General features: G+C 71.5%; 94 protein-coding genes, 4 tRNA genes and 2 pseudogenes. 35 read left to right on the top strand and 65 right to left on the bottom strand.

Annotated elements, in window-relative coordinates:
• From ACFY1P_RS13935 to ACFY1P_RS13960, 6 genes and pseudogenes are all read right to left on the bottom strand, one after another.
• Positions 1–457, bottom strand: a pseudogene (locus ACFY1P_RS13935) (hypothetical protein); the annotation flags it as partial.
• A gap of 201 nt (positions 458–658) precedes the next feature.
• Positions 659–1,510 carry a helix-hairpin-helix domain-containing protein gene (locus ACFY1P_RS13940; RefSeq protein WP_390750726.1) on the bottom strand — a complete coding sequence of 284 codons (852 nt, stop codon included), beginning with the start codon at positions 1,508–1,510 and terminating at the stop codon, positions 659–661.
• A 152-nt stretch (positions 1,511–1,662) separates the two neighbouring features.
• Positions 1,663–2,508: a DegV family protein gene (locus tag ACFY1P_RS13945; RefSeq protein WP_361522871.1), complete on the bottom strand. Its 846-nt coding sequence runs from the start codon at positions 2,506–2,508 to the stop codon at positions 1,663–1,665.
• Positions 2,509–2,703: 195 nt separating this feature from the next.
• A complete protein-coding gene (locus ACFY1P_RS13950; RefSeq protein ID WP_390750727.1) occupies positions 2,704–3,498 on the bottom strand; it encodes a hypothetical protein in 795 nt (264 codons plus the stop codon).
• Positions 3,499–3,685: 187 nt separating this feature from the next.
• Positions 3,686–6,532, bottom strand: coding sequence for a leucine--tRNA ligase (gene leuS, locus ACFY1P_RS13955; RefSeq protein ID WP_361522877.1), 2,847 nt, complete (start codon positions 6,530–6,532; stop codon positions 3,686–3,688).
• A 218-nt stretch (positions 6,533–6,750) separates the two neighbouring features.
• Positions 6,751–8,721, bottom strand: a complete 1,971-nt coding sequence (locus ACFY1P_RS13960; RefSeq protein WP_390750728.1) for a protease pro-enzyme activation domain-containing protein — start codon at positions 8,719–8,721, stop codon at positions 6,751–6,753.
• A 326-nt stretch (positions 8,722–9,047) separates the two neighbouring features.
• Here ACFY1P_RS13960 and ACFY1P_RS13965 point away from each other — a divergent pair, with 326 nt between their 5' ends.
• Positions 9,048–9,836, top strand: a complete 789-nt coding sequence (locus tag ACFY1P_RS13965) for a hypothetical protein (protein WP_390750729.1) — start codon at positions 9,048–9,050, stop codon at positions 9,834–9,836.
• Entirely contained in the window at positions 9,833–11,356 is a 1,524-nt protein-coding gene (locus tag ACFY1P_RS13970) for an NADH-ubiquinone oxidoreductase-F iron-sulfur binding region domain-containing protein (RefSeq protein ID WP_390750730.1), read from the top strand. Before ACFY1P_RS13965 ends, ACFY1P_RS13970 begins: the two co-directional genes overlap by 4 nt.
• 109 nt (positions 11,357–11,465) lie before the next feature.
• Here the strand turns inward: ACFY1P_RS13970 and ACFY1P_RS13975 are convergent.
• Positions 11,466–11,538: transfer RNA gene (locus ACFY1P_RS13975), tRNA-Ala, on the bottom strand.
• A 165-nt stretch (positions 11,539–11,703) separates the two neighbouring features.
• Here ACFY1P_RS13975 and ACFY1P_RS13980 point away from each other — a divergent pair.
• On the top strand, positions 11,704–13,035 hold the full coding sequence (locus ACFY1P_RS13980; RefSeq protein WP_390750731.1) for a glycosyltransferase 87 family protein: 1,332 nt from the start codon (positions 11,704–11,706) through the stop codon (positions 13,033–13,035).
• On the opposite strand, the gene ACFY1P_RS13985 is transcribed toward ACFY1P_RS13980, so the two are convergent.
• The 8 genes from ACFY1P_RS13985 to ACFY1P_RS14020 form a co-directional block, all read right to left on the bottom strand.
• Positions 13,014–13,247, bottom strand: a complete 234-nt coding sequence (locus ACFY1P_RS13985) for a hypothetical protein (protein WP_361530883.1) — start codon at positions 13,245–13,247, stop codon at positions 13,014–13,016. The genes ACFY1P_RS13980 and ACFY1P_RS13985 overlap by 22 nt on opposite strands.
• Before the next feature lie 123 nt (positions 13,248–13,370).
• Positions 13,371–13,443: transfer RNA gene (locus tag ACFY1P_RS13990), tRNA-Ala, on the bottom strand.
• Between the two features lie 118 nt (positions 13,444–13,561).
• Positions 13,562–14,239, bottom strand: coding sequence for a histidine phosphatase family protein (locus tag ACFY1P_RS13995; protein WP_361530922.1), 678 nt, complete (start codon positions 14,237–14,239; stop codon positions 13,562–13,564).
• A complete protein-coding gene (gene rsfS / locus ACFY1P_RS14000) occupies positions 14,236–14,676 on the bottom strand; it encodes a ribosome silencing factor (protein ID WP_361530886.1) in 441 nt (146 codons plus the stop codon). The genes ACFY1P_RS13995 and rsfS overlap by 4 nt, the downstream gene beginning before the upstream one ends.
• Positions 14,677–14,803: 127 nt before the next feature.
• The gene (locus ACFY1P_RS14005; protein ID WP_390750732.1) at positions 14,804–16,441 is read right to left on the bottom strand and encodes an LCP family protein; all 1,638 of its coding nucleotides are present in this window, start codon (positions 16,439–16,441) and stop codon (positions 14,804–14,806) included.
• A 19-nt stretch (positions 16,442–16,460) separates the two neighbouring features.
• Complete coding sequence (nadD, locus tag ACFY1P_RS14010) at positions 16,461–17,066, bottom strand: nicotinate-nucleotide adenylyltransferase (RefSeq protein WP_361530892.1); 606 nt, start codon at positions 17,064–17,066, stop codon at positions 16,461–16,463.
• A gap of 56 nt (positions 17,067–17,122) precedes the next feature.
• Positions 17,123–17,287 carry a hypothetical protein gene (locus tag ACFY1P_RS14015; RefSeq protein WP_361530895.1) on the bottom strand — a complete coding sequence of 55 codons (165 nt, stop codon included), beginning with the start codon at positions 17,285–17,287 and terminating at the stop codon, positions 17,123–17,125.
• A gap of 93 nt (positions 17,288–17,380) precedes the next feature.
• The gene (locus tag ACFY1P_RS14020) at positions 17,381–17,551 is read right to left on the bottom strand and encodes a hypothetical protein (RefSeq protein ID WP_361530898.1); all 171 of its coding nucleotides are present in this window, start codon (positions 17,549–17,551) and stop codon (positions 17,381–17,383) included.
• A gap of 102 nt (positions 17,552–17,653) precedes the next feature.
• Between ACFY1P_RS14020 and ACFY1P_RS14025 the strand changes: the two genes are divergently transcribed.
• Together ACFY1P_RS14025 and ACFY1P_RS14030 are read left to right on the top strand one after the other, a co-directional pair.
• Positions 17,654–18,832 carry a M48 family metallopeptidase gene (locus ACFY1P_RS14025; RefSeq protein ID WP_361530901.1) on the top strand — a complete coding sequence of 393 codons (1,179 nt, stop codon included), beginning with the start codon at positions 17,654–17,656 and terminating at the stop codon, positions 18,830–18,832.
• A gap of 368 nt (positions 18,833–19,200) precedes the next feature.
• On the top strand, positions 19,201–19,353 hold the full coding sequence (locus ACFY1P_RS14030; RefSeq protein WP_361530904.1) for a hypothetical protein: 153 nt from the start codon (positions 19,201–19,203) through the stop codon (positions 19,351–19,353).
• Between the two features lie 81 nt (positions 19,354–19,434).
• Here ACFY1P_RS14030 and ACFY1P_RS14035 read toward each other — a convergent pair whose 3' ends face one another.
• The 5 genes from ACFY1P_RS14035 to proB all read right to left on the bottom strand — a co-directional run bounded on the left by ACFY1P_RS14035 (position 19,435) and on the right by proB (position 24,535).
• The gene (locus tag ACFY1P_RS14035; protein ID WP_361530907.1) at positions 19,435–20,520 is read right to left on the bottom strand and encodes a hypothetical protein; all 1,086 of its coding nucleotides are present in this window, start codon (positions 20,518–20,520) and stop codon (positions 19,435–19,437) included.
• A gap of 109 nt (positions 20,521–20,629) precedes the next feature.
• Positions 20,630–21,262 carry a hypothetical protein gene (locus ACFY1P_RS14040; RefSeq protein ID WP_361530910.1) on the bottom strand — a complete coding sequence of 211 codons (633 nt, stop codon included), beginning with the start codon at positions 21,260–21,262 and terminating at the stop codon, positions 20,630–20,632.
• Between the two features lie 50 nt (positions 21,263–21,312).
• A complete protein-coding gene (locus ACFY1P_RS14045) occupies positions 21,313–22,632 on the bottom strand; it encodes a glutamate-5-semialdehyde dehydrogenase (RefSeq protein ID WP_361530913.1) in 1,320 nt (439 codons plus the stop codon).
• Between the two features lie 92 nt (positions 22,633–22,724).
• On the bottom strand, positions 22,725–23,219 hold the full coding sequence (locus ACFY1P_RS14050; RefSeq protein ID WP_390750733.1) for a hypothetical protein: 495 nt from the start codon (positions 23,217–23,219) through the stop codon (positions 22,725–22,727).
• 215 nt (positions 23,220–23,434) lie between these two features.
• Complete coding sequence (gene proB / locus ACFY1P_RS14055; RefSeq protein WP_361530925.1) at positions 23,435–24,535, bottom strand: glutamate 5-kinase; 1,101 nt, start codon at positions 24,533–24,535, stop codon at positions 23,435–23,437.
• A gap of 311 nt (positions 24,536–24,846) precedes the next feature.
• Between proB and ACFY1P_RS14060 the strand changes: the two genes are divergently transcribed.
• The gene (locus tag ACFY1P_RS14060) at positions 24,847–26,880 is read left to right on the top strand and encodes a hypothetical protein (protein WP_361530919.1); all 2,034 of its coding nucleotides are present in this window, start codon (positions 24,847–24,849) and stop codon (positions 26,878–26,880) included.
• Between the two features lie 360 nt (positions 26,881–27,240).
• Here the strand turns inward: ACFY1P_RS14060 and obgE are convergent, their stop codons facing one another.
• The 16 genes from obgE to ACFY1P_RS14140 all read right to left on the bottom strand — a co-directional run bounded on the left by obgE (position 27,241) and on the right by ACFY1P_RS14140 (position 49,018).
• Complete coding sequence (gene obgE / locus ACFY1P_RS14065; RefSeq protein ID WP_390750734.1) at positions 27,241–28,677, bottom strand: GTPase ObgE; 1,437 nt, start codon at positions 28,675–28,677, stop codon at positions 27,241–27,243.
• 124 nt (positions 28,678–28,801) lie between these two features.
• A complete protein-coding gene (gene rpmA, locus ACFY1P_RS14070) occupies positions 28,802–29,059 on the bottom strand; it encodes a 50S ribosomal protein L27 (protein ID WP_361535646.1) in 258 nt (85 codons plus the stop codon).
• A 14-nt stretch (positions 29,060–29,073) separates the two neighbouring features.
• Positions 29,074–29,394 carry a 50S ribosomal protein L21 gene (rplU, locus tag ACFY1P_RS14075; RefSeq protein WP_087928145.1) on the bottom strand — a complete coding sequence of 107 codons (321 nt, stop codon included), beginning with the start codon at positions 29,392–29,394 and terminating at the stop codon, positions 29,074–29,076.
• 309 nt (positions 29,395–29,703) lie between these two features.
• On the bottom strand, positions 29,704–33,618 hold the full coding sequence (locus tag ACFY1P_RS14080; RefSeq protein ID WP_390750735.1) for a ribonuclease E/G: 3,915 nt from the start codon (positions 33,616–33,618) through the stop codon (positions 29,704–29,706).
• A gap of 222 nt (positions 33,619–33,840) precedes the next feature.
• Entirely contained in the window at positions 33,841–34,620 is a 780-nt protein-coding gene (locus tag ACFY1P_RS14085; RefSeq protein ID WP_361529288.1) for a TIGR03936 family radical SAM-associated protein, read from the bottom strand.
• Positions 34,621–34,841: 221 nt separating this feature from the next.
• A complete protein-coding gene (locus ACFY1P_RS14090; RefSeq protein ID WP_361529252.1) occupies positions 34,842–36,767 on the bottom strand; it encodes a TIGR03960 family B12-binding radical SAM protein in 1,926 nt (641 codons plus the stop codon).
• Between the two features lie 97 nt (positions 36,768–36,864).
• Positions 36,865–38,403, bottom strand: a complete 1,539-nt coding sequence (locus ACFY1P_RS14095; protein WP_390750736.1) for a CHAD domain-containing protein — start codon at positions 38,401–38,403, stop codon at positions 36,865–36,867.
• A gap of 84 nt (positions 38,404–38,487) precedes the next feature.
• Positions 38,488–39,687 carry a rod shape-determining protein RodA gene (gene rodA, locus ACFY1P_RS14100; RefSeq protein ID WP_361529258.1) on the bottom strand — a complete coding sequence of 400 codons (1,200 nt, stop codon included), beginning with the start codon at positions 39,685–39,687 and terminating at the stop codon, positions 38,488–38,490.
• Entirely contained in the window at positions 39,684–41,819 is a 2,136-nt protein-coding gene (mrdA, locus tag ACFY1P_RS14105) for a penicillin-binding protein 2 (RefSeq protein ID WP_390750737.1), read from the bottom strand. Before mrdA ends, rodA begins: the two co-directional genes overlap by 4 nt.
• A gap of 106 nt (positions 41,820–41,925) precedes the next feature.
• Positions 41,926–42,567, bottom strand: a complete 642-nt coding sequence (gene mreD / locus ACFY1P_RS14110) for a rod shape-determining protein MreD (protein WP_361529264.1) — start codon at positions 42,565–42,567, stop codon at positions 41,926–41,928.
• Positions 42,568–42,571: 4 nt separating this feature from the next.
• A complete protein-coding gene (gene mreC, locus ACFY1P_RS14115; RefSeq protein WP_361529267.1) occupies positions 42,572–43,504 on the bottom strand; it encodes a rod shape-determining protein MreC in 933 nt (310 codons plus the stop codon).
• A gap of 191 nt (positions 43,505–43,695) precedes the next feature.
• Complete coding sequence (locus ACFY1P_RS14120) at positions 43,696–44,715, bottom strand: rod shape-determining protein (RefSeq protein ID WP_004950903.1); 1,020 nt, start codon at positions 44,713–44,715, stop codon at positions 43,696–43,698.
• A 288-nt stretch (positions 44,716–45,003) separates the two neighbouring features.
• A complete protein-coding gene (gene ndk, locus ACFY1P_RS14125; RefSeq protein WP_361529270.1) occupies positions 45,004–45,417 on the bottom strand; it encodes a nucleoside-diphosphate kinase in 414 nt (137 codons plus the stop codon).
• 174 nt (positions 45,418–45,591) lie between these two features.
• Complete coding sequence (locus ACFY1P_RS14130; RefSeq protein ID WP_361529273.1) at positions 45,592–45,951, bottom strand: DUF4233 domain-containing protein; 360 nt, start codon at positions 45,949–45,951, stop codon at positions 45,592–45,594.
• A gap of 2 nt (positions 45,952–45,953) precedes the next feature.
• Positions 45,954–47,522 carry a folylpolyglutamate synthase/dihydrofolate synthase family protein gene (locus ACFY1P_RS14135; protein ID WP_361529276.1) on the bottom strand — a complete coding sequence of 523 codons (1,569 nt, stop codon included), beginning with the start codon at positions 47,520–47,522 and terminating at the stop codon, positions 45,954–45,956.
• A 38-nt stretch (positions 47,523–47,560) separates the two neighbouring features.
• Positions 47,561–49,018, bottom strand: a complete 1,458-nt coding sequence (locus ACFY1P_RS14140) for a penicillin-binding protein 2 (RefSeq protein WP_361529279.1) — start codon at positions 49,016–49,018, stop codon at positions 47,561–47,563.
• A gap of 97 nt (positions 49,019–49,115) precedes the next feature.
• Between ACFY1P_RS14140 and ACFY1P_RS14145 the strand changes: the two genes are divergently transcribed.
• From ACFY1P_RS14145 to ACFY1P_RS14165, 5 genes are all read left to right on the top strand, one after another.
• Positions 49,116–50,267 carry a PAS domain-containing sensor histidine kinase gene (locus ACFY1P_RS14145; RefSeq protein WP_361529282.1) on the top strand — a complete coding sequence of 384 codons (1,152 nt, stop codon included), beginning with the start codon at positions 49,116–49,118 and terminating at the stop codon, positions 50,265–50,267.
• Positions 50,264–50,950 (top strand): response regulator transcription factor, encoded by a 687-nt coding sequence (locus tag ACFY1P_RS14150; RefSeq protein WP_361529285.1) that lies wholly within the window; start codon positions 50,264–50,266, stop codon positions 50,948–50,950. Before ACFY1P_RS14145 ends, ACFY1P_RS14150 begins: the two co-directional genes overlap by 4 nt.
• A 709-nt stretch (positions 50,951–51,659) precedes the next feature.
• Positions 51,660–52,787: a non-hydrolyzing UDP-N-acetylglucosamine 2-epimerase gene (gene wecB, locus ACFY1P_RS14155; protein WP_390750738.1), complete on the top strand. Its 1,128-nt coding sequence runs from the start codon at positions 51,660–51,662 to the stop codon at positions 52,785–52,787.
• Positions 52,788–52,841: 54 nt separating this feature from the next.
• Entirely contained in the window at positions 52,842–54,206 is a 1,365-nt protein-coding gene (locus ACFY1P_RS14160) for a glycosyltransferase (RefSeq protein ID WP_361529776.1), read from the top strand.
• Between the two features lie 188 nt (positions 54,207–54,394).
• On the top strand, positions 54,395–55,603 hold the full coding sequence (locus ACFY1P_RS14165; RefSeq protein ID WP_361529779.1) for a hypothetical protein: 1,209 nt from the start codon (positions 54,395–54,397) through the stop codon (positions 55,601–55,603).
• 220 nt (positions 55,604–55,823) lie between these two features.
• Here ACFY1P_RS14165 and ACFY1P_RS14170 read toward each other — a convergent pair whose 3' ends face one another.
• Positions 55,824–58,457 (bottom strand): valine--tRNA ligase, encoded by a 2,634-nt coding sequence (locus ACFY1P_RS14170; RefSeq protein ID WP_361533539.1) that lies wholly within the window; start codon positions 58,455–58,457, stop codon positions 55,824–55,826.
• 122 nt (positions 58,458–58,579) lie between these two features.
• Here ACFY1P_RS14170 and ACFY1P_RS14175 point away from each other — a divergent pair, with 122 nt between their 5' ends.
• The 3 genes from ACFY1P_RS14175 to ACFY1P_RS14185 all read left to right on the top strand — a co-directional run bounded on the left by ACFY1P_RS14175 (position 58,580) and on the right by ACFY1P_RS14185 (position 61,683).
• Positions 58,580–59,560 (top strand): hypothetical protein, encoded by a 981-nt coding sequence (locus tag ACFY1P_RS14175; RefSeq protein WP_390750739.1) that lies wholly within the window; start codon positions 58,580–58,582, stop codon positions 59,558–59,560.
• A 117-nt stretch (positions 59,561–59,677) separates the two neighbouring features.
• Positions 59,678–60,655 (top strand): hypothetical protein, encoded by a 978-nt coding sequence (locus ACFY1P_RS14180; protein WP_390750740.1) that lies wholly within the window; start codon positions 59,678–59,680, stop codon positions 60,653–60,655.
• Between the two features lie 173 nt (positions 60,656–60,828).
• The gene (locus tag ACFY1P_RS14185) at positions 60,829–61,683 is read left to right on the top strand and encodes a hypothetical protein (protein WP_390750741.1); all 855 of its coding nucleotides are present in this window, start codon (positions 60,829–60,831) and stop codon (positions 61,681–61,683) included.
• A gap of 22 nt (positions 61,684–61,705) precedes the next feature.
• Here ACFY1P_RS14185 and ACFY1P_RS14190 read toward each other — a convergent pair whose 3' ends face one another.
• The 7 genes from ACFY1P_RS14190 to ACFY1P_RS14220 all read right to left on the bottom strand — a co-directional run bounded on the left by ACFY1P_RS14190 (position 61,706) and on the right by ACFY1P_RS14220 (position 67,056).
• The gene (locus ACFY1P_RS14190; RefSeq protein WP_390750742.1) at positions 61,706–61,969 is read right to left on the bottom strand and encodes a hypothetical protein; all 264 of its coding nucleotides are present in this window, start codon (positions 61,967–61,969) and stop codon (positions 61,706–61,708) included.
• Positions 61,966–62,316: a hypothetical protein gene (locus ACFY1P_RS14195; protein WP_390750743.1), complete on the bottom strand. Its 351-nt coding sequence runs from the start codon at positions 62,314–62,316 to the stop codon at positions 61,966–61,968. Before ACFY1P_RS14195 ends, ACFY1P_RS14190 begins: the two co-directional genes overlap by 4 nt.
• Positions 62,317–62,408: 92 nt before the next feature.
• A complete protein-coding gene (clpX, locus tag ACFY1P_RS14200) occupies positions 62,409–63,695 on the bottom strand; it encodes an ATP-dependent Clp protease ATP-binding subunit ClpX (protein ID WP_361533551.1) in 1,287 nt (428 codons plus the stop codon).
• A gap of 153 nt (positions 63,696–63,848) precedes the next feature.
• The gene (locus ACFY1P_RS14205) at positions 63,849–64,517 is read right to left on the bottom strand and encodes an ATP-dependent Clp protease proteolytic subunit (RefSeq protein WP_116211811.1); all 669 of its coding nucleotides are present in this window, start codon (positions 64,515–64,517) and stop codon (positions 63,849–63,851) included.
• A 51-nt stretch (positions 64,518–64,568) separates the two neighbouring features.
• Positions 64,569–65,186 carry an ATP-dependent Clp protease proteolytic subunit gene (locus ACFY1P_RS14210; protein ID WP_361533554.1) on the bottom strand — a complete coding sequence of 206 codons (618 nt, stop codon included), beginning with the start codon at positions 65,184–65,186 and terminating at the stop codon, positions 64,569–64,571.
• A 289-nt stretch (positions 65,187–65,475) separates the two neighbouring features.
• Positions 65,476–66,846, bottom strand: a complete 1,371-nt coding sequence (tig, locus tag ACFY1P_RS14215) for a trigger factor (RefSeq protein WP_390750744.1) — start codon at positions 66,844–66,846, stop codon at positions 65,476–65,478.
• A gap of 133 nt (positions 66,847–66,979) precedes the next feature.
• Positions 66,980–67,056, bottom strand: a tRNA-Pro gene (locus tag ACFY1P_RS14220).
• A gap of 175 nt (positions 67,057–67,231) precedes the next feature.
• On the opposite strand from ACFY1P_RS14220, the gene ACFY1P_RS14225 reads away from it, so the two are divergent.
• A tRNA-Gly gene (locus ACFY1P_RS14225) sits at positions 67,232–67,305 on the top strand.
• 106 nt (positions 67,306–67,411) lie between these two features.
• Here the strand turns inward: ACFY1P_RS14225 and ACFY1P_RS14230 are convergent.
• The gene (locus ACFY1P_RS14230) at positions 67,412–67,609 is read right to left on the bottom strand and encodes a hypothetical protein (protein ID WP_361529572.1); all 198 of its coding nucleotides are present in this window, start codon (positions 67,607–67,609) and stop codon (positions 67,412–67,414) included.
• 249 nt (positions 67,610–67,858) lie between these two features.
• Here ACFY1P_RS14230 and ACFY1P_RS14235 point away from each other — a divergent pair, with 249 nt between their 5' ends.
• Positions 67,859–68,959 carry an acyltransferase family protein gene (locus ACFY1P_RS14235; protein ID WP_361529569.1) on the top strand — a complete coding sequence of 367 codons (1,101 nt, stop codon included), beginning with the start codon at positions 67,859–67,861 and terminating at the stop codon, positions 68,957–68,959.
• Position 68,960: 1 nt separating this feature from the next.
• On the opposite strand, the gene ACFY1P_RS14240 is transcribed toward ACFY1P_RS14235, so the two are convergent.
• Positions 68,961–69,416 carry an HD domain-containing protein gene (locus ACFY1P_RS14240; protein ID WP_361529566.1) on the bottom strand — a complete coding sequence of 152 codons (456 nt, stop codon included), beginning with the start codon at positions 69,414–69,416 and terminating at the stop codon, positions 68,961–68,963.
• 83 nt (positions 69,417–69,499) lie between these two features.
• Positions 69,500–70,639: a PP2C family protein-serine/threonine phosphatase gene (locus ACFY1P_RS14245; RefSeq protein WP_361529563.1), complete on the bottom strand. Its 1,140-nt coding sequence runs from the start codon at positions 70,637–70,639 to the stop codon at positions 69,500–69,502.
• A gap of 191 nt (positions 70,640–70,830) precedes the next feature.
• Between ACFY1P_RS14245 and ACFY1P_RS14250 the strand changes: the two genes are divergently transcribed.
• Positions 70,831–72,057: a GNAT family N-acetyltransferase gene (locus ACFY1P_RS14250; protein WP_390750745.1), complete on the top strand. Its 1,227-nt coding sequence runs from the start codon at positions 70,831–70,833 to the stop codon at positions 72,055–72,057.
• 7 nt (positions 72,058–72,064) lie between these two features.
• Here ACFY1P_RS14250 and ACFY1P_RS14255 read toward each other — a convergent pair whose 3' ends face one another.
• Both ACFY1P_RS14255 and ACFY1P_RS14260 read right to left on the bottom strand, forming a co-directional pair.
• Positions 72,065–72,874, bottom strand: a complete 810-nt coding sequence (locus tag ACFY1P_RS14255) for an Fpg/Nei family DNA glycosylase (RefSeq protein WP_390750746.1) — start codon at positions 72,872–72,874, stop codon at positions 72,065–72,067.
• Positions 72,875–73,128: 254 nt separating this feature from the next.
• Entirely contained in the window at positions 73,129–73,617 is a 489-nt protein-coding gene (locus ACFY1P_RS14260; RefSeq protein ID WP_361529554.1) for a ribose-5-phosphate isomerase, read from the bottom strand.
• 145 nt (positions 73,618–73,762) lie between these two features.
• On the opposite strand from ACFY1P_RS14260, the gene ACFY1P_RS14265 reads away from it, so the two are divergent.
• Entirely contained in the window at positions 73,763–75,199 is a 1,437-nt protein-coding gene (locus ACFY1P_RS14265) for an amino acid permease (protein ID WP_361529551.1), read from the top strand.
• 163 nt (positions 75,200–75,362) lie between these two features.
• Here ACFY1P_RS14265 and ACFY1P_RS14270 read toward each other — a convergent pair whose 3' ends face one another.
• On the bottom strand, positions 75,363–75,959 hold the full coding sequence (locus tag ACFY1P_RS14270) for a biotin transporter BioY (protein WP_390750747.1): 597 nt from the start codon (positions 75,957–75,959) through the stop codon (positions 75,363–75,365).
• Between the two features lie 297 nt (positions 75,960–76,256).
• Here ACFY1P_RS14270 and ACFY1P_RS14275 point away from each other — a divergent pair, with 297 nt between their 5' ends.
• The 3 genes from ACFY1P_RS14275 to ACFY1P_RS14285 all read left to right on the top strand — a co-directional run bounded on the left by ACFY1P_RS14275 (position 76,257) and on the right by ACFY1P_RS14285 (position 80,113).
• Positions 76,257–77,648 (top strand): amino acid permease, encoded by a 1,392-nt coding sequence (locus ACFY1P_RS14275; protein ID WP_361529545.1) that lies wholly within the window; start codon positions 76,257–76,259, stop codon positions 77,646–77,648.
• A gap of 223 nt (positions 77,649–77,871) precedes the next feature.
• Complete coding sequence (locus ACFY1P_RS14280; protein WP_361529542.1) at positions 77,872–79,305, top strand: amino acid permease; 1,434 nt, start codon at positions 77,872–77,874, stop codon at positions 79,303–79,305.
• 166 nt (positions 79,306–79,471) lie between these two features.
• Complete coding sequence (locus ACFY1P_RS14285) at positions 79,472–80,113, top strand: superoxide dismutase (protein ID WP_361529539.1); 642 nt, start codon at positions 79,472–79,474, stop codon at positions 80,111–80,113.
• 450 nt (positions 80,114–80,563) lie between these two features.
• On the opposite strand, the gene ACFY1P_RS14290 is transcribed toward ACFY1P_RS14285, so the two are convergent.
• Together ACFY1P_RS14290 and ACFY1P_RS14295 are read right to left on the bottom strand one after the other, a co-directional pair.
• Positions 80,564–81,148 (bottom strand): hypothetical protein, encoded by a 585-nt coding sequence (locus tag ACFY1P_RS14290; protein WP_361529536.1) that lies wholly within the window; start codon positions 81,146–81,148, stop codon positions 80,564–80,566.
• Between the two features lie 49 nt (positions 81,149–81,197).
• Complete coding sequence (locus tag ACFY1P_RS14295; RefSeq protein WP_390750748.1) at positions 81,198–81,842, bottom strand: DsbA family protein; 645 nt, start codon at positions 81,840–81,842, stop codon at positions 81,198–81,200.
• A gap of 112 nt (positions 81,843–81,954) precedes the next feature.
• Here ACFY1P_RS14295 and pepN (ACFY1P_RS14300) point away from each other — a divergent pair, with 112 nt between their 5' ends.
• Together pepN (ACFY1P_RS14300) and ACFY1P_RS14305 are read left to right on the top strand one after the other, a co-directional pair.
• Positions 81,955–84,558 (top strand): aminopeptidase N, encoded by a 2,604-nt coding sequence (gene pepN, locus ACFY1P_RS14300; RefSeq protein ID WP_390750749.1) that lies wholly within the window; start codon positions 81,955–81,957, stop codon positions 84,556–84,558.
• Positions 84,559–84,720: 162 nt separating this feature from the next.
• A complete protein-coding gene (locus tag ACFY1P_RS14305; protein WP_390750750.1) occupies positions 84,721–85,776 on the top strand; it encodes a hypothetical protein in 1,056 nt (351 codons plus the stop codon).
• Between the two features lie 13 nt (positions 85,777–85,789).
• Here ACFY1P_RS14305 and ACFY1P_RS14310 read toward each other — a convergent pair whose 3' ends face one another.
• The gene (locus ACFY1P_RS14310) at positions 85,790–87,523 is read right to left on the bottom strand and encodes a TIGR03767 family metallophosphoesterase (RefSeq protein ID WP_390750751.1); all 1,734 of its coding nucleotides are present in this window, start codon (positions 87,521–87,523) and stop codon (positions 85,790–85,792) included.
• A gap of 500 nt (positions 87,524–88,023) precedes the next feature.
• On the opposite strand from ACFY1P_RS14310, the pseudogene ACFY1P_RS14315 reads away from it, so the two are divergent.
• Positions 88,024–90,714, top strand: a pseudogene (locus tag ACFY1P_RS14315) (S8 family serine peptidase); the annotation flags it as partial.
• A gap of 80 nt (positions 90,715–90,794) precedes the next feature.
• Here ACFY1P_RS14315 and pepN (ACFY1P_RS14320) read toward each other — a convergent pair.
• From pepN (ACFY1P_RS14320) to ACFY1P_RS14350, 7 genes are all read right to left on the bottom strand, one after another.
• Positions 90,795–93,365 carry an aminopeptidase N gene (gene pepN, locus ACFY1P_RS14320; RefSeq protein WP_390750752.1) on the bottom strand — a complete coding sequence of 857 codons (2,571 nt, stop codon included), beginning with the start codon at positions 93,363–93,365 and terminating at the stop codon, positions 90,795–90,797.
• 133 nt (positions 93,366–93,498) lie between these two features.
• A complete protein-coding gene (locus ACFY1P_RS14325; RefSeq protein WP_390750753.1) occupies positions 93,499–94,542 on the bottom strand; it encodes an aspartate-semialdehyde dehydrogenase in 1,044 nt (347 codons plus the stop codon).
• 116 nt (positions 94,543–94,658) lie between these two features.
• A complete protein-coding gene (locus ACFY1P_RS14330) occupies positions 94,659–95,633 on the bottom strand; it encodes an acyl-ACP desaturase (RefSeq protein ID WP_361527951.1) in 975 nt (324 codons plus the stop codon).
• 231 nt (positions 95,634–95,864) lie between these two features.
• Positions 95,865–96,113 (bottom strand): hypothetical protein, encoded by a 249-nt coding sequence (locus ACFY1P_RS14335; RefSeq protein ID WP_390750754.1) that lies wholly within the window; start codon positions 96,111–96,113, stop codon positions 95,865–95,867.
• Complete coding sequence (locus ACFY1P_RS14340; RefSeq protein ID WP_390750755.1) at positions 96,110–96,394, bottom strand: hypothetical protein; 285 nt, start codon at positions 96,392–96,394, stop codon at positions 96,110–96,112. Before ACFY1P_RS14340 ends, ACFY1P_RS14335 begins: the two co-directional genes overlap by 4 nt.
• A gap of 93 nt (positions 96,395–96,487) precedes the next feature.
• On the bottom strand, positions 96,488–96,682 hold the full coding sequence (locus tag ACFY1P_RS14345; RefSeq protein ID WP_390750756.1) for a DUF397 domain-containing protein: 195 nt from the start codon (positions 96,680–96,682) through the stop codon (positions 96,488–96,490).
• A 9-nt stretch (positions 96,683–96,691) separates the two neighbouring features.
• Positions 96,692–97,516, bottom strand: a complete 825-nt coding sequence (locus tag ACFY1P_RS14350) for a helix-turn-helix domain-containing protein (RefSeq protein WP_390750757.1) — start codon at positions 97,514–97,516, stop codon at positions 96,692–96,694.
• A gap of 22 nt (positions 97,517–97,538) precedes the next feature.
• Between ACFY1P_RS14350 and ACFY1P_RS14355 the strand changes: the two genes are divergently transcribed.
• The gene (locus tag ACFY1P_RS14355) at positions 97,539–97,763 is read left to right on the top strand and encodes a hypothetical protein (RefSeq protein WP_390750758.1); all 225 of its coding nucleotides are present in this window, start codon (positions 97,539–97,541) and stop codon (positions 97,761–97,763) included.
• Between the two features lie 56 nt (positions 97,764–97,819).
• Here the strand turns inward: ACFY1P_RS14355 and ACFY1P_RS14360 are convergent, their stop codons facing one another.
• Positions 97,820–98,575 (bottom strand): GntR family transcriptional regulator, encoded by a 756-nt coding sequence (locus tag ACFY1P_RS14360; protein ID WP_390750759.1) that lies wholly within the window; start codon positions 98,573–98,575, stop codon positions 97,820–97,822.
• Between the two features lie 221 nt (positions 98,576–98,796).
• On the opposite strand from ACFY1P_RS14360, the gene ACFY1P_RS14365 reads away from it, so the two are divergent.
• Together ACFY1P_RS14365 and ACFY1P_RS14370 are read left to right on the top strand one after the other, a co-directional pair.
• Positions 98,797–99,252, top strand: a complete 456-nt coding sequence (locus ACFY1P_RS14365; RefSeq protein ID WP_390750760.1) for an NUDIX domain-containing protein — start codon at positions 98,797–98,799, stop codon at positions 99,250–99,252.
• Between the two features lie 128 nt (positions 99,253–99,380).
• Positions 99,381–100,280: a hypothetical protein gene (locus tag ACFY1P_RS14370; RefSeq protein ID WP_390750761.1), complete on the top strand. Its 900-nt coding sequence runs from the start codon at positions 99,381–99,383 to the stop codon at positions 100,278–100,280.
• 90 nt (positions 100,281–100,370) lie between these two features.
• On the opposite strand, the gene ACFY1P_RS14375 is transcribed toward ACFY1P_RS14370, so the two are convergent.
• The 3 genes from ACFY1P_RS14375 to ACFY1P_RS14385 are packed head-to-tail and all read right to left on the bottom strand — an operon-like array spanning position 100,371 to position 103,008.
• Positions 100,371–100,640 (bottom strand): hypothetical protein, encoded by a 270-nt coding sequence (locus ACFY1P_RS14375; protein ID WP_361527963.1) that lies wholly within the window; start codon positions 100,638–100,640, stop codon positions 100,371–100,373.
• Positions 100,641–100,688: 48 nt separating this feature from the next.
• On the bottom strand, positions 100,689–102,812 hold the full coding sequence (malQ, locus tag ACFY1P_RS14380) for a 4-alpha-glucanotransferase (RefSeq protein WP_361527965.1): 2,124 nt from the start codon (positions 102,810–102,812) through the stop codon (positions 100,689–100,691).
• A gap of 10 nt (positions 102,813–102,822) precedes the next feature.
• A complete protein-coding gene (locus ACFY1P_RS14385; protein WP_361527967.1) occupies positions 102,823–103,008 on the bottom strand; it encodes a hypothetical protein in 186 nt (61 codons plus the stop codon).
• A gap of 549 nt (positions 103,009–103,557) precedes the next feature.
• On the opposite strand from ACFY1P_RS14385, the gene ACFY1P_RS14390 reads away from it, so the two are divergent.
• Positions 103,558–106,593 carry a beta-N-acetylglucosaminidase domain-containing protein gene (locus tag ACFY1P_RS14390; RefSeq protein ID WP_390750762.1) on the top strand — a complete coding sequence of 1,012 codons (3,036 nt, stop codon included), beginning with the start codon at positions 103,558–103,560 and terminating at the stop codon, positions 106,591–106,593.
• A gap of 62 nt (positions 106,594–106,655) precedes the next feature.
• Here ACFY1P_RS14390 and ACFY1P_RS14395 read toward each other — a convergent pair whose 3' ends face one another.
• Positions 106,656–107,192, bottom strand: a complete 537-nt coding sequence (locus tag ACFY1P_RS14395; RefSeq protein WP_361527971.1) for an HNH endonuclease — start codon at positions 107,190–107,192, stop codon at positions 106,656–106,658.
• Positions 107,193–107,449: 257 nt separating this feature from the next.
• On the opposite strand from ACFY1P_RS14395, the gene ACFY1P_RS14400 reads away from it, so the two are divergent.
• From ACFY1P_RS14400 to ACFY1P_RS14430, 7 genes are all read left to right on the top strand, one after another.
• Entirely contained in the window at positions 107,450–108,517 is a 1,068-nt protein-coding gene (locus ACFY1P_RS14400) for a mechanosensitive ion channel family protein (protein WP_361527973.1), read from the top strand.
• A gap of 129 nt (positions 108,518–108,646) precedes the next feature.
• Positions 108,647–109,843, top strand: coding sequence for an ROK family transcriptional regulator (locus ACFY1P_RS14405; RefSeq protein WP_361527987.1), 1,197 nt, complete (start codon positions 108,647–108,649; stop codon positions 109,841–109,843).
• A 75-nt stretch (positions 109,844–109,918) separates the two neighbouring features.
• Positions 109,919–111,265 carry an ABC transporter substrate-binding protein gene (locus ACFY1P_RS14410; RefSeq protein ID WP_390750763.1) on the top strand — a complete coding sequence of 449 codons (1,347 nt, stop codon included), beginning with the start codon at positions 109,919–109,921 and terminating at the stop codon, positions 111,263–111,265.
• Positions 111,266–111,276: 11 nt separating this feature from the next.
• Positions 111,277–112,227, top strand: a complete 951-nt coding sequence (locus tag ACFY1P_RS14415; protein ID WP_390750764.1) for a carbohydrate ABC transporter permease — start codon at positions 111,277–111,279, stop codon at positions 112,225–112,227.
• Positions 112,224–113,063, top strand: coding sequence for a carbohydrate ABC transporter permease (locus ACFY1P_RS14420; protein ID WP_361527989.1), 840 nt, complete (start codon positions 112,224–112,226; stop codon positions 113,061–113,063). Before ACFY1P_RS14415 ends, ACFY1P_RS14420 begins: the two co-directional genes overlap by 4 nt.
• Positions 113,064–113,079: 16 nt before the next feature.
• Complete coding sequence (locus ACFY1P_RS14425) at positions 113,080–114,333, top strand: 6-phospho-beta-glucosidase (RefSeq protein ID WP_390750765.1); 1,254 nt, start codon at positions 113,080–113,082, stop codon at positions 114,331–114,333.
• Complete coding sequence (locus ACFY1P_RS14430) at positions 114,324–115,310, top strand: BadF/BadG/BcrA/BcrD ATPase family protein (RefSeq protein WP_361527981.1); 987 nt, start codon at positions 114,324–114,326, stop codon at positions 115,308–115,310. Before ACFY1P_RS14425 ends, ACFY1P_RS14430 begins: the two co-directional genes overlap by 10 nt.
• The last annotated feature ends 33 nt before the right edge of the window (positions 115,311–115,343 follow it).

Below are 115,343 nucleotides of genomic sequence, written 5' to 3' on the forward strand. Positions count from 1 at the left end.
TCGTCGTGTCGGCTGGTGTCAGGCTGGCGGGTGGGCAGCGGAGGCGCGGCAGGCCGCCCGGCGCCGGATCGGAGTGCGCCAGGCGGATGAGCGCCATGCTGGGATTCGTCGGGCGGGTGAGCACCAGGCCGGGGTTCGTCGGGCGGGTGAGCACCAGGCCGGGGTTCGTCGGGCCGGGATTCATCGGGCCGAGGGTCGTCTCGCCGGGGATCGTCGTGTCGGCTGGTGTCAGGCTGGCGGGTGGGCAGCGGAGGCGCGGCAGGCCGCCCGGCGCCGGATCGGAGTGCGCCAGGCGGATGAGCGCCAGGCCGGGGTTCGTCGCGCGAAGGTACGCCCGGCCGGAGTGCGCCAGGCAGGTGAGCGCCAGGCCGGGGTTCGTCGCGCGAAGGTACGCCCGGCCGGAGTGCGCCGGGCAGGTGAGCGCCAAGCCGGGAGTCGTCAGGCAGAGATGCACCAAGCCGGGATCCGTCAGGCAGCGATGAACCAAGCCCGGACGCCCCACGCTGACGTACGCCCGACCGACTGGCGTCAGGTCCCCATGCCCCAGATCCGGATGCCTCAGGCGGTTGACCATCAGGCAGCTGGCCATCAGGTGAGTGCCCATCAAGCGGCTGCCCATCAGGCGAGCAGCCATCGAGCGGCCGGCCGTCCAGCGAGGTCACGGCTGGACCAAAGGGCGGAGGTCCGTGAAGCGGCGGGTGCCGATGCCGTTGACGTGGCGGAGTTCGTCCACCGAGCGGAAACCGCCGTGCTCCGTGCGGTAGTCGACGATGTGCTGGGCGAGGACGGGGCCGACGCCCGGCAAGGAGTCGAGCTGTTCGGCCGTCGCGGAGTTGAGGCTGACGGGACCGGCCGGTCTGCCGCCTGCCGGGGCGCCCGAGGGTGCCGGCGCGCCCGCCGGCCCCGGTGGCGCGCCCACGACGATCTGCTCGCCGTCCATGAGCACCCGGGCCCGGTTGAGCCCCGTGGTGTCCGTGCCCGGCCGCGCGCCTCCGGCGGCGTCGAGCGCGTCGACCACTCTCGACCCGGACGGCAGGCGCTGGATGCCGGGCCTCAGCACTTTGCCCGTCACGTCCACCACCACGCTGCCGCCGGCACGGTTCGCGGGACTCGCGCGGTCGGCCGGAGGCATCACCGTCGGGGCGGCGGCCGCCACGGCCGATGTCTCCCGGTCCGGCGGCCGTACCGTCCGCGGGCGTCCCGCCCAGAAGTGATACGCGGCGAACACGCACGCCGCGACCAGCACGACCGCGAGCGCGGCCAGCGTCTTCGGTTCGATCCCGCAGCGGAGCCGTACCCACATCGGCAGCCGGTCGACCACGGCCGCCCGCCAACTACCGTGCGCACGAGGCGCTTTGAGCACGCCCCCGGTCGGCGGATCGGGGCTGCCACGGCCTGTCGGCCGTTCCGGGAAGAGCGTCGCCGCCCGCTCCCCCGGCGAGCGATCGGCTCGGATCCCGGCACCCGAGTGCGGCGGATCAAGCGTCATGGTGTTCCGGCGATCAGTCATGTCACGACGGTAGGCGCCTTCGCCCGATCTCGCCGATGCCGCCCAAATTCCGTGGATAACCCGCCAGTTGTGGATAACACCGTCACCCGAAGGAGGGCCTCCGCCTCCCTGAGAAGCAGCGGGCCCGCGCCGCGAGACGCAAGCCGTGCCCCTCAGCGCGGCGAGACCACCACGCCCAGCAGCCCCGGCCCCGTGTGCGCCCCGATCACCGCGCCCACCTCGCTGACGTGCAGGTCGAGCAGCCCCGGCACCCGCTCCCGCAGGCGGTCCGCGAGGAGCTCCGCCCGATCCGGCGCGGCGAGGTGGTGGACGGCGATGTCGACGGGCGCGGCGCCGGCCCGTTCCACGGCGATCTCCTCGAGGCGGGCGATGGCCTTGGAGGCCGTACGGACCTTCTCGCGCAGCTCGATCCGGCCGTCGTCGAGCTGGAGCAGGGGCTTGACCGCGAGCGCCGACCCCAGCAGGGCCTGTGCCGCGCCGATCCGGCCGCCGCGGCGGAGGTAGTCGAGGGTGTCGACGTAGAAGTACGCCACCGTGCCCTGCGCGCGCTTCTCGGCGGCGGCGACGGCCTCGTCGAGCGTGCCGCCCGCCTCCGCGGTCTCCGCGGCGGCCAGTGCGCAGAAGCCGAGTGCCATGGCGACCATGCCGGTGTCCACGACCCGCACCGGCACGGGCGCGTCCGCCGCCGCGAGGACCGCCGCGTCGTACGTGCCCGAGAACTCGGCGGAGAGGTGGAGGGAGACGATGCCCTCCGCGCCCGACTCCGCCGCCGCGCGGTAGGCGGCCGCGAAGACCTCGGGGCCGGGCCGGGAGGTGGTCACCGGCCTGCGCTTCTGGAGTGCCTGGGCGACCGAGCGCGCGGAGATCTCGGTGCCTTCCTCCAGCGCCTCGTCGCCCAGGACGACCGTGAGCGGTACGGCGGTGATGTCGTGCCGCTCCATCGCCCGCTGTGGCAGATAGGCCGTGGAATCCGTGACGACAGCGACATGGCGGGACATGTTCCGGAGGTTACCCGTCGGGGCGCTTCCACGGCAGGGCGGACCCCGTACGCGTGATCGTTCCGCCGGAAGGCCGGACAGCGGGCCGTGCGGTCGGGTAATGCCGCCCGGTATGCCTCACAGTCCGGTGATGCCGTGAGGTCGGGTGATGCCGCGAGATCAGGCGGTGCCGTGAGGTCGGGTGACGCCCTGCGGTCAGGTGGTGCTCTCCGGGCGGTGGCTCTTCTGCCAGGAGTAGCCGGGCTGCTGCCAGGTCTTGCGCCCCGTGATCGCGGGCTGCTGCTCGTCCGACGCGCGGCCGGCGGCCCCTTCAGCGGTTGCCCCCTTGCCCGCCGAGCCCGATGAACTCGACGGGGTGGACGGGCCCCGCACGGATGAACCAGATGAACCAGCGGAAGAGCCAGGGGAAGAACCGGCAGAAGACCCGGCGCCCTCCCGCGGCTCGTCCGTCATCCAGTGCCGCAGCGCGCCCGCCTCCATCTGGATCTGGCCGCTGAGCGTCTCCAGGTCGTCCTCGGCGAACCGGCGGGCCCGGTCCTGCGCCGCCCAGCGGAGTGAGTCCGCGGAGCCCTTGACGCGCTCGGTGCGCTCGCGCAGCTCGGGCAGGCAGGCGGCGATCCTGGCCTTGTCGGGCTCGTTCTCCAGCCGCTTGAGGTCGTCGTCGAGCTCGTGGCCGTGCGCGCTGAGCCGCTCGAACAGGGCCTGCGCCTCGGACAGCGAGGCGTCCTCGGCGGCGGCGAGCCGCAGCGCCTCCTGGGTGGCGCGCATCGACGTCCGCAGGGAGAGGCGCAGCTGCGCGACCTCGCCCGCCGCGCCGGGCTGGGCGTACTGCCGGGCCTTCAGGCGAGTGTCCTCGACGGTCCGGCGGGCCTGGGTGACCGTGCGGTCCACCCCGCGCTTGACGGCGCGCACGGTCTTGACCGTGGCGATCACCCCGAGCGTGACGAGGACCGCGAAGATCAGCGCGACGATCACGGCCACGGCTTCCATGAACGCTCCTCAGCGAGCTCGGTGGGACCGGCCCCGGGGGCTTCCACGGGGCTGGGGCGCGGCGCGCGCCGCGGATCCGAGGGGCCCGCGCCACCCCTCCACCGTAAACGGAAAGGGCAGATCGAGGGTTCCGATCGAACCCCCAACCTGCCCGTAGGGAGAAACCCCGAAGGCTTCCCGTGTCCCGTTACGCCGGGACGATGTTCACCAGCTTCGGCGCCCGCACGATCACCTTGCGGATGCCCGCGCCGCCCAGGGCCGCGACGACGGCCGGGTCGGCCAGGGCGGCCTGCTCCAGCTCCTCGTCGGAGATCGACGGGGCGACCTCCAGGCGGGCCTTGACCTTGCCCTTGATCTGGACGACGCAGGTCACGGCCTCGTCGATGAGGTACGCCGGGTCGGCCACGGGGAAGTCCGCGTGGACGACCGAGCCGGTGTGGCCCAGCTTGCGCCACAGCTCCTCGGCGATGTGCGGGGCCAGCGGGGCGACCAGCAGCACCATCTGCTCCGCGACCGTCCGCGGGACCTCGCTCAGCTTGGTCACGAAGTTGTTCAGCTCGGTGACCTTGGCGATGGCGGTGTTGAAGCGCAGGTTCGCCATGTCCTGGGTGACGCCGTCGATGGCCTTGTGCAGGGCCCGCAGCGTGGCCTCGTCGGGCTCGGCGGAGACCACGGTGACCTCGCCGGTGGCCTCGTCCACCACGTTGCGCCACAGGCGCTGGAGCAGGCGGTACTGGCCGACGACGGCGCGCGTGTCCCAGGGACGGGAGACGTCGAGGGGGCCCATCGCCATCTCGTACAGGCGCAGGGTGTCCGCGCCGTACTCGGCGCAGATCTCGTCCGGCGTGACGGCGTTCTTCAGGGACTTGCCCATCTTGCCGAGCAGCCGGCCGACCTTCTCGCCCTGGTAGTAGAACCCGCCGTCGCGCTCCTCCACCTCGGCGGCCGGTACGGCGATGCCGCGGCTGTCGCGGTAGACGTACGCCTGGATCATGCCCTGGTTGTAGAGCTTGTGGAACGGCTCGTTCGAGGAGATGTGGCCCAGGTCGAAGAGGACCTTGGACCAGAAGCGGGCGTACAGCAGGTGCAGCACGGCGTGCTCGGCGCCGCCGACGTACAGATCGACGCCGCCGTGCGGCTGGCCCTCGCGCGGGCCCATCCAGTAGCGCTCGGCGTCGGCGGAGACCAGGTGCTCGCTGTTGTGCGGGTCCAGGTAGCGCAGTTCGTACCAGCAGGAACCGGCCCAGTTGGGCATGGTGTTGGTCTCGCGGCGGTAGCGCTTGGGGCCGTCGCCGAGGTCCAGGGTGACGTTGACCCACTCCTCGTTCCGGGACAGCGGGGTCTCCGGGGAGGTGTCGGCGTCGTCCGGCTCGAAGGTGCGCGGGGAGTAGTCCTCGACCTCCGGCAGCTCCAGCGGCAGCATCGACTCGGGCAGCGAGTGGGCGACGCCCTGCTCGTCGTAGACGATCGGGAAGGGCTCGCCCCAGTACCGCTGGCGGCTGAACAGCCAGTCGCGCAGGCGGAAGTTGACGGTGCCCTCGCCGATGCCCTGCTCGGTGATCCAGGCGATGGCGGTGCGCTTGGCCTCGTCGACGGCCATGCCGTTGAGGTCGAGCTTGTCGTTGGCGGAGTTGATGGCGGGGCCCTGGCCGGTGTACGCCTCGCCTTCCCAGCCCTCGGGCGGCTGGACCGTCCGCACGACCGGCAGCTCGAAGGCGGTCGCGAACTCCCAGTCGCGCTCGTCCTGGCCGGGCACGGCCATGATCGCGCCGGTGCCGTAGCCCATCAGGACGTAGTCGGCGACGAAGACCGGGACGGGCTCGCCGGTCAGCGGGTTGCGGGCGTACGCGCCGGTGAAGACGCCGGTCTTGTCCTTGCCCTCGGTCTGGCGCTCGACGTCGGTCTTGGACTGCGCCTGCTTGCGGTAGGCCGCGATGGCGTCGGCCGGGGTGCGGGCGCCGCCGGTCCACGCGTCCTTGGTGCCCTCGGGCCACTCGGCCGGGACGACGGTGTCGACCAGGTCGTGCTCGGGGGCCAGCACCATGTAGGTGGCGCCGAAGAGGGTGTCCGGGCGGGTGGTGAAGACGGTGATCTTCTCGTCGTGGCCCACGACCTCGAAGGCGACGCGGGCGCCCTCGCTGCGGCCGATCCAGTTGCGCTGCTGGAGCTTGATCGCCTCGGGCCAGTCCAGCGCCTCCAGGTCGTCGATCAGGCGGTCCGCGTAGGCGGTGATCCGCATGTTCCACTGGCGCAGCTTGGACTTGAAGACGGGGAAGTTGCCGCGCTCGGAGCGGCCGTCGGCGGTGACCTCCTCGTTGGCCAGGACGGTGCCCAGGCCGGGGCACCAGTTGACGGGCGCGTCGGAGGCGTACGCCAGGCGGTACTCGCCCAGCACGTCGGCGCGCTCGGCCGCCGTCAGCTCGCTCCACGCGCGCGTGCCGGGAGCCTGGCGCTCACCGCGCTCGAACTGCTCGACCAGCTCGGCGATCGGGCGCGCCTTCCGCGCCTCCGGGTCGTACCAGGAGTTGAAGATCTGGAGGAAGATCCACTGGGTCCACTTGTAGTACTCCGGGTCGATCGTCGCGAACGACCGGCGCTTGTCGTGGCCCAGGCCCAGCCGGCGCAGCTGGGCCTTCATGTTCTCCATGTTGGCCTCGGTGGAGACCCGCGGGTGGGTGCCCGTCTGCACGGCGTACTGCTCGGCGGGCAGGCCGAAGGCGTCGAAGCCGAGGGTGTGCAGGACGTTGTGGCCCGTCATGCGGTGGTAGCGCGCGTAGACGTCGGTCGCGATATAGCCCAGCGGGTGGCCGACGTGCAGGCCCGCACCCGAGGGGTACGGGAACATGTCCATGATGAACTTCTTGGGCCGGGCGACGACCTCGGGGTCACCCGCCAGGTCACCGTCGGGGTTGGGGGCGTCGTAGGTGCCGTCCGCGTCCCAGAAGTCCTGCCAGCGTGCCTCGATGTCAGCGGCCAGCGCGGCCGTGTAGCGGTGCGGGGCAGCCACCTCGGCGGCGGTGTTGGTCTCGCTCATCGTCCTCAAAGCTCCATCGATCGTCGTCTCTACCTGCGGGCACCTGCGGAAATGAAAAATCCCCTCGCACAGGAGGGGACGCCGCGCCGATGCCGACCGGTCACCGGTCGGTACTGATCAGCGCGGCCCGCTAAGCAGAAGGCGTACGGCACGCATGGGGTCAGGTTACCGCAGGGGCCACAGGGCCCGCACCGAGTGTCCGGCGCGGGCCCAGCCGGTCAGCGGCGGTGACCCGGCACGTACGAGGTCACGTAGTTGTCGGCGGGTGTGCCGACGCCCGTGACGTTGTCGTAGCCGACGGTCGCCGACAGCGAGGTGTCGCCGCCCAGGCTGCGCAGGGAGGTGATCACACCGCCCTTGGCGTCGACGCTGTTGGCGTAGTCGGAGCGCACGACGGCCAGACCCTGGCCCGCGCCCAGCGGGTGGTCGGTGACGTCGTGGTAGGCCGAGGTGCCGTACCGGTCGTAGATGCCCGGGTTGGCGAAGCCGATCGGCACGCCGTGGCGGGCCTGCTGCGCCAGCGCCTGCACGCCCGCGATCACCGGGGCGGCGAGCGAGGTGCCGCCGATGCGGTACTCGCTGTACTTCTGCGTGCCGTCGGGGAACGTCTGCGTCTGGCCGACGAGGAAGCCGGTGCTGGAGTCGGCGACGGCCGCGATGTCCGGCTCGACGCGCATCGGGGTGGTGCCGTTCACCTTGGACAGCGCGTCGGGGACGACGCCGCGCTGGTAGAAGGGCTGCTGGACGAGCTTGCTGGTGCCGCCGCCGGCGCCGCCGGTGAAGGTGCCGGGGAAGCCCTCCCAGGTGTTGCCGTCCTTCGACAGCACGGCCTTGTGGGTGCCCCAGCCGGTCTCCCACAGGTACTTGTCGCCCTTGCCGACGGCGAGCGAGGTGCCGCCGACGGAGGTGACCCACTGGGAGTTCGACGGGGTGTCGACCTGCTTGGTGCCGTGCTTGGCGACGTTGTCGCCGTCGTCACCGGAGGAGAAGTAGAAGCCGATGCCCTCGACGGCGCCGGTCTGGAAGACCTGGTCGTAGGCCGCGGCCACGTCGGGGGTCTCGTTGGCCTCGACGTCGCCCCAGGAGTTGGAGACGATGTCCGCGAGGCGCCCGTCGACGACCTTGTGCAGGGAGTCGATCAGGTCGTCGTCCTGGCAGGAGGCGCCGGCGACGTAGACGATGTCGGCGTCCGGGGCGACCGCGTGCACGGCCTCGATGTCGAGGGTCTCCTCGCCGTACCAGCCGGCCGCGTCGCAGCCGCCCTCACCGGTGCCGGTGTGGGTGTAGTCGGCGGGCAGCACCTGGCTGAACTGGCCCTTGCGGTAGGCCTTGTCGCCGTTGCGCTTGGCGTACTCGGCCGCGTCCTTGGCGATGGTCGGCGAGGCGTACGCGTCGGTGATGGCGACGGTGACGTTCTTGCCGGTGTAGTTCTTCGCGCCGTAGACGGACCGCAGCTGCTTGCCGGTGTAGCCCTTGATGGCGTACGGCGCGTGCGAGCCGTAGGCCGACGGGAGGCTGTCGTTCGTCTTCGAGCCGTAGTACGACGAGAAGGGCCCGGCGTTGACGAACGCGGCGCTCGGCGGGGGCAGGGTCTCGTCGTGCCGGGCGAGGCGCGGGGCGTTGTTCAGGCCCACGACGGTGAGGACGGCGCCGTCCATCGCGGCGGGGACGGAGGCGTTGCTGGACGGCGCGTGGTAGGTGCGGCCGTCCTTGGTGTAGTTGTGCAGCTCCGTGCCGAAGGCCTTCTTGGCCGCGGCGGCGTCACCGGTGACGGTGATGTAGTGCTTGTTGGTGCCGGTCACCTTCAGGCCCGAGGAGGTCAGCCAGCCGGTGACCTTGGCTATCTGGGCCTTGGTGGCGCCGAACCGTTCCTGCGCCTGCTTGGCGGAGAGGTACTTGCCGTACGACGGCGACTTCGGGTCGGAGACCGCGCGGGCGTAGTCGGCGAGGCCCTTGGCGTCCTGGCCGGCCAGGTAGACCCGGGCGGTGACCTTGTTGGAGTCGGCGACGGTGCCGCGGTCGGCCGACGGCGTGGCCCACAGTGGCTTCGTCCCCTGGAGCGACTGCCGGCCGTGCGGACCGGTGTCCGCCTGGGCGGTGGGAACACCGAGCGCGAGCGCCCCGGCGACCAGCGGCAGCGATGCCACCAAGGCCAGTCCGGCACGTCCTCTGGAGCGGGTAGATCTCATGGAACCCCCTGGATGCGAATGGTCGCGTAAGGCCGTCCGCGCTGACATGGCACGGACACGCACATACGTCGCGCCACTCTTTCGACGAACTGTTCATCCATGGGGCATGAGTTCGCCAAGATGAAGCCAAAGAAGAGTCAGAAGACGGTCAGGGGGGCACAAGTAAACCCACGAGCCGCCGGATCTCGCGGCAGGGCTCCGGCGGGGGGCGGCATGCGTGCGAAGTGCCGCCGAACGAACAGACGTTAGCAGTGGTACGGGCCGCCGCACCGGGGTTGTGCCAAGCGGACCCATCGCCCCCGCCGGCCTGCCTAGCGTGCTGCCGCATGAACCGCTTCCTCGACCACACCGGTGGCGTCCTCACCCTGGTCTCGCTCACCGCGACCGTCGTGTGGGGGCTCATCGCCACCGACCGGCTGCTGCTCACCCCACGCGCCCGGCTGCTCTCCCAGGCCGTCCACCGGGCGACCGCCGCCGGCGCGCTCGGCTTCCTCCTGGTGCACGTCTGCGTCAAGGTCGCTGAGGCCCACGCGTCGCCCGCCGCCGCCCTGGTGCCGTTCTCCTCCGGCGTGCGGGGCGCGGGCGGCCTGCTCGGACTGGGCGCCCTCGCGGCGTATCTGATGGTGCTCGCCGGAGCGACCGGGGCGCTGCGGAGCGCCTTCGCCGGCAAGGGGCGCGCCCGGCGCTGGCGCGCGCTGCACGCCTGCGCGTACCCGGCGTGGTGCGCCGCCGTACTGCACGGCCTCAAATCCGGCCGCCCACCGGCGGGTTGGGTGGCGGCGGGTTACGGGCTGTGCCTCGTCGCGGTGGCGGCGGCACTGGTCCTCCGGCTCGTACGCGGCCGCCCCGACGGTTCGGACCCCCCGGCGTCCGCCGCGCCCTCGCCCGGCAGGCACACGATGGCGGCGGTTCCGGTGCGTACGGTCGCTTCGCACCGCGCGGGTGCCCGCGTTCCCGGCCCGCGCACCGCCGTTGCCCACGCGCCCGGCGCGCACTCTCTCGCCGGGCGCACTCCCGCAGCGCTCACCTCCGAAGCCGCGCTCACCTCCGGAGAAGCCCTGGCCGACGCCCTGGCCGACAACAGCGCGCACCGCGCCCCGGGGCAGGCCCGGTGAGCCGCCCGCTTCCCGACGTGCCCGATGTGCTCGCGCTCGGGCTGCCGCGGCTGACGGCCGGTTTCGACACGGCCCTGCGGCTCGACCGCAGGGCCCATCTCGCCGTGCACGGTTCGGCACCCCGGCTCACCGAAGCCCAGGCGACCGACCTCGCCGAGGCCGTCGCACTGCGCGGCCGGGGCGGCGCGGGCTTCCCGTTCGCACGGAAGCTGCGGGCCGTGGGCCGGGCGGCGCGGCGGCGGGGGCTGCGTCCGGCGGTGGTGGTCAACGGGTGCGAGGGCGAGCCCGCCTGCCGCAAGGACGCCGTCCTCCTCGCGCGCGCCCCGCACCTGGTGCTCGACGGCGCCCTGCTGGCCGCCGAGGCGCTCGGGGCGGGCACGCTCGTCGTCGGCGTGACCCGGGCGGCGACCGAGGACTCCGTACGGGAGGCGCTGGCCGAGCGCGGGCTCGCCGACCGGCGCGGCCGGGCCGTGCGCGCCCGGGTGGTGCGCCTCCCCGAGCGGCTGGTCTCCGGCGAGTCCTCCGCCCTGCTGCGGGCCGCCGACGGCGGGCTCCCCCTGCCGCCCGGCCGCCACGCCCGCGCCTCCGAGGAGGGGCTCGGCGGGGCGCCGACGCTGCTGTCCAACACCGAGACGTACGCCCAACTCGCCGTCGCCGCGCGTCTGGGCGCCGACCGCTACACCTCGACCGGCACGGCGGACGCGCCCGGCACTCTCTTGCTCACGGTCTCCGGCGCGGTGCCCGAGCCCCGGGTCGTCGAGGTGCCGAGCGGCGTGCCGCTGGCGTACGCGCTGCGGGCGTGCGGGGCCGACCCCGCGCTCCAGGGGGTGCTGACCGGCGGCTACCACGGGGCGTGGCTGGACGCGACGACCGCGTACGGCGCCACGGTCTCCCACGCGTCGTTGGCGGCCTGCGGCGGGGCGCTGGGCGCGGGCGCGGTGGTGCCCCTGCCCGTGGACACCTGCCCGCTGGGCGAGACCCTCCGGGTGGCGCACTGGCTGGCCGCCGAGTCGGCGGGCCAGTGCGGGCCGTGCAGGCTCGGGCTGCCGTCGGTGGCCGGAGCGCTGGCGGACGTGCTGGCCGGGGGCGGGCGCGGCGCCCTGGAGGCCGTACGGGAGGCCGCGGGCGGCGTCCGCGGGCGCGGCGCCTGCGGGCATCCGGACGGGGCGGCGCGCTTCACGCTGAGCGCGCTGTCCGCGTTCACCGACGACCTGGCGGCGCACGTGCTGGGCGGTGGCTGCGGTCGCGGCACGGCCGGGGTGCTGCCGCTCCCCCTGCCCGCCGGGGCGAGCGCCGCGAACCCGGAGAGCGCCGAGCGGCTCGCGGTGGACTGGACGCTGTGCGAAGGGCACGGGCTGTGCGCGGGCCTGCTGCCCGAACTCGTGCGGCTCGGCCCGGACGGCTATCCGGCGCTGGCGGACGCCGGGGTGCCGACGCACCTGCGCGGCCGCGCGCTGCGGGCCGTGCGCCGCTGTCCGGCGCTGGCGCTGCATCTCGACAAGGGGGCCGACGCGCCCTGACCGCGGGCGCGGACCGCCGTAGGCATGGAACACAGCAGTCACCGAACACCGGATGCACGGAACGAAGAAGAGCGGGCCGTCCGTTTCCGGACGACCCGCTCATTCACTGTGGAGCTAAGGAGAATTGAACTCCTGACCTCCTGCATGCCATGCAGGCGCTCTACCAACTGAGCTATAGCCCCTTGTTCTGTTTTCCGCCCGGTTTCCCTGGCGACACGGATTACATTACACGGACCTCCCCCCCATCTGCCAAATCGCTTGCCCGGCAGCGCTTGGAACGGCCGTGAACGGGGTAGCGTCGGCCCCCTGTGCCCGATTTGTCGCCTCTGGACCCGGAGTCGCGCCCCGTGACAGCCCGCCGTGCCGCACCGATCGCCGCATCGGTGTGCCTGGCGTCCTTCGTCTGCTTCTGGCTCGCCCAGCGCGCGGCCCACGTCTCGATGATCGACCTGCTCGTCTACCGCGCGGAGGGCTGGACCGTGCGCACCGGCGGCGACCTCTACGCGATGCGGGCCACCCACGCGCACCTGCCCACCACCTACCCGCCCTTCGCGGCCTTGCTGTTCACCCCGCTGACCCTGCTCGCCACCGCCCCGCTGCGCGCCCTGGCCACGACCGTGAACCTCGCGCTGCTGCTCGCCCTCACCCACCTGTCGCTCCGGCTGGCCGGGCGGCCGCCTCGCGCCGCCGTGACGCTCGTCGCGGCGGCGCTGTGCGTCTGGTGCGAACCGGTGTGGACGACCCTGCGCTACGGACAGGTCAACCTCCTCCTCGCCGTCCTGGTGCTGTGGGACCTGACCCGGGCCGCCGGGCGGGGCGGACGCTGGGCGGGCGTGGGGATCGGTCTCGCGGCGGGCATCAAGCTCACCCCGGCGCTCTTCGCCGTCTTCCTGGCCGCCACCGGATTCACCCGCCGCCCCGGAGGGGAACTGCGCCAGGCCGGCGTCGCCTGCGCCGCCTTCACCGGCACGGCGGCCGTGGGCGCGCTCGCCCTGCCGTACGACTCCTGGCGCTACTGGACCGACATGCTGTTCGCCGCCGACCGCGTCGGGCACGCCGAGGACGCCGCCGACCAGTCCCTGCGCGGCGTCCTGGCCCGGCTCCTGCACACCGGCGACCCGGGGCCCTGGTGGGCCGTCACGGCGGCCGTGGTGACCGCGCTCGGCCTCGGCGTCGCGGTCCGGGCGAGGCTGTACGGACCGGAGCCCACCGCGCATGCCTGGGGCGTGCTCTGCTGCGCGGCGACGGCACTGCTCGTCAGCCCCGTCTCCTGGTCGCACCACTGGGTGTGGTGCGTGCCCATGGCGCTGCTCCTCGCGGCGGAGGCCGCCGGAGCCACCGGCCGCCGCCGCGCCGCCTGGTGGGCGGCGACGGCGACGGCCGGAGCGCTCTTCTGCTCGTACGCGCTGTGGCGGGTGCCCCACGTGTCACAGGCACGGCTCGAACTCCACCAGTGCGGCGGCCAGATGCTGCTATCCGCCGGCTATCCGGCGGCCGGAGCGGCCTTCCTGCTGCTGGCAGCCGTCAGGACACCGCGCTCCGAACCGGACGACTTCGGCGACCGCCGGGCGTGCCCCAAGTGGCCTGAGGACAAGTGGCCTGAAGAATCGGAGAGAAGGGGGCAGGAGGGCGCGGGAGAGCCCGCCGGGGACCGGCTTCAGGCGGTGGCGAAGGAGTAGAAACGCTTCAACGTGCAGTGTTCGTCGAGCAGTCGGCCGTAGATCGGCTCGCCCTCGAGCTCGCGGTAGGTCTCGATCGGGTCGCCTTTTATGATCAGCGCCCGGGCGCACTCCACGCACCAGTACTGGTAGGAGGGGTTGAGCGGCTCCATGTCGCGGACGATCGGCGTCCCGCTGCCGCACCAGTCGCACTTCCGGCTGTGTGCACCCATGGGTCAGCCGTTCCCTCCCCTTTGGTCCCGTCCGCTACCGGCCGTCCGATTCTGCCATGAGACCCTGTCGGAACAGCAACAATCCCGCCTCTCCTTGACGGAGAGACGGGATCGTCCGGATTGTGGAGCTAAGGAGAATTGAACTCCTGACCTCCTGCATGCCATGCAGGCGCTCTACCAACTGAGCTATAGCCCCGCTGTTCTCGGCTTCCCTCGGAGGTTTCCCTCCGCGTTCCCCGCGAACAAGAAGAACTTTAGTCTGTGACCTGCCCGGATGTGAAATCGGGCCCTGGGCGGCCGCCGGGCGGACCCGCTCAGTCGTCGTCGCCGAGCACCGGCTCGGGCAGCGTCCCGGCGTTGTGCTCCAGCAGCCGCCAGCCGCGCGCGCCCTCACCGAGCACCGACCAGCAGCAGTTGGTGAGGCCGCCGAGCGCCTCCCAGGACGACGACTCCAGGCCGATCAGGCGGCCGATCGTCGTACGGATGGTGCCGCCGTGGCTGACCACGACGAGCGTGCCGCCGTCGGGCAACTTGTCGGCCCGCTCGAGGACGACCGGGGCGGCCCGGTCGGCGACCTCGGTCTCCAGCTCGCCGCCGCCGCGCCGCACGGGCTCGCCGCGCTTCCACGCCGCGTACTGCTCGCCGTACCGCCCGATGATCTCCTCGTGCGTGAGGCCCTGCCACGCGCCCGCGTAGGTCTCGCGCAGCGCGGCGTCGTGCTCGACCGGCAGGCCGGTGACGGCCGCCAGCTCGGCCGCGGTCGCCGCGGCGCGCTTGAGGTCGGAGGCGACGATGGCGTCCGGCCGCAGCGCGGCCAGCAGCCGGGCGGCCCGGCGCGCCTGCGCGACGCCGGTGCCGGTCAGCTCGATGTCCGTGGAGCCCTGGAAGCGGCGCTCCAGATTCCATGCGGTCTGGCCGTGCCGCCAGAGGACGATGCGCCGGCCCCTGGCGGTCGCTGCGCCCGCTCCCGTACCGCCCGCGCTGCCGTTCAGCTCAGCTCACCGTCCAGGTCGGCCTCACCGGCCTGCGTCTTGGCGTGCTCCTCGGCCTTGCCGCGCGTGGCGACGGCGTCGGCCGGGAGGTCGATCTCGGGGCAGTCCTTCCACAGCCGCTCCAGGGCGTAGAAGACGCGCTCCTCGCTGTGCTGCACGTGGACGACGATGTCGACGTAGTCCAGCAGCACCCAGCGGGCGTCGCGGTCGCCCTCGCGGCGCACCGGCTTGGCGCCGAGCTGCTTGTTCAGCTGCTCCTCGATCTCGTCGACGATCGACTTGACCTGGCGGTCGTTGGGGGCCGAGGCCAGCAGGAAGGCGTCGGTGATCGACAGTACGTCGCTGACGTCGTAGGCGATGATGTCGTGCGCGAGCTTGTCTGCGGCCGCCTGTGCGGCGGCCTTGATGAGCTCGATGGAGCGGTCCGTGGCGGTCACAAGCCATGCTTTCGATAAAGAGGGTCAGTACGCCTCAAGGGTCTCACGACCCGCCGACACCCCTCCTGGCCTTTTCTGCGCCTCTTCGGCCGGGCCGGCCGGGCCCTCGCCCGGCCGGCCCTCGCCGTCAGCTCTTGTAGTCCTTGCCCAGCACCACGGTGACGTCGGCGTTGGCCGCTCCGGTGCCCTTCTTCACGGCGCTCGCGGGCAGGCCCAGCGTCTTGGCGACCTCCTTGGCGTCGGCCTCCCGCCGGTCATCCGCGTACGTCACCGCGGACGCGGCCTCGGCCGTGCCCGACGTGCCGCCGTCGACCACGGTGTAGCCGCCGTTGACCAGCGTGACCTGCGCGGCACCGGACGCGCCCTTGCCGCCTGTGGCGTTCTTCACGCTGACCCGGGGCGTCGCGTTCCTGCCGGTGTCCTTCACCGTGCCGCCGAGGACGTCCTTGACCACCTTGCCGGTCGCCTGGTCGCCGAGCGTCCCGTCGGCCTGCACGGGCAGCGCCGTGGTGTCGTACGTGCCCGCCTTGGCGAGCGTAGCGAGCCGGGCCAGGGAGGCGCCGAGCTGTTCGACCGACAGGGAGGGGTCCGGGATCTGCGCGAGGGACTCCATGGTGCGGGTCGCGGCCGCGGGGTCACCGGACAGCTTCTTCAGCACCGCCTGCATGACCTGCCCGAAGCGGGCGAGCTGCTTGCCGGGGTCCTCGCCGGAGGCCCGGTAGGTGGCGTAGGCCACGGCCATCTGGCCGCCCAGGTTCTGCGCGCTGCCCTTGCGGACCACCGGGCTGTCGCCGGGCTTCGCGCCGGGGACGTCGGTGTCGGTGTCCAGCGCGATCCCGCCGACGAGCTCGACCAGGTTCTCCAGATACGGGGTGTCCAGCCGCCAGCTGCCCTTGATGTCCGCGCCCAGCAGGGTGTTCAGGGCGTCGCGGGTCGCGCCGGTGCCGTCGTCCTGGACGGACTTGCCGAGCGTGGTGGAACCACCGCCGTCCTTGGCGACGGCCAGCGTGTTCGGCAGCAGGACCGTCGTGCCCTTCTTGGTGGTCTCGTTGTCGACCAGCAGCGCGGTCGAGCTGCCGCCGCCCTGCGTCTGCCGGAGGTGGACGACGATCACGTCGCGCTTCTGCGCCCCGCTCGCCGTGGCCGCCCCCTTCTTGTCACCGGAACCGGCCCACCACATGTAGGCAGCGGCACCGCCCAGGGCGAGCACGAGCACCACGACGAGGGCGACGACGCGGTTGCGTCCCTTGCGCTTGCGCTCGTCGCGCCGTTCGGTGCGGCTCTCGCTGAACTTGAGCCAGTCGATGACGTCCTCGGAGTCCTCGTCCGGCTCCTCGATGAAGGAGAACTGCTCGGTGCGGTAGTCCGGAACGGACGCCTGCCCGGGGACCTTGGGGGACGGCTCCCGCGGCTCCTCCCGGGGCACCTCGCCCGCCTCGTGCGCGGGGGCACCGGCCTGCCGGGGGATCCACTCCTGCTGCTGGGTCTGTTGCACCGGCTGCGCGGGCTGCTGCTGCTCGTAGAACTGGTGCTGCTGCTCGTGGAGCTGCTGGGGCTGCGCGTACGGGTCGTAGCCGCCCTGGGTCTCGTAGCCGTAGCCCTGCTGGGGCTGCTGCTGCACGGGCTGCACCGGCCGGCCGTACTCGTCGTACACCCGCTCCGGGGCGTCCGGCCGGTACACCGGCTGCCCATAGGCGTCATAGCCGTGGACCTGCGGCTGACGGCCGTACGGGTCCTGCGCGTACGGATCCTGTCGGTCGTTCACCGGTGCCCCTCACGTGCCTTCAGTGCCGGTACAGATCGCGCTTGTCGATGTAGCGCACCACACCGTCGGGCACCAGGTACCAGACCGGGTCGCCCTTCGCCACGCGCAGGCGGCAGTCGGAGGAGGAGATCGCGAGCGCGGGCACCTCGACGAGCGAGACGCCGCCCTCGGGCAGACCGGGGTTGGCCAGTATGTGGCCCGGTCTGGTCACCCCGATGAAGTGGGCCAGCGAGAACAGCTCCTCGGTGTCCCGCCAGGTGAGGATCTGGGCCAGCGCGTCGGCGCCGGTGATGAAGAACAGGTCGGCGTCGTCGTTGAGGGCGCGCAGATCGCGGAGGGTGTCCGTGGTGTACGTCGGGCCGCCGCGGTCGATGTCGATGCGGCTGACCGAGAACTGCGGGTTGGAGGCGGTGGCGATCACCGTCATCAGATAGCGGTCCTCGGCCGGTGACACCGTCCGGTGGCTCTTCTGCCACGGCTGGCCCGTGGGTACGAAAACGACCTCGTCGAGGTGGAACTGCGCGGCCACCTCGCTGGCGGCGACCAGGTGGCCGTGGTGGATCGGGTCGAACGTCCCGCCCATCACTCCGAGTCGCCGCTTCACGGGCCCTGTCTGCTCTCCCATGCGTGCAGACCCTACTGGGCGCGGCGGGGCGCCGGACCCGCAGGGACCGGGTGTGCTCAGCGGTCGCGGTTGAAGCGGGTCGTGATCCACAGGAGGAGCAGCAGGATCACCAGGGCGGCGCCACCGGTCATGTAGGGGCTGAGGCTCGGGTGGGTGTCCACGTGCTCGCCCTCGGAGGCGAGTGTGGCCAGGGCTGTGTGGGCTGAGGCGAAAGCGCTCATCGTCGGCAGGACCTATCCGGGACGGTAGTCGGGCAGAGACTTCTGCCACATCGTATGCGGGGGGCGTGCACGGGCTCACGCCGACTCCACAGGTCAGTCCTTCTTGCCGTACCCGCGGAGCAGGAACCAGGCGAGGAAGACGATGCCGACGACGCCGACGACGAGGACCGTCCGGATGAGGTCGCCGGGCCCCTGGTCGCCCTTGGAGACGGCGAGCAGTTCGGTGAAGCCGGGGTTCGCGGTGAACGCGTGGATGTCGGACATGCCTCCAACGGTAGCCATGCCGGGGGCAGCGCCTACTGTGGGGTTGGGCAGCCGGGCGGGTGACGGCCGCCCGGCCATGATCAGCGCATGGAGGGGGTCTTGATGAGCGACAGCGACGGCGGCGCCAGGGGCGAGAGCGCTTCCGGTACCGCGGGCGAGGGGCACGAGCGGGTGCCCGGCCGGCAGCGGAAGCGGTTCCCCGGGATCTCCTCGCGCGCCTACGAGCACCCCGCGGACCGCTCCGCCCTGGTGGCGCTGCGCAAGCTGAGCGGCTTCGACACGGTCTTCAAGGCCCTGAGCGGGCTGCTGCCGGAGCGCAGCCTGCGGCTGCTGTATCTGTCCGACTCCGTGCGGGTGGGCGAGCAGCAGTTCCAGCATCTGCACACGATGCTGCTGGACGCCTGTTACATCCTGGACCTGCCGAAGGTCCCGCCGATGTACGTCACGCAGGACCCCCAGCCCAACGCCATGTGCATCGGCCTGGACGAGCCGATCATCGTGGTCAGCACGGGCCTCGTCGAGCTGCTGGACGAGGAGGAGATGCGGGCGGTCGTCGGCCACGAGGTCGGTCACGCGCTCTCGGGCCACGCGGTCTACCGGACGATACTGCTGTTCCTGACCAACTTCGCGCTCAAGATCGCCTGGATTCCGCTGGGCAACCTCGCGGTGATGGCCATCGTGACGGCACTGCGCGAGTGGTTCCGCAAGTCGGAGCTGTCGGCGGACCGGGCCGGCCTGCTGGTGGGCCAGGACCTCCAGGCGTCGATGCGCGGCCTGATGAAGATCGCGGGCGGCAACCACCTGCACGAGATGAACGTGGACGCGTTCCTCGCGCAGGCCGAGGAGTACGAGACGGGCGGCGATCTGCGCGACTCCGTACTGAAGATCATGAACGTGCTGCCGCGCACGCACCCCTTCACGACCGTGCGGGCGGCGGAGCTCAAGAAGTGGGCCGGGAGCCGCGACCACCAGCGGATCATGGACGGCCACTACCCGCGGCGCTCGGAGGACGGCGACACCTCGGTGTCGGACTCCTTCCGCGAGTCGGCGAGCCACTACGCGGACTCCGTGCGGGCCAGCAAGGACCCCCTGATGGGGCTGGTGCGGGACCTCGCGGGCGGGGCCAGTGACCTCGGCGGGCGGCTGCGCGACACGTTCACCGGCCGGAGCGCCTCCGGCTCGCCGTCCTCCGGCCCCGGGGAGGGCCCCGGGAAGCCTTCGGAGGGGCCTGGGGCGGCTCCGGGGGGCCAGGACCCGGAAGACGGGCCCTCGAAGCCGTAGACGGGCACCTGGGGGCTCTTCGGGGCCCCTTCCCCGGCATCCGGCGCGCGGCTCCGCCCCGGACCCCGCCCGGGTACGGGCCGGTGGGCGCGACCGGCAGGCCCGTGGAACGACCGCCCGCAACCGGGCCCGGAAGGCGGCCGGAGCCGAGCGCTTCACTTGGCGGACGAGGGCCTGACCTGGCGGCTCCGAAGCGTTCGGGTCGGCGACCCCCTCCCGGGTGGCCGCGTTTGACTTGCCGTCCACCGAATGGATTGACTGCCCGGATGCGACGTTTTGTCCTGGTCGGAGCAGCCGTTCTCAGTCTTTCCGCCTGTGCGAGCCCGCTGGACGACGCTTACGCCGTCATGGCTCGTGAGGAGCGCAAGATGGCCAAGCTGGACCGCGGCCGCATCGTGAAAGCCATCTGCAAAGACCCCGAGCGGGCGTCCTCCAGATCCGTCGAGCGGGATACGGGCAAGCGGGTCCGTGCCGAGGTCGTGCGGAAAGTAGCCGAAGCCTGCCCTCGATCTGCCCAGTGATCCGTCCGGCCTGTCCGGTGATCCGCCCGGCAGGCCTCTGAGCGCTCCGGCCGGCGAACCCTGCCGACCAGGCCGCTGAACCTAGCGCTGCGGCTGCGCGCTCGCCGCCAGCGAGCCGCAGAGCGCCGTCGCGTCCTGGCCGGTCGTGTAGGGGTTGGTCACCGCCGGGCCGTCGCCGCTCGCGTGCTCGCCCGCCAGGAGGGGGCGGAGGTAGGCGGCGTCGTCGGCCGAGCAGGACTCCGGGCCCGCCTGGAGATAGCTCTGCACGAGCGTCAGGTGGTGCTCCTGGAGGCCGTCCCGGTCGAAGCGGAAGCGCATCGTGCGGCGCACGGTGAACAGCGAGGCGCCATCCACGCCGGGACCGAGGTCCGCGCCCGCCTTCGCGGGCCGCAGCGCGTAGACGAACGTGTGGTCGCCCGAGACCTCCAGCGTGCCGGGGGCCGTCTCCGAGACGGAGAAGACGCCCTGGGTCCGCACGGGCGTGTTCACCAGGGCCACCTGGGCGGGGTCGAAGCGGATCAGCCAGCCGGTGGCCGCGTGCCGCCCGTCACCGGAGGGGTGGTCGAAGCTGCGGTCGAACTGGTCGAGCTGTGCCGGGTCGAGCAGCACCCGCAGCGTGCGCTGCGCCCCGCCGACCAGGGCGGCCGGGTCGATCGCCGACTTCACCACGTACTCCTTGGCGGCGGCCAGCGCGGCCATCACCTGGCTCTCGGAGAAGTGCTGCGTGCTGCGCGCCGGAGGCAGGGTGACGCCCTCCTCGCCCAGCCGGAACTGCGCGGCCGGGCTGTGGTCGAAGAGCTGCGCCGCCGGGCCGCCCGGCACGGGGTCGCGCGGGGCGAGGGGTATGACCGTGGAGCGCATCGGCTCCGCGACGGGCGCCGTCGCGTCCTTGTAGGGGTGGCGCAGGCCCATGTAGACGGCCGTGCCGAAGGCCAGGGCGATCAGTATCACCAGGACGAGAACCTGTCGCGAGGTGCTGACGCGGGCCCACACATGGCGGTTGCGCACGGCGAGCGCGTGGTCACCCATCCGCTCACGTGCGGAGAATTCCTGGAGGCGGGCAGCGCGGATGAACGATTCGTCGAAGACGACGGATCGGTACTCGTCCTCCCCGCCCCCGGGGACACCCTCGGGCGTCCCCTCAGGTGGGTCTCCAGGCCCGTCCATACCTCAAGAGTAGGTCCGTCGGGGTCTCGGTAAACGCGCTGGTACACGACAAGTTGTGAGGAAAATTCCGGGTGTCCGGTGCACGCATGTCAACCCCCGCCCGACCTGCTCAGCGGCGGGGCGCCGCGGACGCCACCGGGGGCTCCGAATCGACCGAGACCGACGGCAGCGGGCCGGGCCGCCCGCTCGCCGGGGCGTCCACCCCGCTGGTCGCGGGCGGCGGGCCGGAACCGGGCCGGTTGCCGGAGGAGGTGCTGCGGTAGACGGCGGCGAAGGCGAGGGCCACCACGCCTATGCCCATCACCACGGCGAGCACCCAGGCCACGGGGCGCTGCCACCGGGCGTGCCCCCGATAGGGCCGGCGCGGCTCGCCGTAGCGCCCGTACGGGCCGTAGGCGTCGTCCGGGTCCAGATCGTGGGCGAGGCTGTACCAGCCGCTCGCACGGCCGCTGTGGTGGCCCGTGGGGCCCGCGAGGAAGCCGCCCTCGTAGGGCTCGTCGAAATCCAGCGCGTCGTCGTCGGCGGGCCCGCCGCCCGCCCGGGCCCGGGAGGCTTCCGCCTCCGCGCGGGCCTGGGCGGCGGCGAGCATCCGCTCCGCCGCGGTGGGTTCGTGGACCGCGGCGGACCGCACGAACTCCTCGTCGAAGACCACGGAGGCGAACGCGTCGTCCGCGTCTCCGTGGCGGTGGCTGTCGGGCTCCTCGCCGTCCGGGAACGGCTGGCCCCCCACGTCGTCCGGCACCCGTCCAGCGTAGCCCCGGAACGCTCAATCCGTGCAGCCGGTACGGGAATTCAGCTTCCCGGCCGCCCGCCGCCGCGGACGTGGCCGTCACCGGTGACGATGTACTTCGTCGAGGTGAGCTCGGGGAGCCCCATCGGACCGCGCGCGTGCAACTTCTGCGTGGAGATGCCGATCTCGGCTCCGAAGCCGAACTGACTGCCGTCGGTGAACCGCGTCGACGCGTTGACCGCGACCGTCGTGGAGTCCACCAGCTGGGTGAAGCGGCGGGCGGCCGCCTGCGACGTGGTGACGATCGCCTCGGTGTGCCCGGAGGTCCACAGCCGGATGTGCCGTACGGCCGCGTCCAGGTCGTCCATCACCGCGGCGGCGATGTCGTACGACAGATACTCCGTCTCCCAGTCCTCGACGGTCGCGGGCACGACGGTCGCCGGGCTGCCCTCCGCCAGCGCGAGCACGCGCTCGCAGCCGTGGACGGTCACGCCCGCCTCGGCCAGCGCGGCGAGCGCGCGCGGCAGGAACTCCTCCGCGATGTCCTGGTGCACGAGCAGCGTCTCGGCCGCGTTGCACACACTGGGGCGCTGCGCCTTGGAGTTGACGAGGATGTCGACGGCCATGTCGATGTCGGCGTCGGCGTCCACGTACACATGGCAGTTGCCGGTGCCCGTCTCGATGACCGGGACGGTGGACTCCTCCACGACCGTGCGGATCAGGGAGGCGCCGCCGCGCGGGATCAGCACGTCGACCATGCCGCGGGCGCGCATCAACTCCCGCACGGACTCCCGGCTCTCGCCCGGGACCAGCTGCACGGCATCCGCCGGCAGCCCGGCGCCGCCCACGGCGTCCCGCAGGACGCGCACGAGGGCGGTGTTGGAGGCGTACGCGGAGGAAGAGCCGCGCAGCAGCACGGCGTTGCCGGACTTCAGGCAGAGGGCGGCGGCGTCCACGGTGACGTTGGGCCGGGCCTCGTAGATGATCCCGACGACGCCCAGCGGGACGCGCACCTGGCGCAGGTCGATGCCGTTGGGAAGGGTGGAGCCGCGCACGACCTCGCCGACGGGGTCGGGCAGTGCCACGACGTCCCGCACGTCCTTGGCGATGGCGCGCACCCGCTCGGGGGTGAGCGTCAGCCGGTCGATCACGGTCTCGCTGGTGCCGGCGGCGCGGGCCTTCTCGACGTCCTCGGCGTTGGCCTCGACGATCTCCTTGGTGCGCACCTCCAGCGCGTCGGCGATCGCCAGCAGCGCCTCGTCCTTCACCGAGCGCGGCAGTGGCGCCAGCTCGGCGGCCGCGGCGCGGGCACGGTAGGCCGCGCGCAGCACCGGGGACTGCGGCATGGGGTCGGCGAGGGGGGAGGGGAAAACGCTGCTCATGGCTCGCAGCCTAGCCGCGTCGCGCGCCCGGTCCACCATGCATTCCGGACTGCGGACAGGCGGACGGGCCCGCAGCGGCCGGAACGCGGCGCTCAGAAGGGGTGCACACCGACCGGGGTGGCCGGCAGCGGGCCGTAGCCCTCCGCGATGCGCTGGTGGTACGTCCCCCGGTCGATGACCTCCAGGCCGACGATCTCCCACGGCGGGAGCCGGGCGGACGAGCGGTGCTCGCCCCACAGCCGCAGCGCGACGGCCGCCGCGTCGTGCAGGTCGCGCGCCTCTTCCCAGTAGCGGATCTCGGCGTGGTCATTGGCGTAGCGGCTGGTCAGCAGGAACGGGTGGTCGTGCGCGAGCTGTTCGAGGCCCCGGCGGACCTCCGCGAGCGGCGCCTCGGCACCCGAGACGCTCAGGGTGATGTGCCACAGCCGCGACACCTCGCCCTCACGCTCCGTGCCCAGGGCACCGGCCTCCCGCTGTTCGCCCTCCGTGCTCCCGCGTGGCCCCTCCACGGCGTCGCCCGTGCCGACGCTGGTCAGGGTGCGCTCCGCCGTCCCTCGGGGCATCGCCCCTGGGCGCCCTCGTCTCACCGGCGGCCTCCTGTTGATCGCTGCTCCGCGCGCATACGGCGGAGCCGTGTCGTGCTGCTCTCGCTGCGCCCTGTGGTCGATTCCGGGGGCCGCCTGCCCGTGACGGTCCCCGCAACAAAGTTGACCAGCCTCCGGGCGGCCGCGTGGCGGTTTTCCGGAAGGTCCCCATGGAAAGGCTGGGACGACCGCGGCTTCTCGTCCCTCCTTGACGCCCGTCAGGGGCGCAGCACGACCAGGTCGTCCCGGTGCACGACCTCCCGCTCGTAGCCGGGACCCAGCTCCTTGGCCAGGTCACGGGTGGAACGGCCGAGGAGCTGCGGGATCTCCGCCGCGTCGAAGGCGACGAGCCCGCGGGCCACGGCCCGGCCCCCGGAGTCCCGCAGCTCGACCGGGTCGCCCGCGCTGAATTCACCCTCGACGGCCGCGATGCCGGCCGGCAGCAGGGACGCGCTGCCCTCGATCACGGCCCGCACGGCGCCGTCGTCGAGGGTGAGGGCCCCGCGCGGCGCGGAGGCGTGCGCGAGCCACAGCAGGCGGTCGGCGGAGCGGCGGCCGGTGCGGTGGAAGAAGGTGCCGGTCGGCCGCCCGGCCAGCGCGTCGGCGGCCTGGCTGGCGGAGGTGAGCACCACGGGCACCCCGGCCGCGGCCGCGATCCGGGCCGCCTCGACCTTGGTGACCATGCCGCCGGTGCCGACGCCCGCCTTGCCCGCGCTGCCGATGGAGACGCCTTCGAGGTCGGCGGGGCCGCCGACCTCCGCGATCCGGGAGGTGCCCGGGATGCTGGGGTCGCCGTCGTACAGCCCGTCGACGTCCGACAGCAGGATCAGCAGGTCGGCCCGTACGAGATGGGCTACGAGCGCGGCCAGCCGGTCGTTGTCGCCGAAGCGGATCTCGTCCGTGGCCACCGTGTCGTTCTCGTTGACGACCGGCACCGCGCCCATCGCCAGCAGCTGGTCGAGCGTGCGGTAGGCGTTGCGGTAGTGCGCGCGGCGGCTGGTGTCGTCGGTGGTGAGCAGCACCTGGCCGACGCGGCGGCCGTAGCGCGCGAAGGAGGCCGTGTAGCGGGCCACGAGCAGGCCCTGGCCGACGCTGGCGGCCGCCTGCTGGCGGGCCAGGTCGCGCGGGCGCCGGTCGAGCCCCAGGGGCGCCAGCCCAGCGGCGATGGCGCCGGACGAGACCAGCACTATCTCCTTCTCCGCGCCGGCCTTGGCCAGCGTGTCGACCAGTGCGTCAACCCGGTCGGCGTCGAGCCCCCCGCCCGCGGTGGTGAGTGACGAGGATCCCACCTTGACCACGATCCTGCGGGCGCCGGTCACCTCCGCCCGTGCCGCCGCCGCTGCCCCCGTACTCGCCCCTGCCCCTGTCACGTCCGCACACCTCTAGTGATCGCCGGTCCTGTGGTGACTGCTCCGGCCCGCAAATCTACCGTCTGAGGATTGTGGTCGTTCGGCCCTGTTTTGCGATGATTGCCATCGGCGAAGATTGCCCCTGGACCAGCGACCGTCATACGGTCGGTGGTCGACCGTTGTCCTCCTCCCCTGGCCGGCCCTGTCCGAGCCGCCCGGAGGAGCCCCGCGGCCCCCGCATTCCCCCGTCCCTCCCCGCCCGCCTGCCAGGAGCCCGCCCAGTGCCTTCTGCCGGAACCGCCTCGCGCCGAGCCGTACAGCTCGTGGCGCTGCTCGCGATGCTGGTGTTCTTCGCCGCCCAGCTCGTCGGGGCGCTGCTGCCCCTCGTGCCGCTCCTGATCGCCGCTTCGGCGGCGGGCCTCGCGCTCGACCTCTACCTCCAGCACCGCGACCCCGGTCTGGTCGCCGTCCTCGGCAAGGTCCGCTTCGACGTCATGGTGCGGCAGCTGCTGCGCGACATGATGGTGCTGATCGGGCTGCTGCGGCTGCACGGCGACGGCTCGCTGCGCGACTACGCCCCGGTCTTCGTCGGACTGGTGCTCTTCTACGCCGCGCACCTCGCCTGCCAGGCCACCGCGCTGTTGGTCCGCCGCAGCCGCACGCTGCCGTTCCTGACCCGGAACATCGACACGACCGGCCTGCACCTCTCCGCCGCCCCGCCGCGCCTGCTGGCCCGCCAGCACGGCCGCCGGCTGCTGCGCTTCGCCGTCCCCGCCACCGCGGGCCTGCTGGTGACCGCGGCCACCGAGAAGGCCCTGTGGGCCGAGACCGGCGTCGGCATCGCCCTCCTGCTCGCCCTCGGCGGCACCACGTGGCTGGCCACCTGGCTGCGCCCGAAGAAGCGCATCGCGAACGACCAGCAGGCGCTGGAGTGGCTGGACCGCTGGCTCGCCGACTACAAGCCCACCGTCGGCATGTACTTCTCCGGCGGTACGAGCTCCGCCTACCAGGCCAACATGTGGCTCTCCACGCTCGCCGAGCTGGACGGCAACCCCCTCATCGTGCTCCGTGAGCGCTTCATGGTGCAGAAGATCGACGCCACCGACGTGCCGATCGTGTGCATCCCCAAGGTCGTCCACCTGATGGCCCTGGAGAAGTCCACGCTGAAGATGATGCTGCACCCCGCGAACTCCGGTAAGACCTCGCAGGTGCTGCGCATGCCGTCGATCAAGCACGCCTTCACCAACCACGGCGAGAGCGACAAGCTCTCCAGCTGCAACCCGTACTCCAAGGCGTACGACGAGATCTGGGTCGCCGGGCCCGCCGCCCGCGAGCGCTATCAGCTCGCCGACATCGGTGTCGACGACCGCGACGTGGTCGAGGTCGGCCGCCCGCAGCTGGCGCCGATCCAGCCGTACGCCGGGGCGCCCACCACGCCGTACACCACCGTGCTCTACGCCCCCACCTGGGAGGGCTGGGACGGCCAGCCGGGCAACACCTCGGTCATGCTCGCCGGCGAGAACATCGTCCGCGCGCTGCTCGCCGACCCCGCGGTCCGGCTGCTCTACAAGCCGCACCCGATGACCGGCTCCGTCGACCCGCGTGCCGGGCGCGCCAACGAGCGCATCCAGGCCATGATCCGCGAGGCCAACGCCAAGCGCGGCGGGGAGCGGCCCGGCCCCGAGGCGGCCGCCGAGCTGGCGCGCCGCACGGCCGAGCTGGACCGGCTCACCACCAGCACCTTCCGGGGCAGCGCCGACGAGATCGAGCGCATGATGCTCCAGGGCACGCCGGAGAAGGGGCGCGCCGCGACCGTGGAGGCCGCCACGGCCGCCTGGGAGGCCGCGTACTGGGCCTCGCTGCCGGTCTGGGAGCACCAGGTCATCACCGGCCCGCGCCCGGCGCTCTACACCTGCTTCAACCAGTCCGACCTGCTGATCAGCGATGTCTCCAGCGTGGTCTCGGACTACCTGATCAGCGAGAAGCCGTACGCCGTGGCGAACACCAGCGGGATGGCGGAGGAGGAGTTCCGGGCCGCCTTCCCGACGGTGAGCGCGGCGACGATCCTCACGCCGGAGGCGACCGAGGTGCCGGGGCTGCTCGCCGCGGTCCGCGACCCCCGCCTGGACGGCTTCGCCGCGGCCCGCGCGGAGCTCAAGGTCCAGCTGCTGGGCCCGTCCGACCCGCCCTCGCTGGTCCGCTTCAACGCCGCGGCGCTCTCCCTCGCGGCGGAGGCCGACGCCCGGCGCGAGCGCATGGAAGCGCGCGCGTCGGAGATCCCGCCGCAGCGGGCGGACGAGACGGCGTCTGTCTGACGCCAGGACGCGCCAAAGCGTTGGGCGGGCTGGAACTTCCAGCCCGCCCAATTGCTTTTGGTGTGCCCGACTCCCCGCGCTTCGGCCGCCTGCGGCGGGAGCGCCCTGCGGGCGCGTCCTCAATCGCCGGACGGGCTTGATTTGGCTGATGTGGGTGCCAATTCAGCCCGTCCGGCGATTGAGGACATCTTTGACGCGCACGCGAAAACGCCGGGCAGGCACATGCAGCCTGCCCGGCGTTTGAGGGCATCAGTGAGCCGCACCCAAGCACCGGGCCGAGACCGAAACCAGCCCGCCCGGCGATTGAGGGCAATCAGTAAGCCGCGCCCGAAAGGCGGGCAGCGGCCAACTCCCCGCCGATCAGAACGGATTGAAGCCGTCGAACTCCTTCTGTGCCTCGTCCCGCTCCGCCTCGCGCTCGCGGCGGCGCGTGGCGGCCGGGCGCGGGGCCTCCAGGCGGTGGTCCTCGCCACGGCGGCCGAGCATCTCCGCGCCCGCCATCATCGTGGGCTCCCAGTCGAAGACGACCGCGTTGTCCTCGGCACCGATGGCCACGCCGTCGCCCGCCCGCGCACCGGCCTTGAGCAACTCGTCCTCGACGCCGAGGCGGTTGAGGCGGTCCGCGAGATAGCCGACGGCCTCGTCGTTGTTGAAGTCGGTCTGGCGCACCCAGCGCTCCGGCTTCTCGCCGCGCACGCGGTAGATGCCGTCGTCCTCCAGCGTGACCGTGAAGCCCGCGTCGTCCACGGCCTTCGGGCGGATGACGATGCGGGTCGCCTCCTCCTTCGGCTTCGCGGCACGCGCCGCCGAGATGATGCCGGCCAGCGCGAAGGAGAGCTCCTTCAGGCCCGTACGGGCCACAGCCGAGACCTCGAAGACCTGGTAGCCGCGGGCCTCCAGGTCGGGGCGGATCATGTCGGCCAGGTCCTGGCCGTCCGGGATGTCGATCTTGTTGAGGACGACGATGCGCGGCCGGTCGTCGAGACCGCCGTACTGCGCCAGCTCCGCCTCGATGACGTCCAGGTCGGAGACCGGGTCGCGGTCGGACTCCAGGGTCGCCGTGTCCAGCACGTGCACGAGGACCGAGCAGCGCTCGACGTGCCGCAGGAACTCCAGGCCCAGGCCCTTGCCCTGGCTGGCGCCGGGGATCAGGCCGGGGACGTCGGCGATGGTGTAGACGGTCGAACCGGCCGTGACCACGCCGAGGTTCGGGACCAGCGTCGTGAAGGGGTAGTCCGCGATCTTCGGCTTGGCGGCGGAGAGCACCGAGATCAGCGAGGACTTGCCCGCGCTCGGGTAGCCGACCAGCGCCACGTCGGCGACGGTCTTGAGCTCCATGACGATGTCGCGGGCCTCGCCGGGCTCGCCGAGCAGCGCGAAGCCGGGGGCCTTGCGGCGGGCGGAGGCGAGCGCCGCGTTGCCGAGGCCGCCGCGGCCGCCCTGGCCGGCGATGAAGGTGGTGCCCTCGCCGACCAGGTCGGCCAGGACGTTGCCGTCCTTGTCCAGCACGACGGTGCCGTCCGGCACGGGCAGGACGAGGTCCTGGCCGTCCTTGCCGGAGCGGTTGTCACCGGCACCCGGCTGGCCGTTGGTGGCCTTGCGGTGGGGGCTGTGGTGGTAGTCGAGGAGCGTGGTGACCGACTGGTCCACGACCAGGATCACATCGCCGCCACGGCCGCCGTTGCCGCCGTCCGGGCCGCCGAGCGGCTTGAACTTCTCACGGTGCACGGAGGCGCAGCCATGGCCTCCGTTACCCGCGGCGACATGCAGCTCGACGCGGTCCACGAAGGTGGTCATTGCGGTTGCCTCCAGATACGTGCGGGGGATGTCTCTGTACTAACACGCCGAGGGCGGACCGGCTTCCCCGTCAGGAAAAGCGGCCCGCCCTCGGAAAGGTGCTTGTGTCGTGCCGAAAGGCTGATTACTCAGCGATCGGGACGATGTTCACGACCTTGCGACCACGGTGGGTGCCGAACTGCACCGCACCGGCGGCCAGCGCGAACAGGGTGTCGTCGCCACCGCGACCGACGCCCGCGCCCGGGTGGAAGTGGGTGCCGCGCTGGCGGACCAGGATCTCACCGGCGTTGACGGCCTGGCCGCCGAAGCGCTTGACGCCGAGCCGCTGAGCGTTGGAGTCGCGACCGTTCCGAGTGGACGATGCGCCCTTCTTGTGTGCCATGTGTTCTCAGTCCCTTACTTCGCAGCCGTGGGGATGCCGGTGACCTTGATCGCCGTGTACTGCTGGCGGTGACCAATGCGCTTGCGGTAGCCGGTCTTGTTCTTGTACTTCAGGATGTCGATCTTGGCACCCTTGTGGTGGTCCACAATCTCGGCCTGGACCTTGATCCCGGCCAGCACCCACGGGTCGCTGGTGACGGACTCGCCGTCGACCACGAGCAGCGTGGAGAGCTCGACGGAGTCGCCCACCTTGCCGTCGGAAATCTTGTCAACCTCGACGATGTCGCCGACAGCAACCTTGTGCTGGCGACCACCGCTACGCACGATTGCGTACACGCGGATCTCACTCTCTCGCTGGTAATCGGGACCTCTGATGCCAGCCGCTCACGCGGGCGTTCAAGCCCACGCGTATCCGAAGGGACGAGCGGCCTCTCCCGGAATTCACCGGGAGGGATTTGCTCAGGGGTTGGCGTACAGACGCCGAAGGACAAGGTTACGGGGCCCTGCCCAAGGGGTCAAACCGGGCCCCTGCCCCGGAGGGCCGCTCCGTGGAGCGGCCGTTCGGGCGGGACGCCGGGCCGGGTCCCCGGGTGCCTGGTGGGCCGGAATTCCGGCCCACCAGGCACCCGGGAAAGACCAGCCGGCTTATTCCTCGGCGGAAGCCGCGGCCGGGGCCGTGGCGGCCTTCTTGGCCGTCTTCTTCGCCGGGGCCTTCTTCGCCGCCGTCTTGGTGGCCGTCTTCTTGGCCGTGGTCTTCTTGGCGGTCGTCGTCTTCTTGGCCGCCGCCTTCTTGGTGGCGGTGGCCTTCTTCGCCGGTGCCTTCTTCGCGGCCGTCTTACGGGCCGTCTTCTTGGCCGGGGCCGGGGCCTCCTCGGTCTCGGCCTCGGTCTCGGCCTCGGTCTCGGTCCCGGCCTCGGGCTCCGAGGCCGGCTCGGTGACGGCCTCCAGCTCCACCAGCGCCGACTCGGGCTCCGGCTCGGCCGCCAGGGCGGCGGGCGCGGTCACGACGACCACGGCCGCTTCCTCGGCCGCCGTGGGCGAACCCGCCGGAGCGGACGCCCTGCGGGTCACCCTGCGGCGCGTACGGGCGGGAGCGGCGGCCGGGGCCGCCTCCACCGGGGCCTCGGCCACGGGCTCCGCGACGGGCTCGGCCACGGCCTCCACGACCGGCGCGGGCTCGGGCTCGGCGACCGGCGCGGGGGCCGGTGCCGGCTCCACGACGATCTCCGGCTCGGCGGCCTTCGGCGAACCCGCCGGGGCCGTCGCCTTGCGGGTCGCCCGGCGGCGCGTACGGCCACCGCGCGAACCGGCGGCGGCGCGTGCCTCGGCCGGGCTGCCGAACCACTCCTCGTCTCCGCCGACCGACGGCTGGAGTTCCGCCTCGGTCACCGTGACGGGCTCCAGCTCGGGCGCCTCGGCCTCCGCCTCGGCCTCGGCAGGCTCGACGGCCTCCGCGGTCACGTGCTCGTGCTCGTGCGGCTGGGCCTTGCCCTTCTTCTTGGCGCGCTTGCCGCCACCGCCACCACCGACGGACGTGGGCTGGTCCATGTGGACGATCACGCCACGGCCGTTGCAGTGCACGCAGGACTCGGAGAACGACTCCAGCAGGCCCTGGCCGACCCGCTTGCGGGTCATCTGCACCAGACCCAGCGAGGTCACCTCGGCGACCTGGTGCTTGGTGCGGTCGCGGCCCAGGCACTCCAGCAGGCGCCGCAGCACGAGGTCGCGGTTGGCCTCCAGCACCATGTCGATGAAGTCGATCACCACGATGCCACCGAGGTCGCGCAGCCGCAGCTGACGCACGATCTCCTCGGCCGCCTCGAGGTTGTTCTTGGTGACCGTCTCCTCGAGGTTGCCGCCCTGACCGGTGAACTTGCCGGTGTTGACGTCGACCACGACCATCGCCTCGGTCCGGTCGATCACGAGCGAACCGCCGCTCGGCAGCCAGACCTTGCGGTCCAGCGCCTTCATCAGCTGCTCGTCGATCCGGTACGTGGCGAAGACGTCGACGTCCGACGTCCACTTCTGCAGCCGGTCGGTGAGGTCCGGGGCGACGTGCGAGACGTAGCCGTGGATGGTCTCCCAGGCGCCCTCGCCGCTGACGATGACCTTGGAGAAGTCCTCGTTGAAGATGTCGCGCACGACGCGGACGGTCATGTCCGGCTCGCCGTACAGCAGGGTCGGGGCGTTGCCGCTCTTCGCCTTCTTCTGGATCTCCTCCCACTGCGCCTGGAGGCGCTGCACGTCACGCGCCAGCTCGTCCTCGCTCGCGCCCTCGGCGGCCGTACGGACGATGACGCCCGCGTCCTCGGGGACGATCTTCTTGAGGATCTGCTTCAGGCGCGCGCGCTCGGTGTCGGGCAGCTTGCGGCTGATGCCGGTCATCGAGCCCTCGGGCACGTACACGAGGTAGCGGCCCGGCAGCGAGACCTGGCTGGTCAGCCGGGCGCCCTTGTGACCGATCGGGTCCTTGGTGACCTGCACGAGCACGGACTGGCCGGACTTCAGCGCGGTCTCGATCCGGCGCGGGCCGTTGCCCATGCCGAGCGCCTCGAAGTTGACCTCACCGGCGTAGAGCACGGCGTTGCGGCCCTTGCCGATGTCGACGAAGGCGGCCTCCATGGACGGCAGGACGTTCTGGACCTTGCCCAGGTAGACGTTGCCGACGTAGCTGGTGGCCTGCTCCTTGTTGACGTAGTGCTCGACGAGGACGTTGTCCTCCAGCACGCCGATCTGGGTGCGCTCACCGCTCTGGCGCACGACCATCACGCGCTCGACGGCCTCACGGCGGGCCAGGAACTCGGCCTCGGTGATGATCGGCACGCGGCGGCGGCCCTGCTCGCGGCCCTCACGGCGGCGCTGCTTCTTCGCCTCCATGCGGGTCGAGCCCTTGATGGACTGCACCTCGTCGAAGCCGGTGCCGGGCTCGCGCTCCTCGCGCTTGCGGGGCTCACGGACCTTGACGACCGTGCGCTCCGGGTCGCCCTCGGCCACCTCGGCCTCGGCGGCGTCGCCACTGCGACGACGGCGACGGCGACGACGGCGGCTGCCCGCGGAACCGGCGCCCGGCTCCTCGCCGTACGCCTCCTCCTGCTCCTCCTCGGCGGCCTCGGCCTCCGCCTCGGCTTCAGCGGACTCCTCCTCGGCGGTCCCTGCCTCGGGCTCCCCGGCCTCACCACGGCGGCGGCGACGGCCACCACGGCGGCGACGGCGCGACGGGCGGTCCGACTCCTCCTCGTCGTGGGCGGCCTCGGCCTCGTCGGCCTCCTCGGCCTCGGGCTCCTCGACGGCGGGCACGGTCTCCTCCGCCACGGCCTGCTCGGCCTCGGAGGGCTCGCCACGACGACGGCGACGACGACGGCCGCCCGCGGCCGGCTGCGCGGCCTCGGCGGCACGCTCGGCCTGCTCCTCCTCGGGCTCCTCCGCCGGCACGGTGGCGGCGGCAGCGGCCGCGGCGGTCTCCGGCGTCTGGAACATCGGCTCGGTGAAGACCGGTGCCTGGAAGACGGCGGTCGGCGGGCGCACGGCGCGGCGACGGCCACGGGCGGGCGCCTCGGCGGGCTCCGCCGGGGTCTCGGTGGCGGCTTCCCGCGCACGGCTCTCGGCCTTGGCGGCCTCCAGCGCGGCGGCAGCGGCCTCGGCGTCACCGGTGGCGACCTGACGGCGGCCGCGCGTACGGGCCGGGGCGGCCTCGGCGGCCTCCTCGGTCCCGGCGGCACGGCGGCGCGTACGACGGCCACGGGTCTCGGCGACGGGCGCCTCCTCCTCGGCCGCAGCGGCAGGAGCGGCCTCGGCAGGCGCCTCGGCGGCCTGCGGGGAACCGGCCGGAGCGGTGGCCTTACGGGTGGCGCGGCGGCGCGTGCGGGGGGCGGGGGCCGGGATCTCCTCGACGGCCTCCAGCTCCTCCTCTTCGACCTCGGCCTCGGCCTCGGCGGCGGGCGCGGGCGTCTCGGCCACGGTCTCCGCGGCCTGCGGGGAACCGGCCGGAGCCGTCGCCTTGCGGGTGGCACGGCGGCGCGTGCGGGCGGGCGGCGCGGTCTCGGCGGCGGGCGCCTCGGGCTCGGCCATCTCGGCGATCTCGGCGGGCTCGGCCGTCACGGGCGCCTCGGCGACCGTCTCGGCCGCCTTCGGGGCACCGGCGGGCGCGGTGGCCTTGCGGGTGGCGCGACGGCGCGTACGGGCCGGCTTGGCGTCCTCGGCGGGCTCGCTGTCGGCGGCGACCGCGGCGTCGGCGGTGGCGGCCGGGACCTCGGGGGCCTCCTCCGCGACCGGCTCGGCCGCGCGGGGGGCACCCGCCGGGGCCGTCGCCTTGCGCGTGGCACGGCGGCGCGGGCGGGCGGGGGTGGCCGGCGCCTCGGTGGCGGCCGGGGCCTCGGCGGCGGGCGCCGGAGCGTCCGGCTGTGCGTCGGCGGCGGGGACCGTCACAGACTGCTGTGCGGTCGTCTCCCCGGCCGACGGCGGGCCGGCGGGGCGGGACGCCGCACGGCGGCGGCGTCGCGGCGGCAGCGTATCTCCAGGACCGCTGTCGGAGTGGTTGGCGGGCTCAATGGGTTCGAGCATGCGGGCGGTTCTCCCGTCACGCTCCCGGGCGCCGCGCCTTGGTCCGGCCCGGCGGTCCGCGTGATGTGCGCGGTACCGCCGTCCGGGGCGCGGTCGCCGCACGGGAGCTGTCGTCTCGCTCGCCGGGTCCGAAACGTCGGCACCGGCGAAAGTCTCCTGGTCAGTGCGCCTGCCGGACCCGGGTGGCTCCCTGGTGCACCGGCGGCGCGGCGACGGCCGTCCTTACACAGAACCTTCCGGCACCTGCGCGGCACCGGCGCTCTGTCCGGCGGCCGTGGTTGCGGCCGGGGAAGCGTCGCGGTCGGGCGCGAGCGGGTCGGTCACCGTGCCGGACTCCTCATCGAGCAGCCCCTGCGCCAGCCTGGTCACCGCAGCGGGGACCGGCGGCGCCAGGTCGGCCGTAGCGCGGAGACCGGACAGGACGTCGTCGGGTCGAACGGCAGGTGTCAAATGCCGAACAACCAGCCGCAGTATCGCACAGGGACCGTCGCCGGGCCTATCGGCCGGAGCGTCGAGGGCCTCGAGTCGGACCACGGCGGCACGGGTGTCGAAGGTGCGCAACCCGTTTTTCGTGCGGCGCTGGACCTCGACGGTCTCCGCCGCGAGGAAGGCCGCCACGGCCCGCTCCGCGTCCGCGACCTCCACGCCCTCCAGCCGCAGCTCCCATACGGATGCCTCGAGCCGGTCGGCGAAGGAGGAGGTGTGCGCCTCCACCGCGTCCGTGATGTCGAGCCCGTCCGGCAGCGACTCGTCGAGCAGCTTGCGCAGCTCCTGCGGGTCGCGGGCCGCGGCGAGCTGGATCTCCAGGAACTCGGCCTCACTGCCCGTGCCGGTGGGTGCGGCATTGGCGTACGACACCTTGGGGTGCGGGGTGAAACCGGCCGAGTACGCCATGGGCACCTCGGCGCGGCGCAGGGCCCGCTCGAAGGCGCGCTGGAAATCGCGGTGGCTGGTGAACCGGAGGCGGCCGCGCTTGGTGTAGCGCAGACGAATGCGCTGCACCGCGGGTGCGGGCGGCGGGCCTTCGGGCTGTCGCTTGCCCAGGGGTTCCATCTCCTTGTTGCAGAGCCGCACAGAAGTGCCGCCCTTGACGTTCATGAGGGAACGGACCGCAGCGGACCTTCGAGCTCTCGCTTGCCCAGGGATCACCCCCGCCTGCGCAGGGAAACGGTCCGTTCCGTTACTCAGCCTACTTGGCGGCGCGGGACGACGCCGCCACGCTCCTACTTGACCACCGTCAGCGGCAGCAGTTTCTTGCCCGTCGGGCCGATCTGGATGCTCGTGTCCATCTGCGGGCAGACGCCGCAGTCGAAGCACGGGGTCCAGCGGCAGTCCTCGACCTCGGTCTCGTCGAGGGCGTCCTGCCAGTCCTCCCAGAGCCAGTCCTTGTCGAGACCGGAGTCCAGGTGGTCCCAGGGCAGGACCTCCTCGTAGGTGCGCTCGCGCGTGGTGTACCACGCGACGTCGACGCCCTGCGGCGGCAGCGTCTGCTCGGCGCACTTGATCCAGCGGTCGTACGAGAAGTGCTCGCGCCAGCCGTCGAAGCGGCCGCCCGATTCGTAGACCGCGCGGATGACGGCGCCGACGCGGCGGTCGCCGCGGGAGAGCAGGCCCTCGATGATGCCGGGCTTGCCGTCGTGGTAGCGGAAACCGATCGAACGGCCGTACTTCTTGTCGCCGCGGATCTTGTCGCGCAGCTTCTCCAGGCGGGCGTCCGTCTCCTCGGCGGAGAGCTGCGGCGCCCACTGGAACGGCGTGTGCGGCTTGGGCACGAAGCCGCCGATGGAGACGGTGCAGCGGATGTCGTTCTGACCGGAGACCTTGCGGCCCTCGGCGATGACGTTGACCGCCATGTCACCGATCTGGAGGACGTCCTCGTCGGTCTCGGTGGGCAGGCCGCACATGAAGTACAGCTTCACCTGACGCCAGCCGTTGCCGTACGCGGTGGAGACCGTACGGATCAGGTCCTCCTCCGAGACCATCTTGTTGATGACCTTGCGCATGCGCTCGGAGCCGCCCTCGGGGGCGAAGGTGAGGCCGGAGCGGCGGCCGTTGCGGGTGAGCTCGTTGGCGAGGTCGACGTTGAAGGCGTCCACGCGGGTCGACGGCAGGGAGAGGCCGATCTTGTCCTCTTCGTAGCGGTCGGCGAGGCCCTTGGCGATGTCACCGATCTCGGTGTGGTCCGCGGAGGACAGCGACAGCAGGCCGACCTCCTCGAAGCCGGTCGCCTTCAGGCCCTTGTCCACCATCTCGCCGATGCCGGTGATGCTCCGCTCCCGCACGGGGCGCGTGATCATGCCGGCCTGGCAGAAGCGGCAGCCGCGGGTGCAGCCGCGGAAGATCTCCACCGACATGCGCTCGTGCACGGTCTCGGCGAGCGGGACGAGCGGCTGCTTGGGGTAGGGCCACTCGTCGAGGTCCATCACGGTGTGCTTGGACACGCGCCACGGCACGCCGGAGTGGTTGGGCACGACGCGGGCGATCCGGCCGTCGGCCAGATACTCCACGTCGTAGAAGCGCGGGACGTAGACGCCGCCGGTCCTGGCCAGGCGCAGCAGCACCTCGTCGCGGCCACCGGGACGGCCCTCGGCCTTCCACGCCCGGATGATGTCGGTGATCTCCAGCACGGCCTGCTCGCCGTCGCCGATCACCGCGCAGTCGATGAACTCCGCGATCGGCTCGGGGTTGAAGGCCGCGTGGCCGCCGGCGAGGACGATCGGGTGGTCGACGGTGCGGTCGGCCGCGTCGAGCGGGATGCCGGCGAGGTCGAGGGCGGTGAGCATGTTGGTGTAGCCGAGCTCGGTGGAGAAGCTCAGGCCGAAGACGTCGAACGCGCCGACGGGCCGGTGGCTGTCCACGGTGAACTGCGGGACCTTGTGCTCGCGCATCAGCTCCTCGAGGTCCGGCCACACGCTGTACGTGCGCTCGGCGAGGACGCCCTCACGCTCGTTGAGGACCTCGTAGAGGATCATGACGCCCTGGTTGGGCAGCCCGACCTCGTAGGCGTCGGGGTACATGAGCGCCCAGCGGACGTCCGTGGACTCCCAGGGCTTGACCGTGGAATTGAGCTCTCCACCGACGTACTGGATCGGCTTCTGCACATGCGGGAGCAGAGCTTCGAGCTGCGGGAAGACCGATTCGGCAGACATACCCGAGACCTTCGTGAGCTGACAGGGGTGACCCTCAAGGCTAACGCAGCCGAGGTGACGCCCTTGCACGGTGAGTTCCCGGGGGCCCGGGAGCGCCTCAGCGCAGCAGTGCCTCGCGGTGGCGCTTGCGTGATGCCTTGCGCCACAGCTCCGGCAGCTCCCGCTCGTCGTCGGCCGCCCGCCGCTCCTCCCGGCCGTACAGGAGTCCGAGGGTGAAGGTGCTCTCCCCCGCCGCGTGGGCCTGGACCGCGAGGGTGCGCAGGGCGGCGCGGGCCATGACGCTGTCCTGGTGGTCGCCGAGCAGCGACTGTACGGACTTCATGCGGGCCGCGAACCGTTTCGCCGGCTTGCCGAGCGCCGGCCGCGCCGCCTCCGCGGCGTAGCGGGCGCGCTTGGCGGCCTTGCGGGCGTCGTGCAGGACGGTGTCGCGCTCCGGGCCCGGCCCGGTGGCCAGGGCGTGCTCGACGCGGGAGGCGAGGCGGCCGTAGTCGCGCAGGACGGCCTTGGCCAGCACCTCGCGTGGCGGACGGGCGGCCGCGGGGCGCAGGGGCGGGTCGGTGAGCAGGGCGTCGAGGGTGTCGAGGAGGGTGAGATAGCGGTCGCTGTCGAGGAGGGCGGCGAGGCGCTTGCGGGAGCCCTTGCGGCGGCCCGCCGCGGCGATGCGGAGCCGGGCGGCGACGGGTCCGAGGACGAGCGTGCCGTCCACCTCGGCGAGCCGGTCCGCGAGGCGTGCGGCGAGGACTTCGTGGTCGCGGTCGACGCCGAGTTCGGTGGCGAGCCATTTCAGTTCGGCGCCGACGGGGTCGGTGACCTCGCGGTCGAGGACCTTGCCGTACGTCCGGAAGGCGCTGCGGAGCCGCCGGGTGGCGACCCTCATCCGGTGGACGGAGTCCTCGGCGCGGCCGCGGACGGCGGGGTCGAGGGCGAGGAGGGCCTCGGTCTGTTCGCGGACGTACGCGAGCACGTGGTCACCGGCGGTGGGTCCGGCTGCCTTCTTGCCCTTCTTGCCCTTCTTGCCTGTGGCCTTCGGCGGTGCGGGGTCGGTCTCCGCGAGGGCGCGGGCCAGCTTGGAGGGGGACTTCGAGGGGCGGAGCCCGGCCTTGCGCAGGCGTCGCTCGACGGTGTCGAGGAAGGCCGGGTCGGTGCCTTCGCCGAGCTCCACCTCGACCTCCGTCCAGCGGGCGGAGCGGCCGCCCCGGGTGAGCCGGTCGGCGGTGACCGCGTCCTCGCTCGCCTCGGCGAGGAGGGTGCCGTCGTCGTCCAGGAGGTGGTGGACCGTGCGGCGGGAGACGATGCGGACCACCGGGGTGAGCTCGGCGTGGCGGATCCTGGAGCGCACGAGGTCGGTGAGTTCCCGTGGCACGGCCGGGGTCAGGGGCGCGCGGATCTCGTCGCGCACGCCGGGGCCGACGGGGAGCTTGAGGTGCCAGCCCGCGTCGTTTCCGCCGGTGCGGCGGCGGAGGGTGATGTGCGCGTCGGCGAGGCGCCGGTCCTTCGTGTCGTAGTAGACGGCGTCGAGCTTGTGCGTCCCCTGGTCGGTGACGGTCGCCGCGACCCGGCTCAGGTCGGGCAGCCGGGCCTGCTTCGCGCCATGGCCTTCGTACTTCCGCTCGATCTCTCGCACGGTGTCCGCCATAGGGCGAATCTAGTCCGGATACGGCCCGATGTGCAGGGCTCGGCGGCGATGCGACCGGTTTCGAACGCCTGCCGGGACCGGGCCCTACGCGGACACGGGTCTCTCGACCTTGATCGACTGGAGCAGGCCGATGGCGATCCACGCGGCGAACATCGACGAGCCGCCGTAGGAGACGAAGGGCAGTGGCAGCCCGGTCACCGGCATGATCCCCAGCGTCATCCCGATGTTCTCGAACGCCTGGAAGGCGAACCAGGCGATTATCCCGGCCGCGACGATCGCCCCGTAGAGCTCCGTCGTCTCGCGGGCGATCCGGCAGGCGCGCCAGAGGACGACACCGACGAGGAAGATGATCGCGCCCGCGCCGACGAAGCCGAGCTCCTCCCCGGCGACGGTGAAGATGAAGTCGGTCTGCTGCTCGGGCACGAACTGGCCGGTGGTCTGGGAGCCGTGGAAGAGCCCGGCGCCGGTGAGGCCGCCGGAACCGATGGCGATACGGGCCTGGTTGGTGTTGTAGCCGACGCCGGAGGGGTCGAGGGCGGGGTTGGCGAAGGCGGCGAAGCGGTTGATCTGGTACTCGTCGAGCACGCCGAGCTGCCAGATGAGGACGCAGCCTAGGACGCCCGCGCCGAGCAGGCCGGCGATCCAGCGGTTGGAGGCGCCGGAGGCGAGCAGCACGGCGAGCACGATCACCACCAGCACCATCACGGAGCCGAGGTCGGGCATCAGCAGGATGATCAGGACCGGCAGGGCGGCGAGGCCGAGAGCCTGGAGGACGGTGCGGTGGTCGGGGTGCGCCTTCTCGCCCCCGTCGACCTTGGCGGCCAACAGCATCGCCATGCCGAGCGTGATGGTGATCTTCGTGAACTCGGAGGGCTGGAGGGAGAAGCCGCCGCCCAGCTGGATCCAGGAGCGGGCGCCGTTGATGGTGGCGCCCAGCGGGGTGAGCACGGCGGCGGTGAGCAGCACGGAGACGCCGTAGAGGATGGGGACGGCGCCGCGCAGGGCGCGGTGGCCGACCCAGACCGCGCCGATGGCGAGGGCGAGCCCGATGCCGGTGTTGAGGATGTTGCGGAGCAGGAAGTAGTACGGGTCGCCGTGGGTGAGTTCCTTGCGGCCGCGGGTGGCGGAGTAGACCAGCAGGGTGCTGATGCCGGAGAGGGCGAGCGCGGCGAGCAGCATGACCCAGTCGAGGCGGCGCAGGACGGAGTCGCGGGCGGTGAGCGTGCCCCAGACGCCGCGCTCGGGGGTGTAGCGGCGGATCCTGTAGCCGCCGGTGGTGGTCATTGCTGCTGGTCCTCCTTCCGGGCGGGCGGCGGGGAGGGCGCGTCGATCTTCTGGGCCTCGATCGTGCCGTCCTTCTCGATCTTGGGGAGTCCGCTCTCGGGGTGCGGCAGCAGGGCCTTGCCGGGGTCGATCTTGCCTTTCTCGTCGACGCCGTAGAGCGCGTTGTAGATGTTGCGCACGGCGGGGCCGGAGGCGCCGGAGCCGGTGCCGCCCTGAGAGATCGTCATGACGACGGTGTAGTCCTGCGTGTACGTCGCGAACCACGAGGTGGTCTGCTTGCCGTAGACCTCGGCGGTGCCGGTCTTGGCGTGCATCGGGATGTCCTTCTGCGGCCAGCCCTCGAAGCGCCAGGCGGCGCTGCCCTGGGTGGCGACGCCGGCGAGCGCCGCGTCGAGCTGGTCGCGGGTCTTCCTGTCGAAGGGCAGCCTGCCGTGGGCGGTGGGGGCGATCTCCTGGACGTGCTTGCCGTCGGCGCTGACGATGGCCTTGCCGATGGTGGGGTTGTAGAGCGTGCCACCGTTGCTGATGCCCGCGTAGATGGTGGCCATCTGGATGGGTGTGACGAGGGTGTCGCCCTGGCCGATGGAGTAGTTGACGGAGTCACCGGCGCGCATCCGCATGCCGGACTCGCAGTTCTCCTTGGCGATCTTGGCGGCGTAGTCGTCGCTGTTGCCGCCCTGCTTGCACCAGGTGTCCTTGTTGGCCTCCCAGTACTTCTTCTTCCACTCGCGGTCCGGGACGCGGCCCTCGACCTCGTTGGGGAGGTCGATGCCGGTCTCCTTGCCGAGGCCGAAGTCGTGGGCGGTGCGGTAGAACCAGTCCGCCGGGTGCTTGGGGTTGTTGCCGCCGTCCTTCTGCCACTGGCGGTAGGCCAGGTCGTAGAAGACTGTGTCGCAGGAGACCTCCAGCGCCCGGCCGAGGTTGATCGGGCCGTAGCCCTTGGACTCGAAGTTCTTGAAGACCTGGTTGCCGATGCTGTACGAGCTGGAGCAGTTGTAGTTGTCGTTGAAGGCGTATCCGGCCCTGACGGCGGCGGTGGCGGAGATGACCTTGAAGATCGAGCCGGGTGCCGCCTGGCCCTGGATGGCCCGGTTGAGCAGCGGGTAGTCCGAGTCCTTGCCGGTGAGCTGCTTGTAGTCCTTGGCGGAGATGCCGCCGACCCAGGCGTTGGGGTCGTAGGTGGGGTTGGAGGCCATGGCGACGACCCGGCCGGTCTTGGACTCCATCACCACGACGGCGCCCGCGTCGGCCTTGTAGTTGACGCCGGTGTTGCGGTCGAGCTCCTTGCGGGCGTCCTTCATCGCCTGGTCCAGTTCGCGTTCCGCTATGGCCTGCACGCGGGCGTCGATGCTGGTGACGATGTTGGCCCCGGGCACGGCCTTGTCGCTCTTGGCCTTGCCGATGACGCGGCCGAGGTTGTCGACCTCGTAGCGGGTGACGCCCGCCTTGCCGCGCAGCTGGGTGTCGTACTGCCGCTCGAGGCCGGAGCGGCCGACCTGGTCGGAGCGGAGCAGCGGGGCGGAGCCGGCCTTGGTCTTGCTGATCTCGTCGTCGGTGACGGGCGAGAGATAGCCGAGCACCTGGGCGGTGTTGGAGCCGCCGGGCCCGGCGTAGCGGCGTACGGCCGTGGGCTCGGCGGTGACGCCGGGGAAGTCCTCGGCGCGCTCGCGGATCTGCAGGGCCTGCTGGGTGGTGGCCTGGTCGGTGATGGGGATGGGCTGGTAGGGCGAGCCGGCCCAGCAGGGCTTGGGGGTCTTGGCGTCGCACAGCCGCACCTTGGCGGCGACGTCCTCGGGCCTGAGGCCGAGGACGCCGGCGAGCCGGGCGAGCACGGTCTTGCCGCGGTCGGGCATCTTCAGCAGGTCGGTGCGGTTGGCGGAGACCACGAGGCGGGTCTCGTTGTCGGCGAGCGGCACGCCGCGGGCGTCCAGTATCGAGCCGCGGGTGGCGGGGGCGACGACCTGCTGGATGTGGTTGTCGGCGGCTTCGGCGGTGTACTGGTCGCCGTTGCGGATCTGGAGGTACCAGAGGCGGCCGCCGAGGGTGAGCAGGAGGGAGACGACGAGGATCTGGATGGTGATGAGGCGGATGGTGACGCGGGAAGTCCGCCCGGATTCGGGAATGTTGCTCATGACGCCCCCTCGTTCGTCGCTCCGGAGCCACCGGCGCACGCCCCGGCGGACGCCTCTCCGTGTGCCCCCTCGACCGCCCCGCCGTGCTTGCCGGAAGAGTGCCGTGTCACAGCCGCCGGACCCCCTTCAGACGGCCCTGGCGGCGGAGCGGCCGGCCGAAGAGGCCGCCGCGCTGGCCGCCGAGGCGCGAGTAGGCGCCCTCGCCGCCGGCCAGGGTCGCCGGGCCCCCCTCACCGGCGAGCGGGTCGTTCTCGGTGCGGCGGGCGAGCGCCATGATCAGCGGCACGGTGAAGGGTGCCAGCAGCAGGTCGTAGAGCGTCGCGGTGAGGACCAGGCCGGTCAGCCCGACGTGGCGGGCCGCGGTGTCGCCGACGAGGGAGCCCACGCCCGCGTAGAGCAGCGTGGAGCCGATGGCCGCGGCGACGACGGCGAGCATGGGCACGGTGGCCGAACGCACTCTCCCGCTCTCCGGCTTGACCAGGCCGACGAGATAGCCGATCACGCACAGCACCAGGGCGTACCGCCCGGTGGCGTGGTCGGCGGGCGGCGCGAGGTCGGCGAGGAGACCGGCCCCGAAGCCGATGAGGGCGCCGCTGGTGTGCCCGTAGACGAGCGTGAGGCCGACGACGACGAGGAGCATCAGGTCGGGGACGGCGCCGGGGAGGTGGAGCCGGGCGAGAACGGTCACCTGGACGACGAGGGCGATCACGACGAGCGCCGACGAGAGCAGGATCCGGTTGATGCGCATCGGTTCAGTCCTGGGGTTTGGCGCTCGCGGAGGGGGTGGCCGTGACGGTCACCGTGGGCGTCGGCTTGGGGGCTTCCGGTTTCGGTGGCAGGACGGTGTCGCGCGGGTCGGTGCGGGGCTCCTCGACGACGACGCCCACGATGTCGAGCCTGCTGTAGCCGACGAAGGGCCGGACCTGGAGGGTGCGGGTCAGGCTGCCGCCCGCGGGCTCGACGCGGGTGACCTCGCCGACGGGGACGCCGGGCACGAACGGCTTGTTCCTGCTGGAGCCGAAGGTGACGAGGCGGTCGCCCTCGTGGACGGAGGCCTTGCCGTTGAGGAGTTCGACGCGCAGCGAGCGGTCGCCCTGGCCGGTGGCGAAGCCGAGTTCGCCGGACTTCTCCATGCGGGTGCCGACGGTGAACTTGGGGTCGGTCGCGAGCAGCACGGTGGCGGTGGACCGGGAGACGGTGGTGACCCTGCCGACGAGGCCGTCGCCGTTGAGCACGGTCATGTCGCGGTGGATGCCGTCGTCGCTGCCCGCGTCGATGGTGACCGTCCAGGAGAAGCCCTGGGCGGCTCCTATGGCGATGACCTGGGCGCCCTTGATGCCGTACTGCCCGCGGCCCGCGGTCTTGAGCATGGCGTCCAGCTCGCGGGCCCGGCCGCGGTTGCGGTCGTTGCTGCCGAGGCGCTGCTTGAGGTCGGCGTTCTCCCGCTCCAGCTGGGCGATCCGGCTGTGGCGGCCGCCCGAGTCGCGTACGGCCGCGACGGCGTTGCCGACCGGGTCCACGGCGTCGGCGACCCCGGCCTCCACCGGCCCGAAGGCCGAGGCGGCGGCGTGCCGGACGCCGTCGAGCGGGGACTGTTCGCCACCGCGGATGTCCACCGTGATCAGTGCGAACGCGACGGCGACCAGCAGCACCAGTAGCAGCCGGCTCTCTCGTGTGTCCCTCACGTGCGGCGGCGTGCCCTTCTCGTCGGACCGGCCGGCTGCGGGTCCGGACCGGTCATCGGGAGCGTTCTGCCTGTATATCAGTTTGGATACCGGCAGCGGGTACAGCCGGGCGCCGCCCTCGCGCCACCCTGACACGGGTGGCCGCGAGAACCGGCCGGACCGGTGAATTCCAGCCCCGGCCGGTCACCCGTTCACCGGCGGGGCTGGGCGTCCAGCACCTGCTGGAGCGCCTCGAACTCCTCGACGCACTTGCCGGAGCCCAGGGCGACGGAGTCCAGCGGGTCCTCGGCGATGTGGATCGGCATCCCGGTCTCCCGGCGCAGCCGTTCGTCGAGGCCGCGCAGGAGAGCGCCGCCGCCCGTGAGAACGATCCCGCGGTCCATCACGTCACCCGACAGCTCGGGCGGGCACTTGTCGAGGGTGGTCTTGACGGCGTCGACGATGGAGTTGACGGGCTCCTCGATGGCCTTGCGGACCTCGGCGGCCGAGATGACCACGGTCTTGGGCAGCCCGCTGACGAGGTCGCGGCCGCGGATCTCGGTGTGCTCGTCCTGTTCGAGGTCGTAGGCCGAGCCGATGGTGATCTTGATCTGTTCGGCGGTGCGCTCACCGAGGAGGAGGCTGTACTCCTTCTTGATGTGCTGGATGATCGCGTTGTCGAGCTCGTCGCCCGCGACCCGGATGGACTGTGCCGTGACGATTCCGCCGAGGGAGATCACCGCGACCTCGGTGGTGCCGCCGCCGATGTCGACGACCATGTTGCCGGTGGCCTCGTGGACGGGGAGGCCGGAGCCGATCGCGGCGGCCATCGGCTCCTCGATGATGTGCACCTGGCGGGCGCCGGCCTGGGTGGACGCCTCGATCACCGCGCGGCGCTCGACGCCGGTGATGCCGGAGGGCACGCAGACCACGACGCGCGGGCGGGCCATCCAGCGCCGCTTGTGGATCTTGAGGATGAAGTAGCGGAGCATCCGCTCCGTGATCTCGAAGTCCGCGATCACCCCGTCCTTGAGCGGACGCACGGCGACGATGTTGCCCGGGGTCCGGCCGATCATCTTCTTCGCCTCGGCACCCACCGCGAGGATGCCGCCGGTGTTGGTGTTGATGGCGACGACTGACGGCTCGTTGAGGACGATTCCGCGGCCTCTGACGTACACCAGCGTGTTGGCGGTCCCGAGGTCGACAGCCATGTCACGGCCGATGAACGACATGTTGTTCCCCATGAGGATACGTCTGGCCTTCCCAGCTGGAGCGAATGCTTACTTGAGGTCGGCAGGGTGTGCGGTGCGCTGCGGGGCGCGGAAGCTTCATCGTAGTCTCGACCGGTCGTACGCGGCGCGAGGGTTCCTCCGCCATTGTCGGCGGAACGCGAGCCCGCCCCAGTAATGGTGACGTCGTGTCGGAGTGAGAGGTTCCCTCGTTCGCCGCGCATATGCCAGAGGGCGGCCGAAAAGAAATCGGCCGCCCCTGATCAGAATAGGTGCGTCACTGACGGGCTATCAGGCAAGGCCCGGAAAGAAAATCTTGATTTCCCGCTGGGCGGACTCCTCGGAGTCCGAGGCGTGGATGAGGTTCTCGCGCGTGATGGTGCCGAAGTCACCACGGATGGAGCCCGGGGCGGCCGAGATGGGGTCGGTCGGGCCGGCCAGCGCGCGCACGCCCTCGATCACACGCTCCCCCTCGACCACCAGGGCCACGACGGGCCCGGAGGACATGAACTGCATCAGGGGCTCGTAGAACTCGCGGCCGACGTGCTCGGCGTAGTGCTGCTCCAGCGTGCCCCGGTCCAGGGTGCGCAGCTCCAGCGCGCTGATCGTCCAGTTCGCCTTGCGCTCGATCCGGCCGATGATCTCGCCGGTCAGGCCGCGCCGCACGGCGTCGGGCTTGAGGAGGACGAGGGTGCGCTGGCTCATACTTGCGGCTCCTTGCGGGCGGGACAACAGTGCGGCGAGGGTATCGCGGATCTTCGGGACCCGAGATCGGGGGCGGGCCCACCGAGCGGTGCCGCGCCCCGTGCGGGGCGCGGGGAACTGCGCGGCCGGCCCCCACCGGGGCCGCGGTGACCGGACCGCACTCCAGCGGAGCGCTCAGGCCGGGTCGGCCGCAGCCTCGTCCGCCGCCTCGCGCGCGAAGCGCGCCTTCGCTTCGTCGATCTTGCCGCCGAAGTGGACGGACGCCCACCACAGCAGTCCGAAGACGACGCCCAGGATGAACATCATCGGGACGACGAACCCACTGAGGACCAGCGCGCCCTGCAGCAGCCAGCCGAGCTGCACGCCGCCGGGCCGCCCGAGCATCCCGCACAGCAGGACGCTCAGCACCATCGCCGTGCCGCTGACGGCCCACACCGTGCCGGTGGGGACGTCGGACGTCTGCATGGCGACCAGACCGGCGAACCCGATGATGAAGAATTCACCGATCAGAGTGCTGGAGCAGAGCATGCGCATGGTCAGTCCCTCCCCAGGAGCAGCCGGGCCTCGCCGACCGTGATCACGGAGCCGGTCACCAGGACGCCCGCGCCGGAGAACTCGCCCTCTTCCTCCGCGAGGGTGATGGCCGCCTCCAGGGCGTCGTCGAGCCGGGGCTCGACCTGCACGCGCTCGGCGCCGAAGATCTCGACCGCGATGCCGGCCAGCTCGTCGGGGTCCATGGAGCGCGGGTTGGAGTTCCGGGTCACCACGACCTCGGCGAAGATCGGTTCGAAGGCTTCCAGGACCCCCCGGACGTCCTTGTCGGCGCTGGCGCCGACCACACCGATGAGGCGGCTGAAACCGAACGCCTCGGTGACGGCCCCGGCCGCGGCGGCCGCGCCCGCGGGGTTGTGCGCGGCGTCCAGCACCACGGTGGGGCTGCGGCGCACGACCTCCAGCCGGCCCGGCGAGGTGACGGCGGCGAAGGCGCGGCGGACGGTGTCGATGTCGAGCGTGCGGGCGTGCTCCGAGCCGATGCCGAAGAACGCCTCGACGGCGGCGAGGGCGACCGCGGCGTTGTGCGCCTGGTGGGCGCCGTACAGCGGGAGGAAGACCTCCGGATATTCGCCGCCCAGGCCGCGCAGCGTCAGCAGCTGGCCGCCGACGGCGACCTCGCGGGAGACGACACCGAACTCCATGCCCTCGCGGGCGACCGTCGCGTCGGCCTCGACCGAGCGCTTGAGGAGGACCTGCGCGGCGTCGACGGGCTGCTGGGCGAGGACGACGGTGGCGCCCTGCTTGACGATCCCGGCCTTTTCCCCGGCGATGTCACCGGGGGTCGCGCCGAGCCGGTCGGTGTGGTCCAGCGAGATGGGGGTGACGACGGCGACCGTGCCGTCGACGACATTGGTGGCGTCCCAGGTGCCGCCCATGCCGACCTCGACGACCGCCACGTCGACGGGGGCGTCCGCGAAGGCCGCGTAGGCCATGGCGGTGAGCACCTCGAAGAAGGAGAGCCGGTGCTCCTCGCGGTCGTCGACCATCTCCACGTACGGCTGGATGTCGCGGTACGTCTCGATGAAGCGCTCGGCCTCGATGGGGGCGCCGTCCAGGCTGATCCGCTCGGTGACGGACTGGACGTGCGGGCTCGTGTAGCGGCCGGTGCGCAGGTCGAAGGCGCCCAGCAGCGCCTCGATCATGCGGGCGGTGCTGGTCTTGCCGTTGGTGCCGGTGATGTGGATGGCGGGGTACGCGCGCTGCGGCTGGCCGAGGATGTCCATCAGGGCCTCGATGCGGCGCAGCGACGGGTCGAGCTTGGTCTCGGGCCAGCGGCCGGCCAGCTCGGCCTCGACCTCGCGCAGCGCCCGGTCGACCTCGGGGTCGGCCGGGCGGGACGGCACGCCGTCGCCCTGCGGCGGGCCGCCCTGGGTGCGCAGGGTGCGGCTGCCGGCCTCGATCACGGCGAGGTCGGGGGTGGGGGTCCCCCCTGCTCGAGCGGAGTCGAGAGCTCGGGGGAGGTCGGTCTCGGCATCGACAATCTCGGCGAACCGGTCGTCTTCGCCGGTGCCGGTGTCGTCGTTCTCGTCGTTCTGGGGGCGCTCGCTCACGCGGTCCAGTCTACGGAGCCGCACTGACAGCGCGGTCATCAGGCACCGGGGGCCAGCGCCGCGCTCATCATCGCCTTGGCCACGGGGGCGGCGAGCCCGTTGCCGCTGACCTCCGAGCGGTCGGCGTCGCTGTCGGCGATCACCACGGCGACGGCGACCTGCTTGCCCTGGCTGTTCTGCGCGTAGGAGACGAACCAGGCGTACGGCGTGCCGCTGTTGTCGACGCCGTGCTGCGCGGTGCCCGTCTTGCCGCCGACGGTCAGGCCGTCGATCCGGGCGTTGCTGCCGGTGCCCTGCTCGACGACGGTCCGCATCGCGGACTTCAGCTGCCGGGCGGTGTCGGCGGACATCGCCTGGCCGTACTGCTTCGGGTCGCTCTTCTCCAGGACGCCGGAGCTGCCGTCGGTGACGCGGTCGACGAGCCGGGGCGTCATCAGCTTGCCGTCATTGGCGATGGCCGAGGAGACCATGGCCATCTGGAGCGGGGTGGCCTGGTCGTCGAACTGGCCGATGCCGGACAGCGCCGTCTGCGAGGCGTTCATGTCGGTCGGGTAGAGGCTCTTGGCGGCCCGTACGGGCGTGTCGATCTTGCCGTCGTTGAAGCCGAGCTTCTCCGCCTGCTGTGCGACCTTCTGCGCGCCGAGCCGCTCGGCGAGGTGCCCGAACACGTTGTTGCAGGAGTACTGGAGCGCCGTGCGGATGCTGGCGTTCTTGCAGGGGGCGCTGGTGTTCTCGTTGGGCAGGTAGGTGCGGGTGCCCGGCAGGAGGTAGGGGTCGGGGCTGTCGGTGGGGTCGTCGACGGAGGAGTAGAGGCCGTTCTCCAGGGCGGCCGCCGCGACGACGAGCTTGAAGGCCGAGCCCGGCGGATAGGTCTGGCGCAGCGCGCGGTTGAGGGTCGGCTGCCCCTTGTCCTTCTCCAGCTTCTCCCACGCCTTCTGGTCGGCGGCGCCGGATCCCGCGAAGCGCCCGGGGTCGTACGAGGGGGTGCTGGCCATGCCGAGGATCGCCCCGGTGGCGGGGTCGAGGGCGATGGCGGCGCCCGTCTTGTCGCCGAGCCCCTCGAAGGCGGCCTTCTGCACGGCCGGGTCGATGGTGGTGATGACGTCGCCGGGGTCGGGCTGCTTGTTGGTGATGGCGTCGGAGGGGCTGCGCAGCCGGTCGTCCTGGCCGGTGAGGACGGATTTGTAGAGGCTCTCCAGCTGGGTGTCGCCGTAGATCTGCGAGGAGAAGCCGGTGACCGGGGCGTAGAGCGCGCCGTCGGTGTAGGTGCGCTTGTACTTCAGGTCGCCGCCGGTGGCCGTGGAGCCGGTGAGCGGCTTGCCTCCGGCGAGGATGTTGCCGAGCGGCCGGGAGTGGGCGGCTATCGCCTGTCGCGGGTTGTGGGGGTTGTCGTCGAGGCTGCCCGCCTCGGCGGCCTGTATCCAGGTGGCCCGGACGAGCACGGCGAGGACGAGCAGCAGGGAGCAGACGGCGACGTGCCGGACGGGCTTGTTCATTGGGGGGCGCGCTCCCTCTCCTTGGCATACGGTTTTCCCGAAAACTCCGTTAAGCGGAGTTAGTGTTCCCCGACTCCATGAGAGCTGGCTGAGAAAGATGCCGTCCGAGGACCGGGACCGGCTCCAGGCGGTCCTGGAAGCGCTGCCGGCGGGCGCACTCGTGCAGGGCCCGGCGGACGAGGTGCTGGCGACGAACCAGCGCTTCGTCCGCATGTTCGATCTGGAGGGCCGGGCCGACCTCTCCCCCGGCGCTCCGCTGCGGCCGGTCGTCCCCCTCGTACGGGCCTTCTTCGCGGCCGGCTTCTCCGGCCCCGGCAGCCCCGGCGAGATCCTGGCGGGCCGACACGTGCACCGGACGGCCGAGATCCCGCTCACGGACGGGCGCACCATCCGGCGCGAGGTCGAGCCGCTGCGCCGCGCGGGCGCCCACCTCGGGGCGCTGTGGACCTTCCAGGACATCACCGACCGCAAGCGCCGGGAGCGCGACCTGGAGCGCGACAACCTCGCGCTCACGGAGCTCGCGCGGCAGCGCAACGCCTTCACCGCGGCCGCCTCCCACGAGCTGCGGACCCCGCTCACGTCCATCATCAGCTTCTGCGAGCTGCTGGCCGACCCGGATGCGGGCAGCGCCCTGGGGGCCGACCAGCTGGCCTTCCTCGACGCCATCCGCCGCAACGCCGACCGCATGCAGCGGGTGATCGCCGACCTGCTGCTGACCACCCGGATGCGGGCCTCCGGCCTGGAGCTGGAATTCGACGCGGTGGACGTGCCCGCGATGGTCCAGGACGCCGTCCTGGACCGGCTGGCCACGCCGCAGGGAGCGGCCGTCTTCACCGTGCTGGACTGCGCGCGGGGACCCGCTCTCCGGGGCGACCGGCACCGCCTTCAGCAAGTCCTGGCCAATCTTCTGGAGAACGCCGCGAAATTCACCCCATCGGATGGCCGGATCACCGTGACGGCCGCTCCGCACGGGCATTTCTGGGAGATCGAAGTAACCGATACGGGAATCGGCATCCCGCATGAATTCCATGAGGAAATCTTCACCGGATTCGTCCGCGCACCGAATGCCACCGGCGGCGGCTATCCCGGCACCGGCCTCGGGCTCGCCATCAGCCGTACGGTCGTCCAGCTCCACGGCGGCACCCTCACCGCGGGTGGCGCCGAGGGCGAGGGCGCGACCTTCCTGATCCGGCTGCCCGTCACCGGGCCCGGCCCCGACACCGCGCCCGCCGGTCAGGACGCGCCGTGAGCCGCGTCCTGGTCGTCGAGGACGACCCCGACCTCGCCCTCGCCCTGCGCACCCTCCTCGACCGGGCCGGCTACGACGTGATCCACGCCGACAACGGCCGCGACGGGCTGCGGCTGCTGTTCACCGAACGGCCCGCGCTGATGCTCCTCGACATCGGCCTGCCCCAGCTCAACGGCTGGGAGGTGCTGGAGCGCACCCGCGACCTCAGCGACCTGCCCGTCCTCCTGCTCACCGCCCGCGGCGCCGAGACCGACCGGGTGCGCGGGCTGCGCGCCGGGGCCGACGACTACCTCCCCAAGCCCTTCGGCAACGACGAGCTCCTCGCCCGCGTCGAGGCCCTCCTGCGCCGCACCGCGCCCACCCGGTGGGCCGGCGACTCCTTCGACGACGGCCTGCGGCTGGTCCCCGAGCGCCGCTCGGCGGTCTGGCAGGGCCACGAGGCACGGCTCAGCGACATCGAGTACCGGCTGCTCCAGGTGCTCGTCCGCAACCGGGGCCGGGTGCTCACCACCGACCAGCTGCTCGACCGCGTCTGGGACGACCCGGAGGGGACGGGGCGGGAGCGGGTGAAGTTCGCGGTGCTTCGGTTGCGGCGCAAGCTTCGGCAGGCGGCGGGGGATGAGGCGGCGGACCCCCTGGAGGCCGTCAGGGGGCTCGGCTACCGGTATCGGGCGCTGGATTAGCGCTTCCGGGCTCGCGCCCGGGACCTGGGCGGCGCCTGCGGCGGGCTTGCTTCCCCAGCCCCGCCCCTTCCCGGCTGCATCTGATGTGCGGCTCCGCCGCGTGGGGGCTCCGCGGCTGGTGCACGCCTGCGGCGCTTTGTTCCCCAGCCCCGCCCCTTCCCGAAACTGGGGCTCCGCCCCAGACCCCGGACCGCGCTTCGCGCGGTGTCCTCAAACTCCCCCAGCTACCTCCCCCAGAGGTGGGCCCCCCCCGGGGGGGGGGGGGGTGGGGGGGGGGCCGGGCCCCCCCGGGGGGGGGCCCCGGGGGGGCCCCCCCCCCCCCCCCACCTCCCCCCCCCCCGGTTTTGTATTTTCCGTGGGGGCCCCCCCCCCCCCCGGGGGGGCCCCACCTCTGGGGGCACCCCCGGACGGAGTCTGGGGGAGGTAGCTGGGGGAGTTTGAGGACGAGCGCCGCAGGCGCTGCGCGTCAGCCGACGCACCCGCACATCGGGGTCTGGGGCAGCGCCCCCCACGCGGCGGAGCCGCAAATTCAGATGCAGCCGGGAAGGGGCGGGGCTGGGGAAAAAGGCCCGGCGCCCCACGGGACCAACGTCCCGAAACCCCCCGCGGAGCGATCCGCAACCGTCACGCAACCGACGCCCATCCAACCCCGCAACCAACCCCTCGCACTCTCGGAGCCGTCCTCGTCGCACAGCTCCAGGAGTCATCCGTGTCGCACCTCCCCGCCCGTAGCGTCGCTGTCGTCCTCGGCACCCGCCCCGAGCTCGTCAAGCTCACCGACCTCGTCCGCCTGCTGGGCCCCGCCGCCCACCTGGTGCACACGGGTCAGCACTACGACGAGGAGCTGTCCGGCCGTTTCCTGAGCGAGCTCGGGCTTCCGGAGCCGACCTTCCTGACCGGGATCGGCGGGCAGCCGCGCGCCGTGCAGATCTCCGCCGCGCTCGCGCAGCTCGACGCGCTGTTCACCGCCGAGCCGCCGCTCGCCGTAGTCGTGCAGGGCGACACCAACGCCGCCCTCGCCGGCGCGCTCGCCGCGAACGCCCGCGGCATCCCGCTGCTGCACGTCGAGGCCGGGCTGCGCAGCCACGACCGCAACATGCCCGAGGAGCACAACCGCGTCCTCATCGACCGGATCGCCGACGTGCTGTGCGCGGCGACCGGGGACAACCGCGCCAACCTCCTCGCCGAGGGCATCGACGACGCGCGTATCGCCGTCACCGGCAACACCGTCGTGGAGGCCGTGCACGGCCAGCTGCCGGACGCCTCCGCCCGCGCGGAGCTCGTCGAGCGGCACGGGCTGACGGCCGACGCGTACGTCCTGGCCACCGTCCACCGGCCCGAGAACACCGACTCCGTGGACGCCCTCCGGGCGATCCTCACCGAGCTGTCCGCGCTCGCGGAGTCCGTCCCCGTCGTCGTGCCGCTGCACCCGCGCACCCGGGCGCGGATCGCGGCCGCCGGTCTGGAGGACCTGCTCACCGGCCTGACCGTGTGCCGCCCGCTGGGCTACGGCGAGTTCCTCGCGCTGGCCCGCCACGCCGCGCTCCTGGTCTCCGACTCCGGCGGCATCCAGGAGGAGTGCACCGTGCTGGGCCGCCCGCTGGTCGTCGTCCGCCGCTCCACCGAACGCCCCGAGGCGATGGCCGACTTCGCGGACCTGGTGGAGCCCGGCCCGCAGATCGGCGCCGTCGCCCGCCGCCGGCTCGCGGAGGGTCCCGCCGGCCTGGCCCGGCTGGCCGCGCTCCCCAGCCCCTTCGGGGACGGGCTCGCCTCCGAGCGGATCGTCGCCCTGCTCGCCGCCGTCACGGCGCCGGAGCAGCTCGCCGCGGCCGCGTAACGCCCGGCCCGCCGCTCCCGCGAACCGCCCCCCACCCCCGGAGTTCCCACCCTCATGTTCGACAGTCCCCTGCTGTTCGTCTTCCCCTTCTTCCTGCTGCTCTGCTTCCTCCTCTACTGGGCCGGGGCGCGGACCTCGTACCTGCGGCGCCCCACCGTCGAGGACGGGAACGCCGCCGCGTTCGACTGGCACTTCTTCGTGCCGTGCCGTGACGAGGAAGCCGTCATCGGGACGACCGTCGACCGGCTGCGCAAGGACCACCCGAGCGCCCACGTGTGGGTCATCGACGACGACAGCGACGACCGCACCGGCGCGATCGTCGCCGAGCTCGGCGAGACGGACCGCCGCGTCCACCTCGTGCGCCGCCACCGCCCCAACGCCCGGCTGGGCAAGGGCGCCGCGCTCAACGCCGCGTACGACGAGCTGAACGAGTACCTGCCCGAGGACGTCGACCGCGAGCACGTCGTCGTCTGCGTCATCGACGCCGACGGCCAGCTGGACCCGCGCGCCCTGGACCGCGTCAGCGGCCCCCTCGGCTTCGGCGACCCGGAGACCGGCGGCGTGCAGGTCAGCGTGCACATGCGCAACGCCGACGATCCGCGCCCGCTCGCCGACCGCGGCCGGGTCCGCAACGCCTTCGCCCGGCTGCTCGTGCGGATGCAGGACATGGAGTTCTCCGTCTCCAACGCCGGCATGCAGCTGCTGCGCGGCCGCACCGGCTCCGTGGGCCTCGGCGGCAACGGCCAGTTCACCCGGCTCGCCTCGCTGGACCGCATCGCCGCGGCCGAGCGCCGCCCCTGGCAGCGCGGCGCGCTCCTGGAGGACTACGAGCTCGGCCTGCACATGATCCTCAACGGCGACCGAATAGCGCACATAGCGGACACCTGGGTCTCGCAGGAGGGCCTCCCCCACGGCCGCCGCTTCCTCACCCAGCGCACCCGCTGGGCCCAGGGCAATCTCCAGTGCGTCCGCTACGCGCCGCGCATCGTCTCCTCGCGCCACTACAGCGGCAAGGGCGTCCTGGAGACCCTCTACACCTTCCTCCAGCCGGTCGCCCACCTGGTGACGCTCGCCCTCTGCCTGGTCATGTTCGCCCTGCTCGGGCTGACCGTCGCCGACGAGGGTGCCGGCGAGGCGTTCGGCGGCATGCTCGCCCTGTGGCCGCTCGTGCTCGGCCTGGCGGTCGTCTCCGTGCTGCCGTTCGTCCTGTGGGGCCCGGTCTACCGCCGGGACCGCGCACCGGGCCGCTCGCTGCTCGTCTCCCTGCTGTGGGGGCTGGCACTGTGGCTGTACGCCTACCACCTCTTCCCGGCGTCCGCCCGCGGCTTCGTACGGATGCTGCGCGGCCGCAACGGCTGGGCGAAGACGCGGCGCAACGCCGAGGTCGTCACCTCCGGCCCGATCGCCGTCGAGAGCTGACGCCGGCCTCCGACAGTTAGCGGCCACCAACTGAACAAACATGAAATGGGCCACACTTGAGGCCCACGAGGCAACCTCCGCCCCTCTTCCGCCATCTGACCGCCGGGGAAAACATTGCCCACATCGCCCGGAGCGGTTCCGGGTGGCGGAACAGGAGCGTCGTGCGGGTACCGGAAGTCAGCACTCGGATGCACTTGCTGCTGCTCACAGCGTGGACCGTGCTGTGGTTCGCCCTGGTGGAGCCGAGCGGCGGCTTCTCCTGGCACTATCTGCGCACCGGCGGCGAGCTGATATACGACGGGGGCAACGGGACGGGCGGGCTCAACCTCTACGCCCACCACCCCGAGCTCCAGATGGGCCCCATCAGCTTCCTGGTGGCGGGCCTGTTCAACCCCTTCTCGGAGCACACCGGCCAGTTCCTCGCGGCGGCGTTCATGTCCGCCCTGGGACTGGTCATCGTGGTGCTCGCGGGCCGCAGCGCCGCCATGCACTTCCTGGGCACCGGCACCAACCACCAGCGCCTGCGCCGGCGCGTCCTCATCGCGGGCGCCGCGTTCATCCCCATGTGGATCGAGGTGGCCGTCCGCTTCGGGCACCTGGACGACGTGCTCGCGCTGTTCTTCACCGCGCTGGCCGTCTGGTTCCTGACGCGCTGCAACCCCGCCGCCGTCGGCATCTGCCTCGCCCTGGCGCTGGACTCCAAGCCGACCGCGCTGGCCTTCCTGCCGCTGATCCTCGCCCTGCCCAGGGACCGCTGGATGCGCGCGATGCTGTGGTGCGTGGGGCTGGTGGCCGTCGCCTGGCTGCCGTTCTTCCTCGTGGACCCGCACTCCTTCGCCGCCGCGAAGTTCACGATCCCCAACAACCCCGCGTCCGCCCTGCGCTGGCTCGGCGGCAACACCCCCGAGACCCCCAACTGGGCCCGGCCCGCCCAGGCCGCCCTCGGCCTCACGCTCGGCGCGGTCGCCGTGTGGCGCGGCCGCTGGGCGGGCGTGGTGCTGCTGGGCGCGAACGCCCGCATCCTCCTCGACCCCAGCGTCTACACCTACTACACCGCCTCCGTGCTGCTCGGCACCCTGCTGTGGGACGTCTGCGGGCAGCGCCGCCTGGTGCCGTGGTGGAGCTGGATCGCGCTGATCGTGCTCTACGGCAGCGTCTTCGTCGTCCACGACGACTCGGCGCGCGGCCTGATCCGGCTGATCTTCGTGGCGGTGTCGACGGTGTACGTCCTGTTCTGGCCGCAGCGCAACCGCGGCAGCCACCGGCCGCTCAACCGGGTGGACGAGGAACCGGTGGAAGGACCGTGGGGCCCCATGTGGGACCCGGGCCGGTCCCGGCCGTGGGAGGCGAGGACCGTACCGCCCACCCCGTGGGAGGCGCCGCCGACCGGGAGGTGATCACCTCACCGGAAACGGAAGCAGCCCCCCGTCGCGAGAGGAGTCCTCTCGCGACGGGGGGCTGCTTCCGTAGCTGTGTCAGCCCTGCGGCAGACCGGACAGCTGGGCCCTGATCCGAGCGATGTCCTCCGTCGGCCGGATCATCCCCGCTGCGGCGGGGAAGACCGACGTTGTCAGTGAAGCACAACCCACTGACAACGTCGGCGAGTTCGTTGCGGCTTCAGCCCTGCGGCAGTCCGGCCAACTGCATGGTGATCCGTTCAATGTCCTCTTCGGCGGCGGACAGACGCTGACGGATCTTGTCGACGACCTTTTCGGGCGCCTTGGCCAGGAACGCCTCGTTGTTCAGCTTGGCGTTGGCCTGCGCCTTCTCCTTCTCCGCCGCCGCCAGGTCCTTCGTCAGGCGCTTGCGCTCCGCCTCGAAGTCGATGACCCCGGACAGGTCGAGGGCGACCGTGGCCCCCGCGACCGGCAGCGTCGCCGTGGCCTGGAAGCCGTCCTCGGCGGGCTGGAGGCGCAGCAGCTGACGGATCGCCGCCTCGTGCGCGGCCAGGGCGGTGCCGCTCAGGTCGAGCTTCGCCGGGACCCGCTGGCCGGGCTGGAGGCCCTGGTCGGAGCGGAAGCGGCGGACCTCGGTGATGACCTGCTGGAGGTTCTCGATCTCCTGCTCGGCGCCCGCGTCGCGGAAGCCGCTGTCGGCCGGCCAGTCGGCGATGACGACCGACTCCTTGCCGGTGAGCGTGGTCCACAGCGTCTCGGTGACGAACGGGACGACCGGGTGCAGCAGCCGCAGCGTGACGTCCAGGACCTCGCCGAGCACGCGGGCCGAGACCTTGGCCCGCTCGCCGCCGCCCATGAAGGTGGTCTTGGACAGCTCGACGTACCAGTCGAAGACCTCGTCCCACGCGAAGTGGAAGAGGGCGTCCGACAGCTTGGCGAACTGGTAGTCGTCGTAGTACGCGTCGACCTCGGCGACCGTGGCGTTGAGGCGGGAGAGGATCCAGCGGTCCGTCGCCGACAGCTGCTCGACGGGCGGCAGGTCGCCCTCCACCGTCGCGCCGTTCATCATCGCGAAGCGGGTGGCGTTCCAGATCTTGTTCGCGAAGTTGCGCGAGCCCTGGACCCAGTCCTCGCCGATCGGCACGTCGACACCGGGGTTGGCGCCGCGGGCGAGGGTGAAGCGGACGGCGTCTGAGCCGTACTTGTCCATCCAGTCCAGCGGGTTGACCGCGTTGCCGAAGGACTTCGACATCTTCTTGCCGAACTGGTCGCGGACCATGCCGTGCAGGGCGATGGTGTGGAACGGCGGGGTGCCGTCCATCGCGTAGAGACCGAACATCATCATCCGGACGACCCAGAAGAAGAGGATGTCGTAGCCGGTGACCAGGACGGAGTTCGGGTAGAACTTCTGGACGCTGTCGGTCTTCTCGGGCCAGCCGAGCGTGGAGAAGGGCCACAGGCCGGAGGAGAACCAGGTGTCCAGGACGTCGGTCTCCTGGTGCCAGCCCTCGCCGGCGGGCGCCTCGTCGTCCGGGCCGACGCAGACCATCTCGCCGTCCGGGCCGTACCAGACGGGGATGCGGTGGCCCCACCACAGCTGGCGCGAGATGCACCAGTCGTGGAGGTTGTCGACCCAATCGAAGTAGCGCTTCTCCATCTCCTGCGGGTGGATCTTGACCTGGCCGTCGCGGACGGCGTCGGCCGCGGCCTTCGCCAGCGGGGCGGTCCTGACCCACCACTGCATGGACTGGCGCGGCTCCAGCGTCGTCTTGCAGCGGGAGCAGTGGCCCACGGAGTGGGTGTACGGGCGCTTCTCGGCGACGACGCGGCCCTCGGCGCGCAGCGCGCCGACGATCGCGGAGCGGGCCTCGAAGCGGTCCAGGCCGAGGAAGGGGCCGTGGACGGTGATGACGCCGTGCTCGTCGAGGACGGTCAGCGACGGCAGGTCGTGGCGGCGGCCGATCTCGAAGTCGTTCGGGTCGTGCGCCGGGGTCACCTTGACGGCGCCGGTGCCGAACTCGGGGTCGACGTGCGCGTCGGCGACGACCGGGATGCGGCGGCCGGTCAGCGGCAGCTCGATCTCGGTGCCGACGAGGTGCCGGTAGCGCTCGTCCTCGGGGTGGACGGCCACGGCGGTGTCACCGAGCATCGTCTCGGCGCGGGTCGTGGCGACGACGATCTCCGAGTCCCCGGAGCCGTAGCGGATGGAGACGAGCTCGCCGTCGTCGTCCTGGTACTCCACCTCGATGTCGGAGATCGCGGTGAGGCAGCGCGGGCACCAGTTGATGATGCGCTCGGCGCGGTAGATCAGCTCGTCGTCGTAGAGCTTCTTGAAGATCGTCTGGACGGCCTTGGAGAGACCCTCGTCCATGGTGAAGCGCTCGCGGGACCAGGCCACGCCGTCACCCAGGCGGCGCATCTGGCCGGAGATCTGCCCGCCGGACTCGGCCTTCCACTGCCAGACGCGCTCGATGAACGCCTCCCGGCCGAGGTCGTGGCGGGACTTGCCCTCCTTGGCCAGCTCGCGCTCGACGACGTTCTGCGTGGCGATGCCGGCGTGGTCCATGCCGGGCTGCCACAGGACCTCGTAGCCCTGCATCCGCTTGCGGCGGGTGAGGGCGTCGATCAGCGTGTGCTCGAAGGCGTGGCCCAGGTGGAGGGAACCGGTGACGTTCGGCGGCGGGATGACGATCGTGTACGGCTCTTTGTCGCTCTTCGCGTCCGCCTCGAAGTAGCCCCGCTCTACCCAGCGCTCGTACAGCGGCCCCTCTACATCGGCCGGCGCGTACTGGGTCGGCAGTTCGGGGGTGCTGTCGTTCGGCCCGCTGTCGGGGCGCTGAGTGTTCTCGGTCACGGGAGAAGTCTACGGGGGCGTGTGCGGGGGTAACGAATCCATTCCGGGCCCCGGGGCGGGGCCCGGCGGCGGCGTCGGAAAGGATGGCCTGGAACGATCTTCCGCGACACGCAAAGGCGACGATGAGCCAGCAACAGCCGGGCCCGTACGGGATGCCGCCGCAGCAACCGAACCCCTACGGCCAGGGCGGCACCCCTGGTTCCCCCGGCTTCCCGCCGCCACCGCCGACCGCACCGCCCGCAGCCTCGCCGTACGGCGCGCCGCCGCAGCCCGGCCCGTACGGCGCGCCGCCGCAGCAGCCGGGCGGCTGGGGGCAGCCCGGTCCGTACCCGCCGCCGGTCCCGCCGCGCGGTGGCGGCAAGGGCAAGGCGATCGGCATCGCGGTGGCGGCGCTCGTCGTGGTCGGGGCGATCGTGGGCGGCGTCGTCCTCTTCACCGGGAACGACAAGCACCACGACGGCGCCAAGGCCGGCGCCAGCGCCTCCCCCGGCACCCCGGAGCCCAGCGCCTCGCCGAGCGCCACCGGGATCGCGCGGGCGCGCTACAAGCTCACCGCGCCCGACACGCTCGCGGACGACTACACGAAGGACACGAGCGACCCCGGTTCCGGTTTCGACTCCAAGGCCCTCGACGAGCTCAAGGGCTTCGGGATGGCCGACCCGCAGGGCGTCAACGGCAACTACAAGTCCGGTACGGACAAGCGCGCGCAGAAGATTCTCCGCTTCTCCGGCGCCTGGGGCACCTCCGTGCGCAGCCCCGAGGCTCTGGTCGACGGCCTGTTCAAGAGCGCGACGGACGGGGCCGCGAAGGAGACCGACCCCAACGAGAGGATCGAATTCGAGGACAGCCCGCGCCGGATGACCCCGGACGGACTCGGCGACGACGCCGTGCTGAAGTGCCAGATGACGAAGCAGAGCCTCGGTCCGACGACTGGCAAGACCCTCAGGATGCCGCTGTGCATCTGGGCCGACGGCAACACCGTCGGCACGGTGTTCGCCCTGGACACCTCGCTGATGGTGCAGGGCAAGGACCTCAGCCTCGACTCGGCCGCCGGCAGGGTCGCGACGTTCCGCGAGCGCGTGCGGGTGCCGGTGGGGAGCTGACGGGACGGGCTGACGGGGCGACTGTTCCCGAACTGTTGCCGCCCCGGGGTAAAGCCCGCGTAAGACGTCGGGGAGGATGGCGGGCCTGTCACGAGCCACGGATCGAAACGAGACACGATGAGCTACAACCAGCCGGGCCCCTACGGCGCTCCCCAGCAGCCCCAGCAGCCGGGGCCGTACGGCCCCGGAGGAGCCCCCGGCCAGCCCGGTTACGGTTACCCGCAGCAGCCCCCCGCCCCGGCCTACGGCCAGCCCCCACAGCCAGGCCCGTACGGCCAGCAGCCACCGTACGGCGCGCCGCAGCAGGGCGGTTGGGGCCAGCCCCAGCAGCCGGGCCCGTACGGCCAGCAGCCGCAGCCCGGCATGCCGGGCCAGTACCCGCCGCCGGTGCCGCCGCAGAGCGGCGGCGGCAAGGGCAAGGCGATCGGCATCACGATCGGCGCGCTGGTCGTGGTGGGCGCGATCGTGGGCGGCGTCCTCTTCTTCAAGAGCGGCGGCGGGAGCGGCGGCGGGAAGGTGGCGCCTTACACGCTGGTGATGCCGGATTCGCTGCTGGACGGCAAGTTCAACAAGCAGCAGTCCTCCACCGGCGCCACCAACAAGAACCTCGCCGACGACAACGAACTCAAGGCGATGGGCATCACGAACGGCACTGGTGTCGGCGCGGCCTACAAGAACGCCCAGCAACAGAGCCTGGCCGTGAGGGGCGTCTACGGCGACGTGTCCGACCCCGGCAAGGCGGTCGACGCGATCTTCGCCAAGCTGGACCAGAGTTCATCCTCCACGCCCGGAGCCAAGGTCGAGGTCGTCACACCCGTCACCGAGTTCCACCCGAGCGGTTTCGACGGCGCGGTGATGAAGTGCGAGGCGAGGAAGAGCACTGCGACCGCCGCGTCTTTCACCGCGACCTCCGAAGGCTCGATTTGCATCTGGGGCGACTCCAGCGCGGTGACTGTCGTTTCGCATTCGGTCACCAAGGGCTCCGGCGGCATCACCGGCGGTGCCACCACCTCCGCCACCGGCAACGCGATGTCGGCACAGGAACTGTCCGAGGCAACGGCCAAGGTGCGCACCGAGGTCCGCAAGAACAAGTAGCTCGAAGCAGCGGGGGCCGTACGGGCGGCCCGGCAGGGGAAATCGCTTTCGAATCCCCCGATCCCGTATGGGATCCTGAACGCTCCGCCGGCGTGGCCCGCGAGGGCCCGCCAGGGGTTCCCTCCGCCAGGGCGTGCCCGGCCGCCTGAGCCGCATTCCTGAGGGGGAACTAGATGAGCCACGCCCAGCCCGGCCCGTACGGCGGTCCGCAGCCGCCCCAGCAGCCGCTGCCGCCCAACCCGTACGGCCAGGGCGCCCCGCAGCCGGGCTACGGGTATCCGCAGCCGCAGCCTCCGTACGGCCAGCCGGGTCCCTACGGACAGCAGCCCTACCCCGGCATGCCCGCGCCGTACCCGCCGCCGATACCCCCGCGGCGCGGCGGCAAGGGCAAGGTCATCGGGATCACGGTGGCGGCGCTCGTCGTGGTCGGGGCGATCATCGGCGGGATCACCGTGCTGATGAAGGACAACAGCGGTTCCTCCGTCGCGGACGACGGTAAGCGCTACAAGCTGACGACGCCGGACACGGTCCTCACCGAGTACAAGAAGGACCCCGACTTCCACGACCAGGACGTCTTCAACAACGCTGGGGCGCGTCGTGATCTGCGCATCATGGGTGTGAAGAACCCGGAGTCCGATGCGGCGGGGTACAAGACCGAGAACATCCCCGAGCGGAAGCTGATGCGGTTCATCGGCATCTGGGGCGGCATCAAGAAGCCCGAGAACTTCGTGGACGCGATGTTCAAGAGCCTGGCGAAGTCGGCCACAGCCACCAAGGTGGAGGGCACCCCGCAGGCCGTCACACCGCCCGGCTTCGACGGCGCGATGAAGTGCCAGTACACGCACCCGAACGACGGCAGCGGCACCACGGTCCTCCCGCTGTGCATCTGGGCGGACCACAGCACGGCCGGCGTGGTCTACGTGGGCGACATGAAGCGCTCCGCCCTGGGCGTCAAGATCCCCTTCGACGAGGCCGCCGGGATCGCGGCGAAGCTGCGCTCCGAGATCCGCGTGGAGATCAAGAAGTGAGTCTCTGAGGCCGCACCAGACGTCATCCGTGCCAGATGACGCGGACGACGACGATGAGCTGGGCTCGGGCATCGGCCATGAAGAGCAGAAAGCCACGGCCCTCGGCCAGATCCACCGAGCGCAGGCCCCCACCGTGAGCCGGGCCGCGGCCTACGTGGGTGGTGTCGCGTCCCAGCACCGCCAGCGAATCGGCGATCCGCGCCACCTCATTGACGGCTTCCGGTGGGAGGCCACCGATGACGTGCTCGGCATCCGGGTCGTACTCCCAGGTCCACTCATGGGTCACGCCAGAACCTCGGCACGAGCCTCGTCGACGAGAGTGCCGATCTCGGTGATCGCAGCTCGCGTCGCCTCGGGCTCCAAGCCGGCGTCGACCACGGCTTCCAACTGGTGGAAGCGGGCAGCCCGTACAGGATCGCGCTCTATGGCCACCACGATGCCCCAGTACTCGGTGAACGATCGCAGCGGAACAGTGCTGTCCAGCTCCTGTGCCTGAGTGGCCGCGTGCACCAAGTGCTCGTTCAGTTCATCGAGCCGAGAAGGAACGAGCCGGGCGACGGCAGCCCGCAGACTTTCCGGAGTCAGTGGCGGCATCGGCATCGCACCGGCAGGAGACACAGGCTGAGCGCTCATGTCCCCATACTCCCACCGGCAGCACTTCCGCGGGAGCACAACAAAAGGCGCCCGGCACGACCCGCCGGGCGCCCTCTCGCGTCAGGAAGAGCTCACGCGCTCTTCTCGTGCCGTTCGTCCTTGCCGACGATCCGCGGCTCGCGCGGGACCAGGGTCGGGTTGACGTTGGAGTGGACGACGTCCTCGGTGATGACGACGCGGGCGACGTCCTTGCGGGACGGGACCTCGTACATCACGGACATCAGGACCTCTTCCATGATGGCCCGCAGGCCACGCGCGCCGGTGCCGCGCAGGATCGCCTGGTCGGCGATGGCCTCCAGGGCGGGGCGGTCGAACTCCAGCTCCACGCCGTCGAGTTCAAACAGGCGTTGATACTGCTTCACCAGGGCGTTGCGCGGCTCGACCAGGATCTGGAGGAGCGCCTCGCGGTCGAGGTTGTGGACGCTGGTGATCACGGGGAGGCGGCCGATGAATTCGGGGATCATGCCGAACTTCACCAGGTCCTCGGGCATGACCTCCTGGAACTGGTCGCTCGCCTCGATCTCCCGCTTGGAGCGGATCGTCGCCCCGAAGCCGATGCCCTTGGCGCCCGCGCGCGACTCGATGATCTTCTCCAGGCCGGAGAAGGCGCCGCCGACGATGAAGAGGACGTTCGTCGTGTCGATCTGGATGAATTCCTGGTGCGGGTGCTTGCGGCCGCCCTGCGGGGGAACGGAGGCCGTGGTGCCTTCCAGGATCTTCAGCAGGGCCTGCTGGACGCCCTCGCCCGACACATCCCGTGTGATCGACGGATTTTCGCTCTTACGGGCGACCTTGTCGATCTCGTCGATGTAGATGATGCCGGTCTCGGCCTTCTTGACGTCGTAGTCCGCGGCCTGGATCAGCTTCAGCAGGATGTTCTCGACGTCCTCGCCGACATAGCCGGCCTCCGTCAGCGCCGTGGCGTCGGCGATCGCGAAGGGGACGTTCAGCATGCGGGCGAGCGTCTGCGCGAGGAGGGTCTTGCCCGAGCCCGTGGGGCCCAGGAGCAGGATGTTGGACTTCGCGAGCTCGATGCCGTCGTCGCGGTGGCCGCCGTTCTCGCCGGCCTGCACGCGCTTGTAGTGGTTGTAGACCGCGACGGAGAGGGCCTTCTTGGCCGCCTCCTGGCCCACCACATAGCCCTCGAGGAACTCATAGATCTCACGGGGCTTGGGGAGCTCCTCCCACCGCACCTCGGAGGTCTCCGCCAGCTCTTCCTCGATGATCTCGTTGCAGAGGTCGATGCACTCGTCGCAGATGTACACACCAGGCCCCGCGATGAGCTTCTTCACCTGCTTCTGGCTCTTCCCGCAGAACGAGCACTTGAGCAGATCGCCGCCGTCACCGATGCGTGCCACGAGGTGCTTCCCCTTCGCCTGGGATCCGCCTTGCTCTGCGAACCCGGGTGCTTGCCTATCGACGGTACCTTGCCGGGCCCCCCGTGCGGGCCCCCCTTGGCCCTACTCGGTCCAAGGGGGTTGCCGGCGGCACTTTGGCCGGACCGAAAACGGTCAGGCCGAAACGGACGTCTTGCGCGTCGAGACGATCTGGTCGACCAGGCCGTACGCGAGCAGCTCGTCGGCGGTGAGGATCTTGTCGCGCTCGATGTCCTCGCGGATCTTCTCGATCGGCGTGGTGGAGTGCTTGGCCAGCATGTCCTCCAGCTGCGCACGCATCCGGAGGATCTCGTTGGCGGCGATCTCCAGGTCGGAGACCTGGCCGCGGCCGGTCTCGCTGTACGGCTGGTGGATCAGGACGCGGGCGTTCGGCAGCGCCATACGCTTGCCCGGCGTGCCGGCGGCGAGCAGCACGGCGGCGGCGGAGGCCGCCTGGCCCATGCAGACCGTCTGGATGTCCGGCTTCACGAACTGCATCGTGTCGTAGATCGCGGTCAGCGCCGTGAAGGAGCCGCCCGGCGAGTTGATGTAGATCGAGATGTCGCGGTCCGGGTCCATCGACTCCAGGCACAGCAGCTGCGCCATGACGTCGTTGGCCGAGGCGTCGTCGATCTGCACGCCGAGGAAGATCACACGCTCCTCGAAGAGCTTCGCGTACGGGTCGTACTCGCGCACGCCCTGCGAAGTGCGCTCGACGAAGCGCGGGACGATGTAACGGGAGTCGGCCTGGGGGCCGGTGTAGAGGCCGCTGCCGGCGTTGTTGTTCATCTGCGTGTTCACCATCCTGGTGGCGTTCTGAGGGCGAGGGGTTCTGCTGCGTGGACGCGCCGGGGATCAGGCCCCGGTGCCGCCCCCGCCCGGAACGCCCGCGGCGGATCCCATGACCTCGTCGATGAGGCCGTACTCCTTGGCCTCGTCGGCGGAGAACCAGCGGTCGCGGTCGGAGTCGTGAGTGATCTGCTCGACGGACTGACCGGTGTGGTGAGCGGTGAGCTCGGCCATCCGCTTCTTGGTGTACAGCAGCCGCTCGGCGTGGATCTTGATGTCCGTGGCGGAGCCCGCCAGGCCCGCGGAGGGCTGGTGGATCAGGATCTCGGCGTTGGGCAGCGCGAAGCGCTTGCCCGGGGTGCCGGCGCTCAGCAGGAACTGGCCCATCGAGGCGGCGAGGCCCATGGCGATGGTGACCACGTCGTTCTTGATGTACTGCATGGTGTCGTAGATCGCCATGCCGGCCGTGATCGAGCCGCCGGGGCTGTTGATGTAGAGGTAGATGTCCTTGTCCGGGTCCGCGGCAAGGAGGAGCAGCTGCGCCGTGATCTTGTTGGCGATGTCATCGTCGACCGGCTGGCCGAGGAAGATGATTCGTTCCCCGAGCAGTCGGTTGTAGACCTGGTCGCCGAGGCCACCGAAGCTCGGCTCGCCGGCGGCGGCGGAAGGCATCAGATTCGTCACGTATCCACCTGCTCGTTGTTCGACGGCCCCGCGAGCCGTCTCAGCGTCTTCTTCAAGGGGTGAGGTCGGGCGCGCCATCCGGGCTTCCGCGTCGCGCTTCCGGGACTCCCCTGCCCCCGTATCTACGGACCCTAACGCGCTGGTAGGCGGTGGCCATCCCGCATCAGGAACTGTTCGCTCTGAGCGCAGGTTCCCCGGGCCTCACAGGAGCGCGGCGGGCCCGGCTCCGGCACCCAGGAGGGTGCCGGAGCCGGGCCCGTATGCCGTATCGCTACGAGAGGGGCGAGGCTCAGGCCTCGGTGCCCTCGACGACCTCGGCGGCGGCCTCGACCGTCTCGCCGGTCTCGTCCTCGTCGTCCAGGTCGACGACCTCGCCGTTGCTGTCCTTGACCGTGGCGGCCTCGACGACGGCCGCGAGGGCCTTGCCGCGGGCGACCTCGCCGACGAGCATCGGCACCTGGCCACCCTCGACAACGGCCTGGGCGAACTGGTCGGGGCTCATGCCGGAGGACTGGGCACGGCGCATGAGGTGCTCGGTGAGCTCCTCCTGGCCGACCGACAGCTTCTCCTTGTTGACGATCTCGTCCAGGATGAACTGGGTCTTGATGCCCTTCTCGGCCTGCTCCTTGAGCTCGGCGTCGAACTCCTCGGCGGACTTGCCCTGGATCTCCAGGTACTTCGCCAGGTCCAGGCCCATCTGGCCGAGCTGGTGGTGCTCGAGGTTGTGCTTACGGGTGTTGACCTCGTCCTCGAGCAGCTTCTCCGGCATCGGGACCTCGACCAGCTTGATCAGCTCGTCGAGGACCTTCTCCTGCGCCTGCGTGGCCTGGTCGAACTTCTTCATCCGGGCGAGACGCTTGGCGCTGTCGGCGCGCAGCTCCTCCAGCGTGTCGAACTCGCTCGCCAGCTGGGCGAAGTCGTCGTCCAGCGCGGGCAGTTCGCGGGCCTTGACGGCGGTGACGTCGACCTTGACCTCGGCCTCCTTGCCCTCGGCGGAACCGCCCTTGAGCTCGGAGGTGAAGGTGGCGGTGCCACCGGCCTCGAGACCGGTCACGGCCTCGTCGATGCCGTCGAGCAGCTGGCCGGAGCCGATGGTGTAGTCGATGCCCTGGGCGACACCGTCCTCCAGCACCTCGCCGTCGACCTTGGCCTCCAGGTCGACGGTGACGATGTCACCCTCGGCGGCGGCGCGCTCGACCGGGGAGGTGGTGGCGAAGCGGTCGCGCAGCTGCTCGACCGACTTCTCGATGTCCTCGTCGGACACCTCGACGGCGTCGACGGTGACCTCGATGCCGGAGTAGTCCGGGATCTCCAGGGCCGGACGGACGTCGACCTCGGCGGTGAAGGAGAGCAGCTCGCCGTCCTTCAGCTCCTTGATGTCGACCTCGGGCTGGCCCAGCGGGTTGAGGTCGGCCTCGTTGACCGCCTCGGTGTAGAACTTCGGAAGCGCGTCGTTGACGGCCTCCTCCAGCACCGCACCGCGGCCGAACCGCTGGTCGATGACACGGGCGGGGATCTTGCCCTGACGGAAGCCCTTCACCGTGACCTGCTGGTTGATCTTCTTGTACGCCGCGTCGAGGCTGGCCTTGAGCTCCTCGAAGGGCACCTCAACAGTGAGCCGAACCCGAGTCGGGTTCAGGGTCTCCACGGCGCTCTTCACGGTTCGGTCTCCTTGGGGCTGACTTCTTGGATTCTGCTGATGTTCCAGCGGATCGCGCCCGGTACAGAGACACACGGGCACGCAGCTTGCATAGTAACCGCAAGCAGTACGGGCCCCACAATGTGATCTTGATTGGTCGGGGTGGCCGGATTCGAACCGACGACCTTCCGCTCCCAAAGCGGACGCGCTACCAAGCTGCGCCACACCCCGTCGGTGCGACACGTAGGGTACATGCCCGCCGGGGTTCCGGCTGCCGATTAAGGGGCCGATGAAGAGGCGGCGGCAGAGGCGGGGAGCCGACGGCACCCCGGGGTGTGCGGCGGGGTGTCCGGACCCGCTACGATGCACAACGTGCCGCGCCGGCCTCACGGGGATCGCGGTGCGCGCGGGCGTAGCTCAATGGTAGAGCCCCAGTCTTCCAAACTGGCTACGCGGGTTCGATTCCCGTCGCCCGCTCCACCACGCCTCCGGCTCCGGCCGGAGGCGTTTTTTCATGCGCGTCCCCTACGGGGTTCACGCGGGATTCATGCGTCCGTGACCGCATGAATCCGGCCACGGGCGGCGCTCAGAACTTGATGCCGTTTATGGTCTGGGCCAGCGAGTCCAGGAACCGCTGGATGGACGGCGCCATGCCGGTGGAGGCGAGGAAGAAGCCGAAGAGGATCGCGATGATCGCCGGGCCGCCCTTGATATGCCCCGCGCGCATCATCACCACCAGCACGATCGCCAGAAGCAGCACGCCTGACAGCGAAATGGTGGTCATAGCTGATCACACCCTCGGTCGGAATCACCCGGCCTGCCCGGAAGTCCTTCGCAGACCCCTCACGACCACCATCGTGCCATCAACTGCCCTGCTGTTGGGGCCCAGTGACGTTTCATCGGTGGATCGTCCAGAAAGCTGCGTGGAGAGGATATCGGCCGACTTGACGGACAGCGTGCCGGTTCATGGTGAATAGCTCAATAGATGGAACGGGGTTTTACCCGCCCGGATTGCGCCGCTAGGGTGCCTCGGATGTCCCCCGCCGTCACTCCGCCGTCCTCCTCCGCGGCTCCGAGCCCGTCGAGCCCGTCGAGCGCCCCGCGGTCCGCGCCGGCGGCGCCCGCTCCGGCGCGGCGCGATCCTTTCTTCGACAACGCGAAGTACCTGGCGATCGTCCTGGTCGCCCTGGGCCACGCGTGGGAGCCACTCACCCACGGTGGACGCGCCGCGATGGCGCTGTACCTGACCGTCTACGCCTTTCACATGCCGGCCTTCATCGTCATTTCCGGCTATTTCTCGCGTGGCTTCGACATGAGCCCGGCGAAGATCAAGCGGCTGATAACCGGCGTGGCGGTGCCGTATGTGATCTTCGAGGTCGCCTACACCTACTTCCAGCACTGGATGGACCACGACTCCCCGCCGGATCCGGTCTCGCTGCTGAACCCGTGGTACCTCAACTGGTTCCTGGCCGCGCTGTTCATCTGGCGGCTGACCACGCCGATCTGGAAGCTGATCCGCTGGCCGGTCCCGGTGGCGTTCGCGATCGCGACGCTGGCCGCGCTCTCCCCCGAGATCGGCGGCGACTTCGATCTTCAGCGCGTCCTGCAGTTCCTGCCGTTCTTCGTGATCGGGCTGCACATGAAGGCCGAGCACTTCCAGCTGGTGCGGCGCCGCTGGGTGCGGGTCGCGGCCTTCCCCGTGTTCGCGGGTGCGATCGCCTTCGCGTACTGGGCGGCGCCGCGGATGAACAGCACGTGGTTCTACCACAACGCCGCCGTCCAGGACCTGCGCGCGCCGCTGTGGTCCGCGCCCGCGATGACGCTGGCGATGTTCGGCTGCGCGGCGGTGCTGACCGCCTGCTTCTTCGCCTGGGTCCCGCGCCGCACGGTGTGGTTCACGGCACTGGGCGCGGGGACGCTCTACGGCTATCTGCTGCACGGCTTCCTGATCAAGCTGTCCCGCTGGCAGGAGTGGTACGACGCCTACGCCTGGGTCCGCCGGCCCGTCGGCGAGGTCGTGGTCACCCTGGTCGCGATCGTGGTGATGACGGCGCTGTGCACCACGCCGGTGCGGCGGGTCTTCCGCTTCGCGATGGAGCCGAAGATGGAGTGGGCCTTCCGCAAGCAGCGGTGAGTCACCCGGCGGGCGCCTCCAGGCCGAGGAGGGCGCGCATCCGGGCGTACTTCTTCCGGAGCCGTTCGCGGGTGGCGGCGTCGAGCGCCGCGGCCCGCCCGGGGTCGGAGTTGTGGGCCAGGTCCGCCTCCTTGACCAGCAGCGCGCCCGGCGTGGCCAGGACGCGGGCCGCGTACGCCTCCGGTGCCTCACCGGCCCGCTTGGTCACCGCCAGCACGATGTCCTTGGTCCGCTGCGACAGGTCGGCCTCCGCGAGCCACTCCTCGGTGACGGCCCCGTCCTCGACGGCGTCGTGCAGCCAGGCGGCGGCGATCTGGTGATCGTCGCCGCCCTTTTCCGTGACGTACGCCGCGACGGCGGCGAGGTGTGCCGTGTACGGCCGGCCCGCCTTGTCGGTCTGGGTGGCGTGGGCACGCCGGGCGAATGCCTCTACGGCGGGCAGGGGCATGGGTGGCATGTCGTCTCCTGTTTCTCCGGCTGCGGGTCGGTGGGGGCTGGTCGCGCCGTTCCCCGCGCCCCTTGTGGGGCGCCCCGCCACCGTCAAGTGCGGCAGATCAGCAGCAAGGCCCTGTCGTCGTTGACGTCCTTCGCGACCGCTTCGATCAAGTGCCAGGCCGCGCCCTGGAAGCCCGCGGAGACATAGCGGTCCGCTTCGCCCGTGAGGCGGTCCATGCCCTCGGTCAGGTCGCGGTCGGAGGTCTCGACCAGGCCGTCGGTGAAGAGCATCAGCACGTCCCCGGGGGACAGCGTGCCCTTTATGGGGTCGAACTGGGCGCCGTCGTAGACCCCGAGGAGCGGCCCCTCCGCGGCCTTCTCCTCCCAGCGGCCGGTGCCCGCGCTGAGCTGGAGGCCCGGCAGGTGTCCGGCGGAGAACATCTCGTAGTCCCCGCTGTCCAGGTCGAGGACGAGATGGACGGAGGTCGCGAAGCCCTCGTCCCAGTCCTGCCGGAGCAGATAGCCGTTGGCGGCGGGCAGGAAGGCGTGCGGGGGCAGCGAGCCCAGCAGCCCGCCGAAGGCGCCGGAGAGCAGGAGGGCGCGCGAGGCGGCGTCCATGCCCTTGCCGGAGACGTCGGTCAGCACGATCTCCAGCGTGCGGCCGCCGTTGGTGCGGGCCGCCACCACGAAGTCGCCGGAGAAGGACTGGCCGCCCGCCGGGCGCAGGGCCATCTCCCGGTGCCAGCCGCGCGGCAGCTTGGGCAGCTTGCTCTGGACGCGGATGCGTTCGCGCAGGTCGAACAGCATGGTGCCGCCGCGCCGCCAGGGCACGCCGACGCGGCTGCGGAACTGCGCGATGAGCAGCCCGAGGAAGCCGACTGCGGCGACGACGAGGATCGTGCCCGGGGTGACCCGGCCGTCGCCGCCGTGCACGCCCCGGTCCAGGGCGTAGGACTCCACGATCAGCGCGACGGCGGACGCCGCGTAGAGGGCCAGCAGGCTGGCCGGGCGCAGCAGGAGGCCGCCGGCCACGATGGGCAGGACGAGCGCCGAGGGCGCGCACCACTCGGGCAGGGCGACGGTGCCGCCGGCGAGCGCGGGGACGGTGAGCAGGAGGGCGGCCAGGGCGATCCAGTCGGAGCCGTCGCCGCGGAAGTAGTCCACCCCGGCTTTGCGCATGCTCGTGCGGGCCCGGTGCATGGCTTTGCGCATCCGGGCCGTCGGGGTCTCCGCACCGCCAGTCATTGCATCGTGACCTTATCCACCCATTCGGCGGTGCGTCGACTCTCGCCGCGCCGACGCGGCCGACCACGGCCGACCTGCGAAGAGCCTGCCATGAACCGGGCGAAGCCGTGGGACCGCACCGAGTCGCACGGATGGGAACCTTATGCGAAATTCGTTCGCCCGCGCGGGAATCCGCTGTTAGTCATGGCGTCATGACAACAGAGTTGCGTGTACTGCGTCCGGCCGAGTGGGACCAGTGGTACGAGTCGCTTGAGTTGGCGTTCGGCGGTATGCCCGAGCCCGCCGAGGAGCTCGCCCTCTGGCGGGAGCTCACGCTGTTCGAGCGGTGGCTGGGCACCTGGGACGGCGATGAAGTCGTGGGCACGACGGGGGCGTTCGACTTCCGGATGACCGTGCCGGGCGGCGCCGTGGTTCCCACGGCCGGAGTGACGATGGTGGGCGTGCGGCCGACACACCGGCGGCGCGGGGTGCTGCGGGGGATGATGCGGCGCCAGCTGGAGGACGTACGGAGCTGGGGCGCGCCGCTCGCCGTGCTCACGGCCTCCGAGCCGGACATCTACGGGCGGTTCGGTTACGGCCTGGCGTCGTACCTGACGCGGGCCCGCATCGACACGGACCGGGTGGGACTGACCATGCCGGAGGGCGCGGACGGCGTGCGGCTCCGCTTGTCGAAGCCCGAGCGGGCGCGCGAGGCGTGCGAGGCGGTGTACGCGCGCCGGGTGACGGCCCGTCCCGGGATGCTGGAGCGCCGGCCGGGCTGGGACGCGCTGCCGCTGCTGGACGCCCCGAGCCGCCGGGGTGACGGCTCGCCGTTGCAGTGCGTGCTGGCCGAGGTGGACGGCCGGACCGTGGGCTACGCCCGCTATTCCGTCCGGCCCCGGCCGGACGACACCTCCTACGGCCAGGTGCTGCTGCGCGACGTGGAGGCGCTGACCCCCGCCGCGTACGCCGCGCTGTGGCGCTTCCTGTTCGACCTGGACCTGACCGACGAGATCGTGGCGCGCAACCGGCCGTCCGACGACCCGCTGTGGCACCTGGTCGACGATGTCCGGCGCTGCCACCTGACCACGGAGGACTCGCTGCACGTGCGGCTGGTCGAGGTGGGGGCGGCGCTGGCGGCCCGTACGTATCAGGCGCCGGTGGACGTGGTGTTCGAGGTCGACGACGCCTTCTGCCCCTGGAACGCGGGGCGCTGGCGGCTGACCGGTGATGCCAAGGGGGCGTCCTGCGAGCGCACGGAGGACCCGGGCGATCTGGCACTGTCCGTGCGGGAGCTGGGCTCGGCGTATCTCGGCGGCGTGTCCCTGATCGCGCTGGCCGGCGCGGGTCAGGTCCGGGAGCTGCGGGAGGGCGCGCTGGAGGAGGCGGCCGTGGCATTCGGCAGCCCGGTCGCGCCGTGGCTGCCGCACGGCTTCTGACGGGCTCTCAGCGCTGCTGGCAGCCCGGGCACCAGAAGAGATTGCGGGCGGCGAGATCGGCGGTGCGGATCTCGCCGCCACAGATGTGGCAGGCCTGCCGGGCCCGGCGGTAGACGTACACCTCGCCGCCGTGGTCGTCCACGCGCGGCGGGCGGCCCATGGCCTCGGGGGTGTGTTCGGGGCGCACGGTGTCGATCCTGTTGTTGCGTACGCCCTCACGCATCAGGTCGACCAGGTCCGACCAGATCGCGTCCCATTCCGAGCGGGTGAGATCGCGGCCGAGGCGGTAAGGGTCGATTCCGTGCCGGAAGAGGACCTCGGCGCGGTAGACGTTGCCGACGCCCGCGATGACCTTCTGGTCCATGAGGAGCGCGGCGACCGTCGTACGGCTGCGGCTGACGCGGGCCCAGGCGGCCTCGCCGTCGTCCGCCGCGCGCAGCGGGTCCGGGCCGAGCCGGTCGTGTATCGCCTGCTTCTCCCCGTCGGTGACGAGGGCGCAGGTGGTGGGGCCGCGGAGGTCGGCGTACGCGGTGGCGCTCGCGAGCCGCAGCCGCACGGTGTCGGTGGGCGGGGGCACGGGAGCCTCGCCGAAGGTGTACTTGCCGAAGAGGCCGAGGTGGATGTGGATCCAGCCGTGCTCGGCGAAGCCGAGGAAAAGGTGCTTTCCGTGGGCTTCGGCGGTGGTGAGGGGGTGGCCGTCGAGGAGGGCGGCGCTGTCTTCGAACTTGCCTTGGGGGCTGGTCACGCGGATTTTGTGACCGCGGAACCGTTCGGCGTGGTCCTCGGCCAGCCGGTGGATGGTGTGCCCCTCGGGCATGGCGGTTCTCCTGCGGGTGCGACGGTCCGATGCGGGCTGTTTGTTCCCCTGCCCCGCCCCTTCCCGGCTGCGTCTGATGTGCGGCTCCGCCGCGTGGGGGGCTCCGCCCCAGACCCCCGGCTGCGGGCCGGTTCGCCGCCTGCGGCGGGAACGCCCTTGGGGGTCCCCCCGGACGAAGTCTGGGGGAGTGTCCTCAAACGCCGCACGGGCTGAATATCAGCCCGTCCGGCGTTTGAGGAACAGAGGACCAGGCCTCAGCTCTGCTGCGGGTGGTGGGCGGGGATCTCGGGGAGTTCGCCGGTCTGCTCGTAGCGGGCGAGCATCTCGATGCGGCGGGTGTGACGCTCCTCACCCGAGTACGGCGTGGCCAGGAAGATCTCGACGAACTTCGTCGCCTCGTCCTGGGTGTGCATCCGGCCGCCGATGCTGATCACGTTGGCGTCGTTGTGCTCACGCCCGAGGGCGGCCGTCTGCTCGCTCCAGGCGAGGGCGGCCCGTACGCCCTTGACCTTGTTCGCGGCGATCTGCTCGCCGTTGCCGGAGCCGCCGATCACGATGCCGAGGCTGTCCGGGTCCGCGGCGGTCCGCTCCGCGGCGCGGAGGCAGAACGGGGGGTAGTCGTCCTGGGCGTCGTAGATGTGCGGGCCGCAGTCGACCGGGTCATGGCCCTGGGCCGTGAGCCACTCGACGAGGTGGTTCTTGAGTTCGTAGCCGGCATGGTCGGAGCCGAGATACACGCGCATGCGACCGAGTGTGGCACGAGTGCGGACCGAGCTCCGCCTCAGGGCTCGCCCGATCACAACGATACGGATTCGACTCTTCCCGATCACGCCTTCGAAAAGTTCTAATGCGGGAACTCGCAACCCGAGAACCGTAAGGAACGTGCTCATGGCGACACCGCCGACTCTGACAAAGGCGTCGAACTCCGGCGATCCCGGGCAGGCGTCCCAGGACGGCCTGAAGGCCGGCCTCAAGAACCGCCACCTGTCGATGATCGCCATCGGCGGTGTGATCGGTGCCGGCCTCTTCGTCGGCTCCGCCTCCGGCATCGCCGCCGCCGGCCCCGGCATCCTCATCTCCTACGCGCTCGTCGGCGCGATGGTCGTCTTCGTGATGCGGATGCTCGGCGAGATGGCCGCCGCCAATCCGACCTCCGGCTCCTTCTCCGCCTACGCGGACCGGGCGCTGGGCCGTTGGGCGGGCTTCTCCATCGGCTGGCTGTACTGGTTCTTCTGGGTCGTGGTGCTGGCGGTCGAGGCGACCGCCGGTGCCAAGATCCTGGAGGGCTGGATCCCGGCCGTTCCGCAGTGGGCCTGGGCACTGATCGTCATGGTGCTGCTCACCGTGACCAACCTCGGGTCGGTCAGCTCGTACGGCGAGTTCGAGTTCTGGTTCGCCGGGATCAAGGTCGTCGCGATCGGCGCCTTCGTCATCATCGGCCTGCTGGCCGTGTTCGGCGTGCTGCCGGGCGCGCACAGCGACACCGCGGGGATATCGAACCTCACCTCGCACGGCGGATTCCTGCCGAACGGGCCGGGGGCGATCCTCACCGGCGTCCTGATGGTCGTCTTCTCCTTCATGGGCAGTGAGATCGTCACCCTCGCCGCCGGCGAGTCCGAGGACCCGCGCCGCGCGGTCACCAAGGCCACCAACAGCGTGATCTGGCGCATCGGCGTCTTCTACCTGGGCTCGATCTTCGTGGTCGTCTCCCTGCTGCCGTGGAACTCCAAGGAGATCGCCGACAAGGGCAGCTACGTCGCCGCCCTCGACTCCATCGGCATCCCGCACGCCGGCCAGATCATGAACGTCATCGTCCTGACGGCCGTGCTCTCCTGCCTCAACTCCGGCCTCTACACCGCTTCCCGCATGGCCTTCTCGCTCGGTCAGCGCGGCGACGCGCCGCGGGCCTTCGCCCGGGTCAGCGGCAACGGCGTCCCGCGGATCGCGATCCTGGGCTCGGTCGTCTTCGGCTTCGTGTCGGTGATCTTCAACTACGTGTGGCCCGACACGGTCTTCAAGTTCCTGCTGAACGCCTCGGGCGCGATCGCCCTCTTCGTCTGGCTGGTCATCTGTGTCACCCAGCTGAAGATGCGCGGCATCATCCTGCGGGAGATGCCGGAGAAGCTCGTGGTGCGGATGTGGCTCTTCCCGTATCTGACGTGGGCGACGATCGGGATGATCACCTTTGTGCTCGGCTACATGCTTTATGACGGCGGCGACAATCGGGAACAGGTGCTTCTTTCCACTCTGCTCGGGGCGATCGTCGTGGGGATCGGGCTCGTTCTCGACCGCCGCCGGCGGGTGGTGACTGGCGTCAAGCAGTAAGCGTCTTCGGCTGCAGGCCGGTTTGCCGCCTGCGGCGGGAACGCCCTTGGGGGTCCCCCCGGACGAAGTCTGGGGGAGTGTCCTCAAACGCCGGACGGGCTGGATGTGCCGCACGTGATCGTCAACGTGCAGCAACATCCAGCCCGTCCGGCGTTGGTACGGGTCAGCCCCGCCGGCCCAGCCACTTCCACGCCATCGGGAGCGCACCCATTGCCAGGGCTGCCTTGAGTGCGTCGCCTATCAGGAACGGCGTGAGGCCCGCGGCGATCGCGTCCGTCAGGGAGAGGTGCGCGTACAGCGCGAGGTACGGGACGCCGACCGCGTAGATGATCGCGGAGCCCAGTGCCATCGTGCCCGCCGTGCGCAGCGTGGAGCGGTCGCCGCCGCGGCGGGCGAGGGCGCCCGCCACCGTCGCGGCGAGCATCATGCCGAGGACGTAGCCGAAGGAGGCGAAGCCCGCGCCGGAGCGGCCCTCGGCGAACCACGGCACGCCCGCCAGGCCCACCAGCGCGTAGAGCGCGAGGGAGAGGAAGCCCCGGCGGGCGCCGAGCGTGGTGCCGACGAGGAGCGCCGCGAAGGTCTGGCCGCTGACCGGGACCGGCGAGCCCGGGACCGGGACGGCTATCTGGGCGGTGACGCCGGTCAGCGCCGCGCCGCCGAGGATCAGGGCGGCGTCACCGACGCGGGCCCGGGAGAGGGCGGGGAAGAGCGCGTCGGCGAGGACCGTACCGGTCCGGGTTACTGGGGCAGCGGTGGCCATCGGTACTCCGCGTCAGTTCAGGGAAGGTCAGGGACACCGTGACGTTAATCGAGGGGCCCGGCGCGGACACCGGGTGACCGTGACAAGGCGGCCCGCCCCGCTTTGGAGAGTTCCGAACGGCACCGTCGCAGGTCGGCGCTGATAAGGGCGCGCCCTTCCCGTGCCGTTCCCCGGCCATGCGTGATGCTCGTCACGACGGAGCGGCGAAGCTTGGCGTCGGCCACCCGCTCGGGAGAGTGTTGAGTACCTTCGCAGCCTTTTTGCGCCCATCGCACAGATCCGAGAGTCACGAGCGCCATGCATGACGCACCGCCTGCCGCCGAACCGCTGAGCGGCGAGAAGGAACCCCTGTCGGCGGGGCTCAAGCAGCGCCATCTGACGATGCTGGGCCTGGGCGGCGTGATCGGGGCGGGGCTGTTCGTCGGCTCGGGCAGCGGGATCGCCGTGGCCGGGCCCGGGATCATCGTCTCGTATCTGATCGCGGGCGCGCTCGCGATGCTGGTGATGCGGATGCTCGGCGAGATGTCGTCGGCGATGCCCGCCTCGGGCGCCTTCTCGGTGCACGCGGAGCGCGCGCTGGGGCGCTGGGCGGGGTTCACGGTCGGCTGGCTCTACTGGTTCCTGCTGGTCGTCGTGCTCGCCGTGGAGGCCACGGGCGCCGCGCAGATCGCCAACGGCTGGCTGCCGTCGGTGCCGACGTGGGCCTGGGTGCTGCTCTTCATGGTGGTCTTCACGAGCGCCAACCTCGCCGCGGTGAAGAACTTCGGTGAGTTCGAGTTCTGGTTCGCGACGCTGAAGGTGGGCGCGATCGTCCTCTTCCTCGCGCTGAGCCTGCTGGCCATCTTCGGCGTGCTGCCGGACACGAGCGCGGTGGGCCTGTCCAACCTCACCGGCAAGGGCGGCTTCCTGCCCAACGGCTGGAGCGGGGTCGTCTCCGGCGTCCTCGCCGTCGTCTTCGCCTTCGGCGGCCTGGAGGTCGTCACCATCGCCGCCGCGGAGTCCGACGACCCGGCCCGCGCGGTGGGCCGGGCGGTGCGCAGCGCGGTGTGGCGGATCCTCTTCTTCTACGTGGGCTCGATGCTCGTCATCGTCACGCTTCTGCCGTGGTCGTCGATCGTGCCCGGCAAGAGCCCGTACGTGGCGGTCCTCGACCACATCGGGGTGTCCGGGGCCGGCCAGATCATGAACGTCGTGGTCTTCGTGGCGCTGCTGTCCGCGCTGAACGCCAACCTCTACGGGTCCTCCCGGATGGTCTTCTCGCTGGCCGAGCGGGGCGAGGCGCCGCGCTCGCTGCTGAAGGTGTCGGGTGGCGGGGTGCCGCGCCGGGCCGTGCTCGCCTCGGTCGTCTTCGGGTTCGCCTCGGTCATATTGAATCTGGAGTGGCCCGACTCGATCTTCCGTTATCTGCTGAACGCGGTGGGCGCCGTCCTGCTCTTCGTCTGGGGTCTGATCGCGGCCTCGCAGCTGCGGCTGCGGCGGCGCATCGAGCGCGAGGCCCCGGAGCGGCTGACGCTGCGGATGTGGGCGTTCCCCTATCTCACGTGGGTGGCGCTGGCGGCGATGGGCGGCGTGCTGATCCTGATGCTCACGGACGACGGCGCGCGGCCGCAGCTGCTGTGGTCCGCGGGTGCGACGGCGGCGGTGCTCGCGGTCGCGGGCCTGCGCGAACTCCGTCTCCGGCGACGCTGAGTCGCCGGACGGGCCCCGGCCCGCTGTCCGTTACCGGTCGTTACCGGAGTCGTTTCGTCCGTTCCGGCGGCAAATCAGTTGTCTCCGGAGATATGTGTCGTGCACAGTCTGTGACGTTGCCGTCTAGATATCGGACAGCAATGTCACAACTGTTGTCCTGAGCGAACATGACCTCCACACTGAGGCAACTTTTCCGCTCTCACCCCACGGGAATCACACGATCATGACTCGGACACCTGCGGCCTCTTCCGCGCCACCGCGCGGCGAGGTCACCGACCAGGAGCCGGGCGGCACGGATCTGTCGCACGGCCTCAAGCAGCGCCATCTGTCGATGATCGCCCTCGGCGGTGTGATCGGCGCCGGTCTCTTCGTCGGTTCGGGCGCGGGCATCGCCGCGGCCGGTCCGGGCATCGTGCTCGCCTATGCCGCCTCCGGGCTGCTGGTGATGCTGGTGATGCGGATGCTGGGCGAGATGGCGGCGGCCAACCCCGCCTCCGGCACCTTCTCCGTGCACGCCGAGCGGGCCATGGGCCCGTGGGCGGGGTTCACGGTGGGGTGGATGTTCTGGGTAGAGCTGTGCGTGGGCATCGCCGTGGAGGCGATCGGGGCGGCCCACATCATGGTCTCGTGGTTCCCCTCCACACCCTCCTGGATGTGGGTCCTGATCTTCATGGCCGTCTTCTGCGGCACCAACCTGGCGGCGGTCAGCAACTTCGGTGAGTTCGAGTTCTGGTTCGCCGCGCTGAAGGTGGGCGCGATCGGCCTCTTCCTGGTGCTGGGTGTGCTGGCCATCCTCGGCCTGCTGCCGGGCACCTCGGCGCCGGGTGCCGACAACCTCACCGGCCACGGCGGCTTCCTGCCCGGCGGCACCGACGGCCTCGCGGCCGGCCTGCTGGCCTCGGTCTTCGCGTACGGCGGCCTGGAGACGGTGACGATCGCGGCGGCGGAGTCCGAGCAGCCCGTCAAGGGCGTCGCCAAGGCCGTGCGCACGGCGATGTGGCGAATAGCCCTGTTCTACGTCGGCTCGATGCTGGTCGTCGTGACGCTGATCCCCTGGACCGACAAGTCGATCACCGAGACCGGCCCGTACGTCGCCGTCCTCGACCACCTCGACATCCCCGCCGCCGGGCAGATCATGAACGTGATCGTGCTGATCGCCCTGCTCTCCGCGATGAACGCCAATATCTACGGCGCCTCCCGGATGTCGTACTCGCTGGTCCAGCGCGGCGAGGGCCCGCGCTTCCTCGGCAAGGTCAGCGGCGGCGTGCCCCGGATGACCGTGCTGGCCTCCTCGGCCTTCGGCTTCTTCGCGGTGCTGCTCAGCTACTGGTGGCCCGACACGGTCTTCAAGTGGCTGCTCTACATGACCGGCGCGGCCGTGCTCGTGGTGTGGGCGTTCATCGCCGTCACCCAGCTGCTGATGCGCCGCCGCCTGGAGCGCGAGGCGCCGGACAAGCTGGTCGTGCGGATGTGGCTCTTCCCCTACGTGACCTTCCTGGCCCTGGCCGGGATCCTCGGCACCCTGGCGCTGATGCTGCGCGAGCACGACACCCGCGTCCAGCTGTGGGCCACCGCGGGGCTCACCGTGGCGCTCGCCCTCTTCGGCTACCTCCGGCAGCGGATGCTGGCGCGCCGCGCCGCGGTCACCGGAATCTGACGCTCCGACACCAGCCCCCCACACGAGGCGGGGTAGGTCCTGATCTTCAGGACCTACCCCGCCTCCGTCTTTGGACCCAAGCCCACCCCCGGAACCGCTTTTCGCAGGCACTTGCTGATAGCGTCTACCTGCAAGTTAATTGCAATAAGCAGTCGGAGGGCTCGGCATGGCCATCTACACACTTCCTGAACTCCCTTACGATTACGCGGCGCTCCAGCCGGTCATCGACGCGAAGATCATCGAGCTGCACCACGACAAGCACCACGCCGCGTACGTCAAGGGCGCGAACGACACCCTCGAGCAGCTCGCCGAGGCCCGCGACAAGGACCAGTGGGGCGCTGTCAACGGCCTGGAGAAGAACCTGGCCTTCCACCTCTCCGGCCACATCCTGCACAGCATCTACTGGCAGAACATGACCGGCGACGGCGGCGGTGAGCCGCTCGACAAGGACGGCGTGGGCGAGCTGGCGGACGCCATCGCCGAGTCGTTCGGCTCTTTCGCGAAGTTCAAGGCCCAGCTCACGAAGGCCTCGGCGACCACGCAGGGCTCCGGCTGGGGCGTCCTCGCCTACGAGCCGGTCAGCGGCCGCCTCATCGTCGAGCAGGTCTACGACCACCAGGGCAACGTCGGCCAGGGGTCGGTGCCGATCCTGGTCTTCGACGCGTGGGAGCACGCGTTCTACCTTCAGTACAAGAACCAGAAGGTGGACTTCATCGAGGCCATGTGGCAGGTCGTCAACTGGCAGGACGTCGCCGCGCGGTACGCGGCGGCGAAGGAGCGGGGCAACACGCTGCTGCTGGTGCCGTAATCCCCCTGCGTCCTGCTTCGTGATCGTCTTCTCACCCTTCACGCAGCAGGCGAAGCCCCCACGTGAGTGGTTCGCGTGGGGGCTTTTTCTTTTTTGTTCCCCAGCCCCGCCCCTTCCCGAACTGGGGCTCGTGCCCCAGCCCCCCGGCTGCGGGTCCGATGCGCCTGCGGCGGGCGGCCTCAAGCGCCGGCCGGGCTGGTTTTGCGGACCGTAGTCCGTAGCCTGCGGCGCCGGGCGGGCTGGATGCGCGGACCGCAGTCCGCAATCCCTGCGGCCCGCAGGCAACGAACCCACGATCCGTGAAATCCAGCCCGTCCGGCGATTGAGGACACCGCGCGAAGCGCGGTCAGGGGGTCTGGGGCGAAGCCCCGCACGCGGCGGAGCCGCACATCAGACGCCGCCGGGAAGGGGCGGGGTAGGGGAAACAAAGCGCCGCAAGCAGCGGGACGCTCACGCGTGGCCGAACGCCTCGCCCGTGATCAGGAATTCACGGGCGAGGCCCGCCTCGTGGAGGCCCCCCGCGAAGCGCCGGCACCTGCTCACCGCGAAGCGGTAGTCGACCACCACCTCCCCGCCGGAGGACACCCGCACCGTCCCCGTCAGGCGGTAGTCGACGGCGCGCAGCGCGAGCCACCAGTCGAGGGCGCCGCGCCGGGGCAGTGTCACGGCGCGCCAGCCGCTGTCGGCGGGGTACGCGGAAGGGGCGCCGCGCCAGCGGGCGAGCGCTTCGGTGCGCCAGCGGGCGAGCTGTTCCTCGGCGGCGGAGCGTACCTCCGGGAGGGCGAGGAGCAGGGCGGCGTCCACCCGGTAGGGCGTGCCGGTGCCGCGCAGGTAGTGCCGCAGGGTGGCGGCCGTCTGCCGCAGGCCCAGCGCGGCGCAGAGGGGCGGCAGGGCACGGCAGAAGGCGCGCGTCACCAGGTCGTGCGGGCGGACGGGCCGGTCGGCGAAGCGGGCGGCGGTGCTGCCGCCCGGCGGCTCCGTGTCCGCTCGGCCGCCCGTGCGGCCGAGCGGCCGGGAAAGCTCCGTCTTGCCCATACCGGGACATTAAGGGACCCGATCGGGAGCCGCCCGTCGAGCGGAGCCGTCAGTCGAAGACGGGGCCCTGGGTGCGCGTGCGCTTCAGCTCGTAGAAGCCCGGGGTCGAGGCGACCAGCAGGGTGCCGTCCCACAGCCGGGCCGCGGCCTCGCCCTTGGGTGCCGGGGTGACGACCGGGCCGAAGAAGGCGACCTGCTCGCCGTCCGCGCCGGGCACCGCGATGACCGGGGTGCCGACGTCCTGGCCGACCTTCTCGATGCCCTCGTTGTGGGAGGCGCGCAGCTGCTCGTCGAAGGCGTCGCTGTAACCGGCCTCCGCCAGCTCCACCGGGAGACCGGCCTCCACCAGCGCGGCCTCGATCGTCTCGCGGTCGCGCGGCAGACCCTGCACGTGGAAGCGGTTGCCCAGCGCGGTGTAGAGCGCGCCGAGGACCTCCGGGCCGTGCTTCTGCTCGGCCGCGATGCAGACGCGCACCGGCGCCCAGGCCGGGCCGCCGGGGAGCATGTTCTCGCGGTACTGCTCGGGCAGCTCATCCAGTTTGTTCTCGTTGAGAACGGCCAGGCTCATGACGTGCCACCGAACCTCGACGGGCCGTACCTTCTCGACCTCCAGCATCCATCGGGAGGTCACCCACGCCCACGGGCACAGGGGGTCGAACCAGAAGTCTGCGACGGTCTTCTCCGAAGCGGTCACGCGAATCTCCTCATGAGAGCTCATCCGAGCTGGTCAGTAGCAGATTCAACAACAGCCCCCATGCCATCATTCCAGCGTTGTCCAAGATCCGACACGAAGACGGGGAGCCCTTGTGCCCGGTGAGAATCTGACCCGTGAGGAAGCCCGCGGCCGGGCCAGGCTGCTGGCGGTGGACGCCTATGAGGTGGCGCTCGACCTGCGGTCCGCGGTGGGCGCGGGCCCCGAGAACCGCACGTTCCGCTCAGTGACCACGATCCGCTTCCGCTGCTCCGAGCCGGGGGCCGGCAGCTTCGCCGACCTGGTGGCGCCGTCGGTCACCGCCGTGACCCTCAACGGCGAGGAGCTCGACCCCGCGGCGGTCTTCGACGGGACGCGCGTCGCGCTGCCCTCGCTCGCCGCCGAGAACGTCCTGGTCGTGGACGCCCAGTGCGCGTACAGCCGGACCGGCGAGGGCCTGCACCGCTTCGTCGACCCGGAGGACGGCGAGGTCTATCTCTACACGCAGTACGAGCCGGCCGACGCCCGCCGCGTCTTCGCGAACTTCGAGCAGCCCGACCTGAAGGCGCCCTTCACCTTCTCGGTGACCGCGCCCGCCGGCTGGACCGTGCTCAGCAACGGCGAGGCGGCCGGCGAGCCCAGGTCCATCGGCCCCACCGCGGCCACCTGGGACTTCGTGCCGACGCGGCCGATCTCGACGTACATCACGGCCGTGGTCGCCGGTCCGTACCACGTGGTCCGCGACCACTACAGCCGTACGTTCGAGGACGGCACGGTCCTGGAGATCCCGCTGGGCGCGCTCTGCCGCAAGGGCCTCGCGCGGCACTTCGACGCCGACGAGATCTTCACCGTCACCAAGCAGGGCCTGGACTTCTTCCACGACCACTTCGACTACCCGTATCCCTTCGGGAAGTACGACCAGGCGTTCGTGCCGGAGTACAACATCGGCGCGATGGAGAACCCCGGGTGCGTGACCTTCCGGGAGGAGTTCGTCTTCCGCGGCAAGGTGACCACGTCGTCGTACGAGCGGCGGGCAAACGTCATCCTGCACGAGATGGCGCACATGTGGTTCGGCGACCTGGTGACCATGGAGTGGTGGGACGACCTGTGGCTCAAGGAGTCCTTCGCCGACTTCATGGGCTCCTTCTCGCAGGTCGAGGCGACGCGCTACGACAACGCCTGGATCACCTTCGCCAACCAGCGCAAGTCCTGGGCGTACCGCGCCGATCAGCTGCCCTCCACCCACCCCGTCACGGCCGACATCCGTGACCTGGAGGACGCCAAGCTGAACTTCGACGGCATCACCTACTCCAAGGGCGCCTCGGTGCTCAAGCAGCTCGTCGCCTACGTGGGCCGGGACGCCTTCTTCGAGGGCGCCCGCCGCTACTTCAAGCGTCACGCCTACGGCAACACGCGGCTCACCGACCTGCTGGCCGTGCTGGAGGAGACCTCGGGCCGGGACATGGCCGGCTGGTCGCGCTCCTGGCTGCAGACCGCGGGCGTCAACTCCCTCACCCCGCTGGTCACCTGCGACGCCGCCGACCGGGTCACCGAGCTGGCGATCGTCCAGGAGGCGCCCGAGGGGCACCCCACGCTGCGCCCGCACCGCGTGGCCGTGGGTCTCTACCGCCGCCGCGAGTCCGACGGCGCCCTCGCGCGCTACGCCCGCGCGGAGGTGGACGTCGCCGGTCCCCGTACGGTCGTCACCGAACTCGCCGGGGCCGAGCGGCCGGAGCTCGTGCTGGTCAACGACGACGACCTCACCTTCTGCAAGATCCGCTTCGACGAGGTCTCGCTGGACACCCTGCGCAGGCACCTGGGCGAGCTCACCGACCCGCTCGCGCGCGCCCTGTGCTGGTCGGCGCTGTGGAACCTCACGCGCGACGGGCTGATGCCCGCCCGCGACTTCACCGGCCTCGTCGAGCGCTTCGCCGGAGCCGAGACCGAGATCGGCGTGCTCCAGATGGTGCAGAACTGGGCGCAGTCCGCCCTGGTGCACTACGCCACCCCCGAGTGGCGCGACGCGGGCGGGCGGGCCCTCGCCGGGAGCGCGCTGCGCGAGCTGCGGCTCGCCGAGCCCGGCAGCGGCCACCAGCTGGCGTGGGCGCGGTTCTTCGCGCAAATGGCCACCGCGGAGTCCGACCTCCAGCTGCTGCGCGAGCTGCTGGACGGGGCGGGGAAGATCGACGGGCTGGAGGTCGACCAGGAGCTGCGCTGGGCGTTCCTCGGCACGCTCGCCGCGCGGGGCGCGGCCGACGAGTCCGCGCTGACGGCCGAGCTGGCGCGGGACAACACCGCCTCCGGCAAGCGGCACCAGGTGCGCTGCCTGGCGGCCCGGCCGTCCGCCGAGGTCAAGGCGGAGGCGTGGGCCGCCGTGGTGGAGTCCGACACGCTCTCCAACGCGCTCGCCGAGGCGACCATCGCGGGCTGGAACCAGCCGGGGCAGCGCCCCCTGCTGGCCCCTTACGCGGAGCGGTACTTCAAGGAGATCGAGCGCATCTGGCGGGAGCGGTCGATCGAGATCGCGATGGCCGTCGTGCGCGGCCTCTTCCCGATGCTCCAGGGGGACCGGCGGACGCTGGACCTGACGGACGAGTGGCTGTCCGCGCACGAGGACGCGGCCCCCGCGCTGCGCCGCCTGGTGCTGGAGGCCCGCGACGACCTGGCGCGGGCCCTGCGGGCCCAGGGGTGTGACACGGCCGCCGCCGGGGCAGCCTGACCGGGCCGCGGCCGGACGGCTTCTTGAACGGACGGGCGTTCGGGGCCGGGGAAATCCTCCTCGGCCATCGAACGCCCGTACTTTAGGACAGAGTTGTCCGGGTTTGCCTACGGGCCTGTAACACCAGGTTAGAGCCGCCGGGAACAGCGGCACTGGCAGAGCATGAATCACGGAACCCCTCTCTCGCCCCGCCCCCTGCACCACCTGTCGGACGTGCGCCACCGCGTCATGACGTCGCGTCAGCTCCGCGACCACGGAGTGCCGGGCGCCGTCGTCGCCGAGCGGTGCCGCCCCGGCGGGCCCTGGCAGCAGCTGCTTCCCGGCGTGTTCCTGCTCCGCACCGGGCCCGCCACCAGCGAGGAGCGGCTGCACGCCGCCCTGATGTACACCGTGCCGCGCACCCAGGGCCCGCCCGCGCAGCCCGGCCCGGGCACGGCGACGGCCGCCGCCCGCCGGGCCGCGGCGGGCTCGTACGGCGAGGCGATGATCACCGGGATGGCGGCGCTCGCCCTGCACCGCTTCACCTCCGTCCCCCCGCTGCTCTCCCTCGACCACCTCGACGTGCTCGTGCCGCGCACCCGCCGGCTGCGCAGCACCGGGTTCGTCCGGCTCGTGCGGGCGCACATCCTGCCGCACCCGCAGCAGCTGACGGGCATCCCCGTCGCGCCCGTCGCACGCGCCGTGGCGGACGCCGTCGCCGAGCTCACCGACGCGTCCACGGTACGCAGGGTGCTGACGGAGGCCGTGCGCGGCGGGCACTGCGAAGCGCAGGCGATCGTACGGGAGTTGACGCGGGCCCGGCTGCTGAGCCGGCCGCACGTGGTGGACGCCGTGGACACGCTGCTCGCCGAGAGCCGGGCCGTCGCGGAGGGCCGGCTGTACGGCCTGGTGAGCGAGCACCGGCTGCCGATGCCGCTGTGGAACGTGGACCTCCGGCTGCCCGGCGGCCCGTGCCTCGGCGGGGTGGACGCGTTCTGGCCCGAGCACAGCGTCGCGCTGGAGATCGATTCGCGGACCCCGCGCCAGGACGACGAGGCGCTGTGGTCGCAGCAGTACCGCAAGCGCGAGCACCTGGAGCGGCTCGGCATCACGGTGGTGCACCTGACGCCGAAGAAGCTGCGGGACGCCCCCGAGCAGCAGGCCGCGGTGATCCGTACCGCCCTGATGGCGTCGGCCGACCGCGATCCCGCCGCCTATCTCGTGGTCCTGCCGCGCTGAGCCGCCGCGGGGTTCAGCGCCTGGGGAGCAGCAGCTCGGTGTTGCGGTCGCCGGCCGCGCCGCCGAGGGAGGTGTCCGAGCCGGGGGCGTTGAAGGCCAGCTCGCGGTAGAGGGAGGCGAGGCCGGTCTGGGAGAGGTCGTGGAAGTCGGTGCGGTAGGGGGCGGCGGACTCGATGAGCGTGGTGAAGAGGGACACGGTGCCGTCGTGGTTGTCCGTGACCTCGATGATCCGTGCCAGCTGGGGGTAGTCGACGTGGGAGGCGGTGGCGATCTCCCAGAAGGTGCCGCGCGGCCGGATGCGGTTGCGGTGGCTGTGCCCGTTGATCCAGGCCAGGACGTTGTTGTGGCTCTGCAGGAGCTGGATCAGCTCATTGCCGTCGTGCCGGTCCTCGTCGGGGCGCCGGGGGTCGGGGGTGAGGTTGTCCATGCTCCAGCTCGGGTGGTGGCTGAAGACGAGCGCGTACTTGTCGCGGAACCTCCGCAGCGTCCGGTCCAGCCACAGGAGTTGGGAGGTGCCCAGCGAACCCTGGTAGTGGCCTCCGGGGTCGGTCGAGTCGAGGCTGATGCCGACGACGTCGTCGGAGACCTTGAAGGCGTAGTAGAGCTCGCCGGAGTCGAGGTTGTCGCGGGTGTAGCCGTGGCCCACGGGCCCGTGGCCGGTGTATTTGCGGTCGAGGTGGGCGGAGACGTACTGCTGGGCGGTGAGCGGGACCCGGCGCGGGTCGGGGGTGACGGTGCGCATCTCCTTCTTGTGGACGCGCAGCAGCTCGCGGATGCGCTCGCCCTTGGGGTCGGCGCCCTTGGACTCGCCGTCCATCAGCCACTTCGCGTCGGCGGCGGAGATGATCTGGAGCTTCTTGTCGCCGACGGCGGCGTCCTGGATGAAGGAGCCCGCGGCGGGGTAGCAGCCGCCGGACAGCAGGTCGTGGTTGCCGAAGGTGGAGTACCACGGGATGTTCAGGCCGGGGCTGTTGACGCTGCGGGTGGCGGCGGCGAGATAGCCGTCGATGCGGGGGTAGCCGAGCTGCTTGTCCTGGTCGCGCAGGGCGCTCTCGGGGTGCCAGAAGAGCTTGAGCCCGCTGTTCTGCACGCCTTCGTAGTGCCGCGGGTCGCCGGTGTTGGGGTTCATCCGGCCGCCGCTGAGGGCGGTGAGGAACCACTCGACCTCGATCTTCGCGTTCTCGTCACCGTTGTCGCCGGTGGTGATGACGAAGCTCAGCGGCGTGCCGGTGGCCGGGCCGCGGCGGACCTTGTTGACGCGCTCGACGAGGGAGACCACCCCGGGCAGGGTGAGCGCCTCGTGCGGGCGCCAGGCCCCGGGCTCCCCCGCGCGGAAGAACTCGTAACGCAGCGGGTGCTGGACGTCCGTGAGGTGGAGGTCGGTGAACTGGACGAAGGAGGCCAGCGTGGAGCGCCGGTCCTCCCGGCCGCTCTTCCCGGCGGCCAGCTCGGAGCGCGTGACGCGGGGCCAGCCGGGGCCGTCGCCGAGCCGCCGGTAGCCGCCGCTGCCGCGGGGTGCCGCGACGGAGGCGAGGGTGGTGCCCGCGCCCGTGGGGGCGCCCGCGGCGGCGGCCCCCGCCTGCCTGGCCGAGGCGGCCGCGGCGTCGTCCGGCCCGGTGGCCGCCGCGCGGCCGTCCGATCCCAGGGCCATGCCGATGCCGGTGGCGGTGGTCACGGCGCCGGCCGCGGCGAGGAACGTACGGCGGTCGAGGCTGGCGGCTGCGGGTCCGTCAGATCTGCGGTACATATGCGGTCTCCCCGAGTGCGATCGCGAATGCTGGGCTTGACGGCGGTCCTGCGATGCGGTCCGTGCGGTCCTGGCTCCTGTCACTGAGGATGGTTGGCAGTGGGGGTGGCGTGGGCGTGAACGCGACCGCAACGGCCGCCGCCGATCACCTCACATCGATCATGGCGATTGCGAATCGACATACACCACTCGTCCCCGTGCGAGCTGACGCTCACTCAGCGTTCACCCGCGTGGGGAACACCCGGGCGGCATTGGGGCCCACGGTGTAGCCCGTTTGCGCTACAGCCGCCGGGGCGCGGGAAGCCCCCTGACCGCTTCACGGCCTTCGGCACGCTTCCTCCCGTGTGGTGGATGGCGGGTTTACGCCACTCTCACTTTCCCTCACCGGCAACTCTCCCCAAACCCCCGTCACTTCCATAAAAGTGATCGGATTCCCGGCTCCGATTTCCGGACGCCCGCTGTACAGCCCGCCCCTGCCGTCAACCCAGCTAGGGATGTTCATGACCCCCGCAGACCTCTCCGCGCCCCTCGACGGCGCGAGACGCACGCCGCGCCCCCTGACCCGAATAGCCACCGCGGCCGCCCTGGTGGCCGCGCTCACCGCGGCGGGCGCCGCCCCCGCGCTCGCCTCGGACCCCTCCCCCGCGCAGGGCCCCAACTCGGCTCCCTCCCAGCTCGGTTCGCACAACGCCGCCCTGCTCGCCGGCGCCAAGGCCGACGGCGACGCGACCGTCACGATGATGATCGCGACCGCTCCCGGCAAGACCGCCCAGGTCGCCGGGAAGCTCGACGCCATCAAGGGCGCCTCGGTCGGGCAGACCTACGACAAGCTCGGCTACGTCCGGGCCACCGTGCCGACCCCGAAGGCCGACGCCGCGATCGCCGAGGCGCAGAAGCTGGGCTCCGTGCACGGCATCGACCTCAAGCAGGAGATCAAGCTCCCCGACCCCTCGCCGCGGGCCGACTCCGTCCAGGGCGCCAAGGGCCGGAAGGCGGGCTCCTACCCCGGTCCGGGCAAGGACACCCCCGCGAAGAATCCCTACCAGCCGGCCTTCGAGACCGGCGCCGTCGACTTCGTCGAGGACCACCCCCAGGCCGACGGCCGCGGCGTGACCATCGGCATCCTCGACTCCGGCATCGACCTCGGCCATCCGGCGCTCCAGCGGACGACCACGGGCGAGCGCAAGATCGTCGACTGGGTCACGGCCACCGACCCGCTGACCGACAAGGACGACACCTGGCTGCCGATGACGTCCGAGGTCACCGGCCCGAGCTTCGCCTTCGGCGGCCGCACGTACACCGCGCCGGGCAACGGCGCCTACGAGGTCGCGCTCTTCCGCGAGAGCGCCACCACCGGTGGCGACATGAACGGCGATCTCAACCGGGACGGCGACACCACCGACTCCTGGGCGGTGCTCTACGACAAGGCCAGGGGCACCGTCCGCGTCGATCTGAACGACAACGGCGACTTCTCGGACGACGAAGAGATGAAGCCGTACAAGGACGGCTTCCAGGTCGGTTACTTCGGCAAGGACGACCCCGCCACCCCGATCGCCGAGCGCATCCCCTTCGTCGTGCAGGTCCGCAAGGACGTGCCGATGGACCCCAAGGGCGGCGACTGGGTCGGCAAGAAGGCCGACTTCGTCAACATCGGCGTCATCGAGTCCGAGCACGGCACGCACGTCGCGGGCATCACCGCCGCCAACGGGCTGTTCGGCGGGAGGATGAACGGCGCTGCGCCCGGCGCCAAGCTGGTCTCCTCGCGCGCCTGCACCTGGAGCGGCGGCTGCACCAACGTGGCGCTCACCGAGGGCATGATCGACCTCGTCGTCAACCGCGGCGTCGACATCGTCAACATGTCGATCGGCGGCCTCCCCGCGCTCAACGACGGCAACAACGCCCGCGCCGAGCTCTACACCCGCCTCATCGACACCTACGGCGTGCAGCTGGTGATCTCCGCGGGCAACAGCGGCCCCGGCGCCAACACCATCGGCGACCCCGGCCTGGCCGACAAGGTCATCAGCGTCGGCGCGTCCGTGTCGAAGCAGACCTGGGCCGCGAACTACGGCTCCGAGGTCAAGACGGCATACGCGATGATGCCGTTCTCCTCCCGCGGCCCGCGCGAGGACGGCGGCTTCACGCCCACGCTCACCGCGCCGGGCGCCTCCATCAACACCACGCCCACCTGGGAGCCCGGCGCCCCCGTCAAGGAGGCCGGCTACGCCCTCCCGCCCGGCTACGGCATGCTCCAGGGCACCTCGATGGCCTCCCCGCAGGCCACCGGCGCCTCCGCGCTGCTGATCTCGGCCGCCAAGCAGAAGCGGATGAAGCTCACCCCCGCCGACCTGCGCACCGCGCTGACCAGCACCGCCAAGCAGATCAAGGGCGTGCAGGCGTACGAGCAGGGCGCGGGCCTGATCAATATCGAGGACGCCTGGGACGCGCTGCGCGACCACGCGACCGCGCACACCTACACGGTGCGGGCGCCGGTCTCCACCGCGCTCTCCGGCAAGCTGAAGACCCCGGGCTCCGGCACCGGGATCTACGACCGCGAGGGCGGCCTGAAGCCGGGTGAGACCCGGACGTACGACGTGACCGTCACCCGCACCTCGGGCCCGGACAAGGCCGTGTGGCACGAGCTGAAGTGGCGGAACAACGACGGCACCTTCAGGCTCGCGAGCCCGGACGAGGTCAAGCTGCCGCTGAACAAGCCGGTGACCGTCAAAGTCAGGGCCAAGGCGCGGACCGCCGGGCTGCACAGCGCGATCCTCACCGTGGACGACGACCGCACCGAGGGCATCGACCAGCAGATCATGACCACCGTGATCGCCGCCGAGCCGCTCGCCGCCCCCTCCTACGCGCTCCAGAAGTCGGGCAAGGCCGTGCGCAACGCCACGACCTCCTACTTCGTGACCGTGCCGAAGGGCGCGAAGTCGCTGGACGTCGCCCTCGGCGGTCTCGCGGCGGGCAGCCAGACCCGCTTCATCGCGATCAACCCCTACGGCGTACCGGTCGACCCGACCTCCACGGTCAACTGCTACCCGAACTACCCCAACCCGGCGAACACCTGCCGCCCCGAGGGCCGGAGCTACACCGACCCGGTCCCCGGCGTCTGGGAGATCGAGGTGGAGTCCCGCCGGACGTCACCGCTCCTGGAGAACCCGTACGCCCTGACGCTCACCGCCCAGGGCGTCAAGGCGAGCTGACCCGCGTGAAAAACCGGCGAGCGCCGGGCGGGCCCTCCAGGCCAGCCCGGCGCTCGCTGTCATGCTCAGGCGGCGGCCGCGTCCGCGGCCTGTGCCTTCAGAGCGCGCTCCACGCCCGCGCGCGACTCGGTGACCAGGCGCCGCAGGGCCGCGTTGGGCTCGGCGGAGGCCAGCCACGCGTCGGTGGCGTCCAGCGTCTCCCGCGAGACCAGCAGGGCGGGGTAGAGGCCGACCACGATCTGCTGGGCGATCTCGTGGCTGCGGCTCTCCCAGATGCCCTTGACCACGGCGAAGTACCTTTCGCTGTAGGGGGCGAGCAGTTCGCGCTGGTCGGTCTGGACGAAGCCGCCGATGACCGCTTCCTGCACCGCGTTGGGCAGCTTGTCGGACTCGACGACCTGCGCCCATGTCTGTGCCTTGGCCTCGGCCGTCGGCCGGGCGGCACGGGCCGCGGCGGCGTGCCGCTCGCCCGCCGACGTCCTGTCGCGCTCCAGCTCGGCGGCGATCTCCGGCTCGTCGGCGCGGCCGGTGGCGGCGAGCCGCTCCAGCAGCGTCCAGCGCAGGTCGGTGTCGACGGCGAGGCCGTCGATCGTCTCCGTGCCGTCCAGCAGCGCCCGGAGCAGGTCGAGCTGCTCGGGCGTGCGGGCGGTGGCCGCGAAGGTGCGTGCCCACGACAGCTGGTGGTCGCTGCCCGGCTCGGCCGCGCGCAGCTGCTCCAGCGCCGCGTCGGTCCAGGTGGCCAGGCCCTTCTCGCGCCAGTCGGGGGCCGCGTAGAGGTCCAGGGCCAGCTTCGTCTGCCGCTGGAGCGACTGGACGACGCCGATGTCCGACTCCTTGGTGATGCCCGAGAGCACCAGCGAGAGGTAGTCGCGGGTGGCGAGCTCGCCGTCGCGCGTCATGTCCCAGGCGGAGGCCCAGCACAGCGCCCGGGGCAGGGACTCGGCGAAGTCGCCCAGGTGGGCGGTGACGACCCGCAGGGACTCCTCGTCCAGGCGCACCTTCGCGTACGACAGGTCGTCGTCGTTGAGGAGCACGACGGCGGGCCGCTTGGTGCCCACCAGCGCCTCGACCGGCGTCAGCTCGCCGTCGACGTCCAGCTCGATGCGCTCCGTGCGCACCAGCTTGCCGCCCTGGAGCTCGTACAGGCCGATCGCGATGCGGTGCGGGCGGAGCGTCGGCTCGCCCTTGGCGCCGGCGGGCAGCGCGGGGGCCTCCTGGCGGACGGCGAAGGAGGTGATCGTGCCGTCCTCGGCGACCTCGATCTCGGGGCGCAGGATGTTGATGCCGGCCGTCTCCAGCCACGCCTTCGACCAGGTCTTCAGGTCACGGCCGGAGGTCTCCTCCAGCGCGCCCAGCAGGTCGGACAGGCGGGTGTTGCCATAGGCGTGCGCCTTGAAGTACGCCTGCACGCCCTTGAAGAACTCGTCCTGGCCCACGTAGGCCACGAGCTGCTTGAGGACGGACGCGCCCTTGGCGTAGGTGATGCCGTCGAAGTTGACGAGCACGTCGTCCAGGTCGCGGATCTCGGCCATGATCGGGTGGGTCGAGGGCAGCTGGTCCTGCCGGTAGGCCCACGTCTTCATGGAGTTGGCGAACGTCGTCCACGCCTGCGGCCACTTCGAGCCCGGCGCGTCCGCCTGGCAGGCGATCGAGGTGTAGGTGGCGAACGACTCGTTCAGCCACAGGTCGTTCCACCACTCCATGGTGACCAGGTCGCCGAACCACATGTGGGCCAGCTCGTGGAGGATCGTCTCGGCCCGCGCCTCGTACGCCGCGTCCGTCACCTTGGAGCGGAAGACGTACTGGTCGCGGATGGTGACCGCGCCCGCGTTCTCCATCGCGCCCGCGTTGAACTCCGGCACGAAGAGCTGGTCGTACTTGGCGAAGGGGTAGTCGTAGGCGAACTTCTCCTCGAACCACTCGAAGCCCTGGCGCGTCACCTCGAAGACGGCGTCCGCGTCCAGGAACTCCGCCAGCGACGGCCGGCAGTAGATGCCCAGCGGGATGCCGCGGCCGTCCTTCTCGTAGGAGCTGTGCACGCTGTGGTACGGGCCGGCGATCAGCGCGGTGATGTACGTGGAGATCCGCGGGGTCGGCTCGAAGCGCCAGACGTTGTCGGCGGGGCGCTCGGGCGTCGGCGAGTTGGAGATCACGGTCCAGCCCTCGGGGGCCTTCACGGTGAATTGGAACGTCGCCTTCAGGTCGGGCTGTTCGAAGGAGGCGAAGACGCGGCGCGCGTCCGGCACCTCGAACTGCGTGTAGAGATAAGCCTGCTCGTCGACCGGGTCGACGAACCGGTGCAGGCCCTCACCGGTGTTGGTGTAGGCGCAGTCCGCGACGACCTTCAGCTCGTTGCGCCCGGCGAGCAGGCCGGGCAGCGCGATGCGGCTGTCGGCGAACACCGCGGCCACGTCCAGCGCGGTCCCGTTCAGCACGACCTCGCGCACGGCCGGCGCCACCAGGTCGATGAACGACTCCGCGCCCGCCTCGGCCGCCTCGAACCGCACCAGGGTCTCGGAGCGGTACGTGCCGCCCTCCTGCGCACCGGAGAGGTCGAGATCGATCTCGTACGAGTCGACGGTGAGCAGCTGCGCGCGCCGCTGCGCCTCTTCGCGGGTCAGATTCGTTCCAGGCACCTGGGCATCTCCTTCTACATTGCGACGTCCGAGCCATCCTTCCATGCCGCCTCCGGGGCGGACGGGGACCGGGGTGCGGACAGCGCGAAGGGCCGGACGCGGTGCGCCCGGCCCTTCGCTGCTCGCGTGCGGATCAGCCGCGGAGCTCCGCGGCGACCAGCTCCGCGATCTGGACGGCGTTGAGCGCCGCGCCCTTGCGGAGGTTGTCGTTGGAGAGGAAGAGCGCGAGGCCGTTCTCCGCGGTCTCGTCGGCGCGGATCCGGCCCACGTACGAGGCGTCCTTGCCGGCCGCCTGGAGCGGCGTGGGGATCTCGGACAGCTCGACGCCGGGGGCGCCCCCCAGCAGCTCGTGGGCGCGCTCGACGCTCAGCGGGCGCGCGAAGCGGGCGTTGACCTGGAGGGAGTGGCCGGAGAAGACCGGGACGCGCACGCAGGTGCCGGAGACCTTGAGCTCCGGGATGCCGAGGATCTTGCGGGACTCGTTGCGGAGCTTCTGCTCCTCGTCCGTCTCGAAGCGGCCGTCGTCGACGATGCTGCCGGCCAGGGGCAGCACGTTGAAGGCGATGGGGCGCTTGTAGACCGCGGGCTCGGGGAACTCGACGGCCTCGCCGTCGTGCGTGAGCTCCGGCGCCCGGTCGGAGACGGCGCGCACCTGGCCGTCCAGCTCCGCCACGCCGGCGAGGCCCGAGCCGGAGACGGCCTGGTAGGTGGTGGCGATCAGCGCGGTCAGGCCGGCCTCGTCGTGCAGCGGGCGCAGCACGGGCATGGCGGCCATGGTGGTGCAGTTGGGGTTGGCGATGATGCCCTTGGGGCGGTTCGCGATCGCGTCCGGGTTGACCTCGGAGACGACGAGCGGGACCTCGGGGTCCATGCGCCAGGCGGAGGAGTTGTCGATCACGACGGGGCCCTGGGCCGCGACCTTCTCCGCGAGCGCGCGCGAGGTGGCGCCGCCGGCGGAGAAGAGCACGATGTCGAGGCCGGAGTAGTCCGCGGTGGCGGCGTCCTCGACGGTGATCTCCGTGCCCTGCCACGGGAGCGTGGAACCGGCGGACCGCGCGGAGGCGAACAGGCGCAGCTCGGTGATCTCACCGATGGGGCCGGTCGTGACCCGCTCGGCGAGGATCTTGCGCATGACTCCGCCGACCTGGCCGGTGGCTCCGACGATTCCGATCCTCACGGGTACTCCCTACTCCTGTACGCCTGTATGTGCGGCTCCATCATGTGGTGCTGGGTGCCTCAAAAGTCCAATCCGTTGTCCGGGGAACGGACAGGTGACCGAGCGCCTCCGGGGGCTCAGGCCTTTTCCGCGCGGGCCTTGCGGCGGGCGAGCAGGGCCTCGCGGCGCTCGTCGAACTTCGTGGCCTCGGCGTTCAGGCCGCCCATGTAGAGGCCGAGCTCCTCCTGGGCGCGCAGGCCGTCCGGGCCCAGGCCGGTGATCTCCAGCACCTTCAGGAAGCGCAGCACCGGCTGGAGCACGTCGTCGTGGTGGATGCGGAGGTTGTAGATCCCGCCGATGGCCATCTGCGCGGCGGCCCGCTCGAAGCCGGGGATGCCGTGGCCGGGCATCCGGAAGCCGACGACGACGTCGCGCACCGCGCTCATGGTCTGGTCGGGGGCCAGCTCGAAGGCCTTCCCCAGCAGGTTCCGGTAGAAGACCATGTGCAGGTTCTCGTCCGTGGCGATGCGGGCGAGCATGCGGTCGCAGACGGGGTCGCCGGAGTGGTGGCCGGTGTTGCGGTGCGAGATGCGGGTGGCCAGCTCCTGGAAGGCGACGTACGCGACCGAGTGCAGCATGCTGTGCCGGTTGTCGGACTCGAAGCCCTCCGACATGTGCTCCATCCGGAACCGTTCCAGCGCGACCGGGTCGACGGCCCGCGAGGTCAGCAGGTAGTCGCGCATGACGATGCCGTGCCGGCCCTCCTCCGCGGTCCAGCGGTGCACCCAGGTGCCCCAGGCGCCGTCGCGGCCGAAGAGCGAGGCGATCTCGTGGTGGTAGCTGGGGAGGTTGTCCTCGGTCAGCAGGTTGACGATCAGGGCGGTGCGCCCGATGTCGGTGACCTTGGACTGCTCGGGCGCCCACGCCTCGCCGCCCATCACCCCGTCGAAGTTCCGCCCGTCGCTCCACGGCACGTACTCGTGCGGCATCCATTCCTTGGCGACCTTCAGATGCCTGTTGAGCTCGGTTTCCACGACCTCTTCGAGCGCGTACAGCAGTCGGCTGTCGCTCCACACGGCCCGGGCGTGGTGGCGGAGGGGGGCGATGGTCACAGACAGCTCCAGGCGGGGGGGGAATGATCTTACTTACGGATCCGTAGGTTACGACACCGTAGGTTAAGGCCGTGGTAAACGGCAAGGGGTACCGGAATTTGATCTCTCACTTCTTGGGTGAGGGGGCGCTTGCGCTGTGTGGTGGGGGATGGTGTGACGGTCCGCGCGATCGCCGGAGCCTCCCCTGCGGGCGGTTCCCCGGATCCGGGGAACCTCTTCCTCGCGTGGGCTCTACGGCAGGGGCACCAGCTTGACCACGGTCACGGTCACGACAGAGGTGCTGATCAGGTAGGTGATGAAGGCGACGTTGCCGATTGTCGCGTCGCGACGGTCACGGTCGCCGCGGACCGCACTGGAGCCACAGCCGTACGGGTTCTGCGCCAGGGCGGTCATGCCGTTCTCGACGAGTTTGCGCCGCTCAGCGGCCAGGCTCCGACGTTGGACTCCGGCGTCGTCGGTATAGGCGATGCGGTAGGTCAACCGGCACTCCTGTACTCATCGTCCTCATCGTCGAAACGTACTCCGGAGAGGTCGCCGGCCTTCAGACGCGCGATCAGCGCCTCCTCTTCCGGGTCGTGCGCCTGCGGGGTCCGCAGGGCCCAGCGGGCCAGCACACCGGAAATCTCGTCCGCACCGGCCTGCTCCGCCTCGCGCTCGAACTCCTCGCGCTGCTCGGCGGGCAGCGCTTCACGGATGGTGCGGATCGTGCCGGGCAGCTCGACAGTTCGCCCGCCGATCGTGGTCGTGAACGTCTTGGCCATGCCTCGACTATGCCGTGCGCTTGCTGCGCGGCGCGGGTGAATGGGGCACACAGTGGCCCGAAAGTGAGTTCGCCGACCAGGGCTCCGCGAGCCCTAGCGGTCGAAGCAGCCGGCTTTCACTCCGGCGATCAGTGCGGCGAAGCCGACTCGGTCCGCTCTCGCGGTCACGCCCGGAGCGTCGCTCTCGCGTATCAGGACCCCTGTGGGGTGCGCCGCTATCTCGACGCAGTCTTGATTGTTGTCCGCCCCGGAGTACGAGGACTTCTGCCAGGGTGTTGCGCCGGTCATGGCATTGACTCACATTCCCTCGGCGATACGTTCAATAAATTTGCTCGACGCATCGACGCCAAGCGCAATCCCCTCCACTGCATCCAACAGCGTTCGGTACCTGGCGAGCTGAGCCTCCGCGTCCAGGAAGCCGCCGTCGAAGGCGCTGTCGATCTGCACCGTGTCCAGCTGCGGGATCGGCCCGCCGACGTAGAGCACCGAGTGGGCCGAGCCGGTGATCTGCGCGTCGAATGGAATGACCCGGATCGACACGGTCGGCCAGCGGGACATCTCGTGCAGGAACTCCAGCTGCGCACGCATGACATCCGGTTCGCAATACCGCATGCGCAACGCGGCTTCATGGATGAAGGCATCGAACTTCGGCGGCGCCGGGCGATCGAAAACGTCGCGCCGCCTCATGCGGTGCTCAACCCGGGCATCCAGCTCGGCGACCGGCAGCGTGGCAATGCTGCTGCGCATCAACTCACGTGCGTATTCCGCCGTCTGGCACAGGCCCGGGACGTGAAGCATGCGGACCGAGCGCAGAAAGGTTGCGTGGTGCTCAAGCTCCGACAGGTCCAGGAAGCCCGGCGAAAGCCTCCCGCGATACTCCTCCCACCACCCCCTTCCGCGTTCCTCTGCCATGCCGACCAGGACGTCGATGAGATGCTTGTCCGTCGCCGAGTACAGGGCGGCCAGCCGCCGTACCCGCTCAGCGCTGACGCCGTAACGGCCTGACTCCAAGTGGCTGATCTGGGCGCGTTCACCACCCAGCAACGCGGCCACCTGACTGCCGGACAAGCCGGCCTTCTCGCGAAGCTTGCGCAGCTCTGCACCAAGTCGCGCCTGGCGCACCGTCGGACAACTCCTCGGCGGCATGGCCCCCCTCAACGGCAGCGTCGTGGCGGCCGTGCGCGACAACGATCCCGGGCGGCTGCCGCGGCCGCGCAGCGCCCGCGCCGACGCGGAGAACGGCCGGGGACTCACACTCGTACACCGCCTCGCGCACGCTTCAGGGGTCACGCTGCTGTGGGACGAGCTCCGGCCCATCGGCAAGGAAGTGTGGTTCGTCCTGCGGGAGGACGCCCCGGCGGGAGAGTGAGCAACACCAGGACGAGAGCCCGGCCTCCCCGAAACCGGAGCGGCCGGGCACGGGCGTCAGTCGCGGGGGCGCCGGTAGGTGTAGCAGGTGAAGCGATCGCCGTGGGTGAGGTACTCGCCGTACTCGATGACCTTCCCCTCGGCATCGAAGAGGGAGTTGTAGCCGACCAGCAGCGCGGCCGGAAGCTCGGTGATGCCGAGCAGATCCGCCTCTTCCTCGGTCGCCAGCCGGGCACCGACGAGATCCTGACCGTCCCGCCAAGACCAGCCGGCGTGCTCCTCGATGGCCTTCGGAGTACCGCCGAGGACCCGCTCGGGCTGCAGCAACTGGGGTGCGAGGTCACCGAGTTCAGCAATGAACCACGAGGTGGAGGCCGATACCGGGTCGCCGTTCTCGCTGTACGTCACCCGTCGGCGGCGGATCACGTCCACGCCCTCTTCGACCCCGAGGGCGAGCGCGACGCGCTCCGGAGCAGGTTCGAGACCGGCGGACAAGATCTTGGCGTAATGACCAGGCGGATAGATGCGCCCCGTGGCCTCCGCGGCCCGAAGGCGGTCGGACGGAGAGTGGTGCAGGGTCGCGCGGGAGGTGACCACGGTCCCGGACCCCTGCCTGGCGGTCACCAGCTTCTCGTGGCGCAGTTCGCCGAGCACCTTCGCCGCTGTGGCCCGCGAGATGCCCCAGTCTGCGGCGAGCTGACGCTCGGAGGGGACGGTGTCGCCTTCGGCCAGTCGGCCACTGACGATCTGTTCGCGCAGATGCGTGAGCACTTGCATGTACGGCGGTAGGGAACGTGCGATCTCGGGAGACATTCTGACTCTCCTTCAGGCAGTGCACTAGGCCACTTGGCAGCGTAACCCAAACTCCAATGACGGTAGGTGACCTAGGCCACCATCCACCCTTGACAGTGGACTGTGGCCTAGGCCACATTGAGCGTACAGCCTCACGGTGTGCATTTGGATGATTACGCAAGATGCGACATCGTGATCCGTCTGACATGCAGCCCATGAACTCCCCCGAAAGCAGGCACCAGATGAAGCAGATCATCGCCCGGCTGTGGCGGATCATCCGAGGCCCGATGCAGTGGCGCATCCTGTGGTTCGCGCATGCCAAGTTCATGGTCGGGGTGACCGGCGTCGTGCGCGACAGCCAAGGCAACGTCCTGCTGCTGCGCCACCGCATGTGGCCCCCGGAGCGACCCTGGGGGCTGCCCACGGGCTACGCGGTCAAGGGTGAGGAATTTTCGACCACCATTGCCCGCGAAGTGAAGGAGGAAACCGGGCTCGACGTCGAGGCCGGTCAGCTCGTGCACCTCAAGAGCGGCTACAAGCTTCGGCTCGAAGTGGCCTACGAAGCTCAGCTGGTCGGAGGAACCCTCAAGATCGACTCATTCGAAATCTTGGAGGCATCATGGTTCTCCCCGGACTCCCTCCCCGAGGGACTCCAGGAGTCGCACCGGGCTCTGATCCAAGCCAGGACAACGGCCTGATCGGACATCTCCTCGCCCCCAACGAACACCTGATTGGTGCTGACCCCGCGCCACTCCTCACAGCGCTCAACGCTCTGCGCACCACCAACGACCTGGCCGACCAGCATCCCGATCACACGTTCCTTCCCTTGCCGCAGGCCCTGAGTCAGTGGCAGAAGGCGGGAGTGGACATCAGCCCGTTCCGCGACGGTCACGCCATGACGTGCCACCGATATGCCGCACTGGGCCTGCGGCAACTCCTGCCGCTGGAACGAGTCATGGTCGCTGTCAGTTCACGGCGGCACGGGGCCTTCGGCGGCTTCCACCACCCGGACCAGGGCTACCGTCATCTTCAGATGCGAGCCGTGGTCACCATGTACGGCCGGATGAGTGAAGGCATTCCGCAGGTCCCAGCCCTCGCCGTGCTGGATCTGCTCCGCGCCTACGCGCACGACTGCCTGCACTACGGGTCCTACCGCAGCTACCTCCTGCACGAGGAGAAGGTCGTCCGTTCCCAGTACGGCCTCAACTTCCGTCGCCGCGACGGGCGCAGCTACTCCGTCCCGGATCGGGTTCTGTCTCCCACCACCCGGAACCTCGGCGTCGTCATGGAAGGCGCATGCGACCGGGAAGCCCGGTCGATCACCCGTCGGACAGCCGCCGAACACGGCATCGTAGTGGCCGACGGTACCGACGGCTTCGCCTTTCGCGACGTCACCGGCCAGTTGGCTCCCGCCGACACTGCCACCCTGGCGGGCCACTGTGCTGGACGGACCAGTGAGCCCGCGGCGTATCTCGCCCGCATGGGCACGTACGAAACCAACGTGAACGACCGGTACGCGGGGTTCCTCGCCGAGATCGGTCAGACTGAAGCCGAGGATCTCCACACCGTGGTTCTCTCCACGGTGATCAGCGGGAACATGAGCACTCTGTGTACGTGGCTCGACCGGCGATACGGGCCGGGCGCGTTCGCCGCCCTGTTCATGTCTCCGGGCTACCTCTCTCTCGGCGATCCCCCGGACCGCACCGGCCTGACGCTGGCCGGCTAAGTCACCGGGCAGACGTCCGCACGCAAAGAAAACCGCCCGGTACCCCGCCCTGAAAAGGGCAATGGCGCCGGGCGGCGGAAGAAGGAAGGGTCAGCGCGTGCGCGCGTGGTGGGTGTCGCGGGTGTGCGGGTTGTCGCCGTGGCGCGAGGCGACCATGACGATGCCGGCGATCACCAGGAAGAGGACGATCGGCGCGGCGACGTAGAGGCCGAGCGTGTCGAGGACGCTCAGGCCCGGGCCCGGGTCGTCACCGTCGTCGCGGGTGAGCGCGAACGCGGGGGACGACATCAGCAGCATCAGCATTGTGCCGGTGGCGATGGCACCGGCACGCACGGCGTTCTTGTTGACCTTATTGCTCACGCGCTCAACGTATAGGACACCCGCTCGGACCGCGCGTCCGGGGTGGCCCTACGGGGACCGCACCGCTCTGACCTCCTCCATCAGCGCGTGCAGCCGGGGCGAGGCGACCAGTTCCTCCAGGGAGAGGGGCCTGCCCTCGGCGTCGGCGACGGGCAGCCGCCAGTTGGGGTACTGGTCCCAGGTGCCCGGCAGGTTCTGCGGCCGCCGGTCCCCGACCGTGTCCGGCAGCCAGACGCCGATCATGCGGGCCGGGGTGAGCAGCAGATAGCGGTGGACGGCCCGGACGGCGGTCTCCTCGTCGGCCCCTTCCGGCAGCAGGCCCAGCCGCCCGAAGAGCGCCAGCCACTCGGCGACCTCGCGCGCGTCCTCCCGCCGCTCGTCGGCCAGCGGGCGGCCGAGCAGGCCCAGCCGGTGGCGCAGCTCCACGTGGTCGCCGGTCAGGCGGGAGGCGGTGCTCGGCAGGTCGTGGGTGGTGGCGGTGGCCAGGCAGGACGTGCGCCACCGGGCGGGCTCCAGGGGCTCGGCGGGCTCGCGCCCCCAGTCCCGCTCGAACCACAGCACCGAGGTGCCCAGCACGCCCCGCTCGGCGAGCGCGTCCCGCACGCCCGGCTCGACCGTGCCGAGATCCTCCCCCACGACGGTGGCGTTCGCGCGGTGCGCCTCCAGGGCGAGGACGCCGAGCATGGCCTCCGGGTCGTAGCGGACGTACGTGCCCAGCGTCGGTTCCCGGCCCTCCGGGACCCACCACAGACGGAACAGGCCCATCACATGGTCGATCCGCAGCGCCCCCGCGTGCCGCAGCAGGCCGCGCAGCAGATCACGGTACGGGCCGTAGCCGCCGGCCTCCAGGGCGTCGGGCCGCCAGGGCGGCAGGCCCCAGTCCTGGCCACGGGCGTTGAAGGCGTCGGGCGGCGCGCCGATGGACATGCCCGCGGCGAAGGCGTCCTGCTGCGCCCAGGCGTCGGCGCCCGAGGGGTGCACCCCGACGGCGAGGTCGTGGACGAGCCCGACGCGCATGCCCGCCTCGCGCGCCGTCCGCTGGGCCGCGGCCAGTTGCTCGTCGGTCAGCCAGGCGAGCCAGCGGTGGAAGCCGACCCGGTCGTGGAGCTCCTCGCGGGCGCGGGCCGTGGCGGCGGAGCGGGGGTCGCCCAGGCCGCCGGGCCAGCCCCGCCAGTCGGTGCCGTGGACCTCGGCGAGCGCGCACCAGGTGGCGTGGTCCTCCAGCGCCGGGCCCTGCCCGGCGAGGAAGGCGTCGTGGGCCGCCTGCCGCCCGGGGCCGAGCGGCACGGCGCGCACGAGCTCCAGCACGCGCCGCTTGAGCGCCCAGACGGCGTCCCGGTCGATGAGCGCACCGCCGCGCAGCACGCCGTCCCGCAGCGCGGCCGCCTCGGCCAGGAGCCTCCCGGCCCGCTCGCGCGCGGCGCCGGTCAGATGGGCGTACTCCGCGACATCCTCGACGCGCAGGTGCACGGGATCGGGGAAGCGGCGGGAGGAGGGACGGTAGGGCGACGGGTCGGTGGGGGCGCCGTGGGTGCCGGGCACGGCCGCGTGCAGCGGGTTGACCTGCACGAAGTCCGAGCCGTACGTACGCCCGGCCCAGGCCGCGAGCTCCGCCAGGTCGCCGAGGTCGCCCATGCCCCAGGAGCGGGCCGACAGCAGGGAGTACAGCTGGACGAGGAAGCCGTGGCAGCGCTCCGGCGGCTCGGGCAGCCGCTCGGGGGCGACGATCAGGGACGCTCCGGCGCTCCGGCCGTCGGGGGCCTGGGCCCGCAGGAGGTGCCGGCCGTACGGCAGGCCGCCGGAGAAATCGGTGGCGTCCGGCACGCGACCGGCGCGCACGGCATCCCGCGCGCCCGCCGGATCTCTTGTGGGCCCCTGCCACGCCACACTCCGCCCGTCCTCGGTCTCGACGCGCAGCAGCGTGCCGTCCGGCAGCGCGGGCAGCCCGGGCCGGGAGGGGCGCAGCACGACCGTGGCGGGCAGCAGCCGCAGGGCGTCCGCCTGCTCACGGGCCTCCAGCGCCTCCTGGACGGAACGGGGGGTGGACGCGTCGACGCCGAGGGCGGCGAGGACCGCGACGACGGTGTCCTCGGACACCGCGACGCTCCGGCCGGGGGCGGGAGCATAGGAGGTGGCGACGCCGTGCAGGGCGGCGAGCCGCTCTCTGCCCATCCGCACCTCCTCAGATCTCCGGGCTTTCCGTGCCGCAAGGAGTGTGGGCCGTGGGTTCACTGGTCAGCGGCGGCTCGGGGGTGAGCGGGGGCTCGCTGGTGAGCGGCGTGGTGTCGGCGAGGGGCGGCTCGCTGGTCAGGGGCGGTTCGGTGCAGCTGGTGAGACCGGAGAGCAGGAGAAGTGCGGACGCGGCCACGGGGGCCTCCTGTGGGTGACGGGGGTGGGTCACGTCTTGGCCTACCCACGGATGGCTGGCGCAGACCCAGTTCTTTCGGCGGCGGGTCGGTGGACGCCTGCGGCGCTTTGTTCGCCGCCCCGCCCCTTCCCGAACCGGGGCGCGTGCCCCGGGCCCCCGGCTGCGGGTGGGTTCGCGCCTGCGGCGGGCTTTGTTCCCCTACCCCGCCCCTTCCCGAAACTGGGGCTCCGCCCCAGACCCCGGACCGCGCTTCGCGCGTTGTCCTCAAACGCCGGACGGGCTGGATTGCACGGAACGTGGGCTCGTAAGCCTGCGGGCCGCAGGCCACGGACTAGGGTCCGCAAAACCAGCCCGGCCGGCGTTTGAGGCCGCGCACGCAGTGCGCCCCCGCCGCAGGCGGCAACGAAACCCGCACCCGAACACCGGCAGCAACCACCGACTCCGCCGCACAATCACCGCACTTCGGTCACGTCCGTTGACACCTTCACCCGCTGGTGATGGGCTCGACCCTCACCGACACGGGGAACGCGGCGAAAGAGGAAACGGACCGTGCAGTTCCGGGGTAGTGAATCCGCCTTCTCCCACCCCCGCCGCGCCGGGGCCACCGTCCTGGCCGCAGCGCTCCTCGGCGCTCTCCTCGGCGGCTCGTCCGAGGCCCTCGCCACGCCGCGCCCCGACGGGACCGCGGCCGCCGCGCCCGACCGCGAGGGCGAGTCGGGGCTGCCGCCGGTGTGGCCGCGCCCGCAGAGTTCGCGTGCGCTGGGGGCGTACGCGCCGGTCGGCGACCAGGTCACGCTCATGGCCGACAGCGGCACCGATCCGTACACGCTCGACGCGCTGCGCGCGGTCCTGCGTGCGGCCGGTGCCCGTACGGTCGTGGACGCCGCGCCCGGTGGTACCCCGCCGCCGAGCGGGCTGATCGTCCTCGCGGGCGGGCAGGCCGCCGAGGACGCCCTCAAGGCACTGGGCGCGCCCGCCGCCGGTGACCTGCCCGCGGGCGGCTACCGTCTCGCGACCGGCCAGGTCGACGGCAGGCCGACGGCCGCGCTGGCCGGGAACGGCCCGGACGGGCTCTTCCACGCGGCGCAGACGCTGCGGCAGTTGACGGTGGCGCGCGACGGCGGGCACGCCTTCGCGGGCGCGGTGATCCGCGACTGGCCGGGCACGGCGGTGCGCGGGCTGACCGAGGGGTTCTACGGCCGGCCGTGGTCCCGCGAACAGCGGCTGGCGCAGCTGGACTTCATGGGCCGCACGAAGCAGAACCGCTATCTCTACGCGCCCGGTGACGACCCCTACCGCCAGGCCCGCTGGCGCGCCCCCTACCCCGCCGCGCAGCGCGCCGACTTCCGCGCGCTGGCCGAGCGGGCCCGCCGCAACCACGTGACGCTCGGCTGGGCGGTCGCCCCGGGGCAGTCGATGTGCTTCTCCTCGGCCGGGGACCTGCGGGCCCTGGAGCGGAAGATCGACGGGATGTGGGCGCTGGGGGTGCGCGCCTTCCAGCTGCAGTTCCAGGACGTGAGCTACAGCGAGTGGCACTGCGACGCGGACGCGCGGGCGTTCGGCTCCGGGCCGAAGGCGGCGGCGAAGGCGCAGGCGAAGGTGGCGGGCGCGATCGCACGGCACCTGGCGGCCAAGGGCGCCGAGGCCGCTCCGCTGTCGCTGCTGCCGACCGAGTATTACCAGGACGGCCGGACCGTCTTCCGCCGGGCGCTCGCGGACCAGCTGGACCCGCGGGTGGAGGTGGCGTGGACGGGGGTCGGGGTGGTGCCCAGGACCATCACCGGCGGTGAACTCTCCGACGCCCGCGCGGCGTTCGCGCACCCGCTGGTGACCATGGACAACTACCCGGTGAACGACTTCGCCGAGGACCGCGTCTTCCTCGGGCCGTACACCGGCCGCGAGCCGGCCGTCGCGACCGGCTCGGCCGCGCTGCTGGCCAACGCCGCCGCGCAGCCGACCGCTTCGCGGATCCCGCTGTTCACCGCCGCCGACTACGCCTGGAACCCGCAGGGCTACCGCCCCGACGAGTCGTGGCAGGCGGCCGTCGACGACCTCGCGGGCACCGACGGCCCGACCCGCGAGGCGCTGCGTGCGCTGGCGGGCAACGACGCGTCGTCCGTACTCGGCGGCCAGGAGTCGGCGTATCTGCGGCCGCTGCTGGACGCCTTCTGGGAGGCGCTGTCGGGCACGGACCAGGGGCGGCTGGCCGAGGCGGCGGACCGGCTGAGGTCGGCCTTCGGCACGATGCGGGACGCCCCGGACCGGCTGACCGGGGGGCTCGACGGCTTCGGCGGCGAGGTGCGGCCGTGGCTGGACCAGCTGGCGCGGCACGGCCGGGCGGGCTTGCGGGCCGTGGACATGCTGACCGCCCAGGCGCGCGGCGACGGCGCGGCGGCCTGGCGGGCCCAGCTCGACGTGCAGGAGCTGCGGGAGCGGATCGACGACAGCCCGGTGACGGTCGGCAAGGGGGTGCTGGGGCCGTTCCTGGACCAGGCGCTGGCCCGCGCCGACGGCTGGACGGGCGTGGACCGCCCGGTGCGCACGGCGGGCGCGGCCACCGACGGTGACCCGGCGACGGCGCTCACCCCGCCCGCGGGCGAGCCGCTGACCGTACGGCTGACGGGGGCGCACCCCCTGACGGCGGTCACCGTGCTCACCGCGCCGGGCAAGGGCGCGCGGGGCACGGTCGAGGCGCACGACCCGGCCAAGGGCTGGCAGCCGCTCGGCGCGGTGTCCGACAGCGGCTGGACGCAGGCGCAGGGCAAGGACGTACGGGCCGACGCGCTGCGGCTGGTCTGGGCGGACGGCAGCGCTCCGCCCGCCGTGCACGAGATCGCGCCGTGGTTCGGCGACACCCCCTCGGCCGACTTCGAGCTCACCGACGGTGACGTGGCCGCGGAGAACGGCGGGCAGCCCGCGGCCGTCGAGGCCCGGATGATCAACCGGCGGCCGGAGACGGTCCGCGAGAAGCTCACCGTGCGGGCGCCTTCGGGCGTCACAGTCAAGGCGCCGGCGGAGGTCGAAGTGGCCCGCGGTGGCGTGGCCACGGCCCGGATCGAGCTGTCCGTGCCCGCCGGGTCCGCGTCCCGCACCTTCACCGTGCCGGTCAGGCTGGGCGACGTGGAGCGGACGCTGACCGTACGCGCGTATCCGCCCTCCGGCGGGCCGGACCTGGCGCACGGCGCGAAGGCGACGTCCTCGGGCGACGCCTCGGCCGACTCCCCCGCGTCGGCGGCGGTCGACGGCAACCCCGCGACGCGGTGGACCGCCGCGCCCGTGGACGGCGCCTGGTGGCAGCTGGAGCTGGCGCGCCCGGTGCGCCTGGGCAGCCTCGTGCTGCACTGGCAGGACGGCCACCCCTCCCGCTACCGCGTGCAGGTCTCCCCGGACGGCCGGACCTGGCGCGACGCGGCCGTCGTCGGCCACGGCGAGGGCGGCACGGAGACGGTGCGCACGGACGCGCCCGGGACCCGCTTCGTGCGGGTCCAGGGCGACAAGCGGGCGACGGAGGACTCCTACGCGCTGACCGAGGTCCAGGCCTACGCCGTGGCGGACCAGCAGGGCAAGGACGCGGGCAAGCCCTGAGACCGGGCCATCGCCTGCGCGCGGGCACACCGCGCGCACCCTATGACGATGGCCCGGTCGACTCAGGCGGAAATGCCGTCGATCCGGGCCATCGCGTCCTCCGCGCCGAATGCCTCCAGATAAGGCAGCCAGCGCGGATCCCTATGCCCCGTGCCGATGATGCGCCACGCCAGCCCGGACGGCGGCGCCGGCTGGTGCCGCAGCCTCCATCCCAGCTCGGCCACGTGCCGGTCGGCCTTGACGTGGTTGCAGCGGCGGCACGCGGCCACCACGTTCTCCCAGGCGTGCTGGCCACCACGGCTGCGCGGGACGACGTGATCGACGCTGGTTGCGACGCCACCGCAGTACGCGCATCGGCCGCCGTCACGGGCGAAGAGGGCGCGGCGGGTGAGCGGAACGGGCCCCCGAAAGGGCACCCGCACGAAGCGCTTGAGCCTCACGACGCTGGGTGCGGGGACGGTGCAGGTCGCGCTGTGCAGATAGGCGCCGGTGTCCTCGAGGCTGACGGCCTTTTCGTTGAGGACGAGTATGAGCGCGCGGCGGAGCGGTACGACGCCGAGCGGCTCGTACGACGCGTTGAGGACCAGGACATGCGGCACGGGTGCCTCCTTGTACGCCGGCGGCGCGTGGCTCGCGCCGGGACGATCTCCTGCAAGTGTCCCCCGGCCCCCGGCCGGAGCGCCACCATCGTCGGGTAACGGGCCACGGGTGTTTTGGAACACAGTGTGTTCATCCCCCGCTCAAGACCGGCCCCATCTCGAACAGAGCAACGGAGAAGGACGGCTGCCCCGTTAGTGTGGTGTGCTGCCCGCGCCGCCGTTGGCCGCGGGCGTGGCTCATACGGAGGGTTACCGCTGTGATCTGGTCCGCTGCCCCGGCCGCCGACTCGACGCCCCGTCCCGTGTCCCTGGACGAGGCGCAAAGGACGGCCAACGACGCCGCGGGCTGGGTGGAGGAGAACTGGTCCATCTGGCTCAGCAACGGCCTGCGCATGATCCTGATCGTGGTGATCGCGGTCGTCATGCGGTCGCTGATCCGGCGGGCCATCACCAAGCTCATAGCCCGCATGAACCGCACCACCGAACACCTCGACGGCACCGCGCTCGGCGGCCTGCTGGTCAACGCCGAGCGGCGCAGGCAGCGCTCCGAGGCGATCGGGTCGGTGCTGCGCAGCGTCACCTCGTTCCTCATCATGGGCACGGCTGCGCTGACCGTGCTCTCCGTACTCAAGATCAATCTGGCCCCGCTGCTGGCGAGCGCCGGTGTGGCGGGTGTGGCCATCGGCTTCGGCGCCCGCAACCTCGTCACGGACTTCCTCTCCGGCGTCTTCATGATCCTGGAGGACCAGTACGGCGTCGGTGACGAGGTGGACGCCGGTGTCGCCACCGGCACCGTGATCGAGGTGGGCCTGCGCGTGACCAAGCTGCGCGGCTCCAACGGCGCCATCTGGTACGTGCGCAACGGCGAGGTCAAGCGCATCGGCAACCTCAGCCAGGGCTGGGCCACGGCGGGCGTCGACATCCAGGTCCGCTCGGACGAGGACCTGGACCGGGTGCGCGGGATCATCACCCGCGTCGGCGAGGAGATGCAGAAGGACGAGCCGTGGAACGAGCGGCTGTGGGAGCCGGTCGAGGTGCTCGGCCTGGACGCGGTCTACCTCGACTCCGCCGTCATCCGGGTCTCCGCGAAGACCATGCCGGGAGTGGCGCTGGGCGTGGAGCGGGAGCTGCGCTGGCGGATCAAGCAGGCGCTGGACGCGGAGGGCATCCGCATCGTCGGCCGCCCGCTGGACGCGGACCTGGAGACGGCCACCCCCGCCGATCCGGCGTCGGCCGTCGCCGCCCCCTCCGCCCTGGCGAACCCCACCTCCCCGCAGTCCCAGGCCACCGTACCGATACCGCCGGGCCCCACGCTCGGCAAGTGAGCCGGTCGCGGCGGGGGCCCGGAAAGAACCCCCGCCGCACCCATTGACGCCGCCTTTACCCGGGCCCTAACGTCCTGTTTCATCGATAGGAAAGTTTCCTAACAGATGACCACAGTGGAGGCGGCGGCCATGGCGGGCACCCCGGGAACCCCACGCGTGCTGCGTGCCATGAACGACCGCGCCGCGCTCGACCTCCTCATCGCCCACGGCCCCCTCACCCGCACCCGCCTCGGCGAGCTGACCGGCCTGTCCAAGCCCACCGCCTCCCAGCTGCTCACCCGGCTGGAGGCCGCCGGGCTGGTCCGCCCGACCGGCAACGTCACCGGCCGGCCCGGCCCCAGCGCCCAGCTCTACGAGGTCAACCCGGGCGTCGCCCACGTCGCCGCCCTCGCCGTGGACCCCGAGGGCATCACCGCGGCCGTCGCGGACATCACCGGCCGGGTCGTCGGCGAGCACCGCGTCGAGGCGGAGGCGACCGCCGAGCCCGTACGGACACGCACCGCCGCCCTGGTCGCCGAGGCCGTCGAGGGGGCGCTCGCCACGGCCGGCCTCGGCCGCGAAGCCCTGCGCCGCACGGTCATCGGCACCCCGGGCGCCCTCGACCCGCGCAGCGGCACCCTCCGCTACGCACCCCACCTGCCCGGCTGGCAGTCCCGCGCCCTTCCCGACGAGCTCGCCGCGGCGCTCGGTACCCCCGTCGTCATCGAGAACGACGTCAACCTCGCCGCCGTCGCCGAGCAGCACGACGGCACCGCCCAGGACTTCGACGACTTCGTGCTCGTCTGGGCGGACGAGGGCGTCGGCGCCGCCGTCGTGCTCGGCGGCAATCTGCTGCGCGGTGCCACCGGCGGCGCGGGCGAGATCGGCTACATGCCGCTGCCCGGCGCGCCGCTCGCGCGCGGTGGCGAGGACGCGACCGCGGGCCCGGACGGCGGCGGGGGCTTCCAGATGCTCGTCGCCTCCCCCGCCGTGCTCGCGCTCGCCGCCACCCACGGCATCGACGCCACCACGGCCCGGGAGGCCCTGACACTGGCCGCCGCCACCCCGGGGGCCGGTGACGACCTGCTCGCCGAGCTCGGGCGGCGGCTCGCCGTCGGGCTCGCGGCCGTCGTCGCCGTGGTCGACCCGGAGCTGGTGGTGCTCTCCGGCGAGGTCTGCCAGGCGGGCGGCGAGCGGCTGCGCTCGATGGTCGAGGCCGAGCTCACGGGGCTGTCCCTGCCCCGGCCGCTGCTGCGGCTCAGCGCCGTCCAGGGCTCCCCGATCCTGACCGGGGCCCTGCGGGTCGCGCTGGCCGCCGCCCGCGACACCGTCTTCGACACGGCCTGAGACCGGGCCCGTTCCTCCCTCCGCTTTCCCGCGCGCGACTTCCCCGACCTCCCTTGCCGAAAAGGAAGTTCAGCCATGCCGCGTACGCACCGCCGGCACGCGCCGGCCCTCCTCGTCCCCCTGCTGCTCTGCGTGGGCCTGCTGGCAGGCTGCGCGAACCCGGCCCGGGGCAGCGCCGACGACGACCCCACCCGGCCGGTGACCCTGCGCTTCTGGCACGGCTGGTCCGAGAAGAACGAGGTCAAGGCGATCGACGAGTCGATCGCCCGGTTCGAGCGGCTGCACCCCGACATCCGGGTGAAGGCGACCGGGAACGTCAGCGACGCCACCGCCGGCCAGGCGCTGCGCGCGGGCGGGAGCGACGCGCCCGACGTGGTGTCCTCCTTCACCACCGACAACGTCGGGCAATACTGCTTCTCGGGCATGTGGGCCGACCTCGACCCCTTCATGCGGAAGTCGGGCCTCGACAAGCGGAAGGTCTTCCCGAAGACCCTGCTGGCGTACACCTCCTACGAGGGAAAGCAGTGCGCCCTGCCACTGCTCGCGGACGCCTACGGCCTCTACTACAACAAGGACGCCTTCGAGAAGGCGGGCATCTCCCGGCCGCCGCGCACCATGTCCGAATTCCGCGAGGACGCGGTGAAGCTCACCCGGCGGACCTCCGGCGGCTCGTACCGACAGCTGGGCTACATGCCGGACTTCCGCTTCTACCAGAACAGCCCGGACCGGCTCTTCGCCCAGTGGGCACCACGGTATTTCGACGCCGAGGGAAAGGCCCACCTCGCCGACTCCCCCGACACGAAGGAATTCTTCCGCGTCCAGCGGGACCTGATCAGCGCGCAGGGCGGCTACGGCCCGCTGGAGAAGTTCCGCACCACCTTCGGTGACGAGATGTCCTCGCAGAACGCCTTTCTCACCGGAAAGGTCGCCATGCACATGGACGGTGAATGGCGCGGACTGATGCTGAACGAGGCCAAGCCCTCCTTCCGCTGGGCCACGGCCCCCATGCCGGTGCCCGACGACCGGCCGGACACCTACGGCCGGGGCTACCTCACCGGCACGGTCGCGGGCATCGCCCACAGCAGCAAGCACCAGAACGCGGCGTGGGAACTGCTGAAATTCCTGACGGCGGACACCGGTCAGGTGGTCGCGTTCGCCAACGCCATCCACAATCTCCCGTCCACCAACGCCGCGCTCGCCTCACCGGAGCTGGACCGCGAACCGGCGTTCCGCACGTTCCTCGACATCGCGGCGAATCCCCACAGCACCGGCATGCCGCCGTCCGTCAACGGCGGGCAGTACATCGTCTCGCTCCGCGACTTCTCCTACGACGTCGAGGCGGGCAGGGTCCACGACCTCGCGAAGGGCCTGCGCCGGCTCGACCGGCAGATAGACGACGACAACCTCCAGTCCCGCAACTGACGGAGCCCGCCATGGCGATATACCCAGCACCCGAACTGCGCCGCAGACACACCCGAGAACGGCTGCGGACCCTCGGCTTCCTCTCCCCCTGGCTGGTCGGCTTCACCGTCTTCTTCGGCTATCCGCTCCTCGCCACCGTCTATTTCTCCTTCATGCACTACAACCAGATCCAGGCCCCGACCTTCGTCGGCCTGCGGAACTGGCGCTATGTGCTGGAGCAGATGCCCCTCTTCGGCCCGGCGCTGTGGAACACCCTCTGGCTCGTGGTCGTCATGGTCGCCCTCCGCGTGGCCTTCGGACTCGGCATCGGCCTGCTCGTCACCAAGGTCAAAACGGGCGCCGGATTCTTCCGTACGGCCTTCTACCTGCCCTATCTGGCCCCGCCCGTGGCCGCGACGGTCGCCTTCGTCTTCCTGCTCAACCCCGGCACCGGCCCGGTCGACGAGGCGCTCTCGGCGGTCGGGGTGTCCGCGCCCAACTGGTTCAACGACCCCGACTGGGCCAAGCCTTCCCTGGTGCTGCTCTCGCTGTGGGGCATCGGCGACCTGATGGTCATCTTCATGGCCGCTCTGCTGGACGTGCCCAAGGAGCAGTACGAGGCGGCGGAACTCGACGGCGCGGGGCCCTTCGCGAAATTCCGCTACGTCACCTGGCCCGCGATCACGCCGATCGTGATGTTCGCGGTGGTGACGGGCGTCGTGCAGACCATGCAGTACTACACCCAGGCCCTCGTCGCCGGAAAACTCGCCTCCGGGGTCAGCGTCGGGCCCGGCACGGTCATCCAGCCCGGCTATCCCGACCACGCCACGCTCACCGTGCCGCAGCTCGTCTATTCGCTGGGCTTCCAGAACTTCAACACCGGCGCCGCGTGCGTGCTCTCGCTCGTGCTCTTCGCCATCGCCATGGCCGCGACCTCGCTGCTGATGCGCAAGCGGTCCGGCCTGCTGACGGCGGGGGACTGAGCATGAGGACCCGTCGCCGCGCTCTGCACTGGATAGCGGTGCACACCACCGCCGTCGCCGCCGCGCTCTTCTTCGTCCTTCCTTTCGTCTTCGTCTTCCTGACCTCGGTCATGAGCGACGACCAGGCGATGAGCGGTGAACTGTGGCCGCACCAATGGAACTGGTCGAACTACACGGACGTGTTCGACACCCCGGGCTTCCTCGACTGGTGGCGCAACTCCCTGCTCTACGCGGGTCTCGGCACCCTCTTCACCGTGTGCTCCTCGGTCCCGGTGGCCTACGCGCTCGCCAAATTCCGCTTCCGCGGCCGCCGGGCGGCACTCGTCCTCGTCATCTCCACGATGATGCTGCCGCCCCAGGTCGTCGTCATTCCGATGTATCTGGTGTGGGCGCAGCAGCTGCACCTCTCGGGCTCCCTCTGGCCACTGATCATTCCGATGGCCTTCGGGGACGCGTACTCGATCTTCCTGCTCCGGCAGTTCCTGCTGACGATCCCCAAGGAATACCTGGAATCGGCGAAGGTCGACGGCTGCGGTGAGCTGCGCACGCTACTGGGCATCGTCGTGCCGATGGCGAAGCCGGGCATCGCGGCGGTCGCGCTCTTCCAGTTCTTCTACTGCTGGAACGACTATTTCGGCCCGCAGATCTATGCGGCGCAGAACCCGGGGGCCTGGACGCTCAGTTATGGTCTGGAGTCCTTCAAGAGCGCGCACAGCGTCAACTGGAATCTGACCATGGCGGCGACACTGCTCGTCATGGCGCCGGTCATCGTCGTTTTCTTCTTCGCACAGAAAGCCTTCGTCGAAGGCGTCACTCTCACCGGAGTAAAGGGCTGATTCCCATGATGCGCACATGAAGCTCGCAGTGGTCGGCGGAGGATCGACCTACACCCCCGAACTCATCGACGGCTTCGCCCGCTTGCGCGACACGCTGCCGCTGACGGAGCTCGTCCTGATCGACCCGGCCGCGGACCGGCTGGAGCTCGTCGGCCCGCTCGCGCGCCGGATCCTCGCCCGCCAGGGCCACCCCGCGCGCGTCACCTGGACCGCGGACCTGGACGCGGGCGTGGACGGCGCCGACGCCGTGCTGCTCCAGCTGCGCGTGGGCGGCCAGGCGGCCCGCGAGCAGGACGAGACGTGGCCGCTGGACTGCGGCTGCGTCGGCCAGGAGACGACGGGCGCGGGCGGCCTCGCCAAGGCGCTGCGCACGGTGCCCGTGGTGCTGGACATCGCGGAGCGCGTGCGGCGGCGCAACCCGGACGCGTGGATCGTGGACTTCACCAATCCGGTGGGGATCGTGACCCGGGCGCTGCTGACCGCCGGGCACCGCGCGGTCGGGCTGTGCAACGTGGCCATCGGCTTCCAGCGGAAGTTCGCCGGGCACCTGGGCGTCGCCCCGGAGGCGGTCGCGCTGGGGCACGTGGGCCTCAACCACCTCACGTGGGAGCGGTCGGTGACCGTCGGCGGCCGTGACGTGCTGCCGGAGCTGCTCGCCGGGCACGGCGAGGCCATCGCCGCCGACCTGCGCATGCCGCGTGAGCTGCTGGACCGGCTCGGCGTCGTGCCCTCGTACTACCTGCGCTACTTCTACCAGCACGACGAGGTCGTCAAGGAGCTGCTGAGCAAGCCCTCGCGTGCCGCCGAGGTGGCCGCGATGGAGCGGCAGCTGCTGGCGCTGTACGCGGACCCGGCGCTGGATGAGAAGCCGGAGCTGCTGGGCAAGCGGGGCGGCGCTTTCTATTCGGAGGCCGCGGTCGCGCTGACGTCCTCGCTGCTGCGGGACACCGGTGACGTGCAGGTGGTCAACGCGTTCAACAACGGCACGCTGCCGTTCCTGCCGGACGACGCGGTCATCGAGGTACCCGCGGCGGTGGACGCCCGGGGCGCTCACCCGCTGCCCGTACGCCCTCTGGAGCCGCTGTTCGCCGGGCTGGTCGCGAGCGTCACCGCCTATGAGCACCTGGCGCTGGAAGCCGCCCTCAAGGGCGGTCGCAACCGGGTGTTCGAGGCCCTGCTCGCGCATCCGCTCATCGGCCAGACCGCCTACGCCGACCGGCTGGCGGACGACCTGATCGCGCACAACCGGGAGCACCTCGCGTGGGTCTGAGCGATGCGGCGTTCGCGATCGACGCGGGCAACAGCAAGACCGACGTGGCCCTGGTGGCCGCGGACGGGGCCGTGCTCGGGCGGGCCCGGGGCGGGGGCTTCCAGCCGCAGCGGGCGGGGGCCGCGGAGGCCGTCGCGGGCCTGGGCCCGCTGCTGGCCGAGGCGGCGGCGCGGGCCGGGCACGGCGGCCCGGTCCGGGTGGATCACGTCCAGGCGTGCCTGGCCAACGCCGATCTCCCGGTGGAGGAGGAGCGGCTGACGGCGGCGATCGAGGCGCACGGCTGGGGGCGTACGGTCACGGTCGCCAACGACACCTTCGCCCTGCTGCGGGCGGGGCTGCCGGACGGGGACGCGCCGGTGGGCGTGGCCGTGGTGTGCGGGGCCGGCATCAACTGCGCGGGGCTGGGGCCGGGCGGCCGTACCGCCCGCTTCCCCGCGATCGGCCGGCTGTCGGGCGACTGGGGAGGCGGCGGGCACCTGGCGTCCGAGGCCCTGTGGTGGGCGGCGCGCGCGGACGACGGGCGGGGCGAGGCGACCGAGCTGGCACGGGCCCTGCCCGCGCACTTCGGACTGCCGGACATGCCGGCGCTGATCGAGGCGCTGCACCTGGGCACGGTGGAGGAGGAGCGGCAGCACGAGATCACCCCGCTGCTGTTCGCGGTGGCCGCCGCGGGGGACGCGGTGGCCAAGTCGCTCGTGGCCCGGCAGGCGGAGGAGGTCGTGGCCATGGCGGCGGTGGCGCTGAGGCGGCTGGGGCTGCTGGCGGATCCGGTGCGGGTGGTGCTGGGCGGCGGAGTGCTGGCGGCACGTCATCCGCTGCTGCACGACCGGGTCGTGGAGTTGCTTCAGGCGCGCGCTCCCAAGGCCGTGCCGGTGGTGGTGACGGCTCCGCCGGTGCTCGGTGCGGCGCTGCTCTCCCTGGACCGGGCGCCGGTCCCGGCCGCCGCGTACGCCCGGCTGCGGGGGCACTTCGCGTAGGGCGCGGACCCGCTCACCGGCCGGGCCGAGATC

The sequence above is a fragment of the Streptomyces sp. NPDC001407 genome, assembly GCF_042895325.1.
In the GTDB taxonomy this organism is placed as follows: Bacteria; Actinomycetota; Actinomycetes; order Streptomycetales; family Streptomycetaceae; genus Streptomyces.

Excerpts from the sequence above, each read along its gene's own strand:
- ACFY1P_RS14145 (WP_361529282.1), top strand. The coding sequence starts at position 49,116 with ATGCCGTCCGAGGACCGGGACCGGCTCCAGGCGGTCCTGGAAGCGCTG.
- ACFY1P_RS14090 (WP_361529252.1), bottom strand. The coding sequence starts at position 36,767 with ATGTCTGCCGAATCGGTCTTCCCGCAGCTCGAAGCTCTGCTCCCGCAT.
- ACFY1P_RS14305 (WP_390750750.1), top strand. The coding sequence starts at position 84,721 with ATGAATCACGGAACCCCTCTCTCGCCCCGCCCCCTGCACCACCTGTCG.
- ACFY1P_RS14235 (WP_361529569.1), top strand. The coding sequence starts at position 67,859 with ATGTCCCCCGCCGTCACTCCGCCGTCCTCCTCCGCGGCTCCGAGCCCG.
- ACFY1P_RS14175 (WP_390750739.1), top strand. The coding sequence starts at position 58,580 with ATGAGCCAGCAACAGCCGGGCCCGTACGGGATGCCGCCGCAGCAACCG.
- ACFY1P_RS14080 (WP_390750735.1), bottom strand. The coding sequence starts at position 33,618 with ATGCTCGAACCCATTGAGCCCGCCAACCACTCCGACAGCGGTCCTGGA.
- ACFY1P_RS14245 (WP_361529563.1), bottom strand. The coding sequence starts at position 70,639 with ATGACTGGCGGTGCGGAGACCCCGACGGCCCGGATGCGCAAAGCCATG.
- ACFY1P_RS14275 (WP_361529545.1), top strand. The coding sequence starts at position 76,257 with ATGCATGACGCACCGCCTGCCGCCGAACCGCTGAGCGGCGAGAAGGAA.
- ACFY1P_RS13965 (WP_390750729.1), top strand. The coding sequence starts at position 9,048 with ATGAACCGCTTCCTCGACCACACCGGTGGCGTCCTCACCCTGGTCTCG.
- ACFY1P_RS14015 (WP_361530895.1), bottom strand. The coding sequence starts at position 17,287 with ATGAGCGCTTTCGCCTCAGCCCACACAGCCCTGGCCACACTCGCCTCC.
- ACFY1P_RS14365 (WP_390750760.1), top strand. The coding sequence starts at position 98,797 with ATGAAGCAGATCATCGCCCGGCTGTGGCGGATCATCCGAGGCCCGATG.
- ACFY1P_RS14255 (WP_390750746.1), bottom strand. The coding sequence starts at position 72,874 with ATGCCCGAGGGGCACACCATCCACCGGCTGGCCGAGGACCACGCCGAA.
- ACFY1P_RS13950 (WP_390750727.1), bottom strand. The coding sequence starts at position 3,498 with ATGGAAGCCGTGGCCGTGATCGTCGCGCTGATCTTCGCGGTCCTCGTC.
- ACFY1P_RS14265 (WP_361529551.1), top strand. The coding sequence starts at position 73,763 with ATGGCGACACCGCCGACTCTGACAAAGGCGTCGAACTCCGGCGATCCC.
- ACFY1P_RS14095 (WP_390750736.1), bottom strand. The coding sequence starts at position 38,403 with ATGGCGGACACCGTGCGAGAGATCGAGCGGAAGTACGAAGGCCATGGC.
- ACFY1P_RS14290 (WP_361529536.1), bottom strand. The coding sequence starts at position 81,148 with ATGGGCAAGACGGAGCTTTCCCGGCCGCTCGGCCGCACGGGCGGCCGA.
- ACFY1P_RS14360 (WP_390750759.1), bottom strand. The coding sequence starts at position 98,575 with ATGTCTCCCGAGATCGCACGTTCCCTACCGCCGTACATGCAAGTGCTC.
- ACFY1P_RS13940 (WP_390750726.1), bottom strand. The coding sequence starts at position 1,510 with ATGACTGATCGCCGGAACACCATGACGCTTGATCCGCCGCACTCGGGT.
- ACFY1P_RS14020 (WP_361530898.1), bottom strand. The coding sequence starts at position 17,551 with ATGTCCGACATCCACGCGTTCACCGCGAACCCCGGCTTCACCGAACTG.
- ndk (WP_361529270.1), bottom strand. The coding sequence starts at position 45,417 with ATGAGCCAGCGCACCCTCGTCCTCCTCAAGCCCGACGCCGTGCGGCGC.
- mrdA (WP_390750737.1), bottom strand. The coding sequence starts at position 41,819 with ATGAGCAACATTCCCGAATCCGGGCGGACTTCCCGCGTCACCATCCGC.
- malQ (WP_361527965.1), bottom strand. The coding sequence starts at position 102,812 with ATGGGCAGAGAGCGGCTCGCCGCCCTGCACGGCGTCGCCACCTCCTAT.
- ACFY1P_RS14410 (WP_390750763.1), top strand. The coding sequence starts at position 109,919 with ATGCCGCGTACGCACCGCCGGCACGCGCCGGCCCTCCTCGTCCCCCTG.
- ACFY1P_RS14310 (WP_390750751.1), bottom strand. The coding sequence starts at position 87,523 with ATGTACCGCAGATCTGACGGACCCGCAGCCGCCAGCCTCGACCGCCGT.
- ACFY1P_RS14160 (WP_361529776.1), top strand. The coding sequence starts at position 52,842 with ATGTTCGACAGTCCCCTGCTGTTCGTCTTCCCCTTCTTCCTGCTGCTC.
- ACFY1P_RS14035 (WP_361530907.1), bottom strand. The coding sequence starts at position 20,520 with ATGGACGGGCCTGGAGACCCACCTGAGGGGACGCCCGAGGGTGTCCCC.
- ACFY1P_RS14280 (WP_361529542.1), top strand. The coding sequence starts at position 77,872 with ATGACTCGGACACCTGCGGCCTCTTCCGCGCCACCGCGCGGCGAGGTC.
- ACFY1P_RS14340 (WP_390750755.1), bottom strand. The coding sequence starts at position 96,394 with ATGGCCAAGACGTTCACGACCACGATCGGCGGGCGAACTGTCGAGCTG.
- ACFY1P_RS14285 (WP_361529539.1), top strand. The coding sequence starts at position 79,472 with ATGGCCATCTACACACTTCCTGAACTCCCTTACGATTACGCGGCGCTC.
- ACFY1P_RS14025 (WP_361530901.1), top strand. The coding sequence starts at position 17,654 with ATGAGCGACAGCGACGGCGGCGCCAGGGGCGAGAGCGCTTCCGGTACC.
- ACFY1P_RS14030 (WP_361530904.1), top strand. The coding sequence starts at position 19,201 with ATGGCCAAGCTGGACCGCGGCCGCATCGTGAAAGCCATCTGCAAAGAC.
- ACFY1P_RS14415 (WP_390750764.1), top strand. The coding sequence starts at position 111,277 with ATGGCGATATACCCAGCACCCGAACTGCGCCGCAGACACACCCGAGAA.
- ACFY1P_RS14165 (WP_361529779.1), top strand. The coding sequence starts at position 54,395 with ATGCACTTGCTGCTGCTCACAGCGTGGACCGTGCTGTGGTTCGCCCTG.
- ACFY1P_RS14260 (WP_361529554.1), bottom strand. The coding sequence starts at position 73,617 with ATGCGCGTGTATCTCGGCTCCGACCATGCCGGCTACGAACTCAAGAAC.
- ACFY1P_RS14185 (WP_390750741.1), top strand. The coding sequence starts at position 60,829 with ATGAGCCACGCCCAGCCCGGCCCGTACGGCGGTCCGCAGCCGCCCCAG.
- ACFY1P_RS14205 (WP_116211811.1), bottom strand. The coding sequence starts at position 64,517 with ATGGTGAACACGCAGATGAACAACAACGCCGGCAGCGGCCTCTACACC.
- ACFY1P_RS14355 (WP_390750758.1), top strand. The coding sequence starts at position 97,539 with ATGGCCCCCCTCAACGGCAGCGTCGTGGCGGCCGTGCGCGACAACGAT.
- ACFY1P_RS14270 (WP_390750747.1), bottom strand. The coding sequence starts at position 75,959 with ATGGCCACCGCTGCCCCAGTAACCCGGACCGGTACGGTCCTCGCCGAC.
- nadD (WP_361530892.1), bottom strand. The coding sequence starts at position 17,066 with ATGGGAGAGCAGACAGGGCCCGTGAAGCGGCGACTCGGAGTGATGGGC.
- ACFY1P_RS14120 (WP_004950903.1), bottom strand. The coding sequence starts at position 44,715 with ATGTCGTTCATCGGCCGTGACATGGCTGTCGACCTCGGGACCGCCAAC.
- obgE (WP_390750734.1), bottom strand. The coding sequence starts at position 28,677 with ATGACCACCTTCGTGGACCGCGTCGAGCTGCATGTCGCCGCGGGTAAC.
- ACFY1P_RS14425 (WP_390750765.1), top strand. The coding sequence starts at position 113,080 with ATGAAGCTCGCAGTGGTCGGCGGAGGATCGACCTACACCCCCGAACTC.
- ACFY1P_RS14240 (WP_361529566.1), bottom strand. The coding sequence starts at position 69,416 with ATGCCACCCATGCCCCTGCCCGCCGTAGAGGCATTCGCCCGGCGTGCC.
- ACFY1P_RS14405 (WP_361527987.1), top strand. The coding sequence starts at position 108,647 with ATGGCGGGCACCCCGGGAACCCCACGCGTGCTGCGTGCCATGAACGAC.
- ACFY1P_RS14140 (WP_361529279.1), bottom strand. The coding sequence starts at position 49,018 with ATGAACAAGCCCGTCCGGCACGTCGCCGTCTGCTCCCTGCTGCTCGTC.
- ACFY1P_RS14195 (WP_390750743.1), bottom strand. The coding sequence starts at position 62,316 with ATGAGCGCTCAGCCTGTGTCTCCTGCCGGTGCGATGCCGATGCCGCCA.
- ACFY1P_RS13985 (WP_361530883.1), bottom strand. The coding sequence starts at position 13,247 with ATGGGTGCACACAGCCGGAAGTGCGACTGGTGCGGCAGCGGGACGCCG.
- mreD (WP_361529264.1), bottom strand. The coding sequence starts at position 42,567 with ATGCGCATCAACCGGATCCTGCTCTCGTCGGCGCTCGTCGTGATCGCC.
- ACFY1P_RS14130 (WP_361529273.1), bottom strand. The coding sequence starts at position 45,951 with ATGCGCATGCTCTGCTCCAGCACTCTGATCGGTGAATTCTTCATCATC.
- ACFY1P_RS14045 (WP_361530913.1), bottom strand. The coding sequence starts at position 22,632 with ATGAGCAGCGTTTTCCCCTCCCCCCTCGCCGACCCCATGCCGCAGTCC.
- ACFY1P_RS13945 (WP_361522871.1), bottom strand. The coding sequence starts at position 2,508 with ATGTCCCGCCATGTCGCTGTCGTCACGGATTCCACGGCCTATCTGCCA.
- ACFY1P_RS14250 (WP_390750745.1), top strand. The coding sequence starts at position 70,831 with ATGACAACAGAGTTGCGTGTACTGCGTCCGGCCGAGTGGGACCAGTGG.
- ACFY1P_RS14345 (WP_390750756.1), bottom strand. The coding sequence starts at position 96,682 with ATGACCGGCGCAACACCCTGGCAGAAGTCCTCGTACTCCGGGGCGGAC.
- rodA (WP_361529258.1), bottom strand. The coding sequence starts at position 39,687 with ATGACCACCACCGGCGGCTACAGGATCCGCCGCTACACCCCCGAGCGC.
- ACFY1P_RS13960 (WP_390750728.1), bottom strand. The coding sequence starts at position 8,721 with ATGAGATCTACCCGCTCCAGAGGACGTGCCGGACTGGCCTTGGTGGCA.
- ACFY1P_RS14230 (WP_361529572.1), bottom strand. The coding sequence starts at position 67,609 with ATGACCACCATTTCGCTGTCAGGCGTGCTGCTTCTGGCGATCGTGCTG.
- leuS (WP_361522877.1), bottom strand. The coding sequence starts at position 6,532 with ATGAGCGAGACCAACACCGCCGCCGAGGTGGCTGCCCCGCACCGCTAC.
- ACFY1P_RS14180 (WP_390750740.1), top strand. The coding sequence starts at position 59,678 with ATGAGCTACAACCAGCCGGGCCCCTACGGCGCTCCCCAGCAGCCCCAG.
- rpmA (WP_361535646.1), bottom strand. The coding sequence starts at position 29,059 with ATGGCACACAAGAAGGGCGCATCGTCCACTCGGAACGGTCGCGACTCC.